The following is a 111,997-nucleotide window of genomic DNA, read 5'->3' as shown; positions in this document are numbered from 1 at the left end:
CTGGCCGAAGCTGGTCAGGCCGCCGACGCCGGTCAGCAGCACCAGGCCCAGCGCCACCAGCGCATACAGGCCGATGTAGTTCAGCAAGGTCACGTAAAACGGCGGCAGCACCAGGGGGCCGAGCGCCAGCAGGGCCAGGAAGGCGAGGAGGATGTGGCGCGGCGTCATTCGTCTTCTTCCTCGACGTGATGGCTGTTGAGTGAACGCCAGAGCAGCACGGGGATGATCAGCGTGAACACGATGATTTCTTTGTAGGCGCTGGCCCAGAACGACGAGAAGGCTTCGATCAGGCCGACCAGCACGGCGCCCGCCGCGGCCAGCGGATAGCTCACCAGCCCGCCGATGATGGCGCCGACGAACCCCTTCAGGCTGACCATGAAGCCCGAATCGAAATACATGGTGGTGATGGGCGCGATCAGGATTCCCGACACGGTGCCGATCAGTGCGGCCAGAAAGAACGTGGCCTTGCCCGCGAATACCGGCGAGATGCCCATCAGGCGTGCGCCGATGCGGTTGAACGCTGCGGCGCGCAGCGCCTTGCCGTACATCGAGCGTTCAAAGAACTGGTACAGCACGACGATCAGCACCACCGACACCGCCACCACCCACAGCGCCTGGCTGTTCACGTTGACCGGGCCGAGCGTCATGCTGGCGTCGCTGAACGGCGCGGTGCGCGCGCCTTCCGCGCCGAACGCCAGCAGGCCCAGGCCGACCAGCGCCAGGTGGACCGCGATCGAGACGATCAGCAGCACCAGGGTCGAGGCCGACGCGATCGGCTGATAGAACAGGCGATAAAGCTGCGGACCCATCGGCACCAGCAACAGCAGCGTCAGCAGCGCCTGCACCGCCATTGGCAGTTGTGCGAGCGGGAGGCGATACAGCAGCAGCGCCAGCGCCAGCGGATAGATCACCTTGGCGGCCATGCGCCAGTGGGTGCGGCCGCGCGCGGGGCGCTTGCGCCGCGCCATCAGATCGGCGATGACCTCGGCCAGCGCGAACGCAAGCAGCAGCCACACCAGCAGGATGGGCTTGCCGGCCTGCATGGCGGCCATGGTGAGCGCGCCAAAGGCGACGAACTCGCCCTGCGGGATGAACAGGACGCGGGTGACGGTGAAGACGAGCAGGATGGACAACGCCAAGAGCGCGTAGATGGCGCCATTGGTGATGCCGTCCTGCCCGAGTATCAGAGCAATCTGAGCATTCATGCGAAATTCCGAAAAGCTGATTTCCCCCCCGAAGCGCTGCGCGCTTTCCCCCAGGGGCATGCCTGCGGACCGGCGGAGCCGGATCCGCGGCATCCCGATGGGACGCGCGGAGCCTGCTTCCTGGCGACGCCCCGCAGCGCATGTGACCGTGGGGGGGAAATCTTTTTACTTGACCAGGGTCCAGTTGCCGTCCTTGACCGTGATGAGCTCGCGGCCGCGTTCGTCAAAGCCGCTGTGGTCGGCGGCGCTCATGTTGTAGACGCCTTGCGTGCCCACCAGCTCCTTGGTCTGTTCCAGCGCGTCGCGCAGGGCGCTGCGGAACTCCTTGGTGCCCGGCTTGCCGGCCTTCTCGGCGATCGGCACGGCCTTTTCCAGCAGCAGGCCGGCGTCATAGACGTTGGCTCCGAAGGTGGCGGGCTTGGAGCCGTTGAGCTTTTCGTAGGCGGCGATGTACTCGGTGGCCACCTTCTTGGACGGGTTGCTGTCCGGCATTTCCGGCAGCACCAGCATCAGGCTGGCGGCCAGCACCGTGCCTTCCACCTTCTTGCCGCCCAGCTTCAGGAAGTCGGGCAGCGCGGCGCCGTGGGTCTGGTAGAACTTGCCCTTGTAGCCCTGATCGAACAGCGTCGTCTGCGGCAGCACGCTGGCAGCGCCGGGGGCGGCGACCAGCACGGCGTCGGGCTTGGCGGCCAGGATCTTCAGCGCCTGGCCGGTGACCGAGCTGTCAAAGCGCAGGTAGCGTTCGTTGGCGGCGATCTTGATGCCCTTTTCCGCGGCCAGGCCCGAGAACACCTTGTACCAATTCTCGCCATACGGATCGTTCAGACCGATGAAGCCGACGGTCTTGATGCCGGTCTTGGCCATGTGGTCCACCAGCGCGCGCGCGATGATGTCGTCGTTCTGCGTGGTCTTGAACACCCACTTCTTCTGGTCGTTCATCGGCAGCACCACCGCGGCGGTGCCCACCGGCGCCAGCATCGGCACGCCGGCCTCGGCCGCGAACTGGATCACGCCCATGGCGTTGGGCGAGCCCGACGGCCCGATCAGCGCATCCACGTTCTGCTCCGAGATCAGCTTCTTGAAGGCCGTGACCGAGTTCGTGGAATCGCTGGCGTCGTCCAGCGAGATGTATTCCACGGTCAGGTCGCCGATCTTCTTGGGCAGCAGCGGCACCGTGTTCTTCTGCGGAATCCCGACCAGCGCGGTGGGGCCGGTGGACGAGGTGACCACGCCGACCTTGACTTGGGCCAGGGCGGGCAGGGCGAACAGGGTGGCGATGGCGGCGGCAGCGGCCAGGGGGAGTTTCTTCGACAGCATGGCAAAACCTCCGGGGTAGGGAGCAGAGTGGGAGTGCGGCTGGAAAGCGGAGAAAACGGGAACTGCGGGAATACTTGTTGCTTAAACTTTCTTACGTTCAAGGATCAGCACTGTAGACCCGGGTCCCGGTGCTTACCTATCCGTCAAAACCCGAAGCGCGGGGCGGTCAGATGGTGATGGAGCTGACGCTGGCGCCGCCGCAGACGAACAGCGTCTGGCCGGTGACGAAGCTGTTGGCGGGATCCGCGAAGAACATGACGGCGCGCGCCACGTCGTCCGAACGGCCCAGGCGCTTGACCGGAATGCCCTCGGCAAGCTGGCGTTCGCGTTCGCTGCCGGCCTCGATCACCTCGTAGAACATGCCGGTCTGGATCGGGCCGGGCGCCACCACGTTGACGGTGATGCCGTATGGCGCCAGTTCCAGCGACCAGGTGCGGGCCATGCCCACCATGCCGGCCTTGGTGGCCGAATAGGCGGTGCGCGTGGGCAGGCCGAGCGCGCCGCGCGACGACATCATCACGATGCGGCCGAACTTGCGTTCCTGCATGCCCGGCAGGGCGGCCTGCACCAGGCTGATGGCGGCGCCCAGATGGATCTGCGTCAGACCATGCAATTCTTCCTGCGTGACCTGCGGCAGCAGATTCGGCCAGATCACGCCGGCGTTGTGGATAACGTGGCTGATCGGAAATTGGGCGGCGGCTTCGGCGCCCGCCTGCGCGGTCGCGGTGGCGTCCAGCAGGTCGACCTGCACGTTGTGCAGGCGCGGATGCGAGAAGTCAGCGGCGCGGCGCGCCATCGAGATCACCTCGTAGCCCGCATCCAGCATGCTGCGGCAGATTTCCGCCCCGATGCCGGCGCTGCCGCCGGTCACGATGGCCACATGGGTTTGCGTCATGGTTCCCCCTTGATTTATTGGTATGGTCCGGCCGCGATCAGGCCGTGGGCGCCAGCGCCAGCACGCGCAGCGGACTGCCCGAGCCGCTGCGAATCTTGAGCGGCGCCGAGAAGATCACCGCGCCGGTGGCCGGCAGCTGGTCCAGGTTGGTCAGGCACTGCAGGCCGTAGCGGTTGTTGCCGTGCATGTAGTAGTGGCAGGGGTAGGGCGGATCCAGGTGCTGGGCTTGTCCCGCATCCGTGCCCACCGACTCGGTGCCGAACCCGTGCACGTCGCGCTCCTTGATGAGCCAGGGCACGACCTCGGCATCCGGCCCGGGAGAATGCGCGCCGTCAGCCTGCATGTTCAGGTAGTCGGCGGGCTTGGCGCGCTTGGACCAGTCGGTGCGCATCAGCACCCACGACCTTGCGGGGATGCGGCCGTGCTGTTCTTCCCATTTCTTGACGAAGTCGATGGTCAGCAAAAAGTCCGGATTGCCGGCCGCTTCGGCGGAACAGTCGATCACGCAGGCGCTGGCGATGAAGGCTTCGATGGGAATCGTGTCCACCGTGTTGTCCGGCTGGTCCTTGCCCGTGACCCAGTGCGCGGGGGCGTCGAAGTGCGTGCCGGTGTGTTCCGAGCACGAGAAGTTGTTCCAGTACCAGGCCGGCCCGCGCTCGTCATAGCGCGAAATCTCCTCGATCCGGAACGGCCACGCCTGGCCGAATTCGGGCGGCAACACGATGGTGGGAAACTCCGGCGTCAGCGTCTCGGTCAGGTCCACCAGGCGGATGCGGCCGGAGACCAGCTCGGTCATGAATTGGGCAAGAATGGGTTGACTCACGGTGCTCTCCTGTAGGTGCTTGTTGGGGGACGACGCGCGGGGCAGGCGGTCAGCCGCCCGCGCCCAGCTCCCGTTCCAGTCCCTTCGGGTTCTCGGCCAGCCGCGCGCGGAATTCCTGCGCAACGTCGCCCACGTACACATCTTCGATACCGTCCTTCAGCGCGCGCACAATCGCGGCGGCGATCGCAGCCGGCGCCACGCGCGGCGGCGGCGTGCGCTGTTCCCATTCGTGATCGACCGGGCCGGGAAACACGTTCACCACCCGCACGCCCGCGCCACGCATTTCGGCACGCAGGCATTGCGCCAGCGATAGCGCGGCGGCCTTGGACGCGGACCACATGCCGCGCGATGGCAAGTTCATGTGCGCGTAGATCGACAGTACGTTGACCCACGCGGCGGCGTTGTTCACGCCGTCGGCGGCGCGGCCGCACAGCGCGGGGCCGAAGCTCTGCGCCAGCCGCATCAGGCCCAGCACGTTGACATCCATCGCGTCGCGCGCGGTGTTCACGTCCTTGCGGCTAAGCAGTCCGCCTTCGCGCTCCAGGTCCGCCGTGTTCACCAGGATCTCGACCTTGCCGCCGATGGAAGCCGCCACGCGTTCGACGGAATCGGTGTCGGTCACGTCCAGCGTCACCGCCTGCACGCGCGGATCGGCCGCCAGCGCGTCAAACGCGGCGTCGCGCTTCCAGGCCTGCGGATCGCCCAGAAAGATCATCGGGCTGCCCGCGTCCAGCAGCGCGCGCGCCACGGCCTGACCGACGGCCGACTTGCCGTCGGTGACCAGCACGCGGCGGAATTTCGGATCGCACGAGGTCTCGCGCAGTGTCTTGTCGTCTTCCATGTTCGGCGTATTCCTTTCGGGCAGGGCGATCATCACGGCTTGGCCGCTGCGGTCCAGTTTCAACGCGAGGCGCACGCGGCCGCCGTCGGCGCAGTCCTGGTGGACGTGCGCCACGACGGACGGACCGGCGTCCATCCGCACCGTGCCCACGCGCCAGGGCAGGCGTTCGCGGAAATACAGGTCGTTGCTGTGATGCAGCGTGGTGCTGACCAGCAGCACGCCGTTCGGATCGGCGGGCCGCCACGGCAGGTGTTCCGACAGGCAATGGCCGCAGACCTCGCGCGGCGGGTACTGCACGGTGCCGCACTCGGCGCAGGTCTGCAGATCGAAACGCCCTTCGGCGGCGGCAGCGGTCAGCCCCAGCGCGCTGCGGCTGCGCGAGCCCGGCGGCAGCGTGGGCTGCCGGGTGCGTGCGACAGGATTCTTGCGAGGCGGCTTGGCCAGCGGCTCGGTCATGCGTCGCTCCTTGCCAGGATGGCCGCGGCCGTGCACAGCCCGCGGTCGTAATTGATCATGCCGAAGCCGCTCACCATGCCCAGCTTCGCATCGCTGACCTGCGTGCCGCCGGCCGTGCCGGTCAACTGGCGCAGCGCCTCGACCATGCCCAGATAGCCGCCGGCCGCGCCGGCCTGGCCGACCGACAACTGGCCGCCATTGGTGTTGAACGGAAAGCTGCCGTCCACGGTAAAGCTGTTGTCCCGCACGAATTGCGGCGCGGCGCCTTTTTCGCAGAAGCCCAGATCTTCCATCTGCATCAGGTTGATGACGGGATAGTCGTCGTAGGCCTGCAGGAAGTCCATGTCGGCCGGCGCGGCATTGGCTTGCCCGTACAGCTCGTCCACGTCCATGGTCCAGCCTCCCCGCGTCTGGATCGGATCGTCGATCCAGGCGTTGTGGCGCTCGATGGTCGACAGGATGCGCGCGTAAGGCAGCTTCAGCGCGCGGGCGCGGTCCTCGCTCATGACCAGGAATGCGTCGGCCCCGGCGCACGGCATGACGCAATCGAACAGGTGGATCGGCTCGGTAATGACGCGCGCGTCCAGATACTGCGCCAGCGTCAGCGGCTTTTTCATCAGCGCGTGCGGATAGCGCAGGGCGTTGTCGCGCTGGGCCACGCAGAGCTTGCCGAAGTCTTCGCGCGTGGCGCCCGTCTCGCGCATGTAGTTGGCGGTCAGCAGGGCAAAGCTGGCGTTCGGGCCGCCCGCGCCGTATGGGTAGACGGCGTCCTGCGCAAAGCGCGAGAACTGGCTGACCGTGTTGCGGAACGAGTCCACGTGGTTCGTGTCGCCGGCCAGGCAGGCCACGACGTTGGCATCGCCCGCCTGCACGGCGCGCGCCGCACGGCGCAGCGCGGCCACGCCGCTCGCGCCGCCCATCGGAATGTGATCGAGCCAGCGCGGCGTCATGCCCAGATGCTGGACCAGACCGACCGCGGTGTCGGGCGCAAGCGTGAAGCTGGACACGCACAGGCCATCGACGTCGGCCTTGGCCAACCCGGACTGCCGGATCAGCGCGCCCAGCGCGCGGCCCAGCCACCAGTGCGCGGCGTGTGTGGAATAGCGTTCGTACGGAATCGTGACGGGCAGGGCCGCCACCACGCCGTCGTAGCCCAGGCGGCTCATCGGTGGGCCCCTTCGGCCGGACGCTTCTTCAGATGGCAGGTGTCCACGCAGCGCGCCGTGCCCGGCAGGCCGGGCGCCAGCGCCTTCATCTCGCCGCGCTGGATCTTGTTGGTGGTGGTGAGCGGCAGGCTGTCCACGAACGCGACATAGCCGGGCGCCTTGTAGTAGGCCAGCTGCGACAGCGACCATTGCACGATGCTGCGCGCGGCCTCGGCCATCGCATCCGCGTCGGCGGGTGCGGCCTCGGGCACCACGCACGCCAGCACTTCGTCGCCGCGCACCGGATCCGGCACGGCGGCCACCGCCACGGCCTTGACCAGCGGATGCTGCATCAGCACGCTCTCCACTTCCACGGCCGAGATGTTCTCACCGCTGCGGCGGATCACGTTCTTCTTGCGGTCCACGAAGCGCAGCGCGCCGTCGGCCTCGCGGCGCACGATGTCGCCGGTGTGGAACCAGCCGCCTTCCCAGGCTTCGTTGGTGGCGGCCTCGTCCTTCAGGTAGCCGGCAAAAAAGCCATAGCGCGGATCTTCCCCGGCATGGCGCACCAGCAGTTCGCCCGGCTCGCCAATGGCGGCCGGTTCGCCCGCGTCGGTCACGATGCGCACCTCGACGTCGGATTCCTCGCTGCCGAAGCTGCTGGTGCCGACGTGGCGCGGTTCCTGATTGGCGATGATGACGGCGCCCGCGCCGGTCTCGGTCATGGCCCAGGCTTCCAGCAGCGGAAAGCCGAAGCGCGCCTCGAAGGGCGCATGCAGCTTGCGGTCCACGCCCGCGCCGAAGCCGAAGCGGATGGCCGGCTGCAGATCCTGCGGGGTGGGCTCGGCCTTCATCAGAATGGCGGGCATGACGCCCAGATAGTGCAGCACGGTGGCGCGCGATTCGCGCACGCTGTCCCACCACGAGCGCGGGTGGAAGCGGTCCAGCGGAATCAGGCAGCCGCCCGTCAGCACCATCGCCATCGCCGAATACGCCATGGCGTTCATGTGCACCAGCGGCAGCGGCGTCAGCATGCGTTCCTGTCCCGGCCGCAACGCGGCAAGCCCGCCAATGCGTGCGTACCAGCCGCCCGCGTGCAGGAAGTAGCGGTTGGGCAGGATGCAGCCTTTCGGCCGGCCGGTCGTGCCGGACGTGTAGAGCAGCGCACACTCGGTCAGTTCCGACAGCGCCGTGCCTTGCAGCGGCGCCGGGAAGGGCGCGGCGGGCGGCGCATCGTCCGGGCCCATCACGCGCAACTCGCGGCCCGCGCGTTGCGCGGCGGCCAGCAGGTCCGCGTGGCGGCCGGGCAGGGCGACCGCCAACGCGATCTCGGAGTGGCCAGCCAGGTATTCCAGTTCGGCGGCGCGCAGGTCCGGGTTGATCGGCACAACCGATACCCCCAGCGCGTTCAGCGCGAACCAGTGCAGGAAGAAGGCGGGCCGGTTCTCCAGCAGCAGCCCCGCGCGGTGGCCATGGCCGTAGCCGGCGGCGGCATACGCGGCGCGCAGCGTCTCGATGGCGTCGGCCGCTGCGGCGTAGGTCAGTTCCCCCGCAGCGATGCCATAGGCCTCGGCGGTTTCGGGCAGGATGCACAGGAACGGCTGGCCGCCGTGGCGGGACGCGGTGTCGGCAAATGCCTGGTGGACGGTGGCGGTCACGGTCCGCTCCTACATGAACAGTTGGATGTTGCCGAACGCAGCGTCGCAGTTGACGAGGTCCACGCGTTTCAAGCGAATGCGCAGCGCGCCGTCCTGCTCCACCAGGTGATGCGTCGCCCAGCCCGCATACAGCGTCTGCGCGTCCTGCCGCGTCTCGACGTAGTGGAAGGCGGTGCGCACGACGTGACGTCCCTCGGCGGGCGCGGACTCGGGATGGCCATGCTCGACCGTGGGCGCCTGCAGCAGATGATGGCAGCGGCTCTTGGGCTGCTGCGAAAACGTGCGCTGGCCCGCCAGCCGCTCCACACGCACGCGCAGCAGTAGCTTGTCTTCATACATCAGCGACGCATGCAGCTTCGCATCGGTCTGGCCGTGCGCAAGCGGCATCCAGTAGTAGCCGTCCTCGGTGTACAGGTCCAGCCAGTCCTCGAAGCGCAGCTCGTCCAGCAGGCGCGCCTCGGCGTAGACAAAATCGATCAACTCGCGGTCGCTTGCGCTCATACCGACTCCGGTCCGGTCATGTAGCGGCCCCATGCGCGGTATTGGTTGCGCATCTGCCATTCGTTGGTGCCATTGGTGACGACGTTCTTCTGGTCCGCTTCGCCGGGCGCGTAGAGCCGTCCCACGTTCACCCAGTCCCGCGCACGCGAATGCAGGCCGTCCTGCGCGCGTTCGTACATTTCGAGGTCGTCGTGGCCGACCACGGACGTCGGCGCGTTGATGAGCCGGTTGTACATGAGGGTGCGTTCCAGCAGCAGGTCCGGCGCGCCCACCAGGCGGAACGTCCAGGACTCCACCAGCGTGCGGTCCGCGGCAATCGGCTTGAAGATCCGCAGCGTCTGGATCGGGCCCTTGACCATGATGTTGGGGAAGTAGACGGTGTTGTGGCGGACGTCGCCCAGGATCTGCTTGGCGCGGTCCTCGCCGTAAGCCTCGACCATCGACTCCCAGTAGCCGGGAATGCCGGAGTACGACGCGTGGATCGAGTCCGACACGCCTGTATGTCCGTGGCCGTTTTCCCAGACGCGGATCCCCATGTTCTCGAAGAACTCGTACGGCGAGATGAACGGCGCGAACAGTTCCACCGCCATCGGCTTGGGCGTACCCTCGGGCGCCTGTTCCCAGACCTTGACGGCCGTGCCCGCCGACGATTCGTGCGCGACCATCGGATGGCAGGTGTCGGTCTGGTTGTCGACCAGCATCTTCCAATTGCAGCGGTGCATGTAGCGCAGCACGCCGCCCGCGACTTCCAGGCGGCCTTCGGGCGACCGATCCACCATGTTGTCCAGCGTGGAAAGCGAGTCGCCGAAGAATTCCTCGAACGACTGGCCTTCCGGATTCAACCGGCAGAACACGAAGCCGCGATGATTGCGCACGTCTTTGACGGCGGCCATCCCCTGACTGGCTTCGCAGTTTTCCAGGCCGGTGTTTTCGTAGCCCTTTTTCAGCGGGATCGACAGCAGGCTGCCGTCGGTCTTGAAGGTCCAGGCGTGATACGGGCAGCGAAAGAACTTGCCCGTGTTGCCGCAGGCCTCGCCCGCGACCATGGTGCCCTTGTGCGGGCAGCGGTTGTGCAGCACGCGCACCGTCTTGTCGCTGTGGCGCACCATCACCACGGGCTGGTTGCCGACGGTGGTGGTGATGTAGTCGCCGGCGTTGGGCACCTGGCTGTCGTGGCCGACGAAGACCCAGGTGTTGGCGTACAGGCGCTCCATTTCCAGGTCGAAGAGTTCCTGGTCAATGAAAAGGTCCTTGTGCACCTCGGTGTCGCGGAGCAGCGCGCGGATGGCGTCGGGATTGTCGCGGTATTTGGCCATGATGGCTTCCTCGTCGGGCTTACAGGTCCAGCACCAGGCGCGCGGACTTGGCGCGCGAGATGCAGATCTGGATGATCTTGCCGCTGGCCTTCTCGGTATCGGACAGGTAGTAGTCGCGGTGATCGGGCTCGCCTTCCAGCACGGTGGCCTGGCAGACGCCGCATTCGCCGCGCTTGCAGTCGTACATCGGGTCGCAGCCTTCGTCTTCCATGACCTCGACGATGGTCTTGTCGGCGGGTATCGTCAGCACGCGGCCGGACTGGCGCAGTTCGACCTCGAAGGCCTGGTCGCCGGCCTGCGCGGCGGCCGTGGTGAAGAGTTCGAAATGGATGTGGGCATCGGGCCAGTGGCGTGCGTGCGCGCCCTGGATGACGGCGTCGATCAGGCCCTTCGGGCCACAGACATACAGGTGCTGGCGCGGGTTGGACGCGGCAAGCAGCGCCTGCAGATCGAACCGGCAGGACGGATCGTCGTCGGCGTGCAGCGTCAGGTCGCCGCCCGCCAGCGCCTGCAGTTCAGCCAGGAAGGCAAGCTGGTCCTTGCTGCGGCCGCAGTAGTGCAGATGGAAGGCGCGGCCGGCGGACTTGAGCGCGGCGGCCATGGACGCGATGGGCGTGATGCCGATGCCGCCTGCGATCAGCACGACCGGCTCATCGCCCGCGGGGGATTCATGCAGCGGAAAGTCGTTCTTGGGGCCTTCCACGGTCAGGACGTCGCCCTCGGCCAGCGCGTGCATGTGGCGCGATCCGCCCTGACTGGGGTCTTCCAGCCGCACGCCCAGGCGATATTCCGCCGGCTCGGCAAAGCAGCCGGCTTCGGGCGCCAACTGCACCAGCGAATAGCAGCGCGGATCGCGCAGGCCCGGCACCGTCACCTTCAGGTGCGCACCGGGGCCAAACGCGGGCAACATGCCGCCGTCTTCGCGCGCCAGCCGGAACGAGCGGATCAGCGGTGATTCCTGCCGGACTTCCCGGACGATCAGTTTGAGTGTCTGCACGATGTCTGTCTCTTTCTGGTGTCGGCCTCAGGCGGCCAGTTTTTCCGCGATCTGGCGTTCCATGGGCTCGCACTTCACGTTGGCGAGCGCGGTGTCGCGCAGCGCGCGCAGCGCGTCGGCGGCATCGGGGCGGCCAACCAGCTGGTCGGCGGCCGCGATGAGCTGCCGGTATTTGCCGCCGCCGCGCACATGGGTGTCGCTGTAGCCCTTGACCAGGCGGCGGCAGTTGACGGTTTCGACGGCCAATGCGTAGTCGCGCGGGGCCAGCCGCGCCACCAGCGCCAGCCACGATTCCAGCGATTCGGTTTCGATCCGATGGCGCAGCGTGCTGCGGCGGAAGCGCCGCATGCCGGCCAGTGTGTACAGCATCAGGAATCCGCCCAGCGTGCCGCTGCGCAGGCGGCGGCCCTTGCCGAGCCGGCGTTCGACGAAGCCGCCGAAGGCCTTGGAGTTTTCCAGCCAGCGGCCCAGCCGCACCGGCAACGTGCCGCAGATTTCTTCCAGCCGGGGATGCATGAATTCGGTCGTGTCGACGAGCTGGCCGGCGCGCGCGCCGACTTCCGTGCGCACGCGGTCAAAGCGCGTGCCGCGGGTCTTCAGGTCCGCCACGCGGATCACGTCGTCGTAGGCCATGGCGGTGGCCACGTAACGCGCCGCGGCGCAGGTCAGCGCCCATTGGTGCGCGTCGCCGCCGTGCTGCGCATCCAGGTCGCGGATGGCCTTCATGCGGCGCAAGTAGTCTTCGGCGTAGGGCAGATCCTGGAATTCGATCTGGCGGCGCACGCCGGCGGTCAGCATGGGCTGGGCACAGGCGGGGAAATCGCGCCGGATGGCGTCCAGCAACGCCTGCGCGCGCGGGCTGGCGGCGCGCTCGGGTACGTCCGGAACGGGGCGCGTCAGGTCGATGGCGGCAGGCTGCCCGGGCGCCGAGTTGGCCGACTCGAAACCCAGCGCAAAGGCGCGCAGGCTGGCGTCCACGCCCAGGCCCGCGCGGCGCACGGTGGCCTCGAAGTCGTCACGGGTGAAGGGCAGGGCGCCGCTGCCGGCCACCGCGCCAAACAGGCTGGCGCTGATGACGCTGCCGGCGCGGTCGGCCAGGTCCTGCAGATCAAAGCACAGGAAACGCCGGGCCGCCGCGCGGCCCGCTTCCAGCACCTTGTTGGGATCGGCGATGCCGTTGCCGGGCGCGGACTTTTCGCTGACCGCAAAACTGCGGTGCGACGACGCGATCAACACCGTGCGGTCGGGCGTCACGAGGCCACGCTGGATGGCCCGGCCGCCTTCCATCAGTTCGGCCGCCACCACCAGGTCCACGTCGCCCGGCGTGGGCATCAGCGCCAGCGCGGGTTGGCGGCCGGCGCGCTGCACATCGGCCTCGGGCAGCAGCTCCAGGTAGTAGATCGTGGCGCCGGTGCGCTGCGCCACGCCGGGCACCGAGGTGGTCTGCGCCCACCAGCCGGCGTGCTCGGCCATGTCGACGATCCAGTCGGCCAGCACGCCGCCGCCCTGGCCGCCCATGGCCAGGATCGCGATCTTGATGGGGTTGCCTTGCTGCATCACCGCCGCGTTCATGTTGCTGGGTTCCTCAAAGCGCGCTTTGCGCCAGACGCGCCGCGCGGCGCCGTTGCAGGAAGCCGATCACCGCGCCGCGCATGCGCGCCAGGAAACGGTCGGCGCCGGTCGGGTTGTGGATGATGTCGGCACGGTAGAACGACGGACACAGCACGGCCGCGTGCGCGACCTCGCCACAGTTCCCGCAGCCCACGCAGCTGCTTTCCACGTGCGCAACCGGGTCTTCCTTGAGCGGATCGCCGCTGTCCTTGACCGTCAATGACGGACACCCGGACAGCCGGATACAGGCGTGGTCGCCGGTACAGACGTCGGGATCCACGCCAAAGCGTTCCTTCACGACCCGCTTGCCTTCCTTGATCGCCTTGTTGAACAGGGGTTTGACGCGCCGCTGCTTGTTCAACATGCATTCGGACTGCGCGATGATGACCTTCGGACCCTTGATGTCGGTGGTCAGCGCCTCTTCGATGGTGGCGCGCACCTTGGCCACGTCGTAGGTGCGGTCCAGCGTGCGCACCCACTTCACGCCCACGCCGCGCACGGCCTGGTCGATCGGGTTGTTGGTCGAGCGATCGGGGTTGTCGGCGCGCGAGGACAGGATGTCCTGTCCGCCGGTAGCCGACGCGTAGAAGTTGTCCACGATGACGATGACGCCGTCGTACTTGTTGAACACCGCGTTGCCGATGCCCGACGCCAGCCCGTTATGCCAGAAGCCGCCGTCGCCCATGATCGAGATGGGCCGCTTGGCGGCCGGCACGTTGAAGGCGGCCGCGCTGGAAGCGCCCAGGCCGTAGCCCATCGTCGTCGCGCCCAGGTTGAAGGGCGGCAGGATGGAAAAGAGATGGCAGCCGATGTCGCACGAAATGTGGTGCTGGCCCAGCGTTTCCTGCGCCAGCGTCAGCGCGGAAAAGATGGGCCGCTCCGGACAGCCCGTACAGAAGCCCGCGGGCCGCGGCGGCACAACGGCCGCCAGGCCTTCGACGTGCTTGTGGAAGGTGATGGGTTGCTCGGCGGGGCGCGGCGGCTTGGGCCGCGAGACCTCGGTGATGGTGAGCTGGGGCTCGGGCTGCACTTCTGCCTGCGCATCCACCGCTACCGCCGGATGCGTCTGCAGCGATTCTGGCCGGTTGCGCTTGAGGAATTCGCGCAGACCGTCGCGCATGACCTGGGTCGTGTATTCGCCCGCCATCGGCAGGACGTCCTTGCCGGACAACTGCGTGCTCACACCGGCGCGGCGCAGCACCGCGTGCAGGTTCTGCTCGATGTAGTCCGGCTGGCCTTCTTCCAGCAGCAGCACGGCGCGCTTGCCGCGGCAGAAGTCGATGACCTCGTCCTCGATGACGGGGTAGGTCACGTTCATCACGTACAGCGGGATGCGGCTGTTGCCGAAGTTGTCGGCCAGGCCCAGCAACTGCAGCGCGCGGATCACGCCGTTGTACAGGCCGCCCTGCAGGATCAGGCCGATGTCGTCCTGGTCGCCGTCAAAGTGCTCGTTGAGCTGGTTTTCCTTGATGTAGCGGATGGCGGCCGGCCAGCGCTCCTTGATCTTTTCCTGCTCGTGCAGGAACGAGGCCGGGGGCAGCACGATGCGGCTGGTGTCGCGCGCCGGGCTTTCCAGCGCCTCGGCCAGGCTGAACGCCGGGCGCTTGTTTTCCTTGGCGATGAAGCGGCCATGCACATGACAGCCGCGGATGCGCAGTTGCAGCATCACGGGCGTCTTGCTGGCTTCCGACAGCGCAAAGCCGTCTTCCACCGCCTTGACCATGCTTTCCAGGTTAGGGCGCGGGTCCAGCAGCCAGATCTGCGACTTCATGGCGAACGCGTGCGAGCGTTCCTGCATGATCGACGAGCCTTCGCCGTAGTCTTCGCCCACGATGACGAGCGCACCGCCGGTGACGCCGCCCGAGGCCAGGTTGGCCAGCGCGTCGGAGGCGACGTTGGTGCCCACCGTGGATTTCCATGTCACGGCGCCACGGATCGGGTACATGACGGAGGCGGCCAGCGTGGCTGCGGCGGTGGCTTCCGAGGCGCTTGCCTCGAAGTGCACGCCCAGTTCCTGCAGGATGTCGTTGGCGTCGGCCAGCACGTCCATCAGATGCGAGATCGGCGAGCCCTGATAGCCGGCCACGTAACCCACGCCGGATTGCAGCAGTGCCTTCGTGACGGCAAGAATCCCTTCGCCGCGAAATTCCTCGCCCGCGCCGATGCGCAGTTGCTGGACTTCTTTCTTGAAAGACCTTTCCGCCATCTTGGATCCCTTTCGCGGACCCCGTCGGGATCCTTAATTCGTGCTGCCGTGCAGCATCGTCTTGCCACGAAAACATCGCCTGAAAAATACTTTAGGAGTCAACGTTTTAGCTGTCAATAAAAAAGATGAAATTTCATGGAAATTAAAAAATATCACGCAAAAACAAGGGTGTATATACTGGTTGTTCTCTAGGTTTTTGACGGATTGAGGGCGCTGCAATGGTGCAAAAACGGGTTGCGATTTGGGGTATACCCTGTGCTGCGCAACAGCATTGCGGTACATCATGGCGCACGGCTGCGCCGTCGTGGTGCAATGCGCTTTTCGGCATCGGGGCAGGCCTTCGAAATGGGTGCGTGGGAGCAAACCAACATGCAGGCAGATAAGCCACGCGGCACGCGCGCCGCCGCAACGGGCCCGCGGTTCGTCGACGGCTACCTGGCCTATCTGCTTGCGCAGGCCAGTCAGCGCATCTCGGCGGAATTCCATCAACAGGTCAAAGCCGCCGGCCTGTCCGTGACCGAATGGCGCGTGCTCGCCAGCTTGCAAGGCAGCGCCGGCGAAACCATCGGCAGCCTGGCCGTGCTGGCCATCACCAAGCAGCCCACGCTCAGCAAGGTCGTGCAGCGCATGGAGGCCGACGGTCTGGTGGCCCGCACGGGCGTGCGAGCCGACCGACGCCAGACGCGGGTTTGCATCACAGCCAAGGGCTCCAACCTCATCGGCGGCCTGTGTGATCAGGCTTTGCAGCACCAGAAGGCCGTGCTGGCGCCCTTCGGCGAAGAAAAGGCCGCGCTGCTGATCGACATGCTGGACGTGCTGATGACCGAACACGTTCCCCTGGAACTGCCCATCGACCCGGACGAATAACTCCGTCCGTTGCAAGTGCGCACTCGAACGTCGTTTGGTCCGATTGTTTTGTTACATGCTTATGCGTCCCCGGTTGTCGTTCCCCAGTGAAAACAATCGCCGGTACGCGCAAACCCTGAATTGACGCGGGTCTCGTGGGTAGGCACACTCGCGCCGGTATTCAGACTACTGTCAGGAGTTGACACTTATGCGCCGCACTTTGATTGCTATCGCGATCGCCGCCGCCGTGGCAGTGCCCTCGATCGGGCAAGCCAAGACCTTCCGCTGGGCCGCCCAGGGCGACATCCTCACGTTCGATCCGCACTCGCAGAACGAAGGCATGACGATCGCCGCCAACAGCTACATCTACGAGCCGCTGGTCGACTACGACAAGTCCTTCAAGGTGTCGCCGCGCCTGGCCACCGAATGGGAGCAGGTGTCGCCCACGCTGTATCGCTTCAAGCTGCGCCCCAACGTCAAGTTCCATGACGGCGCCGCGTTCACGGCTGACGACGTGGTGTTCTCGATCCATCGCGCCATGGCGCCCACGTCGAACTACAAGGCCTACACCACCGGCATCAAGGAAGCGCGCAAGATCGACGACCTGACCGTCGAGATCGAAACTTCGGCGCCCAACCCCGTGCTGCTGCGCCAGCTGACCAACGTGTTCATCATGAACAAGGCCTGGTCCGAAAAGAACAACATCGCCAAGCCGCAGGACTTCGTCAACAAGGAAGAAACCTACGGCGCGCGCAACACCAACGGCACCGGTCCCTACAAGCTCAAGAGCCGCGAAGTCGACGTGCGCACGGTCTTCGAGGAAAACAAGGACTGGTGGAACAAGGCCGGCAAGGTCGGCAACGTGACCGAAGTCGTCTTCACGCCGATCAAGCAGAACGCCACGCGCACCGCCGCGCTGTTGTCCGGCGAGATCGACTTCGTGCTGGATCCGGCCGCGCAAGACCTGGACCGCCTGCGCCAGTCGCAGAAGGTCGTCGAGGGCAACGAATACCGCACCATCTACCTGGGCCTGGACCAGAAGCGTCCGGAGCTGCAGTACTCCAACATCAAGGGCAAGAACCCGTTCCAGGACGTGCGCGTGCGCGAGGCGCTGTACCGCGCCATCGACGTCGACGCCATCAAGCGCGCCGTGATGCGCGGCCTGTCGGCGCCCACCGGCACGATGATCGCGCCGCAGGTGCATGGCTGGGCCGAGTCCGTGCACAAGCGCGTGCCTTACGACCCCGAAAAGGCCCGCGCCCTGCTCAAGGAAGCCGGCTACGACGGCACGCTGAACTTCACGCTGGACTGCCCGAACAACCGCTACATCAACGACGAAGCCATCTGTCAGGCCGTCGTCGGCATGTGGGCCAAGGTCGGCGTCAAGGCCACCATGAACGCCATGCCGCGCTCCACGTACTTCCCGAAGGTGCAGTCGTTCGACACCAGCGCCTATCTGTTCGGCTGGGGCGTGCCCACGTTCGACGCCATGTACACGCTGCAGAACCTGATCCGCACCAAGGGTGAGGGCGCCGACGGCATGTACAACCTGGGCAACTACAGCAACAAGGAACTCGACGTCATCATCGATCGGATCAAGACCGAGACCGATGAGAAGAAGCGCGACGCCGACATCATCACCGTGCTGGAAGGGCACGCCAAGGACTTCGGGCATATCCCGCTGCACGACCAGGTCATCCCCTGGGCCATGCGCAAGAACGTCACGGTCATCCACCGTGCCGACAACCGCCTCGTTGCCGATTGGGTCAAAGTTGACTGATCCAGGCTAACCAGACGGCGGGACCTACCCGGTTCCGCCGTCTTGCTTTTTTCCGCCTATGTTCGCTTTCATACTGCGTCGCCTGTTGCAGGCCGTAGCGGTGATGCTCACCGTCGCGCTACTGGCCTTTGTGCTTTTCCAATACGTCGGCGACCCCGTCACCATCATGCTGGGGCAGGACGCCACCGATGCCGAACGCATCGAACTGCGTGAACGCCTGGGCCTGAACGAGCCCGCCATCGTTCAATTCGGCCATTTCGTGGCCAACGCCGTGCAGGGCAATTTCGGCATCTCCCTGCGCCAGAGCGAACCCGTTTCCACCCTGCTGAAGTCCCGTTTGCCCGCCACCCTTGAGCTGTCCATGGTGGCCGCGTTGCTGGCGCTCGTCGTGGGCGTGCCGCTGGGCGTGTACACGGCGCTCAAGCGCAACAGCCTGGTTTCCCAGATGCTGCTGGCCGGCTCGCTGCTGGGCGTGTCGCTGCCGACCTTCCTGATCGGCATCCTGCTGATCCTGGTGTTCTCGGTGCAACTGGGCTGGCTGCCCAGCTACGGGCGCGGCGATACCGTCAGCCTGGGCTGGTGGACGTCGGGCCTTTTCACCGCCACGGGCTGGAAGCACCTCATCCTGCCGTCCATCACGCTGTCGCTCTTCCAGATGACGCTGGTGCTGCGGCTGGTGCGCTCCGAAATGCTGGAGGTCCTGCGCTCGGACTACATCAAGTTCGCGCGCGCCCGGGGCCTGAAGCGCCGCGCCATCCATTTTGGCCACGCGCTCAAGAACACGATGGTGCCCGTCATCACCATCACCGGCCTGCAGCTGGGCGGCATCATCGCCTTTGCCATCGTGACCGAGACCGTGTTCCAGTGGCCGGGCATGGGCCTGCTCTTCATCCAGGCGGTCCAATTCGCCGACGTGCCGGTGATGGCCGCGTACCTGTGCCTGATCGCGCTGGTGTTCGTGGTCATCAACCTGATCGTCGATCTTCTGTATTTCGTCGTGGACCCGCGGCTGCGTTCCGGGCTGACTCGCGGGGGGGCTCACTGATGCGCGCCGTACTCAAACGCTGGTGGGACAGCGACATTGCCTGGGCCTGGCGCCGGGCGCCCGTGGCCATCGTCGCCACGCTGCTGCTTGCAGCCCTGTTGATCGGTTCCTTCGGGGCCGGCTGGGTCGCGCCGCACAACCCGTTCGACCTGACCAAGGTCGAACTGCTGGACGCGCTGCTGCCGCCGGCCTGGGAACCCAACGGGCAGGCCACGTACCTGCTGGGCACCGACAGTCAGGGCCGCGATCTGTATTCGGCCATCCTGTACGGCACGCGCGTGTCGCTGCTGATCGGCCTGGCCTCGGTGCTGCTGTCGATGGTGATCGGCATCGTGCTGGGCTTGATCTCCGGTTATGCCGGCGGCCGCATCGACGCGTTCATCATGCGCGTCGCCGACGTGCAGCTCTCGTTTCCCGCCATCCTGATCGCGCTCCTGATCGACGGCGTGGCGCGGGCGGCAGTGCCGCGCGAGCTGCACGAGATCATCGCTTTTCCGGTGCTGATCGGCGCCATCGCGCTGGCCGGCTGGCCGCAGTACGCGCGCACGGTGCGCGGCTCGACGCTGGTGGAAAAGAACCGTGAATACGTGCAGGCCGCCCGCGTGATCGGCGTGGCCTCGCCCGTCATCATGTTCCGCCACGTGCTGCCCAACGTGCTGGGTCCGGTGCTGGTGCTGGCCACGGTTCATCTTGCCACCGCCATCATCACCGAGGCGACGCTGTCGTTCCTGGGGGTGGGGGTGCCGCCGACCGCGCCGTCGCTGGGCACGCTGATCCGGATCGGCAACGATTTCCTGTTTTCCGGAGAGTGGTGGATCACCATTTTCCCGGGCGCGGCGCTGGTGCTGCTTGTGCTGTCGGTCAACCTGCTGGGTGACTGGCTGCGCGACGCACTGAACCCGCGGCTGAACTGAGGTAAACCATGAGCGCATTACTCGAAGTCCGCAACCTGCGCGTGGAATTTCCCACGCGCCGCGGCACGCTACGCGCCCTGGACGACGTGTCCTTTTCCATCCAGGCTGGCGAAGTCCTGGGCGTGGTGGGCGAATCCGGCGCCGGCAAGTCGCTGACCGGCGCCTCCATCATCGGCCTGCTCGAGCCTCCGGGCCGCATCGCGGCCGGCGAGATCCTGCTGGCCGGCCGTCGCATCGACAACCTGCCCGACGAACAGATGCGCCGCGTGCGCGGCCGCGAGATCGGCGCGGTGTTCCAGGACCCGCTGACGTCGCTGAACCCGCTGTACACGGTGGGCCGGCAACTGGCTGAAACCATCGTCACCCACCTGGACATGACCTGGTCGCAGGCGCGCAACCGCGCGGTGGAGCTGCTGGCGTCCACCGGCATTCCCGCCGCGCGCGAGCGCATCGACCACTACCCGCACCAGTTCTCCGGCGGCATGCGCCAGCGCGTCGTGATTGCGCTGGCCCTGGCCGCCGAGCCGAAACTGGTGGTGGCCGACGAGCCCACGACCGCGCTGGACGTATCGATCCAGGCGCAGATCATCGAACTGCTCAAGCGCCTGTGCCGCGAAAACGGCACGGCGGTCATGTTGATCACGCACGACATGGGCGTCATCGCCGAGACCGCCGACCGCGTGGCGGTGATGTACGCCGGCCGCGTGGCCGAAATCGGGCCGGTGGCCGACGTGATCCACAAACCGCGCCATCCCTATACGTCGGGACTGATGGGGTCCATTCCCACGCTGGAAGGCCACACCGAGCGGCTGGTGCAGATCGACGGCAGCATGCCGCGCCTGAACGCCATTCCGCCGGGCTGTGCGTTCAATCCCCGCTGCGGCCAGCGCCTGCCGCGCTGCGCGCACGACCGCCCGGAGCTGATGCCCGCGGGCACGTCGCGCGCGGCCTGTTGGCTGCATGACAAAGGCAATACGTTGGAGGTGGCCGCATGAGCACGCCCTTGGTTCAAGTAAAGGACGCGGCGCGCTGGTTCGACGTATCGCCGCCCTGGCTGGAGCGCACGCTGGCGCGCAAGCCCAAAGTGATGCTGCGCGCGGTGGACGGCGTGTCGTTCGACATTGCGCGCGGTGAAACGCTGGCGCTGGTGGGTGAATCCGGCTGTGGAAAATCCACGGTCGCGCGCATGCTGGTCGGGCTGTATGGCCTGACGCGCGGCGACATCCACTTCGACGGCCAGCCGCTGTCGCGCATGTCCGAGCCCGGCGGGCGCGCCTTGCGCAAACGCCTGCAGATGATCTTCCAGGATCCCTATGCCAGCCTGAATCCGCGCTGGCGCGTGGGCCGCATCATCGCCGAGCCGATGCTGACGCACACGCAGATGTCGCCCGCGGACCGCGTGGCGCGCGTGGGCGAACTGCTGCGGCAAGTGGGCCTGGATCCCGCGGACCAGAGCCGCTATCCGCACCAGTTCTCGGGCGGGCAGCGTCAGCGCATCTCGATCGCGCGCGCGCTGGCGGTCAATCCGGAGTTCCTGGTGTGCGACGAGCCCACCTCGGCGCTGGATGTGTCCGTGCAGGCGCAGGTGCTGAACCTGATGAAGGACCTGCAGCGCAAGCTGGGGCTGACGTATCTGTTCATCTCGCACAACCTGGCCGTCGTGCACCATGTGGCGGATCGCGTGGGCGTGATGTACCTGGGCCGCATGGTGGAAGTGGCGCCGCGCGACGAACTCTTCGCGCGGCCGCGGCATCCTTACACGCGGATGCTGCTCGAGGCGATTCCGGACATCAACGGCGCGGGCAAGCCGCGCACGGCGGTGGCGGGCGAGGTGCCCAATCCCCTGAATCCCCCGTCCGGCTGCACCTTCCATCCGCGCTGCCCGCACGCCAACGACCGCTGCAAGGCGGAGGCGCCGGTGGCGATGCTGGCGGGGGTGTCGATCGTGGCCTGCCACGCGGTAGAGGAAGGCCGGATCACCGTGTGATCGGGCAAACGCCATGGGCCGGGCGCCCGCCCGGACCGCGGCGCGCTGCTTAATGGCGGTGGTTGTGGACGTCGTCGTACGGCGTGTCGTCGTCTTCGTCGTCCGCGTCGTCTTCCTCTTGCTCTCCCTCGTCGGGGTCGGGCTGCGGTTCCTCGGTCAGGGCAAAGGGCAGCACGTCTTCCAGGTTGTCGGACCAGGCGGATTCTTCACCGTCGTGGTCCAGCTTGATGAAGCGCTCGCCGTCGTTCAGCGAGATCTGGATTGCCCACAGGTACAGACAGTCGTAGGTGTCGTCGTCGGACTGCGGCAGGCCGCCGCGGTTGCCGAGCAGGCGCGCGCCCGGCCCGCCCATCTGCACGTGCGTCTGTTCCTCGTCCGTCTCGGCCTTCTCGTCCATTGGGACGCCGTAGGTCACCCATTCGGTGCCTTCATCGCCCAGCACCACTTCCGCCAGCACGGGTTTGCCCAGATAGGCGCTGAGTGCATCCGCGGTCTTGGCCAGCATGTCCAGTTCGGGTGCGCTGAAATGGGTCAAGGAAGCGGGAGGAGTGGCAGAGGCGGACATGAAGGTTCCTGGGCGCGATGAAGCCGCGACGGCACGGCAGATACGTCAGGCGCTATTGTCGCGCGAACCGCGCTGCGGTGCATCGGGCGCTTGGATTACGAAGAAACGCGGGCGGTCTTCGGATGGCGCGCCGGGGCGCCAACATATCAGTGACGTATACAGCGGGTCGGACGGCGCCTACACTAGCCTGCTTTTCGTCTTTCTGCCTTCCCGTTTCATCCATGCGCCCCGACGCCCCGCAGCTTCCCCTCCGATTTTTCCTGTTTCCGCTTCTGGCCGCCTTGATCTGGTCGGTCAACATGATCGTCACCAAGATGGCCGCGGGCGTCATCGCGCCGGCGGCCATCGGCTTTTATCGCTGGGCGCTGGCGGGCATCGTCCTGACCCCGTTTGCGCTGCCCGGTGTCTGGGCGCAACGCCGCCAGGTGCTGGCGCACCTGCCGAAATTCGCCGTGCTGGGCGGACTGGGCATGGCGCTGTATCAGGGGCTGGCGTATGTGGCGGCCGCGTCCACCACCGCCACCAACATGGGCTTCATCACCGCGATGATCCCGCTCATGACCATCGCCGTCATGGCGGTCATCATGCGCGAGCGCCCCACGGCCATGGCGGTGTTGGGCAGCCTGGTGTCGCTGGCCGGACTGGCGCTGCTGATCGGCGAGGGCGACCCGGCCCGGCTGCTGTCCGTAGGCGCCAACCACGGCGACGTGCTGATGGGGCTGGGCGCGCTGGCCTATGCGCTCTACGGCGTGCTGCTGCGCCGGTGGGCGCTGCCCGTGGGGCCGTGGCAGTCGCTGTACGTGCAGGTCGCGTTCGGCATCCTGTTCCAGCTTCCCGCCTTTCTGATGGCGGCGCCGTCGCCGCTCAATGCCGCCAACGTGCCGCTGGTGCTGTATGCGGCGGTGTTTCCGTCGCTGTTTGCGCCGTATCTGTGGATGCAGGGCGTGCGCCACCTGGGCCCCAACCGCGCCAGCATCTTCCTGAACGTCATGCCGGTCTTCACCGTGGCCATCGCGGCGCTGTTCCTTGATGAAAAGCCGCATCTGTTTCATATCGCGGGCGGTGCGCTGGCGCTGGCCGGCGTGATGCTGGCGCAAATGCGTACGCCGGGTCTGCCGGGCCGGGCCGAGAAGGCCAACTGAAGGCGGGCAAAGGCCCGGACCAAGGCGAGATGGGGCCGGATCACTGCTGCCGCACGCCGGTCAGGGATCCGGCCTACAATCAACGGTTTCTCAGCTATATCTCACCTACGAGCCCATGGCCCAATACGTCTACACCATGAACCGCGTCGGCAAGATCGTGCCGCCCAAGCGGCAGATCCTGCGCGATATCTCCCTTTCGTTTTTTCCTGGCGCCAAGATCGGCGTGCTGGGCCTGAACGGCTCGGGCAAGTCGACGCTGCTGAAGATCATGGCGGGCGTCGACCGCGAGATCGAAGGCGAAGCCGTGCCCATGCCGGGCCTGAACATCGGCTACCTGCCGCAGGAACCGCAGCTCAACCCCGAGCACACGGTCCGCCAGGCGGTTGAAGAAGGCCTGGGCGCCGTCGTCACCGCCAAGAAGCGCCTGGACGAGGTCTACGCCGCGTACGCCGAACCCGACGCCGACTTCGACGCGCTGGCCGCTGAGCAGGCCGAACTCGAAGCCATCATCGCCGCCGCCGCTTCCAGCGGCGCGGACGACATCGAACACCAGATGGAAATCGCCGCCGACGCGCTGCGCCTGCCGCCCTGGGATGCCACCGTCGGCAACCTGTCCGGTGGTGAAAAGCGCCGCGTGGCCCTGTGCCGCCTGCTGCTGTCCAAGCCCGACATGCTGCTGCTGGACGAACCCACCAACCACCTGGACGCCGAAAGCGTGGAGTGGCTGGAGCAGTTCCTGCACAAGTTCCCCGGCACCGTCGTCGGCGTGACCCACGATCGCTACTTCCTGGACAACGCGGCCGAATGGATCCTGGAACTGGACCGCGGCTACGGCATTCCCTGGAAGGGCAACTACAGCTCGTGGCTGGAACAGAAGGAAGACCGCCTCAAGCAGGAAGAGTCCTCCGAATCGGCGCGCCAGAAGACCATCAAGAAAGAACTGGAGTGGGTGCGCCAGAACCCGAAGGGCCGCCAGGCCAAGGCCAAGGCGCGTCTGGCGCGTTTCGAGGAACTGTCCTCGTACGAATATCAGAAGCGCAACGAAACCCAGGAGATCTTCATTCCGGTGGGCGAGCGCCTGGGCAACGAGGTCATCGAATTCAACAACGTCAGCAAAGCCTACGGCGACCGTCTGCTGATCGACAACCTCAGCTTCAAGGTGCCGCCGGGCGCCATCGTCGGCATCATCGGCGCGAACGGCGCCGGTAAGTCCACGCTGTTCCGTATGATCGCCGGCCGCGAGCAGCCGGATTCGGGCGAAGTCAAGATCGGCCAGACCGTGAAGCTCGCCTTCGTCGACCAGTCGCGCGACGCGCTGGAAGACAAGAAGACGGTGTTCGACGCCGTCTCTGATGGCGCCGACATCCTGACCGTCGGCAAGTTCGAGATGTCGTCGCGCGCCTACCTGGGCCGCTTCAACTTCAAGGGCGGCGACCAGAACAAGGTCGTGGGCCAGCTCTCGGGCGGCGAACGCGGCCGCCTGCACATGGCCAAGACGCTGATCGCCGGCGGCAACGTCCTGCTGCTTGACGAACCGTCCAACGACCTCGACGTCGAAACGCTCCGTGCGCTTGAAGATGCGCTGCTCGAGTTCCCCGGCAGCGTCATGGTCATCAGCCACGATCGCTGGTTCCTTGACCGTATCGCCACGCACATCATGGCCTTCGAAGGCGATTCGCAGGTCGTGTTCTTCGACGGCAACTATCAGGAATACGAAGCCGACAAGAAGCGCCGCCTGGGCGAAGAGGGCGCCAAGCCCAAGCGCCTGCGGTACAAGGCTTTGAAGTAAAAACGACAGGCTCCACCGCCAAGAATCCCGGCCACGCGCCGGGATTTTTTTTCTGGTGTCAGACACCCGAATCGGTCCTACATTTGCAGGGGTGTCAGACACCGCCCCACAGCGTTATGCTGACCCCTTGCCCCCAGGAGTCCTCACCATGCTGCTGTCCGCCTCCGATTCCACCCTGTTGATTGTCGACATGCAGGGCCGCCTGATGCCTGTCATCCACGAAGGCGACGCCGTGCTGAACGCCGCGCACAAGCTGGCGCAGGCGGCGCGGTTGCTCGATGTGCCGGTCGTCGCCACCGAGCACCACAGCAAGATGCTGGGCGTCACCGTGGACCCGCTGCGCGAGCTGGTGCAGGCCACGTTCCAGAAGATGCACTTTTCGTCAGCGCGTGAACCGGGTTTCGACGGCTGGCTGCCCGCCTCGCGCAAGACGGTGCTGGTGGCCGGCTGCGAGGCGCATATCTGCGTGCTGCAAACCGTGATCGGTCTGGTGGACCTTGGCTACAAGACGGTGCTTGTCGCGGATGCGGCCGGATCGCGCAAGCCGTCGGACCATCATGCCGCGCTGCGCCGCGCGCGCGCTCACGGCGCGGAGATCGTCACGACAGAGATGGCGATTTTCGAGTGGATGGAGACGTGCGAGCACCCGCGCTTCCGCGACGTGTTACGTCTGGTCAAATAGCCGCCGGCCCTTGCAACATCGTTCCCAGGGGAGTGCAAAAGTTCGCTCTCCCTTTGACACAATTCCTGGGTAAACCTAACACCGTGTCCCCGGATAATTTGCGATCCTGAAAGCTCTAAACCCCTAAAGGTCCGCTCGCTCGCATTTTGATTCTCCGGTGCGGCCCCGGGTAAAAGAATAGGAGCTACATCATGAAAATCGCATCGCTTTCCAAGATCTGTGCCGCTGTGGCGCTGGCTGCCACCATGGCGGGTTGTTCATCGTGGGATGGCATGAGCCATCGCCAGAAGAGCACCGTGGGGGGCGCCGCACTCGGCGGCGTCGCGGGTGCGGTGATCACTAACGGCGGCGTGCTCGGCACGGTCGGCGGCGCGGCGATCGGCGGTGTGATCGGCGACCAGGTCGGCAAGCGTTAAGCCTTCCTCGTCCCAAAAAGCAACGCCCGGCAATGCCGGGCGTTTTTTATGCGCAACGCGCGCCGGCAAGGCCGGCGCACAGCAGAGACGTCACGTCTCGTTTTGCGGCATTTCGATCTTCACTTCCAACACTTCCAATGTGTCCTGGCGTTCCAGGTGCACCTTGATGTCTTCAGGATTGATCTTCACGTACTTGGAGATGACCGCGATCAGTTCCTGCTGAAGCTGCGGCAGGTAATCGGGCGAATCCCCGCGGCCACGCTCGTGGGCAAGGATGATCTGCAACCGTTCTTTGGCGACGGACGCGGAGGTCTTCTTTTGACCGAGCAGAAACGACAGGAAGGACATCGCTTACTTGCCTCCGAACAGGCGTTTCAGGAAACCCGGCTTTTCGTAGTCGGTAAAGCGCAGGGCCTTGTCTTCGCCAAGGTAACGGCTGACGACGTCCTTGTAGGCTTCCGAGACGTCGGTGTCTTTCAGGTGGATGGCCGGCAGACCCTGGTTCGACGCCTGCAGCACGGCTTCCGATTCGGGAATCACGCCGATGAGCTTGATGCGCAGGATGTCTTCGATGTCGGTCAGCGACAGCATCTCGCCGTCGGACACGCGCTTGGGGTTGTAGCGGGTCAGCAGCAGGTATTCCTTGACCGGCTCGTCGCCCTCGACCGCGCGCTTGGACTTGGCGGCCAGGATGCCCAGGATGCGGTCCGAGTCACGCACGGACGAGACTTCCGGGTTGGTCACCACCAGCGCGTCATCCGCAAAATACGCGGCCATCAGCGCGCCGGTTTCGATGCCGGCGGGCGAATCGCAGACGATGTAGTCGAAACCCATTTCCTTCAGGTCATTGATGACCTTTTCCACGCCTTCCTGCGTCAGCGCATCCTTGTCGCGCGTTTGCGAGGCGGGCAGGATGAAAAGGTTTTCAAGCTGCTTGTCCTTGATGAGCGCTTGCTTGAGGGTCGCTTCGCCCTGGATCACATTGACGAAGTCATACACCACGCGACGCTCGCAACCCATGATGAGGTCGAGGTTGCGCAGGCCGACGTCGAAGTCGATGACAGCGGTCTTGTGGCCCCGCATCGCGAGGCCCGCGGAAAAACTGGCGCTCGTCGTGGTTTTGCCCACGCCGCCTTTGCCGGAAGTCACCACAACAATGCGTGTCATGACGATCAAACCCTTATGTTCGAATAAATCGCGTTATCGTAAAGCAAAAAGCCCGTGTAAGGCTTCTTACAGGATGTGTTGAGATTTGAGCGGGCCGCGGCCGCGCCGCCGTCTCGCAGGATGCCGCGCCCGGAGCGCGGCATCAGGCCTTCAGCGCTTCGATGCGCAGCGTGTCACCATCCAGGCGGACCAGCGCAGGCTGATTCTGCAGCGTGCCATCGAGCTTGTCTTCGACCACGCGGTAGACGCCCGCCACGGCCAGCAATTCCGCATCCAGATGCGTCGTGAAGATGCGTGCCGACGTGTCGCCGCGCGCGCCGGCCATGGCCTTGCCGCGCAACGGACCGTAAACGTGCACGTTGCCGTCGGCGATGACTTCGGCGCCCTGGCTGACCATGCCGATCACCACCAGATCCGTATGCCGTGCGTAAACGCGCTGGCCCGAGCGCAGCGGCCGCGTGACCACCAGCGCCGACGACGAGTGCGGGGCGGCGGCCGTCGGGCTTGGCGCGGACGTGGTGCTGCTGGCCGCGCGGGCGGGCAGGGGATCGGCGTCGGCCGCGGGCTTATCGGTCTGCGTATCGGCCTGCGCTTCGGCCTTTGCATCGGCAACGTCAGCGGCCGCCGTCTTGTCCTGCGCCGGGGTGTCGGCGGCAGACGTCTGCGCGGCAAGCGCCGACGTGTCGGTGGGTGCGGGCGCGATCTCGACGGCGGCGGCCGGCACGGACGGCACGGGCGTCGCGACGTCGTTCGGCGGCGCGGTGTCCACCACAGGGGCGGGTCGCGCGGCAGGCGTGGACAGTTCGACCGGGGTCAGGCCGGCATCGCGCGCGGCTTGCAGATTGGCGCCTTCGGCTACCACGCCGATCGGAGGCAGGTTGTGGCCGCGCAGCGACGCGACCAGCGCCGGCCAGTCGATCGTTTCCTCGACCCGGCTGGCGTCGATGACGACGGGCTCGTTTTCAAAGAAGCTGCCGGCATCCGCCATACGCTTGGCCAGCGCTGCGTTCAGGCGTTCGGGATCGGCGCTATGCAATACCACCCGGATGGCATACAGGGTGGCGCTCTTGAAGTCCAGGGCTAGGGATTCAGTGTTCATCTTGATTGTGGCTGGCGGTCCGGGCGGCGGAAAACGGTGCGCGCAACCGGCTGCGGGATGTCGGGGATGATAACCCGCCGGGGGCGGCCTGCGCGGGGCGCAGGGCGAAAGAAAAAGGCGCCACAAGGCGCCTTTTCCCGGTATTGCGCACGCGGGCGCGTCAGCCTTGCACCCACGAATCGCGCAGGGTCACGATGCGGTTCAGCACCGGCGCGTCGGGCGTCGAGTCCTTCAGGTCCGCCGTGAAGTAGCCCAGGCGCTCGAACTGCCAGGTCGCGCCCGGCGTGGCCACCGTGCCCGGTTCCAGCCAGGCCGTGACGGTCTGCTTGGAGTTGGGGTTCAGGCAGGCCAGGAAGTCCTTGTCGCCGCCGTCCGGACGCGGATCCGCGAACAGGCGGTCGTACAGGTGGATCTGCGCGGGCACCGCGTGCGCCGCGCTGACCCAGGTGATGTTGCCCTTGACCTTGACGCTGTCCGCGCCCGGGGTGCCGCTCTTGGTGTCCGGCAGGTATTCGGCCTGCACTTCGACGACCTCGCCGGCCTCGTTCTTGGTGAAGCCGGTGCAGCGCACGACATAGCCGTACTTCAGACGCACCGTGTTGCCCGGGAACAGGCGGAAATACTTCTTGGGCGCTTCCTCGCGGAAGTCGTCGCGTTCGATCCACAGCTCGCGCGACAGCGGGAACTCGCGCACGCCGGCTTCGGGGTCGTGCGGATTGCGCGGCGCGGTGCAGGTCTCGGTCTGGCCTTCCGGGTAGTTGGTGATGACCAGCTTGATCGGGTCCAGCACTGCCACCGAGCGCGGGGCGATCGGATCCAGGTCGTCGCGCACGGCCTGCTCGAGCAGGCTGTAGTCGATGCGCGAATCGGACTTGGAGACGGCGGTGCGGTCGCAGAACAGGCGGATCGACGCGGGCGTGTAGCCGCGGCGGCGCAGGCCGAAAATGGTGGGCATGCGCGGGTCGTCCCAGCCGTCCACATGGCCTTCCTTCACCAGCTGCAGCAGCTTGCGCTTGCTGGTGACGACGTAGCTCAGGTTCAGGCGGGCAAATTCGTACTGATGCGGCAGCGGCTGGGCCAGCTTGCCCAGTTCGGCCAGGCGCGTCAGGATCCAGTCGTAGAACGGGCGCTGGTCTTCAAATTCAAGCGTGCAGACGCTGTGCGTGATGCCTTCCAGCGCGTCTTCCACCGGGTGCGCCCAGCTGTACATCGGGTAGATGCACCACTGGTCGCCGGTGCGATGGTGCGTGGCGTGGCGGACGCGATACATGACCGGGTCGCGCAGGTTGATGTTGGGCGACGCCATGTTGATCTTGGCGCGCAGCACCAGGCTGCCGTCCGGATGCTTGCCGTCGCGCATTTCGCGCAGCAGCGCGATGGACTCGGCGGCCGGGCGGTTGCGCCAGGGCGAATCCGTTCCGGGTTCGGTCAGCGTGCCGCGGTTGGCGCGGATTTCTTCCGCGCTCTGTTCGTCGACGTAGGCGTGGCCGGCTTCGACCAGGGCTTCGGCAAACTCATACATATAACCGAAGTAGTCGCTGGCGAAGTACAGGTTCTCGCGGCCGTCGGCCTTCCAGTCAAAGCCCAGCCAGTGGACGGCCTCGATGATGGCGTCGACGTATTCCTGGTCTTCTTTCTCGGGGTTGGTGTCGTCGAAACGCAGGTGACAGACGCCGCCGAAGTCGCGCGCCAGGCCGAAGTTCACGCAGATGCTCTTGGCGTGACCGATGTGCAGGTAGCCGTTGGGCTCGGGCGGAAAACGCGTGCGGATGCGCGCCGGGTCCGCGTCTCCCTGCTGCTGCATGGCCGCCGGGCCAGGCTTGCCCGCCCAGCGCTTGCCCTGGAAGCGGTTGGCTTCGAGGTCGTCTTGGACGATGTTGAGCAGGAAGTTTGATGCGGCGGGGGTCGGCGTCGGGGCGGTGGTCATTCTTGAAAGAATAGGAAAAAGCAGCGACAAAGCGTCAATTTTGCCACGTTCCGCAGCGCGGCCATTTTTGCCACGCCTTCAACCGGTTTCGATCGGCCCCCATAGTCATGTAACTGGCTCTACACTACGGGCCATTATGGATATCTCGACCCTATCCCTGGCCCGGGCGCAGTTTGTGGCCAGCCTTAGCTTCCTGGCGCTTTTCCTAGCCGTCTCTCTGGCGCTGGCCTGGGTGCTGCTGTTCTTCAAGATCCGGGCCCGGTGGTCCAGCCACGGTGGCTGGACGGCGGCCTACCGCTTCTGGGTCCGCATCTTTGCGCTGTCCTTCGTGTTGACGCTGGCTGCCAGCGTGCCCGTCCTGATCCAGATCGGCAGCCTGTGGGCGGGCCTGATGGACAAGATCGGCAACGTGGCCGGTCCGCTGCTGGGCTACGGCATCCTGTCCGTCTTCATCCTCAAGTCCTGTTTCCTGGGCGTCATGCTGTTCGGCCAGCGCCGCGTGTCCGATGGCGCACACACCCTGGCCGTCCTGATGGTGGCGGCCGGGCAGCTCGTCGCCGTGTTCTGGGTGCTTGCCCTGCAATCGTGGATGCAGACGCCGGACGGCGCGCTGCTGGTCGACGGCCGCTACCAGGTCTATGACTGGCACAAGGTCGTGCTCAATCCCTCGGTTGGCTGGCGAATGGCCGTGGTGATGGTCGGCGCGGCGCTGGCCGCCTCGTTCCTCATGATGGGCGTGACCGCGCTGCAGGCGTTGCGGCGGCCGCTGGGCGAGGGCGAGCGCAGCGCGTTCAAGACGGCGCTGGTGGTGGCCGTGGTGGCCGCGTTCCTGCAGGTGCCCGTGGCGACCGGCTCGGGTCAGATGATGGCCAAGCTGCAACCGGCCAAAGCCGCGGCCGCGGCGGGCTTCTGGGAAAGCGGCCCCGTGCCGCAACTGGTGCTGTTCGGCTGGCCCGCCGCGCGCGGGCACGTCAACGAAGGCGACCTCACGATCAATAACGCCGGCGGCATGTGGCTGCATCGCAATGCGGACGGCACCTACCAGGGCCTGGACAAGTATTCGGGCATGCTGCCGCCGGTGGCGCTGACCTTCTGGTCGCTGCGCGTGGCCGTCGGCCTGGGGCTGCTGATGCTGGCCGTGGCGTGCGTGACCTTCCTGTGGACGTTCCGGCGCGGCCTGGACCCGTCGGTCCTGCCGCCGTGGTGGCAGCGGGTCCTGTGCGGCATGATGTTCTCCGGCGGCATTGCCGTGGTGGCCGGCTGGTGGGTCTCCATCATCGGGCTGCAGCCTTTTGTCGTGAACGGCACCGTCACGCAATCCGAGGTCCTGGGCTCGGTGCCCTCCCGCACCGTGCTGTACGGGCTGGCCGGCTACGGACTGCTGTACGCGCTGCTGCTGGCCGCGTTCGCCGGCATGCTGTTCCATGCGGCGCGCTACGGCGTCGTGCCTGTGCGCAAGCTGAGCGGAGGTGCGCCATGATCGCCATGCTGGCTGCGTCGCAAGGCCTGAGCCCCGACGATCCTTCGTTCTGGATGCCGCTCGCCTTCATGGCGCTGCTGTTTGTCGTGATTGCCGCTGGCATGGTCCTGGACGGCTTCGACCTCGGCGTGGGCATCCTGCTGCAGATCGCGCCGGAACACGAGCGCGGCCGCATGATGAGCCTGCTCAGCCCGTGGCGCGACGCGAACGAGTTCTGGCTGCTGCTGGGCATGGGGCTGTTTGCGGCGGCGTTCCCGTTCGCTTGGGGCGCCGTGCTGGGCAAACTTTATGGGCCGCTGACGTTCATGGTGCTGGGCGTGGTGCTGCGCAGCGTCGCCTTCGAATTCCGCATCCGCGCCCGCAACGAAATGAAGCCGCGCTGGATCTTCGCATTCTGGATCGGCTCGGTCATCACCGCGTTCGGCCAGGGCACGCTGCTTGGCCGCATCGCCACGGGCTACCAGTCCGACGCGGGTTATGGCTGGTTTGCGATGTTCGTGGGCCTGTGCGCGGTGGCCGCGTACGTGTTGCTGGGCGCGTCGTGGCTGGTCATGCGCGTCGAGGGCGACCTGCAGCGCCGCGCGGCCAACTGGGCGCGCCACGCCATCCGCTGGACGGCCGTGGGCATGGTGTCGATCGCGGTCACGCTGGGCCTGGCCAACGCCGGCATCTTCTACAAGTGGAGCAACATTGCCCACCTGAGCCTTGCGGCGTCGGTGTGGGTGCTGATGCTGGCCGGCTTCGTGGCCGCGGAAATGCTGCTGGCGCGGCTGCCGGGCCGCGCCGACCGCTTCAGCTGGCTGCCTTTTGTGCTGACGGTGGCGCTGTTCCTGCTGATGCTGAGCGGGCTGGCGTACAGCCTGTTCCCGTACCTGATCCTGGACGACATGACGCTGTGGGACGGCGCGGGCGCGCTGGGTTCGATGCGGCTCGTGATGGCGGGCGCCGTCGTGGGGATTCCGGTGGTGCTGGTGTTCAACATCCTGGCGTACCGGTCGGTCTTCGGCAAGGAGCGCCGCCCCGTGCCGCTGCTGCCGCCGCCCTCGTACTAAGCGATTCAAGGCGGGGCGGATTGCCGGGCCGGCATTCCGCCCGGGCTTCTGGCGCTGTCCGTGCGCTACAGCACCGGCCGCGCCACCCGCTGCAGGATTTCTTCGCCGTAGGCTTCCAGCTTGCGGGCCCCCACGCCGTTGATGTGGCTCAGTTCGTCCATGGACTCGGGCTGCGCCAGCGCGATCTCGCGCAGCGTGGCGTCGTGGAAGATCACGTAGGCAGGCACGCCGTGGCTCTTGGCGACTTCGCCGCGCCAGGCGCGCAGTGCCTCGAACACCGGCTGCAGTTCGGCCGGCAGGTCGATCGCCGCCGCCTTGGGCCGTCCGCTGCCCGTCTTGCCGGAACGCGGCTTCTTTTCGGATTCGCGCCGCAGCATGAGCTGGTGCTCGCCCTTGAGCACCGCGCGGCTGCCTTCGGTCAGGGCCAGCGTGCCGAAGCCTTCGTTGTCCACGGTCAGCAGGCCCTGCGCCAACAGCTGGCGCAGCACACCACGCCACGCGGTGTCGGAGAGGTCGGCGCCCACGCCGAACACGCTGAGCGACTCGTGGCCATGCTGCTTGGTGCGGTCGGTGACCTTGCCGCGCAGGATGTCGATAATGTGGCCGGCGCCGTAGCGCTGGCCGCGTTCTTTCCAGAGCCGGTACACGGCTGACAGCACCTTCTGCGCCGCCACCGTGCCGTCCCACGCCTGCGGCGGGTCCAGACAGACGTCGCAATTGCCGCAGGCGGTGATCTGCTGCCCAAAGTAAGCCAGCAGCCGCACGCGCCGGCATTCCACCGTTTCGCACAGGCCCAGCATGGCGTCGAGCTGCTGGCCCAGGCGCCGGCGATAGGATTCGTCGCCGGGCGATTCGTCGATCATGCGGCGTTGCTGCACCACGTCTTGCAGGCCATAGGCCAGCCACGCCGTTGCGGGCAGGCCGTCGCGGCCGGCGCGGCCGGTTTCCTGGTAGTAGCCTTCGACGGACTTGGGCAGGTCTATGTGGGCCACGAAGCGCACGTCGGGCTTGTCGATGCCCATGCCGAACGCAATGGTGGCAACCATGACCACGCCGTCCTCGCGCAGGAAGCGCGATTGGTTGGCTGCCCGGATCTGGGGGCTGAGGCCCGCGTGGTACGGCATCGCGTCGATGCCCTGATTGCACAGGAATTCGGCCGTTTCTTCGACCCGGGCGCGCGACAGGCAGTACACCACGCCGGATTCGCCTTCGTGCTCGGTGCGGATCATGTCCAGCAACTGCTTGCGCACCTCGTTTTTTTCGACGATGCGGTAGCGGATGTTGGGACGGTCGAAGCTCGAGACGAAATGGCGCGCTTCATCCAGCGACAGGCGCTGCGCGATCTCGGTGCGGGTGACGGCGGTGGCGGTGGCCGTGAGCGCGATGCGCGGCACGTCGGGCCAGCGCTCGTGGAGCATGGACAGGCCCAGGTATTCGGGCCGGAAGTCATGACCCCACTGCGATACGCAGTGCGCTTCGTCGATGGCGAACAGCGCGATGCGGCCGCGGTCGAGCAGTTGCAGGCAGCGGTCGGTCAGCAGGCGTTCGGGGGCAACGTAGAGCAGGTCAAGCTCGCCATCCAGAAAGGCCTGCTCCACCTCGCGGGCCACCCGCCATTCCTGCGTGGAATTCAGGAACGCCGCGCGCACGCCCAGTTCGGTCAGCGCGTCGACCTGGTCCTGCATCAGCGCGATCAGGGGCGACACGACGATGCCGGTGCCTTCACGCACCAGCGAGGGGATCTGGTAGCAGAGCGACTTGCCGCCGCCCGTAGGCATGAGAACGAGCGCGTCGCCGCCGCCGATCACCTGTTCGACAATGGCTTGCTGGTCGCCGCGGAAGGATTCGTAACCGAAAACGCGCTGCAACACGCCGAGGGCGCGCGCGTCAGACATGGGGGTAGGCCGGAAGCATCATGGCAGCGATTTTAAGCCCCAAATCCCGGCCGCCCGTTCCGGAGGGAGATTTTGGCCACGCAATCCGGCACTTACCAGCTGAGCCAAGTGCCGCGCATGAAGGTGTCGACGGGCATGCTCAGGTTGGCGCGCCAGCCGTAGTCGCCCGTCACGATGTCGCGGTCGGCGCCGACGGCCAGCTTGACCTTCGGAGCCACGAACATGCTGTGGGACAGGCCCACGCGCTGCTCGGCCAGCACGGAGCCTTCGCGCAGCCCGGAATACGTGCCGCTCAGCGTGCCCCAGCCGGACAACGGGACGCCCGCCGACACGGTATTGCGCGTCTGGGCCGTGGAGGCGACGCCGTCGGAATAGGTGGACAGGTCGCCGTAGCCCGCGCCGATCTGCTCGTTGGTGTAGCCCAGCGTCACGGTGTCGGCTACATCGATGCTGTAGCCGAAGCGGTAGCGATAGCCGCTGGCCGCATCAAACGTGCTTTGCGTGGCGCCGGCCCGGAAGGTGCCGAACTCGCCGGCGTTGTACGTGGTGCCCACGCCGCGGGTGGTCAGGGATGGGGCGCTCTGCATCTGGCCTTCGACCGTCACCACGGGCGTCAGCCCGTAGCGCACGCTGCCGCTGCCGACGGACGCGCCGTAGTCCACGGCCCCGGACTTGGCGGCCGGGTCCATCAGGTTCAGTTTGCCCACCGATGACGAGTAGCCGAAGCTGCCCTCGGGCAACGTGGCGCCGCTGCCGCCCCATTTGGCGATCTGCAGTCCGCCCACCGGCGCGCCGCTACCCCACGCGGGCGCATTCGGATTGACGTTGCCCACGGTGAGGGAAGGGCCGACGGTGTTGTTGTAGACCCAGTTGCGGCTGCCGCCATAGCGCAGGCCATCCAGTCCGCCGACGGACGAAAACCAGGGGCGCGAGGGGCGCGAAACCCCGGAAATCACCACCACGGGTATTTTCGGGAGATCGCCGTCTTCCAGTGCAAACGAGTAGTCCGGAGGGATGTCGATGGCGGAAGCCGGCGTTGCCAGGGGATCGCAGGACAGCGGGACCGTCGGCGCGTTGCCCGTCAGGCCCATGCCGGTGCCGGGGATGAAGCCTTCGGCAGGGTCGTCAGCGCCATCGCGCACCGTGGTGTCCATGCCGGGTTCCGTCGCGTGCAGGTCGCACGGCGTCGGGTCCAGCGGCACGGCCCGATCTTCCAGGGACGGGGCGGGGCGCACCGGCAGCGATTGAACCGGCGAGAGCACGCCGATGCCGCGCGCCACGCGCGTGACGTCGCCCGCCGGGGGCGGCGTCCAAGTAAAAGGGGACACGTCGGGCTCGTCACCAAAAGCGGGCGCCAGCGGCCAGGCCAGGCCCGCCGTCAGCGCCGCGTGCAACAGCCCTCTGCGCCAGGGGTTAGCTGTGGCGGCCATGGGGACAGTGTAGGGAGCACCCTGCCGGGCATCTGTAATCGATCTTTAGGAAAGTCCACGAAGGGCGGCAGGCGAAGCGACATTCTAGGGCCAGTTCGGGGGCGAGGGGACCCCCGTTGCAAAAAGCCCGACACATCATCCGTACATCGTGCAACGGGTATATTTCAGATGATTTCCCGCCCCTTGCGGGCGACGGCGACGCGCCGCACTATGACGCCCATGGACAATTCCCACACCAAGCTGCTGGTCGTCGACGACGATCCGGCGCTGCGCCAATTGCTGGCCGACTACCTGAACCGGCATGGCTACGACACTTTGCTTGCCCCGGACGCGACCGACCTTTCCTCGCGCATTACCCGTTACGCGCCCGATCTGCTGGTGCTCGACCGCATGCTGCCCGGCGGCGACGGCGCCGATGCCTGCCGCCGCCTGCGCGAGCAGGGCGAGGACATTCCCGTCATCCTGCTGACCGCGCGCGACGAAGCCGTGGACCGCATCATCGGCCTGGAGGCCGGCGCCGACGACTACGTCGGCAAGCCCTTCGATCCCCGCGAACTGCTGGCCCGCATCGAGGCCGTGCTGCGCCGCAAGCGCGGCCCGTCCGCGCTCACCAAGGACGCGCCGGTCTCGTTCGGCCCATTTGTGTTCGATCCGTCCACGCGTCAGCTGTCCCGCGACGGCACCGTCGTCAAGCTGACGGGCGGCGAGATCAACCTGCTTGAAGCCCTGGTGCGTAACGCCGGCAAGCCGCTGTCGCGCGAACGCCTGCTGGCGCTGGCCCGCGACGACGACGCCGGCGAGCGCAACGACCGCGCGATCGACATCGCGATCCTGCGCCTGCGCCGCGTCATCGAAGACGATCCCAAGCAGCCGCGCTGGATCCAGACCGTCTGGGGCATCGGCTACCGGTTCTCGCCCTGATGCGCTTTTCCCCCGGCATTCTGGTGCCCCGCTCGCTGCGGGCGCGGCTGATCCTGCTGATCCTGGGATCCGTCCTGCTGACGCAGGCCGCCACGTTGGTGACCGTGTCGTACTTCCGGCACAAGTTCATGGAAGACGTGGCCATCGGCTATATCGTCACCACCATCCGCACGCTACGGGCCGCCGTGTCCCAGGTGCCGGCCGAAGACCGCGCCGATTTCGTGCGGGCCGCGTCGCAGAACCAGTGGCGGTTGTGGTCGCGTGTGCTGCCCGCCGAAGCCAAGCTGCAGCGCTTCAACGGCCGCCGTCCGCCACCGCCACGCGCCGCGCCGCGCCCGCCGCCTCCTCCGCCGTCCTCCCAGGATTCCCAATTTCACGGACCGCCGCCGCCCCCGCCGCCCGAAGTCCGCGACGACGAGCGCGACACGCACGCCGCCCAGGCCGACGGGCGCGGCGACGCGCAGCGCACCGGCGACGGCGCCCGCGACCGCGAGGAGTCCAACCGCCGCTACAAGCCCGAGCCCGACGACATCCGCCGCGATCTGCGCGTGCTGGTCCAACAGCTCAACGAACGCCTGAACGACGGCACGCGCGTGGCGTTGTCGCGCGGCCCTACGCCTGAAATCTTCATTTCGCTGGCGCCCAACCCGGCCACCGAAGACGCGCCGCGGCTGCGCGAGTGGCTGGTCATTCCGCTGGAACGGCTGGACCCGCCCGTCGCTACGCCTTTCATCGCCGCCTGGCTTGGCGGTCTGGGCCTCCTGCTGCTCCTGGCCGTGGGCTTTTCGTGGCACATCACGCGGCCGATCACGCGCCTTGCCGATGCCGCGGACCAGTTGGCCGCCGGCCAGCCGCAACGCGTGGAGCCCTCGGGGCCGCATGAAACCCGCGTGCTGGGCGAACGCTTCAACGCCATGCTGGACGCGCTGTCCGAGTCCGACTCGGTGCGGCGCACGCTGCTTTCCGGCCTGCCGCATGACTTGAAGGGGCCGCTGTCGCGCATGTGGCTGCGCGTTGAAATGGCCGACGATTCCACGCTGAAGGAAGGCCTGCGCACCGACCTGCGCGACATGCAGCACATGGTGGATCAGTTCATCGGCTTCGTGCGCGGCACCGATCCGGCGGCCTACCGCTATGCGCCCATCGTGCTGGCCGAATGGCTGACCGAGCGCGTGGGCGCCTGGCAGGGCGCCGGCACCGCCATCGGCCTGGACACCGCCCAGGATGCCAGCGGGGCGGTGGTGCAGGCCGACGCCGTGGCGTTGGGCCGTCTGCTGGACAACCTGATCGGCAACGCGCTGAACCACGGCGCGCCGCCGGTGGACATCGCGCTGCGCCGCGAAGAAGGGCACGCGGTGCTGGACGTGGCCGACCATGGACCGGGCATCGTGCCCGAACGCCGCCTGGAGGCCTTGCGGCCGTTCAGCCGTCTGGACGACGCGCGCACTCGCACGGGCAGCGTGGGCCTGGGCCTGGCACTGGCCGAGGCCATCGCGCGGGCGCACGGCGGATCGCTCGAACTGCGCGAGGCCGAATCCGGCGGCCTGTGCGTGCGCGTACGTCTGCCGCTATCGCAGGCTGCCTGACCGCAGGCCGCCTGCCCGGCGTGTCCTCGGGGCAGCCCCGGGGCGGGCCGCGCTACGGTACGATTCATCCTGCTTCGTCCTTTGCCCGTACCCCGCACCATGGCCATCCAGTCCGATTCGCTTTCCTCCCGTCCCGACGCCCCTCGCATCGTGGCGCCGCAGCCGGTGTCGCCCAACGAGGAGTCGATCGAACGCGCGTTGCGGCCCAAGGCGTTACAGGAGTACGTCGGGCAGCAGCGCGCCCGCGAACAGCTCGAGATCTTCATCGCCGCGGCCAAAAAGCGCGGCGAGGCCCTGGATCACGTCCTGCTCTTCGGCCCGCCGGGCCTGGGCAAGACCACTCTCGCGCACATCATCGCCCACGAAATGGGCGTGCAGTTGCGCCAGACCTCGGGCCCGGTCCTCGAACGCCCGGGCGATCTGGCCGCGCTGCTGACCAACCTGGAAAAGAACGACGTCCTCTTCATCGACGAAATCCATCGCCTGTCGCCCGTCGTCGAGGAAATCCTCTACCCGGCGCTGGAAGACTTCCAGATCGACATCCTGATCGGCGAAGGCCCGGCCGCGCGCAGCGTGAAGCTGGATCTGCAGCCCTTCACGCTGGTAGGCGCCACGACGCGCGCCGGCATGCTGACCAATCCGCTGCGCGACCGCTTCGGCATCGTCTCGCGGCTCGAGTTCTACAACGCTGCCGATCTGGGCCACATCGTGACGCGCAGCGCGGGCTTGTTGAACGCCGTCATCACGCCGGACGGCGCAGCCGAGGTGGCGCGGCGCGCGCGCGGCACCCCGCGTATCGCCAACCGTCTGCTGCGCCGGGTGCGCGACTACGCCGAGGTCAAGGCGGGCGGCACGATCGACGCCGACGTCGCGGGCCGCGCGCTTGCCATGCTGGAAGTCGATCCGCAAGGGCTGGACCTGATGGACAGGAAGCTGCTCGAAGCCATCGTCCACAAGTTCGATGGCGGCCCGGTCGGTGTGGACAGCCTGGCCGCTGCCATCGGCGAAGAGCGCGACACGATCGAGGACGTCATCGAGCCGTATCTCATCCAGCACGGCTACCTGCAGCGCACGCCGCGCGGGCGCACCGCCACGCTGACCACCTGGCGCCACCTTGGCCTGGCGCCGCCTGCGGGCACCGCCACCGGCGGCAGCGGCGACCTCTTCGGCAAATGATCCGCGCCACGCGCCGTCATGCCAACGGGCGGCGCGCAAACCGCGCGACGGGTTTATGATCCGAGGGTTTCGTTTCCCCCTCGCGATCTAAGGACCTTATTCCATGCAGCCCGAATTGCCCTCCTATGATGACGTCGTGCGCGCCAGCGAGCGCCTGGCCGGCAACGCACACCGCACGCCCGTCCTGACCTCGGCCACCGCCGATGCCATCGCCGGCGCGTCGCTGTTCTTCAAGTGCGAGAACTTCCAGCGCATGGGCGCGTTCAAGTTCCGGGGCGGCTACAACGCCATCGCGCGCCTCACGCCCGAGCAGCGTGCCGCCGGCGTGGTGACGTTCTCGTCGGGCAATCACGCGCAGGCCATCGCGCTGGCCTCGAAGCTGCAAGGCGTTCAGGCCACGATCATCATGCCGCTGGACGCGCCCGCGGCCAAGCGCGCGGCCACGGAAGGCTACGGCGGCAAGATCGTCACGTACGACCGCTATACCGAAGACCGCGAGACCATCGCCCGCCGCATCCAGGCCGAAACCGGCGCCACGCTGATCCCGCCGTACGACCACGAGGACGTGATCGCGGGGCAGGGCACCGCCGCCAAGGAGCTGTTCGAGGAAGTCGGCGAACTGGACTACCTGTTCGTGTGCCTGGGCGGCGGCGGCCTGCTGTCGGGCTCGGCCCTGTCCGCCTTCGCGCTCAGCCCGCGCTGCCTGGTGTACGGCGTGGAGCCCGAAGCCGGCAACGACGGGCAGCAGTCCTTGCGCAAGGGTGAAATTGTCCGAATCCCCGCGCCCAAGACGCTGGCCGATGGCGCCGCCACCACGCACCTGGGCAACATCACGTTCCCCCTCATCCAGAAGTACGTGCGCGACATCGTCACGGTGACGGATGAACAGCTCGTCACGACGATGAAGTTCTTTGCCGAGCGCATGAAGATGGTCGTGGAACCCACGGGCTGCCTGGCCGCGGCGGCCGTCATGCAGAACGTGGTGCCGGTGCGCGGGGCCCGGGTCGGCGTCATCATCAGCGGCGGCAACGTCGACCTTCCGGCCTACGCCCGGCTGCTGGCGGGCTGACGCGCATCAAGCGGCGCGCGCGGCGTGCGCCCTGCGCGCGCTTGCGCCTGCCGACCTGGCAAGGCAGAATCGAACCTCGATCCTGACGAACCGGAGGCTACGCCATGCGTATCCTTGTCATTGGCGGCACGGGCTTCATCGGCCGCCACTTGGTAACACGGCTTTGCGCGGACCCGCATCAGATCGTCGTGCCCACGCGGCTCATTGCACGCGGACGCGACCTGCAATTACTTCCCACCGTCACGCTGCTTCAGGCGGACATCCATGATGACGCCGCGCTCGACGGCATGGTCCGGGGCTGCGATGCCGTCGTGAATCTGGTGGGCATCCTGCATGGCAATCTGGGCCGGCCATATGGGTCGGACTTCGCGCGGGCCCACGTGCATCTGCCGCAGCGCATTGCGCAGGCCTGCGTGCGCCACGGCGTGCGTCGCCTGCTGCACGTCAGCGCGCTGGGCGCCGATTCCAGCGGCGACAGCATGTACCAGCGTTCCAAGGGCGACGGCGAGGCCGCCATCAAGGCGGCCTACCAAGACCGCGGCGATATCGGCTGGACCATCTTCCGCCCGTCGGTGCTTTTCGGCCCCGACGACAACTTCACCAATATGTTCGCGTCGCTGGCGCGCTGGCTGCCGGTATTGCCGCTGGCTGGCGCCAACGCGCGCATGCAGCCCATCTATGTGGGCGACGTGGTGACCGCCATGACCACGGCGCTGGCCGACTCGCATACCTGCGGCAAGACCTACGAACTGGGTGGACCGCAGGTCTACACGCTGGGCGAGATCGCGCGGCTGTGCGCCGCCTGGAGCGGCCATCCGCGTCCCGTCATCAGCATCCCGATGGGGGTGGGTCGCATGCAGGCCCGGCTGTTCGAATGCATGCCGGGCACGCCGCTGATGTCGCGCGACAATCTGGATTCCCTGCGCCGCGACAACGTCTGCGGCGGGCCGATCGCCCCCGAGCTGCATGTGGTGCCCACGGGGCTGGAAGCCGTGGCGCCGCGCTACCTGCAGCACGGCAAGACGGCCTAGCGCGATTACTCAGCGCACCAGCGCCTTCAGCGCCTGCTTGATGCCGTCGGACACGCCCACGCCCTCGGGCAGCGTCTTCAGCGCCGACAGCGATTCCTTCTCGGAGTAGCCCAGCGCCAGCAGGGCATTCAGGATGTCGGACTGGTTGTCGTGCGTGACGTGCGCCGCGGCGCCGATGTCCGCGCCCAGCTTGCCGCGCATCTCCAGCAGCAGGCGTTCCGCGGTCTTCTTGCCGATACCCGGCACGCGGGTCAGGCGGCCCGACTCCTGCAGCGTGATGGCCTGCGCCAGATCCGCGACCGACAAACCCGACAGCACCGACAGCGCGGTTCGCGCCCCGATCCCGCTGACCTTGATGAGCTCGCGGAACGCGCTGCGTTCGCCGGCCGACGCAAAGCCATACAGGATGTGCGCATCTTCGCGAACCGTCAGATGCGTGTAGAGCGTGACGCGCGCGCCCGTGTCGGGCAGCGAATACAGCGTGCTCATGGGCACGTCGATGTCATACCCGATCCCGCCTACGTCCACGCAGATCGTGGGGGGCAGTTTTTCGATCAGGGTTCCGGTGATTCTTCCGATCATGGTGAGAGGCCTGGCAATGGTGGAGCCGCGCAATGCGCGGCAGATGCGGGGATTCTATACGTGCGGGCGCGCGAGCGGGCTGGGCCGCATAGGCGTGACGTGACGCAGGGGAAAAGGGAAAGCGGCGATCAGCCGATCAGCCGCCCGTTGCGGATGCGGGTCTTGCCGCCCATGCGCAGCGCGCTGCCCAGGCGTTCCAGCTTGTCCTGCAGCGGACCCACATGCGCGTGGCAGATCGCGCAGGCCAGCGCGTCGGCCGAGTCGGGGGCGGGCACGCCGTCCAGCGCCAAGAGATGCTGCACCATCATCTGCACCTGCTCTTTCGCCGCGCGGCCGGTGCCGACCACGGCTTTCTTGATCTGCAGGGCGGTGTATTCGTGCACGTCGAGCGAACTGTCGGCCAGCGCGCACAGCGCTGCGCCGCGCGCCTGCCCGAGCAGCAGGGTGGAAGCGGGATTGGTGTTCAGGAAGACGATTTCCAGCGCGGCCACGTCGGGTTGCGTGTCGCGGGCCACCTGGCGCAGATTGTCCAGGATGACCTTCAGGCGTTCGGACAGCGTCAGCGCCGGCGGGACCACGATGGTCCCGCTGGCCACGTAACGTAGCCGCGAGCCTTCGGCATCGATCACGCCGAAGCCGGTGCGGCGCAGGCCGGGATCGATGCCGAGGACGCGCATCAGTGGCGGAAGTGGCGGGTGCCGGTCAGCACCATGGCGATGCCGTGCTCGTCGGCGGCGGCGATGACTTCGTCATCGCGCACGCTGCCGCCGGGCTGGATCACGCAGGTCGCGCCAGCCGCCACCACGACGTCCAGGCCGTCGCGGAACGGGAAGAACGCGTCGGACGCCACGGCCGAGCCCTTCAAGGTCAGGCCGGCGTTTTCCGCCTTGATGGAGGCGATGCGGGCCGAGTCGATGCGGCTCATCTGGCCGGCGCCCACGCCCAGCGTCATGCCGCCGCCCACGAACACGATGGCGTTGGACTTGACGTACTTGGCGACCTTCCAGGCGAACGACAGGTCGTTCATTTCCTGTTCGGTGGGCTGGCGCTTGGTGACGACCTTCAGGGCGTCGCGCGGCACGTTGTAGGCGTCCGGCGTCTGCACCAGCCAGCCGCCGCCCACGCGCTTGATGTCGAAGGCGTTCTGGCCCGTGCCCATCGGCACTTCCAGCACGCGCACGTTCTTCTTGGCGGCCAGGATGGCCAGCGCGGCGCCGTCGTAGGCCGGGGCCAGCAGCACTTCCAGGAATTGCGCGCTGACGGCTTCGGCGGTCGCGGCGTCAACCGGGCGGTTGAAGGCGATGATGCCGCCAAAGGCCGACGTCGGGTCGGTTTTGAAGGCTTGCTGGTACGCGCCCAGCGTGTCGGTGGCAACGGCCACGCCGCACGGATTGGCGTGCTTGACGATGACGCAGGCGGGCGCCTCGAAGCTGCGCGCGCATTCCCACGCCGCGTCGGCGTCGGCGATGTTGTTGTAGGACAGTTCCTTGCCCTGCAGCTGGCGGTAGTTGCCCAGCAGGCCCGCCGGACGCTGCGCGTCGACGTAGAAAGCGGCGCTTTGATGCGGGTTTTCGCCGTAACGCAGGGCTTGTTCCTGCTTGACCTGCAGCGTCAGCGTGCCGGGCCATTCGTTGCGGGCGGGCACGGCTTCCTGCACGGGTTCGGCTTCGGTCAGGCTGGTCAGGTAGGCGGCGATGGCGCCGTCATACGAGGCCGTGTGGGCGTAGACCTTGGCGGCCAGCGCCAGGCGCAGGCCGTAGGAGGTCGAGCCGCCCTTGTCCATTTCGGCCAGGACGCGCGAGTAGTCGACCGGGTCGATCACGACCGTCACGCCGCCGGCTTCGGTGCCGTGGTTCTTGGCGGCAGCGCGCAGCATGGCGGGGCCGCCGATGTCGATGTTCTCGACGGCGTCGGCAAACGTGCAGTCGGGCTTGGCGACCGTCTCACGGAACGGGTACAGGTTGACCACCAGCATGTCGATGCGATCGATGCCAGCCGCCTTGATCGTGTCCATGTGCTCGGCGCTGTCGCGGCGGGCCAGCAGGCCGCCGTGGATCTTCGGGTGCAGCGTCTTCACGCGGCCGTCCAGGATCTCGGGCGAGCCGGTGTGGGCGGCCACTTCGGTGACGGTCAGGCCGGAATCGGCAAGCAGCTTGGCGGTGCCGCCGGTCGACAGCAGGCGCACGCCGCGCGCGGCCAGGGCGCGGGCAAATTCAACGATGCCGGTCTTGTCGGACACCGAAAGCAGGGCGGTTTCGATTTTCATGATGGGACGGAGTGGGGCGGGGACGCCTTTCTCGTTCTGGTCGGATGGGAAATCTGGAGGGGGCGGCGGCGCCAAGCATGCGCCGCCCGCGCGAGGGAAAGCTAAACCTGGATATTGTGCGCCAGCAACTTCTTGCGCAGGGTGTTGCGGGTGATCCCCAGCATCTCGGACGCCCGGGACTGGTTGCCGCCCGACCGCTCCAACGCTACTTCAAGCACCGGGCGCTCCACGCAGCGCATGACCATGTCCCACATATCGTGGGGCTCGGACTCGCCCAAGTCTTCGAAATAGCGCTCCAGGCTGGCGCGCACGCATTCTTCCAGGACATCTTTCTTGCTCATTTGAGTACAGATATTTTTATGTTGGTGTTTAGGCGGTCATGCCGCCAATAGGGCTTCTGCGGCCGGCGCCGGGGTAGGGGCGCCGTCGCGTGAGAGCGTGTCGAACCAGTCCGCCACCGCCCGCCATTGGTCGCGGGTGTTGTCGATCAGGTTCATGCCGGCGCAGAACGAATCCGCGCCCGGCAGGCCGTCCACATACCAGCCTATGTGCTTGCGCGCGGTGCGTACGCCGGTGTGCTCGCCATAGAAACGGTAGTGGTCGTCGAGATGTTCGAGCAGCAGCTCGCGCATTTCCCTATAAGAGGGAGGGGCCAGTGTTTCGCCCGTGCGCAGGTAGTGGTCGATTTCGCGGAAGATCCACGGACGGCCCTGAGCCGCCCGGCCAATCATGACCGCGTCGGCGCCAGTGTAATCCAGGACATGCCGGGCTTTGGCGGGCGAGTCGATATCTCCGTTCGCAATCACGGGGATGCCGATTTCGGCCTTGACGGCGCGGATGGTGTCATATTCCGCCTCGCCCGTATAGAGGTCGGCCCGCGTGCGGCCGTGCAGCGTGAGGGCGGCAATGCCGGCGTTTTCGGCCAGCTTCGCGACGCGCAATGCATTGCGGCTGTTGCGATCCCACCCGGTGCGGGTCTTCAGGGTGACGGGCACGCCAAGTGGCGCGCAGGCGGCGACCACCGCGTCCAGGATGCGGACGATCAGGTCTTCATGGCGCAACAGCGCCGATCCCGACGCCACATTGCACACCTTCTTGACCGGACATCCCATGTTGATGTCGATGATCCGGGCGCCCTTGTTGGCGTTGAAGACGGCCGCCTCGGCCATCATGGCGGGGTCCGCCCCGGCGATCTGCACCGAAATGGGGGCGATCTCGCCGTCGTGGTTCAGGCGGCGCGAGGTCTTGACGCTGTCCCAGAGTTTCGGGTTGCTGGCGGCCATCTCGGACACCGCGTAACCCGCCCCCAGCTTCTTGCAAAGCTGGCGGAAAGGACGGTCCGTCACGCCCGCCATGGGCGCGACAAGAACGTTGTTGGGGAGGGTCCACTGGCCTATGCGCATGCTCACATTTTAACCGGCTCGATCGAACCCCCATTTTTGGGGCGCGAGGGCCTGGTAACAAACAGGGAATAAAAGAGGGCGATCCCGGCCCTATGCGGGGCCGGATCGAAGGGAGGTCAGGCGCGGAATCCCTGCAGCAGGTGCTGCGCGAGCGGGGCGCGCAGCGGGGAGGCAAGGTCCATCCCCAATAGCGCGGCGCCGCAGGCGTGTTCGACGGGCGCGAGGCCGGTGGCGAAGATCCGCGGCATGAAATCGGTGAGCCCGGCGGTGATGAAACGATCCAGATGGCGCGCGCTGGCGAATTCGGCGAGCGCGGAGCCGGGGTTTGAGCCGGCGTTGGCAGCGCGACTCGCCAGCCAGCCTGCCAGGGTCTGCGCCAGCCGCGCCGCGTCGCGCAGGCCCAGGTTCAGACCCTGCCCCGCCACGGGGTGCAAGGTCTGGGCCGCGTTGCCGATGGCCGCCACGCGGCCGTGCACCTGTGCGCGGCGGGCGGACAGCGCCAGCGGGAAAACGTGGCGGGGCGCATGGCTGGACAGGCGGCCCAGGCGATCGCCGAAGGCCTGCGTCAGTGCGTGGGAAAACGCGGCGTTGTCCAGCGCCGCCAATTCGGCCGCGCGGTCCGGCGCGCTGCACCAGACGACCGAATACGCGTCCGGCGTCTGCGGGTGCGGCAGCAGCGCCAGCGGGCCCTCGGACGTGAACCGTTCCCATGCCCAGCCGCGCCGGGGCAGGGTGGCCTGCGCGGTGGTCAGCACGGCGTGCTGGTCGTAGTCGCGCCGCACGTCCGTGGCGCCGGCGCCGTCGGATTGCACCGCAACGCCGCAAAGGATTTGTGTTTCGCCCTGCTGGATGCGCACGCCGTCGGCATCCTGCAGGCCGATCTGCGCCGGCGGACCGGCCAGCACGGTGACGCCGGACGCCGCGACGCATTCGTCCAGCTTGGCGTACAGCCCGGAATAGGCCACCACGCTGCCCAGTTGGGGCACGTTGAAATCGGTGTGCTGGATCAGCGTGCGGCCCAACCGGCCGCGCTGCGACACATGGATGTTGCGGATGTCGGCCGAACGCTCGGGCCAGGCATGCAGCGACTCCAGTAGCACCCGGCTGCCGTGGTTCATGGCGAGCACGCGCGGATCTGCGGCCGGGATGGCCGCGGCCGGTGTGACGGGGACCGGCGCGCTGCCCGCGAGCAGGGCGATGCGCGCCGGGTCCGGCGCCACGCGCGCCAGCATCAGGGCCAATACGCGGCCCACGGGGCCGGCGCCAAGAATCGCAATGTCGTAGGCGGAGGAAGTCATGCCCGGATTTTACTCGTCCACTACAATCGCGGCAGCCGCCGCAGCCCGGCGCCACGGCTCCCTTACCGGTTGATTGACATGACGCAGGCTCAGGCTTCCTCTTCGCTTTCCGCCGTTTCCGCCCGCCGCCCCCGCAGCAAGGTTGTGGTGGGGCTGCTGGCCTGCCTGCTTGGCGCCTTCGGGGCGCACTGGTGGTATCTGGGCCGGCGCCACGCGTGGCTGGTCACCGCGTTCGCCGCCGTGTGCCTGTTCTGCGCATTCCGCTTCTACCCGGTCTGGTACGACAACCCCGCGTTCTTCCTGCTCTTCATCCCGATGATCGACGGCTTCATCGAAAGCGCGGTCTACTCGCTGATGCCGGACGAGAAATTCGATCGGCTCTGCAATCCGGGCTTGGGCAAGGTGTCGTCGACAGGGTGGGGCCCGGTGCTGGTGGCGATTCTGGCCTGCCTGGTCGGCGCCATCGTCACCATGTTCGCCATCGCCATGGTCGTGGTCTACGTGTGGGTGGCCATGGGCTGGCTCGACGGCTACGTGCTGTAAGTCTTTTGCTCCGCCGCGCTATTCGCGCATCAGCGCCTCGATCTCGGTGGCCTGCACCGGGACCCCTCGGGTAATCAGTTCGCAGCCCTCGTCCGTGACCAGCGCGTCGTCCTCGGTGCGAATGCCGATATTCCAGTAGGCCTCGGGCACGTCGTCCGCCGGGCGCACATAGATGCCCGGCTCGATGGTCAGCATCATTCCGGTTTCCAGCGTGCGCCACGGCCGCTCCGCGCCGGTTGCCGTGCCCGGCTGGCGGTAGTCGCCCACGTCGTGGACGTCCAGCCCCAGCCAGTGGCCGGTCCGGTGCATGTAGAAGCGGCTGTAGTCGCCTGATTCCAGCACGCCGTCCAGCGACCCCTTCAACAGTTTCAGATCGAGCATGCCTTGCGCCAGGACGCGCAAGGCGGCCTCGTGCGCGTCGTTGAAGGTGCGGCCCGGCGCGGTGGCCTGGGCCGCAGCATCCTGCGCCGCCACCGTCAGGTCGTACAGCGCGCGTTGCGGGCCGCTGTAGCGGCCGTTCGCTGGAAACGTGCGTGTGATGTCGCTGGCGTAGCTGTCGACCTCGCAGCCCGCATCGACCAGCACCAGATCGCCGTCGCGCAGCACCGCCTCGCCGGCCGGATAGTGCAGCACACAGGCGTTGGCCCCGGTGGCGACGATGCTGTTGTACGCCACCGACTGCGCGCCATGCCGGCGGAATTCATAGAGCAGCTCGGCTTCGATTTCGTATTCGCGCATGCCCGGCCGCGCAACGCGCATGGCCCGCGCATGCGCGCCCGCCGATATCTTGGCCGCGCGCCGCATCGCCGCGATCTCCGAGGCGTCCTTGATCAGCCGCATGTCGGCCAACAGCGGACGCACGTCCTGCTGCCGCGTCGGTGGCGTGTGCCCGCCGCGGCTCTTTTCCTGTGCCGCGGCCAGCCAGCGGCGCAGGCGGCCATCCGTGCGCTTGTCGCCGGCCAGCGGCGCGTACAGCGTGGGGTGGTCCAGCATCAGCGCGGGCACCAGCTCGTCCAGCGCGTCGATGGGGTGGGCGTCGTCAAAGCCGAAGTAGGCCGCGGCAGCCTCGGGGCCGAAGCGCTTGCCTTCCCAGAGTTCATGCTCGACATGGCGCGGCCGGCAGAACAGCACGGCCCGGTCCGTGGCGCCGGCAACCAGGACCAGCCACGCGTCCGGTTCGGTAAAGCCGGTCAGGTAAAAAAAGTCGCTGTCGTGCCGGTAGGGGTACTCCGCGTCACGGTTGCGAATGGCTTCCTGCGCCGTCGCCAGGATCGCGATGCCGCCACCGTCTGCGCGCATGCGCTCCATCAGGCGCTGGCGCCGCGCGGCGAAAGGGGCGATGTCGTCGGGAGGCAGGCTCATGGCGGGCGGGTCGGGGCGGGCACCCCGGCAAGGGCGAAAGATGGGGCCTACTTTACCCGCCATCCCGCGAATGCAACACCCCGGCCGCGAATCCGCGAGGACGGCGCGGTGATGACTGGACGGCGCGCGAACCGCTGCTACAATCGCCGCTCTGTCATTGGGGAGTAGCCATCCTTTTCCCCTAAAGGAGTCAGCGTCAACAGACTTGGTGGTTCAGTGCTGCGGAGCAGCCGCTAGAACCCCATGGCGCTGACGGCACCCACGTCCGGCTTGCCGCCGCGTGGATCAGCCAGGCGAGACCTTTGGCCGCGTAGCGTTCACCCTTGGCCGGGCGAGCCGCTGCGTCGCGCCAATGGTATCTGCTCGTCCGGCCGCGTTCCCATGTTGCTCACCCTGTTTCTGTTCTTCCTGTCCGCGGCAGTGATCTACGTCGCGTGCGAGTTCTTCGTCAACGGCGTCGAATGGGTCGGTCATCGCTTCCAGTTGGGCGCGACCGCCACCGGCACCGTGCTGGCGGCCTTCGGCACCGCGCTGCCGGAAAGCGCCGTCACCTTCATGGCCGTTGTCTTCGGCGATACCCCAGAACAAAAGGACATCGGCGTCGGCGCCGCAATGGGCGGTCCCCTCGTGCTGGCCACGCTGGCCTACGCCGTGGTCGGCCTGGCCCTGTGGCGCGCGCGCCGCGGCCAACCTGCGCAGGCAGACTGTATCAACGCGGACCAGCGCCGGCTGGCCCGCGACCAGGCCTGGTTCATGGGCATCTTCATCTTCAAGGTGGGCCTGGGGCTGCTGGCCTTCGCCTGGAAGCCGTGGCTGGGCTTCGTGTTTCTGGCCACCTACGCGCTCTACATCAAGCGCGAGCTGAGCAACGACGAGGAATGCCTGGACTGCGAGGACCTCGAGCCGCTCAAGCTGCGTCCGCGCGACGAGAACCCGACCATGTTCTGGGCCGCCACGCAGACCATCATGGCGCTGGTGGTGATCGCCGGCGCGTCGCACGTCTTCGTGAATCAGATCGAACTGCTCGGCATTGCGATGGGCGCGTCGCCGCACGTGGCCGCGCTGCTGCTGGCGCCGGTGGCTACCGAATTGCCGGAAATCATGAACGCGCTGATCTGGGTGCGCCAGGGCAAGGAGCGTCTGGCGCTCGCCAACATCTCGGGCGCCATGATGATCCAGGCCACCATCCCCAGCGCGCTCGGCATCTTCATGACGCCGTGGGTGCTGGATGCGCCCCTGCTGGCCGCAGGTCTCTTCACCATGGTGTCCATCGGCCTGTTGTGGATGCGCTTCCGCCGCGCCGCCATGAGCGTGCCGGCGCTGTCGGCGGTGGGCGGACTGTATGCGCTGTTCGCCGGCTATCTGGGCTGGCACTTCTACGCGTGAGTGCAGCTGCCGGGCAGGCCACTCGTGCCTGTTCGGCTCTGCTTCATTTGTGTGTCAAAAGTGCGTCAGACCCTTGTCCATCAGTACAAACCCGCGTAAACTCGCCGTGTTTTCCATCCCAGGAGTTGTCTTCGTGAATACCGATTCCGGCGAAAGTTGTCGATCTTGCATCGACGTCGCTGTCTGACAGGATCCACGCAGAACTCCGTCTGCCGCATCCTGTCATTCAGGTTGCGGTGTATCCCAAGCGCCAGGCATCAGCCCGGCCCATAGTGCAGGCCTACGGTCTGCCGGGACCCCCCCCGACATAAACCGCCAGAACCGCCGCTAGTCGCAGCGCCAGCGTTCGTGCACGTTCGTCGTGCCCGCCGCAAGGGCGTTGTCCGGCTGCGCTCGTGTTCGCGATCACGCTCCGCCTTCTTGTCATGGAGGTCGTTATGCGTTTCTTCGACTTGTTCCTGCGCCGCGCTGGCGTGGACCGTGCCACCGCCCTGGGCCGCCGTCGCGGCACGTCCCGGCTGACGGTGATCTGTCCTCGCGGTGAGCTCGGCGCCCTGCGCAAGCAGATCTGCCTGGACTTCAGCGCCGCCGGCCTGGATGTCGCGCAAGTGCAGATCGATCAAGGCCAGGAGCCGGATCTCGCATCGGCTTGCATCACCGTCAATTGCCCCCCGGAGCTGCGGGCGGAACTGATGACGCAAGCGCGCCGTCTGAGCGCCAACCCTGCTGTCCGTCACGTGCATTTCGGCGCGCAGGCCGCATTGGCCTGATCGCGCCTTTTCTTTCAACCCAGGAGAAATCATGCCTAGCGCCTTAGACCCAGAGCCTCGATTGCGCCCTGTGCGCGGCTTCGGCATGCCTATCTGACCCGTCATCTCCCTGCGAGCCGACTGGCCGGATAGACATCCCGGTCCGTACGGAACCCGCAGCCTGGAATCCCCGGCCCAGCACGCGCCCTGCGCGCCCCGGCGCCCGGTCCTGATTCCACCGCCCGCTCCCTTTCCGTTTTCCGCACCCGGCGCGCCATAGACGCGATCCGGACACCGGCAACATTGCTCCGGCGCCTGCGCACGCCCGTCAGTGGCGGTCTCACGGCATTTCCTCGGAAACGCCGCGGCCCGCTGCTGCCCGCGCGCGGCCGCCGCCGGCAGGGTAGTCCGTGTCTCCCGCAACAACTTTAATAAATGCGGAGCACTCCCATGTTTGCTTTCCTGAAGTCCTTTTTTTCTTCCGCTGCGCGTCTGCGCCGCACCGGCCGGCACTTTCGCCGCGCCCCCATTCTCGAGCAAGGCGGGGATCAGGCCGCGGCTTCGTCCGAAGCCGCCCGCCGCGCCAGCCAGCGTATGGTCGAGACGTCCCGGCTCGGTTTCGATTCGCTGTTCGAACGGTTCGGCAGCGGCTGGGGCGGCCTGTCCGACGCCCAGGCCCTGGCCGCGCGCGAACGCCACGGCGCCAACGAGGTCGACCACGAAAAGCCGCTGTCCTGGCCAGCGCACCTGTGGCTGTCGTACCGCAATCCGTTCAATCTGCTGCTGAGCGCGCTGGCCGTGCTGTCGTGGCTGACTGACGTGCGCATGGCCGCGCCCGAGGAACAGTCCTGGACAGCGGTTGCGATCATCGGCTCGATGGTGGTGATCTCGACGGTGCTGCGCTTCGTGCAGGAGCAGCGCTCGAACCGCGCCGCCGAGGCCCTGAAGGCGATGGTGCGCAACACCGCGACGGTGCTGCGCAGCGATGCCGGAGCGCCGGCCGCCGGAGCGCCGGCCGCCGGAGCGCCGGCCGCCGGAGCGCCAGCCTCGGGAGCGCCAGCCGCGGGCAATGGCCGGCGTTTCTTCGGCGCCGCCCTGCATGCCTCCGGCTCGCAACAGCGCGAAGTGCCGCTGGCCGACCTGGTGCCCGGCGACGTGGTGCTGCTGTCCGCGGGCGACATGGTCCCCGCCGATTGCCGCATCCTCAACGCAAAGGACCTTTTCGTTGCGCAGGCCGCGCTGACGGGCGAATCGCTGCCCGTCGAAAAGCACATGTCCCCGCGTGAGCAATCGGCCAATGCCCTCGAGCTCGAAAACATCGCCTTCATGGGCACCAACGTGGTCAGCGGAGCGGGCAGCGCGCTGGTGGTGGCCACCGCCTCGGACACGTACTTCGGCCAGTTGGCAGGCCGCGTCACGCAGACCTCGCGCGCGCCCACGCAGTTCCAGCAGGGCATCAACCGCGTGAGCTGGATCCTGATCCGCTTCATGCTCGTCATGGCGCCGGTGGTGATGATGATCAACGGCTTCACCAAGGGTGACTGGCTCGAAGCGCTGCTGTTCGCGCTGGCCATCGCGGTGGGACTGACGCCCGAAATGCTCCCCATGATCGTCACCGCGACGCTCGCCAAGGGCGCCGTGCGCATGTCGCGCCGCAAGGTCGTGGTCAAGCGCCTGGATGCGATTCAGAACCTGGGCGCCATGAACGTGCTGTGCACCGACAAGACCGGCACGCTGACGCAGGATCGCATCGTGCTCGAGCGCCATACCGACGTGTATGGGGCGGCCAGCGACGACGTGCTGGCGTACGCGTATCTGAACAGCTACTACCAGACGGGCCTGAAGAACCTGCTGGACGTGGCGGTGCTGGAGCATGCCGAGGTGGCGCGCAGCCTGGATCTGGCGGGCCGTTACCGCAAGATCGACGAGATCCCGTTCGACTTCTCGCGCCGCCGCATGTCCGTCGTGGTGAATGAGACCGAGAACGGGCGCGACCACCACGAACTGATCTGCAAGGGGGCGCTCGAGGAAATGCTCTCGGCCTGCACGCGGCTGCGCGTGGGCAACGAGGTGCATCCGCTGACCGAGGCCCGCCGCGCCGATATCCGCCGCGTGACCGCCGGTCTGAACCGCGACGGCCTGCGCGTCATCGCGGTGGGCGTCAAAGAGTTGCCACCCACGCAGCAGGCCTATGGCATCGCAGACGAATCCGATCTGGTGCTGGTGGGGTACATCGCCTTCCTGGATCCGCCCAAGGAGTCGACGGGGCCCGCGCTGGCTGCGCTGAAGGACTCGGGCATCGAGGTCAAGGTGCTGACCGGCGACGTTGAACTGGTCACGCGCAAGGTCTGCCGCGAAGTGGGACTGGACGTGCGCAAGGTGTACCTGGGCGCCGAAATCGAGGCGATGGACGACGAGGAGCTTGCCGCCGCCGTGCGCGAGGCCAACGTGTTCGCCCGCCTGTCGCCCATCCACAAGGATCGCATCGTGCGCAGCCTGCGCGCGCAGGGCAACACGGTGGGGTTCATGGGGGATGGCATCAATGACGCGCCGGCGCTGCGGGCAGCCGACGTGGGCATTTCGGTGGATTCGGCGGTGGATATCTCGAAAGAGGCTGCCGACATCATCCTGCTGGAAAAGAGCCTGATGGTGCTGGAGGACGGCGTGATCGAAGGCCGCAAGACCTTCTGCAACATGCTCAAGTACCTGAAGATGACGGCCAGCTCGAACTTCGGCAACGTGTTTTCAGTGCTGGTTGCAAGCGCCTTCCTGCCGTTTCTGCCGATGCTGCCGATCCACCTGCTGCTGCAGAACCTGATGTACGACATTTCGCAGACGGCGATCCCGTTCGACAACGTCGACGAGGAACTGCTGAAGCAGCCGCAGCGCTGGGACCCGGACGGCCTGGGCCGCTTCATGGTGTTCTTCGGCCCGATCAGCTCGATCTTCGATATCGCCACCTATGCCGTCATGTGGTACGTGTTCCAGGCCAATGCGCCCGAGCACCAGACGCTCTTTCAGTCCGGCTGGTTTGTCGAAGGCCTGTTGTCGCAGACGCTAATCGTGCATATGATCCGCACGCGCCGGATTCCCTTCCTGCAAAGCCGCGCCTCCTGGCCGCTGATGGGTATGACGCTGATGGTGATCGCGCTGGGCCTTGTGCTGCCGTTCTCGCCGTTGGCGGAATACTTCCAGCTGCAGGCGCTGCCCTGGAGCTATTTCCCCTGGCTCGTCGGCATCCTGCTCGGGTATTGCGTGCTGACGCAGGCGCTGAAGGGTTTCTGGGTGCGCCGCTACGGCTGGCAGTAGGCTGATGCAACCGGCGGCGGGCTCAACCCGCCGCCAACGCAAGGAAAGATCATGAGAATTGCATTGTGCGCCGCCTTGTCGGCGGCCGGCCTGATTCCGCCCTGTACCGCGCTGGCCGCGGATGCCGGGGCCGGACTGCAGCTATATGGCGTGGTGGACGCGGGCGTTGCCGTGACCCGGGTGTCGGGGCATGGCAGTCACAGCGGCCTGCTGAACGGCGGGCTGACCGACTCGCTCTGGGGGCTGCAGGGGACGGAAGACCTTGGCGGCGGTTGGGCCGCCAACTTCCAACTGGAAAGCGGCTTTGACCCGTCCAGCGGCACCGCGGCCGACGGCAGCCGCCTCTTCGACTATGGCGCCTGGGTCGGCCTGGCCCATGCGGACTATGGCGACTTGCGGTTCGGCCGCCAGTACACCGTCGGCCAGACCTACGGCAACGCGCTGGAGATCGCCTCCTGGAAAGACATGGGCATGGGCGCCACCTTCAAGGCGTCCGACAACTACCAGTTCAGCAACATGGTGAACTGGTATTCGCCGCAGTGGCGCGGGTTCCAGGCCGGGGTCGGATACGCCTTCGACGCGGATGGGCAGGACAACTTCCGCACCAACCAGAACACTCGGGCAATCAGTGTGGGCCTGAAGTATGAGGACGGCCCGCTGCTGGCCGTGGCGACTTGGGAACAACTGCGCCTGGCCGACCCTCCCGCGGCGGCCGAGGGGCGTCCGCAGGCGATGCAGCTGGGCGCCTCGTACGACTTTGAGGTGGCCAAGGTGTCGGTGGCCTGGTCGCGCCAGCGCAACGGTTACGTGGGACTGGACGGCGGCGACCCGGATGGCTTGGGCGTCGGGCTGGGTCCGGCGGCCTTCGTGCAGGGCGGCACGGTCGATGCCTGGCTGGTCGGGGTCAGCGTGCCCGCCGGGCCGGGCGCGGTGCTGGTGCAATGGTCCCTGGCCAAACCCGACTGGCGTTGGGCCAATGGCATGACGGCGCGCAATGCGCAGGTCGCGACGCTGGGCTATACCTACGACCTGTCCCCACGCACGACTCTCTACGCCTTCGCCGGCTACGCGTCGAACTACACGCTGGACAACCAGTTCGACCCCGGTAATTCCCACACCACGCGCATCGGCACCGGCGTGTCGCACCGTTTCTGACGCGTTCCTCCCCCGGCGGCGCCCGGCAGCGGACAACGGCGGGGTCTACTACAATCGCCTGAGATCGGCGCCCGGCGCGCCGGTTCTTGTCTTCGCGTCGTTTCTCGGATGGCCCGCATGGATAGTCTCGAATGGCTCGTACCCTGGGAGTTCTCTCCCACGCTGGTGGCTTCCTTCCTGGTGGCCATCGTGCTGTTCATACGCGGCCAGCGGGTCCACCACGTCACGCGTGCGCGCAGCATTCTGTTCTGGACAGGGATGGTCCTGCTGTACCTGTCGCTGCACACCCGCCTCGACTATTACGCCGAGCGCATGTTCTTCATCCATCGCATCCAGCATCTGGTCCTGCATCATCTGGGACCGCTGCTCGTCATGGCGGCCTTCCCCGGACAGGTGATGCGGGCGGGCCTGCCGATGCGGTGGCGCGTGCGGCTGCGCGACTTCCTGCGCACGGGCACGGGCCGCGCCACGGTGGCCGTGCTGACCAACAAGATTTTCGTGCCGGCCCTCTTCGTGTTCCTCGTGCTGGTCTGGCTGATCCCGTCGGTGCAGTTTTATTCGATGCTGGATTGGCGCCTGTACCGGCTCATGAACTGGTCGGTGGTGATCAGCGGCTTCATGTACTGGAACCTGATTCTGGACCGTCGTCCAGCGCCCCCGGCGGCCATGTCGCCCGGCGGTCGGGTGATCTCGCCCGTGGCGACCATGCTGCCGCAGATGGTCGCGGGCGCGGTCATCGCCTTCACGGAAAGCGACATCTACCCGCTCTTCGAGCTGTGCGGCCGTGCCATCGCCATGTCGGCGCAGACCGATCAGACGATCGGCGGGCTGACGATGTGGATCCCCGCCGCGCTGGTGGAAGTGATCGGCCTGATGGTGGCATTGGGAACGCTGATGCGTCTTTCCGCCAAGGGGCGGCTGCGCAAGGCGGATCGCGATGCGCGCGCGCGCGCCAAGTCCGGCGCGGCGCTATCGTCGTAAGCCCGGCCGGGAATGCCGCGCTGATTGGCGCATTCCCGTCAGGCCGTGCGGGTCATTCCGGCAGCAGGCCGTGATACTTCTTGCCCAGCGCCACGGTGGCCTGGAACATGCCCGCCTTGTTGCCGCAGTCGTAGCGCACGCCGTCGAAGCGATGCGCATAGACCTCGCGCTCGCGCATCAGCGAGGCGATGCCGTCGGTCAACTGGATCTCGTTGCCCGCGCCCATCTTGGTCGAGCGCAGATGGTCGAAGATCGCGGCTTCCAGCACATAGCGGCCCACAACAGCCAGCGTCGACGGTGCGGCCTCCGGGTCCGGCTTTTCGACGATGTGCGTGACGCGCTCGGTGCGGCTGTCCGCCGGCGTCTCGCCGGTATGGGTGGCCACGATGCCGTACTTGCGCGTGTCGGCGCGCGGCACGTCCTGCACGCCCAGCACGCTGGCGTTGCGCGCCACGGCCACATCCACCAGTTGCTTCATGGCAGGCGTATTGGCGTCGATCAGGTCGTCGGCCAGCAGAACGGCAAAGGGTTCGTCACCCACGGCGGGCGCGGCCGACAGCACGGCGTGGCCCAGGCCCAAGGGGGCCGACTGGCGGATATAGAGGCAATTGACGTGCGCGGGTAGAATGCCCCGCACCATTGCCAGGAGTTCATGCTTGCCCTTGCTTTCCAGGTCGGCTTCCAGCTCGGGTGCAGAATCGAAATGGTCCTCGATGGCGCGCTTGTTGCGGCCGGTCACGAATATGAGATCAGTGATGCCGGCGGCGACGGCCTCTTCCACCGCGTATTGAATCAGGGGCTTGTCGACCACGGGCAGCATTTCCTTGGGCATCGCCTTGGTGGCGGGCAGGAAGCGTGTACCCATGCCGGCGACAGGGAAAACGGCTTTACGGACGGGACGCATTGATACCTCGTTGAGGATTCGATGAAACATTTTAAGCTCATCGCTATCATAGGCTTATGAACCGCAGGAACATGCCATCCATTTGCTCGATTGCGAAACGGGGCGCGATCGCTAGCCTTTGCGCGGCGCTCGCCATTCCCGTTGCTCCCATCGCCGCGTGGGCGCAGCCGGTCGGGTTGCCTTCCATGGGCGCCGCCTCGTCGTCCGACCTGTCGCCCATGCTGGAGCGCACGCTGGGCGAAGCCATCATGTCGCAGGGGCGCCGCGACCCCACTTACATCGACGACTCCGAACTCAGCCAATACCTCACGACGATGGGGCGCAAGCTGGCGCAGTTTGCGCCGGGCGGCGTGCCCGAGGTCGAGATGTTCGGCGTGCGCGATCCCGAAATCAACGCATTCGCGATGCCGGGCGGCTTCATTGGAATCAACACGGGTCTGATCGTGTCGTCGGCCAGCGAGTCCGAACTTGCGGCCGTGGTCGCCCACGAAATCGGCCACGTCGTGCAGCGCCACATTGCGCGCGGCATGACCCAGCAGAATCAGAACGGCATGCTCATGCTGGCCAGCCTGGCGGGCGCGTTGCTTGCGGCGCTGGCGGGCGGCGGCGGCAATCTTTCCATGGGCGTGGCCGCCTTCGGCCAGGCGGCGGCCATCAACCGGCAGTTGGGCTTTTCCCGCGACGCCGAACGCGAGGCCGATCGCGCCGGCCTGCAGATGCTCACCAAGGCCGGCTACGATGCCGCCGGCATGTCGCAGATGTTTGCGCGGCTGATGAACGCTTCGCGCCTGAACGAAGGCGCGGGCGGCGGCTCGTGGGCCAGTACCCACCCGCTGTCGATCGAGCGCATGTCCGACGTGCAGAACCGCACCCGCGCGCTGCCGGCAACGCGCCATCTGGACAGCGACGACTTCTGGTACATCCGCGCCAAGATGCGCGTGGTGCAGGGCCGCGATACCGTGGGCTTGCGCACCGCCGGACAGCAATTGCAGGACGAGGCCCAGGCGCTCTCGGGCGTGCGGCAGTCTGCCGCTTATTACGGACTGTCCCTGCAGAACTATCAGCGCAACAATCTTGCGGAAGCGGAACGCTATTGGAATCTGGCGTCTGCCGATGGGCGCAGTTCGCCCCAGTTGGCGAAGCTGGGCGTGGACATCGCGCTGGCGCGCAAGGATTTCCCGCAGGCGCTGTCACTGGCCCAGGCGGGCACCAAGCGCTATCCGGACCACCGGGCGCTGGGCATCGCGTACGCGCAGGCGCTGCAGGGCAATGGCCGGCACGCCGAGGCGCAGGACTACCTGCGCGCCAAGATCAAGCAATGGGGTAGCGACGAGCCCAGCCTTTACCAGATGCTGGCGCAAAGCGAAGAGCGCAATGGCAAGCCCGTACAGGCGCGCCGCGACCTCGCGCGTTATTACGTCATGACGGGCGCGTACGCCGCCGCCGAGTCGCAACTGCAACAGGCGCGCGGCCTGTCCAAGGACTTCTACGAGCAGTCTCAGATCGACGTGCAGATCAAGGAAGTGAAGGACAAGCTGGCTGAAGAGCGCCAGCTGCTCGAGCGCTTCAAGTCGGGCTGACGGGCGCTTAGAGTCCTGTTTCGAAGAACCGCCCCAGCCGCTGCGGCAGCCAGTTCAGATGCCCCGGAAAGCTGCCTGTCGGAAAGCCCGCGTGCCCGCCGTCGGAAGGCTGGTGCAGCAGGATGCCCGGCGCACACTCGTCAGGTTTCGGCAGCGAAGCGGCAGGAATGAAGGGGTCGTTGCGCGCGTTCAGCACCAGCGTCGGCACGGCGATCTTGGGCAACCACGGCTTGCTGGAGGCGCGCGTCCAGTAGTCCAGCGCATTGCGAAAACCGTGCATCGGCGCGGTATAGGTGTCGTCGAACTCGCGCAGGTCGTGCGCGTGCGCGATTCGCATGACGTCGATGGAACCCGGGAACCGGTGCGCTTTTTCCAGGACCTTGTGCTTGAGCGTCTTCAGAAAATGCGCCGTATACACGCGCCGGTTGAAGATGCCGGTGGATAGCGTCTTGCCGCAGGCGACCAGATCCAGCGGCGCCGACACGCCGGCGCAGGCGGTCAGCCACGTGGTGTCTTCCTGGTGTTCCCCCAGATACTTCAGCAGCGCGTTGCCGCCCAGCGATACGCCGACGGCATGCCAGCGCGCGTGGGGAATGCGCTGGCGCACGGTGTTCAGCAGAAATCCGACCTCGGCCGAGTCACCCGAGTAATACGCGCGGGCCAGCCGGTTGGGCACGCCCGAGCAACCCCGGAAATGCGCGATGACCACGATCCACCCGCGCGCCCGGAAATAATGCGCGACGGACTGCGCATAGCGGCTGTTGCTGCCGCCTTCCAGGCCGTGGAACAGGATCAGGGCAGGGGTGTCGGGCGTTTGCGGCAGCGACTTCCAGTCTGCGTCCGTCATCCAGCGCGCCGCGGCGGTCTTGCCGTTGCCGACCGGACGTTGGCCGCTCACCGGCGCGCCATCGGCGGCCTTGTGCGGAAACAGACCAGGGCCTGTCCAGTCGAAGTCGACGAAGTCCGTATCGGGCGTGTCGACGCGATCGCGCACGAACGCGATGCGGTGATACTGCGCGAACAGGGCGGCGTAGACCGTCTGGCTGTCGCCCCCGGGGAGCCAGGGGGGTACAGGGCAGGGCGTTGTATCAAGACGAGCAGCGGCCAACTGGGAATCCACCGCGTTCAATGAAGCATGTCGGGCACGTCGTGCAGGTCGAGCACCCCGGCTTCGGAGGGCGCCTGCGAGGCATGGTGCATGACCATGCGCCAGCCCGTGGGGCCCTTGTGGTAGATGTTGGTGGCGTAGCAGTTGGCGAACTGCGTGCCCTCACGCGTGCGCACCGCGACCTGTTCCACCAGGACATGCACCGCGCACATCATGCTGAGCATGACAAGCGGGCGCAGTGGACGCACATGCAACGGACCGTTGGCCAGCACCTGTTGCCAGGACTCGTGCACCGCGGAATGGCCGACGACGCGCAGCCCTCCCGGATGGATGCATACGACTTCCTCGTCGTCGGCCCAGACCTGCATCAGGCGGACGGCGTCCGCCTGCTCAAGGGCTTCGTAGAACGCGTGTTCTGCTTCTTCGGGCGTGGCGAACATGGCTGCTGAAACGGTTAAGCGTGTTATGGGGCGGTGCCGCTCAATGGTGGCCGTGCAACACCGTGCCGGCCTTCAGGCGGTACTCGGCGCCACAGTAGGCGCAGCTTGCGGAACCGGTGCGGGCCACGTCCAGGAAGACGCGGGGGTGCATGCTCCAGAGCGGAGCCTTGGGGCCGGGACAGAACACGGGAAGGTCTTCGGCGCCGACCTCGATGACTTCGTTAGCGCGGGAGCCGGCGGCCGGGGCAGCAGCGGTCATGGATATTCCTGAAAAAAAACCGATAGACGGCAGGTTGAAACAATGATGCGGTCTTGCTGGGCAAAAGCGCGCCAATCAGAATTGAGAATCAGACTTTACTTAGCCAGTGATGGTACTTCGGGTTGCGGCCATTCACCACGTCAAAAAACGCGTTCTGCAATAGTTCGGTGACTGGACCACGCCGGCCCGAGCCGATCTGGCGGTTGTCGACTTCGCGGATGGGCGTGACTTCAGCGGCCGTGCCGGTGAAGAACGCCTCGTCCGCGATGTAGACGTCGTCGCGGGTGAGCCGCTTGGTGACCACACGCAGGCCGAGGTCGGCCGCCAGGGCGTGAATGGTCGAGCGGGTGATGCCGGTCAGGGCGGAAGCGATCTCGGGTTCGCAGAGCACCCCGTCCTTGACCAGAAAAAGATTTTCGCCGGAGCCTTCGGCCACGAAGCCGTCGGTGTCCAGCAGCAGGGCCTCGTCGTAGCCGTCCTGCAGGGCTTCGGTATTGGCCAGGATGGAATTGGCGTAGGTGGTGGCGACCTTGGCGCGCGGCATCGTGACATTCACGTGCTGGCGCGCAAACGACGAGACCTTCACGCGGATGCCGCCGGACAGCGCCTCTTCGCCCAGATACGCGCCCCAGGGCCATGCCGCGATGGCCACGTGCACCCGGGCGCCCTTGGGCGACACACCCATTTTTTCGGGGCCGTAGAACACGAGGGGGCGCAGGTAGCCGGATTCAAGCTGGTTTTCGCGCACGACCGTCCGCTGTGCCTCGTTGATCGTGTCGCGATCGAACGGCATGGGGATCTGATAGATGTGCGCCGAATTGAAGAGCCGGTTGGTGTGGTCTTCGAGGCGGAAGATAGCCGTGCCGAGGGTGGAGTTGTAAGCGCGCACGCCTTCGAAGACGGACAGCCCGTAGTGCAGCGAATGCGTCAGGACATGCGTCGTCGCGTCTCGCCATGGGACGAGCTTGCCGTCATACCAGATGAAACCGTCGCGGTCAGCCATCGACATGGTCTTCTCCACACAGTGCGCACCAAACCTGCCGCCGTGCGCCAGGCCATGGGGGCCAAGAATCTCGAGGGCGCTATTGTATCAAGCAGCGAGGTTACAATACGGGCCTATTCGCGCAGTTCATTCCCATCGAGTATCCATGTCGTCCTGCCTGAATCGCCAGGGGCCAGCCGTTGTCCTCTGAAACCGCGCTTCCTGAATCCGAAGACCCAGCCCTGGTCCGCCAGGAACGCGTGACCGCCTTCCGTGCCGGCGTCCATGCCATCGTGCCCGCCCTGATCGCCACCGCGACCTGGGGATTGGTCACCGGTGTGGCGATGGTCAAGTCCGGCCTGACGGAATCCATGGCGCTCGCCATGACGCTGCTGCTGTACGCCGGCTCGGCCCAGCTCACCTCATTGCCGCTCATCGCCGCGGGCGCGCCGCTGTGGCTGATCTTCGCGGCCGGCTGCGTCGTGAATCTGCGTTTCATCATCTTCGGCGCCGCCCTGCAGCCCTATTTCCGCCACCTGTCGTGGCCCAAGCGCCTGGGACTCGGCTATTTCACAACGGACATGGGCTTCGTGCTGTTCATGCCCCGTTTTGGCGACTCGGTCGAACGCGGGACCCGCGAGCAACTCTGGTTCTTCCTGGGTTCCATCGTGCCGGGCTGGCTGGTCTGGCAGTCGTCGTCGATCATCGGCATCTATCTGGGCGCGCAGGTTCCCACCGATTGGTCCCTGGATTTTGCCGCCGTGCTGGCGCTGCTGGCCATCACGGTGCCGCTGGCCAGTTCCAAACCGATGCTGGTGTCGATGCTGGCCGCCGGCGTCGTCGCCTGGGTGGGGCAGGCAATGCCCCTGCGCCTCGGGCTGGCCGCGGCGGTGATCTCCGGCGTCATCGCCGGCATGTGGGCCGAACGCTTCTTCAAGGCGCGTCCATGACAAATTGGTCCTGGGAACTCTACGTCTATTCCGCCATCCTGCTGCTTGCCCTGTGCAGCGTATTGACGCGCGCCGGGTTCATGCTGTTTGGCGATTACATTCCGCTGTCCGACAATGTGCGCCGCGCCTTGCGCTACGCACCCGCCGCGGCGCTCACTGCCATCGTGGTCCCCGATCTGCTGCCCTGGAAGGCCGGGCTGGGCCCTGTGTTCGACTACAAACTGGTCGCCGGGCTGGTCGCCATCCTCGTGTTCCTGCGCACCCGCAGCGCGGTGCTCGTGATCGTGGTCGGCATGCTGGTGCTCTGGGGTTTGCGCTGGTTGGCCAGCTGACGGCCATAAATCCAGGATCACATCGTCCGTCTGATGGACACTCGAGGCACTTTTTTTGTCTCGGTGGGCCGTTGGATCGTGCTGCCGACCGGCCCTCAAACAGACCGTTTGACCGTGTGGTAAGGCGGCTGCGCTAAAATTCATCAATCCACAGCAATCCGGGCCTGGTACTGCCCTCATAAGTATCGAATCCAGCATGGATGCCCCGATGCCTTATGTAGCAGTGCATGCAGCACTCTCGTTTTGTTCTTTTTCACTGGTCCCGGTATTTGCCTAACCCCTGATGACTGAATCCACTCAAACCGCAGCACCCACCGCTGACGCGCCCGCGCCCGCGCCGACGTTCGACGATTTCGGATTGCACCCCCTGTTGTTGCAGTCCATCGCCGAAACCGGCTACACCACCCCCACGCCCATCCAGGCGCAGGCCATTCCCGTCGTGGTGTCGGGTCGTGACGTCATGGGCGCCGCGCAGACCGGCACCGGCAAGACGGCGGCCTTCACGGTGCCGATCCTGCACCGTCTCATGCCGCTGGCCAACACCAGTGCTTCGCCCGCCCGGCATCCGGTGCGCGCGCTGATCCTGGCGCCCACGCGTGAACTGGCGGACCAGGTCTTCGAGAGCGTCAAGCGCTACAGCAAGAAGACGCCGCTGCGCTCGGCCGTCGTGTTCGGTGGCGTGGATATCGGTCCGCAGAAAGAAGCGCTGCGCCGCGGCTGCGAGGTGCTGGTCGCCACGCCGGGCCGCCTGCTCGACCACGTTGAACAAAAGAACGTGAACCTCAGCCAGGTCGGCATCCTGGTGCTGGACGAAGCAGACCGCATGCTCGACATGGGTTTTCTGCCCGATCTCGAACGCATCATCCGGCTGCTGCCCGCGCAGCGCCAGGGCCTCTTGTTCTCGGCCACGTTCAGCAACGAAATCCGCAAGCTGGGCCGTTCGTACCTGAACCAGCCTGTGGAAATCGAAGTGGCGGCGCGCAACGCCACCGCGACGACCATCACCCAGATCGCCTACAAGATGACCAGCGACGCCAAGCGCGCCGCCGTCGTGCATCTGGTGAAGTCCCGCGGCCTGAATCAGGTCATCGTTTTCTCGAACACCAAGATCGGCACGGCGCGCCTGGCGCGCGACCTCGAACGCGACGGCGTCAAGGCTGAATCGATTCACGGCGACAAAACCCAGGCCGACCGCATGAAAGCGCTGGAAGCCTTCAAGGCGGGCGAGCTCGAAGTGCTGGTCGCAACCGACGTGGCCGCGCGCGGCCTGGATGTGGCGGGCGTGCCTTGCGTCATCAACTACGACTTGCCGTACAACGCCGAAGACTACGTGCACCGCATCGGCCGCACGGGCCGCGCGGGTGCGTCGGGCGAAGCCATTGCCCTGTTCACCGCCGATGAAGAGCGTTTCCTGCTCGACATCGAAAAGCTCATCAAGCGCGAAGTGCCTCGTGGCACGCTCGACGTGCCGGCCGATCTGATCGCCCGCAGCCATCGCCGCAGCGACGGTGGTTCGCATTCGCGCGAAGGGCGCGAGAGCAGCCGCGAAAGCCGCGGCGACCGTGGCGATCGCGGCCGTTCTTCGGACCGCCGCTCCAGCCATCATGGCGGCGGCTCGCGCCAACCGGTGGACGACTTCTTCCTGAAGCCTTACGAGCCTTCGACGACTGCCGCGCCGGCCGAAGAACAGGATTCGCGCAGCAATGCCGCACCGTCGTCGGCGCCCAAGCGCCAGCTTGCCGTCCTGCTCGGCGGCAGCCGCAAGCCCTGATCGCACGCGATACCGGTCGCCGGTCCTCGGACCGCAAAAAAACCCGCAAGGCCTTCAGGCGTTGCGGGTTTTTTGTTGGACGCGCCGCGATGTCAGGCGGCCAGCAATCGCGGCAGATCGGGCAGGGCGGTAGTCACGGCCGCGCTGTCTTCGTCAAGGCTTTCCAGCAGGCGCTCCAGGTGGCCGATATGCGGCAGCATGGGGCCGTAGAACACGACACGATCGCCGATCTGCACCAGCAGCGTGGGGAAGTTTTCGACGTCCACGTCGCCCAGCAATTCAGCGTGATCCTCGATGTCGACCCATGCAAAGACGTGTTGCGGCAAGGCGCCGGCCAGGGCCTGCAATTTGGGCTTGTATTCTTCGCAGGTGTCGCACCAGGCGGCGCAGAAACAGGCGATGAGCCAGGTGTTGGGCGTGGCGCTCAGCCGCGCGCGCAGCGGGGCGAGATCGGTACCAGGAGTAAGCAGAGACATGTGAGCGGATCGGGGCGGGTTTGACTATCATACCCGGGTTGTTCACCCCTCAATTTGATTGCCATGACCGTCCTGCGTACTGATCCGCCCACCCCCGGAAACGGCCGCCTGTCCGGCGCCGGCGCGGGGGCCGTAAGCGTGGGACAGGCTTTCAAGCGCGCGCTCGTGTCGCAGTGCCACCCGACCATGCTGTTCGCGGTGCTGCTGCCTTTCCTGATCGCCCTTGTTGGCGCCATCCTGCTGCTCTGGTTTTTCTGGACGCCCCTGACCGACTGGTTGCGCACCGAGGTGTCGCAATGGGACATCGTCAATCGCGTCGACCAATGGTTAGTCGCGGTCGGCCTGTTCTCGCTCAAGATCTGGCTGATTCCGGTCATCGCCGCGGCCATCCTGTTGCCGGTGTCCGGCATCCTGGGCCTGGCCATCGCCGCCGTCTTCGTCATGCCGCTGGTGCTGCGTCACGTCGGTCAGCGCGAATACGCCACGGTGGGCCGCCGCGGCAAGTTCTCTACCGCGGTCAGCGTGTGGAACGCCGTGTGGGTGTCCGCGGCGTTCGCCGCGGGGTGGGTGCTGACGCTGCCGCTCTGGCTCGTGCCGCCCATGGCCATCGTGCTGTCCATCTTCTGGTGGGCCTTCGCGTTCTCGCGGATGATGCGCGTCGACGCGATCGTCGAGCACGCCAGCCCGGATGAACGCAAACTGATCCTGGAACGGAACAACGGCGGCTTCTGGACCATCGGTCTGATTTGCTCGCTACTGAACCTGCTGCCGCCCGCGTGGATTATCCTGCCGGTGTTTTCCGCGCTGGTCTACGCGCACTACGGCCTGGAAGCCCTCAAGCGCCTGCGGCAGGACCGCGTCATCGACGTCTGATCGGCGTCTTTTCTTATCTATGGAATCGGACATGGCTGCAGAACCCACCGCCCGCCGTATCGGCCTCATCATCGTTGGCGATGAAATCCTGTCGGGGCGGCGCCAGGACAAGCATTTTTCCCAGATCGTCGAAATGCTGGGCGCGCGCGGCATGCACCTGAGCTGGGCCGAATTCCTGCCTGACGAGCGCGACCGTCTGGTCGACGCCTACAAGCGCAGCTTCGCCAGTGGCGACGTCGTGTTGTCGTGTGGCGGCATCGGCGGCACGCCCGACGACCACACCCGCCAGGCCGCGGCCGCTGCGCTTGGCCTGCCGCTGGCACTGCATCCCGAAGCCGAGGAGGCCATCGCATTGCGCACGCGCGAAATGGCGGAAAAGGGGCAGGGCACCGCCGACATGAGTGCGCCGGAAAACCAGCAGCGGCTGCAGATGGGCATGTTTCCCGAAGGCTGCGAGATCGTCCCCAATCCGTACAACCGGATCCCGGGATTCTTCATCAAGGATCACACCTTCGTGCCGGGCTTTCCCGTCATGGCGTGGCCAATGCTGGAATGGACGTTGGATACCCGCTATCGTGCGCTGCAGCATATTCGTGCCCACGTCGAGCATTCCTTCCTGGTTTTCAGCATGCCCGAATCGCGCATCACGCCGTCGATGGTTACTGTGGAAAATCGTTGGCCCGACGTCCGCGCGTTCAGTCTGCCCAGCGTCGGCGAGGCGGGCGGCACGCCCCACATCGAGCTGGGCGTGAAGGGCGAACCCGAGGCCGCCGCAGCGGCGCTGGAATTCCTGCGCGCCGAAGTCCTGCGCCTGGGCGGCAAGCTGGCGCCCCCGGCGGCGGCCTGATTTGCGCGACGGCGGGGCACCGCCGGTCGCGCCCGTTGCGCAAATACCATTTGCCAAACCGGCCGGTAAATTTCACAATACGGGATAAGAACTGTTTGCTGCATTGCCGCAACGCGTGTCTTGCGTGGCGGCGCCAGCCCAAAATTCCATGGCCCGTCTTCCCACCCCTCGCAATCCGCTGGACGCCGAAACCGAAGGCGCTTCCGCCCATCCGATCGCCATTCAGGTCATCGAACGCGCGATGCGTCTGCTCGACGCCCTGGCCGCGCAACCGGATCCGGTCACGCTCAAAGAGCTGTCGGCCACGACCGGTCTGCACGCCTCCACCGCCCACCGCATCCTGAACGACCTGGTCGTCGGCCGCTATGTCGAGCGGGTCGACAACGGGCTGTATCAGCTGGGCATGCGCCTGCTGGAGCTGGGATCGCTGGTCAAGGGCCGTCTGAACGTGCGCGAGGCGGCCATTCCCGCCATGCGGTCGCTGCACAAGCTGACGGGGCAGACCATCAATCTTTCCGTCCAGCAGGGCGACGAAATCGTCTACATCGACCGCGCCTGGAGCGAACGCTCCGGCATGCAGGTGGTGCGGGCCATCGGCGGCCGCGCGCCGCTGCACCTGACGTCCACCGGCAAACTGTTTCTGTCCACGGGCGACACGCGCCAAGTGCGCGCCTACGCGCTGCGCACGGGGCTGGCCGGCCATACGCGCAACAGCCTGACCGATCTGGACAAACTGGAACGCGAACTGGCCCTGGTGCGCCGCCACGGCTACGCCCGCGATAACGAAGAGCTGGAGTTGGGCGTACGCTGCATCGCCGCCGGCATCTTTGACGACACCGGCAAGCTGGTGGCGGGGCTGTCGATCTCGGCGCCGGCCGAACGGCTGCAGGACGACTGGATCAAGGCGCTGGTCGAAACTGCCGCCAGCATTTCCGAAGCGCTGGGCTACGAACCCTCCGTGTCCTCGGGTTTCAACGGATTGGGTCTGGCGGCCGAAGCCATGCGGCCGTAGCTGCGGCGCACGCCAAAACAGAAAGCCCCCATGAGGGGGCTTTTTTATGGGCCGTTGCCGCAAGAGGCGCCGCCGAAGCGGGCGGCCTCTGGAAGCGGGCTTATTGCTTTTCGATGCCGGCCTTCTTGAACAGCTCGGCCCATTGCGGGACTTGCTGCTTGACCTTCGCGGTCAGCGCATCGGGGTTGGCTTCCGACGTCAGCACGGTGGCGCCGAGTTGCTTCATGCGCTCCTGGAACTTGGGATCGGCCAGACCGGCCTGCAAGCTCTTGACCAACTTGTCCACGACAGGCTTGGGCGTGCCCTTCGGCACCCACATGCCATGCCAGATGCCCACTTCAAAGCCCTTGTAGCCGGACTCGTCCATGGTCGGCAGCTTGGGCAGCGTGGGAACGCGCTTCAGGCTGGTCACGGCGTAGGCCTTCACCTTGCCGCCTTCGATCTGCTGCGTGGTGTTGGTGGTCTGGTCGCACATCAGATCGACCTGCTTGCCCAGCAGGTCGTTCATGGCGGGCGCGGTGCCCTTGTACGGGATGGTCAGCAGTTGCACGCCCAGGGCTTCGACCAGCATCGTGCCGCACAGGTGGCTGGCGGCGCCGATGCCCGCGTTGGCGAGCGAGACCTTGTCCTTGTTCTTTTTGACGTAGTCGGCCAGTTCGGCGATGGTGTTGGGCGGGAAGTCCGAGCGGGCGACGATGGTCATGGGCACGTCGACCACCAAGCCGACCGGCTCAAAGCTCGTGAAGGGGTCATACCCCGGATTCTTGTAGAGCGACGGGGCGGTCGAGAAGCCGGCGTGCATCAACAGGATGGAATAGCCGTCCGGCTGGGCACGGGCGACCTGAGTGGTGCCGATGGTGCCGCCGGCGCCGCCCTTGTTTTCAACGACGACCGTCTGGCCCAGGCTGGGCCGCATGGCTTCCGCAAGGGAGCGGGCGACGTTGTCCGTCGGGCCGCCTGCCGCGAACGGCACCACCATGTTGATGGGGCGTTCCGGATATTCCGCGTGCGCGGCGCCGGCCGCGAACAGGGCACCGGCCGCGAGCAGGGCCGAAAGCGTGCGGGGAATGAAAGTCATGAGGTCTCCGATTGCAGGGTTTTGCTTGCTGCGATTAGTTATCTTTCGCTGACATATCATTGGTATTTGTCTGTCATCAGCGTGAAAACAGTGTAGAAAAGAATTGATACCGCGTCATGTCCGGTATTTCCCGAGTTCCAGGAATTCGTTGAGCAGAATCAAGCCCCGGCAGGCGGGCGCACCGTTAAAGTGCAAACACTTGTTGCGCCGCACAAAAACTGCTTGACAAGTTTTTTACCGAGTCTAGAATGGCAATTGTGCAGTGCATCAAACGGGCCGGCGGTAGCTTGTAGTACCAGTTTCCGCGCACGTTTCTTATTTCGTCGCAGACAACCATCCTTACTGCCGGACAGCCTCCGGCTACCCTGAGAGGAGCATCCTATGAGCGCAATTCCGCAACAAGTTCTGGACCGTCAAAAGGCCAGCATCAACACCATCGTGGCCGCCCAGACCGCCGTCTTCGCCGGCTTCGAAAAGCTGGTCGAACTGAACCTGAAGGTCGTGAAGGCCACCCTGGACGAAGTCGCCCAGAAGTCGCAGCAAGCCGCTGAAGTCAAGGATCCGCAGGAAGCCGCCGCGTTCGCGACGGGCCTGCTGCAACCGGGCGCCGAAAAGGCCCTCGCCTACACCAAGCACGTGTATGACATCGTTGCCGGCGTGCAAGGCAGCCTGGTCAAGCTGACCGAAGAACAGATCGCCGAAAGCCAGCAACAGCTGAGCGAAGCCGTCGACCAGTTCTCCAAGAACGCCCCGACCGGTTCCGAAAGCGCCGTCGCCCTGATCAAGTCCTCGCTGGCCACCGCGACCAGCGCCTACGATTCGATGACCAAGGCTGCCAAGCAGGCCGCTGAAGTCGCCGAGTCGAACCTGAACGCCGCCGCCAACGCGACCTTCAAGGCCGCCACGGACGCCGCCGACGCCGCGACCAAGGTTGCCGGCCGCAGCCGCCGCAGCGCCTAAGTATTTGGCGCACGGTGCTGCGCAAAGCGCAGTAATGTAGTACTGTTGAGTGACAGAGCAGAGCTGGAATTAGGGCCACCCACAGGGTGGCCCCTTTTTTTGCCTGCGTTTTTTGTCTTTATCAGCTGTCAGCGGGACGCGACGGCGCGCACGCATTCGCCGACCAACCCGGGGCCACGGTAGATGAGGCCCGTGTAAAGCTGCACCGCGTCGGCGCCGGCTTCCATCTTTTCGCGGGCTTCCCGTCCGGACAGCACGCCGCCCACGCCGATGATGGCCAGGCTATTGCCCAGCCGTTCCTTCAGGCGGCGGATCACCGCCAGCGACAGTTGATGCACGGGCGCGCCGGACAGGCCGCCAGCCTCCTCCGAGTGGGCCTGGCCCTTCACCGCGTCGCGCGACAGCGTGGTGTTGGTGGCGATGACGCCATCGATGCCGTGGCGCGGAAGGATTTCGGCGATGGCGTCGATTTCTTCCTGTGACAGGTCCGGCGCGATCTTCACTGCCATCGGGACCCGGCGCTGGTGCTGGTCTTCCAGGGCGCGGCGCTTGTCGGCCAACTGCGCGAGCAGCGCAGAAAGCTCGTCGCCGCTTTGCAGCGCACGCAGGTTCTTGGTGTTGGGCGACGAGATGTTCACGGTGACGTAGTCGGCATGCGGGTACACGCCGTCCAGGCCGATCAGGTAGTCGTCGGCGGCCCTTTCGATGGGCGTGTCCGCGTTCTTGCCGATGTTCAGCCCCAGGATCCCGCCTTGCTTGCGCCACGTGCTGCGCTGCACGTTGGCAAGAAAGGCGTCGAGCCCCTGATTGTTGAAGCCCAGCCGGTTGATCAGCGCATTGGCGCGCGGCAGGCGGAACATGCGCGGCTTGGGGTTGCCGGGTTGCGCGCGCGGCGTGACCGTGCCCACCTCGATGAAGCCGAAACCCAGGTTGCCCAGCGCGTCGATGTAGGCGCCGTTCTTGTCCAGGCCGGCGGCCAGCCCGATCGGGTTGGCCAGCTGCATCCCCATCAGCGTGCAGGGCGCCTTGGGCTGCGCGTGCATGAGCTTGCGCGTGGCGCCGCATTCATAGGCGCGCTGCAGGCCCGAGAGGGTGACTTCGTGGGCGGTTTCCGCATCCATGGCGAAGAGCGCCGGGCGGGCCAGGGGATAGGCGTGGAAGAGGATAGACATGGGCCGGGATTGTAGAGCGATTTGCTCCGTCCCCGTCGATTGCAAACGACGCCGCAACAGATTCAGGCGGGCGGGCGCTCGGGACTGTCGCGCCATTCCCCGTCGACCAGGAACTGCGCCGGACGGAAGGCCGATTTGTAGGACATCTTGCGGCTGTCCGCGATCCAGTAGCCCAGATAGAGCCACGGCAGGTTCAGCGCGCGGCACTGTTCTACCTGCCAGAGAATGCTGTACGTGCCCAGGCCATCGGCGATGTCCGGGTCATAGAACGTGTAGACCGAGGACAGGCCGTCGTCCAGCACGTCGATGATGGAGACCATCACCAGCACACCCTCGGCGTTGCGGAACTCGACCAGCCGGGTGTTGACGCGGCTGGTCAAGAGGAACTGCGCGTACTGCGTACGGCTGTCCTCGTCCATGCCGCCGCCCGGATGCCGGCCCTGCTGATACCGGGTATAGAGCCGGTAGTGTTCCGGCGACCATGCCAGCTCCGCGACGAACGACTGCAGATGCTGATGATCGCGCCACGCACGGCGCTGGCTGCGGTTGGGGGCGAATCCGGCCGTATCCACGCGCACGGGAATGCAGGCCTGGCAGTTGTCGCAATGGGGACGGTAGGTGAAGAGACCGCTGCGGCGAAAGCCTTGTTCCACCAATTGGGAATACGTGCCCGCGTTGATCAAATGCCCGGGCGCGGCAACCTGCGACCGGGCCTGGCGACCCGGCAGATAGCTGCAAGGGTAGGGGGCGGTTGCGTAAAACTGCAGCGTGGAGAAGGGAAGTTCTTTCAGCTGGCTCATTGGAGCTGGCTCATGGGAGCTGGCGTATCGGATATCCCGCGTATAGGCGGCAAACCCGGGACGGGAGTGGCTCCATATTAACGCTTAACTCGGGCTGCAATCCGTCCCCTCGGGTGTATCCGGATGCAGCTGCCCACGCGTGTCCAGCCGGCCGCGTGACCACGGAATGCCTGGCTGTTGAGTGGCTTGCCGAACATGCCGCAGAAAGTGTTCCCGAGGCACGGGAGCCGCGCCCATGCTGGCCAGATGGCGCGTCTGCTGCTGGCAGTCGATCCATTCGACGCCCTGCGCGTCCAGGTAGCGAACCAGATGCGCGAGCGCGATCTTCGAGGCGTTCGGGACGCGGGTGAACATGGATTCGCCGAAGAACATGCGTCCCAGGCTGATGCCGTACAGTCCGCCCGCCAATTCCCCGTCGATCCAGGTTTCGATGCTGTGTACGACGCCGGCGTCATGCCACTGCCGGTAGGCGTCCTGCATGGCAGCGGTGATCCACGTGCCCGGCTGGCCGTCGCGCGGCGCGGCGCAGGCCGCCATGACCTGGGGAAACACGGTGTCGACCCGCACCTGCACGCTGGGCGTGGCTTCGTATTCCCGGGCGGCGATCTGGCGGAGCAGCTTGCGCAGCGAGTGCGACGGCGCAAAGTCCTTCACGGGCAGCACCATGCGCGGATTCGGACTCCACCAAAGCACGGGCTCGCCTTCCGAGTACCACGGAAAGATGCCGTTGGAATACGCCTGGGTCAGACGTTCCGGCGACAGGTCCGCGCCCGCGGCCAGCAGGCCGTCCGGATCCGTCAGCGCGAATTCCGCAGGAGGAAACGGGGTGTCGGCGGCGAGCCAGGGCAGTTTCAACGGTGGGATTCTAGGGTGTAGTGATGCGGGCCGAAGGTGCCGCGTTTGCGGTCCTCGAAGAACAGGCGCAGGGTGCTGGCGACGGTGCGGAAGGCCAGGTCGTCCCAGGGAATTTCGGATTCGTCGTACCAGCGCGCTTCCAGGCTTTCCGGGCCCGGGTCCAGTTCCGGACCCACCGCCTGGGCGAGATAGAACACGTGCACCTGCTCGATCTGCGGGACGTCGATGATGGTGTAGATGTCGCCCAACTGGATTTTGGCGCCCGACTCTTCCAGCGTTTCCCGCGCCGCGCCTTGCGCCGTGCTCTCGCCGAGCTCCATGAAGCCGGCGGGCAGGGTCCACGTGTTGTAGCGGGGTTCGATCGCGCGGCGGCAGAGCAGGATGCGGTTTTCCCAGACGGGCACGGTCCCGACCACCAGCCGCGGATTCTGGTAATGGATCGCCCCGCAGTGATCACAGATGTCACGCTCGCGGTTATCGCCTTCCGGCACGCGGCGGTTTACCGGAGAGCCGCACTGGCTGCAAAAGTGGGAACGGCGCGGGGCGGGGAAGTATTCGAGGGGCGATTTGGCGGTCATGGGTACGATTCTACCGGCTGCGGCGGGTCGTGGCGCGCCGGGCCGGCGGCGTGGGCACGGGGCTGCCGAACCGCGCTTCCAGGTGTTCGACGAACGACCGGACCTTGGGCGACAGAAAGCGGCGGTGCGGGTAGACGGCGACCATGGAAATCGGCGTGTGGGCATAGCCGGTCAAGAGGGCGGTCAGACGTCCGGCGCGTATGTCATCCCCGACCAGGAATTCCGGCTGCAGGATGATGCCGTGGCCGGCCAGTGCAGCGGTGCGCAGCACGTCGCCGTTATTGGCCCGCAACGCCGCGTTCACGCGCACCAGATGCGTCACGCCGTCCTTCTCGAAATGCCATTCATTGCCCGTGCTGGCGTAGGCGTAGTGCAGGCAGCGATGCTGCTTCAGGTCTTCAGGCACGGCCGGCGCGCCGTGGCGCTCCAGGTACGACGGCGCTGCGCAGACCAGCAGTTGCTGCGGCGCCAGGGGTCTGGCCACCAGCGACGAATCCACCAGCGGGCCGATGCGCACCGCGACGTCGTAGCCGTCCTCGACCAGATCCACCACGCGGTCGTTCAGGTCCAGGTCGATCACCACGTCCGGATAGCGCTGCAGGTATTCGGCGATGGCTGGCCCCAGATGCAGGATGCCAAAGGACACGGGCGCGCTGACCCGCAATCGTCCGCTGGGCCGCTGGCCTTCCGCCTGCAGCGACAGCTCCAGGTCGGCAACCTCCGCCAGAATGGGCCGGACGCGGTCATAGAAGGCGCGTCCGGCGTCCGTCATGCTGAGCTTGCGCGTCGTGCGGTTCAGCAGGCGTACGCCGTACTTCTGCTCCAGATAGGCGATCTGCCGCGTCACCACAGATCGCGCCTGGCCCATCTTGTCGGCTGCCGCCGCGAATGAGCCCAGTTCGACGACCTTGGCATAGGTCTGCATGGCGGTATGGGTGTCCAAGATTGTTTCCTATCGAGGAACAATAATTTGCAATTCTGCATGTTTATCTTTGTTTTTGGAATCGCAAGAATACGGCCCAAGAAGGATCTGCCTGCTCCGGGCGATTCGCTTTTCTGCACAAGGATGATTGCAATGATTGATTCCCGTACCGCGCCGTATGCTGCGTTGCTCTTGCGCGTGGCGCTGGGCGTGATGTTCCTGGCTCATGGCCTGACCAAGCTGCTGGTGTTCACGCTGCCCGGCACCGCCCAGTTCTTTGCCAAGATCGGTTTTGCCAGCTGGTTGGCCTATCCCGTCACGTTTTTCGAAGTGGCCGGCGGCATCCTGCTGATCCTGGGCGTGGTGCCGCGCTGGGTCGCTGCGATTGCCGTGGTGCAGCTCTTCGCGGCGTCGACGGTCCATTTTGGCAATGGCTGGGGCTTCGGCAACCCGGGCGGCGGTTGGGAATATCCGATTTTCCTGACCGTGGCGGCTGCCGTCCTGGCGCTGTTGGGCGACGGCAAGTTCGCGCTGGTCAAAAGCGGCCGCCGCTGAGCCATAGCGGCGTCAAGCCACTGAGCGCTACGCGCATCAATCTGTTTACCGGGCCGGACGTGGCCCGCGCGAAGGCGGGGCCATAGAATGGCTTCGCCTTTTTTATCTGGAGTCGATATGTCCCGGCCTATGTTCATGCGCACGTTTGCCGCACTGCTGTTTTCCGTCCTGGCCTGCGCCGCGCAAGCCACGCCCGAACAGGAAGCCGCCAACAAGGCTGCCGTCCTGGCGTTCTATGAAAAAGGCTTGAACCAGAAAGACGCGGACGCCGCGCTCAAGTACGTGGGCGATCGTTATGTGCAGCACAATCCCAACGCGGCCGACGGCCCCGAGGGCTTCCGGCAATTCATCGCATTCCTGCGCGACAAGTATCCCGCCTCGCACAGCGAAATCAAGCGCGTGTTCACGGATGGCGATTACGTCATCCTGCATGTCCACGCCGTGCGCGAGCCGGGTACGCGCGGCAACGCCATCATCGACATCTTTCGCCTGGAAGGCGGCAAGATCGTCGAACATTGGGATGCCGTGCAACCGATTCCCGAGAAGGCCGCCAACAGCAACGGGATGTTCTGAGTTTGCGCTGGCCCGTCAGGCCGCGGGGGCGTGCGGGGCGGGGTCAAATCCCAGGCGCGCGGCGATGTCTGCCTGCGCGATTGCGTGCAGCGGCGCTGCCGCGTACACGTCAGGCCAGACGGCTGTCATCGAATGGCTAGCCGCCAGTTCGGCCAGCGCGTCCAGCAGCGGACCACCAGCTTGCGTCCGCATCATATCCAGCAGCGGCTGCAAATCACGGTCCAGCACGATGCCGGCGCCCATCGGCGTCGATGCGTAGAGCTGGCCTTCATCATCCAGCCACCACGCGCTGACTGCGTCGACGGACGCATCCGTGTGCGTGACGAGGCCGCGATTGTCATCGGCAAGCCGCAACACAAAGGGCGCCGCGTCCAGGCGCACGAACACCCGCTGCGGGCCGTTCTGGAAAAACCAGCGGCCGTCATCGTCGCGTTCGTAATTGCGGCTGATGAATTCCAGGATCTGCGTATTGGTAATCGGCTCGCCCGGCCCGCCGTCATTGGCCTGGCCTTGGGGATGAAGGCGCCAGCGGCCGCGCGCATCCAGCGACAGCCATCCGTAGACAGCCGGCACATTCGGCCAGCGGGCGAGGGCGTCCTTTACCGATTGATCCATGGTCTCAAGGGCGGATGACGATCGTGGGCGAGATGACGATGCCAGGTTGCACCGGCATCACGGGCACCGCCACGGGTTGCGGTGCGTAGCCATAAGCATAGTCGTCACGGCATTTGCGCTTTTCGCTGTAGTCGCCGTTGCGCTTCCACTTGCGCTCGACCTTGCAGGCGCCATCCCAATACTTTTCCTTGTACTCGCCGCCCTTGTGGCGGTGGTGATGGTGCTTGTCATGCGCCTCGGCAGCCAGCGGCGCTAGTGCGATCAGCGCGGCGGCGGACAGGCTCAGGAAAGCGGGGCGGGCAGTAAAGCGGCGCGATTGCGATACCGGGATGTTGTGCATGGACTCATCGTTCAAATGAAAACGGGGTCACCATAACAATCATCCGCCTGACCGGGCGTAGGGATGGGTAACGAGATGCTGGGGAGGGGGGGAAAGATGCTGGAGGCGCAAGCCGGAATCGAACCGACGTACACGGATTTGCAATCCGCTGCATAACCACTCTGCCATTGCGCCAGCACTTGCAAGAAAAAAGGAAGCGCGGTGTTGGCCGATGCTTCCTCTTTGTATTTGGAGCGGGAGACGAGACAGGCACTAGGGCGCTAAATCCTTGTTTCCCAATCACATTCTTCGCCGCCGTGAGCAGCGAAGGCCTGAATTATAGCCTTGTTCTTCGCCCTCGGCAACAAAACTCATCCAACAACTTCCATCAGCGTCCAAGGACTGCCATTTCATCCCCTGACAACCGACGCAGAATACACGGCTACCAGAGGCCCGCCCCTGCAACGCCGCTCGACACTCAGGTCTCCTTGCGTCAGGAATGGCATCAGCATCGAACGTTGAGACCGCGCTTGGTTTGATGCCGTGCGCACCACAGCCCAAGGCTGTTCGTGATGAAGGCCAAGCGGCGAGCAAGGAAAGATGGGGCGCATGTTCACATCACCTGGTCAGCTGGCGACCGTGTGGGAGCGGCGCGCAACAGCCTCAAACTGGCCACAGCCCAGGATCGCTGGATGCTATGTCGATATATCAGGATGCCAGAACAAGCATCACACGCGCGGTTTTCTCTGCGTCCCTCTGGACGTTGAGCAACGACTGCGCCCCAGCGCGACTTGTGAAACCGTAGGGATATCAGACCATAGCGAATCGGTCTTGATACGCCTGACGCACCCCATGACGCTGGCACCGTGAGCGCCATTGTCGAGCGTGCTTCTTCCTTGTTACTCGACGGGCCGGCAACTGGTCGATTCTTGCACATTGAGCAAGAGAGGGCCACCTGTGGCGGATGCCATGATCTCGTCCGCCCACGTTCCGGGGCATTCGTCCCTGGCATCCGCCACAGGCATAACGACACAACAGCCCTTGGCAGGGCGAGAAAGGAGCCGGTGATGTAGCGCTTCCGAAAGGAGACGAAAACATGCACAAGGAGCCACCATTATCAAAGGTGTTCTATCGTCCCATCGAAGCTGCCATACGGTGGGCTGGGTTGTTGCGGTACAAGGCGTCGATCCTCGCCTCGATCGCATCACCGCGGTGCCTGCCGCAGACATTGGACTGCCCGCGATGGAACGAGTGTCGGCTGTACTCGGAACGCATCTACGACGGCATCCTCAACTCGGAACTGCCCTTTGGCAAGAACGGGATCACGCTCAATGACCCAGAGTTGGTGAGTTCACCCGATCTGACCATCCGCCACGTCGATCTGAAACGCTGGATGCGCACTCACTATCCTGAGCATCGACCCGGATTCCTGTTCAGCCGCAGCGAGCGCATGGCGCATCCCTCCATCACCCTGGAAACAGGACAGGCAATCCTGCTGGAACGGCAGGCTCTGCAGGCCGCGCTGGACCATAGCCGGCGTGAGATGCGCAAACTTCAAGCGCAACACGAAGCCTTGCTCAAGCAGTCCGCGGTGCTGTTGGCATCCAAGCAGTGCGCGATCAGTGATCGAGCGGAGACCACGTACCTGAACATCATCGGTGGCATGCTGACGCTGATGCTGGGTCAATCCCCATCGGGTGTGCCGTACTCCAGCTTCAAGACGCAGGAGGCAATCGTCACCGCATTGCTCGCCCACTATGGCGGCACCATGGGCATCACGGAGCGAACCTTGAACGGCAAGTTCGCCAACGCCAGGAAGAATGTGCGTAGCGCAGCCGCGTGAATTCTTCCATCTTGTATGTGCAGTCTCGGAGATTGCATTTGCAATGTCTTTTTGCAGCCATGTCTATTGAATAGAGGTCACGCCAACAAACGCCACTGAGCGTTCAGGAGTGACCGCCATGTCGCAAGTACCTGTACTGCCACCGCACGAGCGCCGCATCCTGCGGCTCGATGAAGTTGAAGCGAAGTCCGGCTTCAAACGCGCCCACATCTACAACCTGATGAAGAAGCGCCAGTTTCCACAGGCGTTGCGCCTTGGCGTGCGCGCGGTGGGCTGGGATTCGGTCGAGATCGATCAGTGGATCGCCGAACGCCTTAACAACCGCACCTGACTCGCTCCCCCTCGGACTTCCCATCGCCAAACGGAGAGCGCCATGCAGGTCGTATCCATCATTTCAACGAAAGGTGGCGTCGGCAAGACGACCACGGCCGCCAACCTCGGCGGGCTCGCCGCGGACGCGGGGCTGCGCGTGCTGCTGCTCGATCTCGACGTGCAGCCCACCTTGTCCTCCTACTACGATCTGGCTCACCGCGCGCCCGGCGGCATCTATGAGCTGCTGGCGTTCAACGAGCGCGGTCTCGACCAGCTCGTGTCCCGCACCATCATCGCGGGCCTGGACCTGGTGCTCTCGAACGACCACCGGGGTGAACTGAACACCTTGCTGCTGCACGCGCCAGACGGGCGCCTGCGGTTGCGCCACCTGCTGCCGGCGCTGGCGCCGCTCTATGACCTGGTGCTAATCGACACCCAAGGCGCGCGCTCGGTGCTGTTGGAGATGGCGGTGCTCGCCTCCGGCCTGGCGCTGTCACCCGTGACCCCGGAAATCCTTGCGGCCCGCGAACTGCGGCGCGGCACCATGCAGTTGCTGGAGGACATCGCGCCGTATCGGCACCTTGGCATCGAACCGCCACCGCTGCACCTACTCATCAATCGTGTCCACCCCGTGTCCGCCAACGCACGCATGATCCAGCAGGCGCTGCACGACCTATTTCAGGATCACACGGGCATCCGCGTGCTGGGCACCGACGTGCCGGCCATCGAAGCCTATCCGCGCGCTGCAACCCGCGGCATGCCGGTGCATCGCGTCGAGTATCGACAGCCACCAGGCAGAGTTGCGCCCGCTGCGCTCGACACCATGCGCACGCTCGCCGGCGAACTGTTCCCGCAGTGGCAAGACAGATTCGCCCGCGTGTCCGGCCGTCCTCCACGTTCTATTGAAACCGGGAGGTCCCGTGGCGAGCGCACATGAACTGTCCCGTGGCCACAAGCGACTGCGCGCCCTGATCGAGTTTGCGGTGAGCGAAGGCTGGCACGTCAAACGTACTCGGGGTGGACACCTCAAATTCACCAAGACCGGCTGCGCCGCCATCTACACCAGCTCGACAGCGAGCGATTACCGGGCAGACCTCAATGCCCGTGCGCAGATCCGCCGAGCCGAGCGCGAGGCCCGCATGGCCCGGCCCGCCAACGCCGAGGGATGCGGCCATGGCTGAGATGACCTCCCAGGACATGGCCGGCAAGCTGCTTGCCGCCGGGTTCGAGCGCAGTGGGCCATCGGCCACGGCTTTGAGTGACCCCATCGCCGACACGCCGATGGTCGTGACGCTGGACCAGTTGCGGCCCTACGACCACGATCCCCGCAAAAAGCGCAACTCGGCCTACGATGAAATCAAGGCCTCCATCCGCGAGCGCGGCCTGGATGCGGCGCCAGCCATCACACGCCGTCCTGGCGAGGCGCACTACATCATCCGCAACGGCGGCAACACCAGGCTGGCGATCCTGCGCGAACTCTGGACAGAAACGAAGGACGAGCGCTTCTTCCGCATATCGTGCCTGTTCCGGCCGTGGCCTGCGCGCGGGGAGATCGTCGCGCTGACCGGGCACCTCGCCGAGAACGAACTGCGTGGCGGCTTGACGTTCATCGAGCGCGCCCTCGGCGTCGAGAAGGCGCGCGAGTTCTATGAAGCGGAAAGCAGCACGACCTTGAGCCAGTCCGAGCTGGCCCGTCGCTTGGGCGCCGACGGCTTCCCCGTGCAGCAGTCACACATCAGCCGCATGGCCGATGCGGTGCGCTACCTGCTGCCTGCGATCCCGACCGTGCTGTATGGTGGCCTCGGTCGCCACCAGGTCGAGCGGCTGTCGGTCATGCGCAAGGCCAGTGAGCGCACGTGGGAGCACTATGCCAAGGGCCGCTCCCTGCCGCTCGACTTCGACAGTTTCTTCCAAGAAGTGCTGTCGCAGTTCGATACCCAGGCCGACGAGTTCTCGCCGCAGCGTGTGCAGGACGAGTTGATCGGTCAGATGTCCGAGCTGCTGGGCATCGACTACGACGTGCTTGCCCTGGACCTGACCGAATCCGAGAGCCGCCACCGCGCCCTGGTCAGCGACCCAACCCCGCCATCGGCGCCGCCGGCATTGCCTGAGCCTGGGGCCATCGCACGGCCGCCGATTGAACCGGCACCGTCCCCCGCCACAGCAGCACATTCTGCAGGCCACTCTGCCGCCGCGCCGACAAGGCCCCAGGACGATGCGGCCCCGCGTGAGGCATCCGCAGCCACCCCTGCGGCAGCGGCTGGCGATCTACTTGACGAGCACATCGTCTCTCCGGCACCCACGACGCAGCGGCTCCAGTCCATCCAGCGCATGGTCGCCGACCAGTTGGGCGATGCGCTTCCGCCCGACTTCTCGGCCAACGTGCTGCAGTCGATTCCCGTGCAGGCCGGTGGCCTCTATCCCATCTCGGACATCTGGCATATCGACCCAGGTCTCGACGCACCCGGCCGCCTGCGCGTCCACATCGCGCAGTTCGCGCGCGAGATCGCGGGCGAGGTCGACCTGGACGCGTGTGTCGAGGATCGTTCAGATGGCATCGGGTTCGCGTGTCGTGCCCCGACCCAGGTTTCGTCGCCGCTCGCACGTGCCGTGCTCGCGCTGCTGGTTTCCCTGGCCGGTCAGCAGTCGGCCGACGTGGGCTTGGACGGCGGGCACTTCGTCACCGACCTGCCAGCGCTGTTGCACGGCCAAGGCCAACGTCATGCCGACGGGGCCCGGCGATTGAGCGACACCGCGCTGGTCAAGCTGTTTCGTCTGCTGCGGCTGGCCCGGCGCCTGCTGGATCTGGAAGCCGGCGCTCTCGGTCCTGGGACCTGAGCGAGGGAGGCCCGCATGTCCGCACCTAACCCACTCAACCAGGCCGTCATCGCGCAGGCGCTCTACGATCTGCGCAACGGGCAACTGCGCCGCTGCAAGGCGATGGGATTCGGTGAGGAAGAATTGGATGCGCTCAAGCATCCGGCGCTGATCAGCGTACTGGCCAATGCCAGCGTCTCGTGGTGCTCTGTCTCGGTGAACCGGGAAGTGCTCCGGCGATTGCTCAAACAGGCGCAGGACGTGGAGAAGGAGATCGCCACCGTCGATCGCATGTTGCGCCTGGGGGCCAGTACGGAAATGGCGAGCCGTTTTTATGGGCTGACGCACCAGGAAGTCGCGCTACGGCGTGAAGTTCTCGGCCTGCCCAAACGCAAGGGGCGCCATCCGGTTCTGGACGAGGAGCAGGACACCGAGCTGTGGCGACGCTGGAAGGCCGTGACCAGCAGCAGGAATGTCGAGCTGGAGGATGAGACCTCGGTTCTTGATGCGGCAATGGACCTCGCCGAAGGCATGGAACTGCCGCTGTCGGTGGTCTGGGCTGCGATCAAGAACTGGATCGATCAGGGATTGGGTTGAGTCATGGCCGTGGACGACGCTGCACCACGAGCACCACGCCAAGGCCCGGTCGCCCTCGCTGATCTGTTCGACAGCGCGCTGAAAGACCTTGCACCGAAACCTCGCCCGCCCGCGTCCGCGCCAGCTCCCGCATCCGCAACATCTCCTGTCTCCGCAACCGGCGACGGTTTTCTGTTCAGCGGCAATCGGCACGAGAGCGTGCCGCGACGGCTGTTCCTGGACCGACGCCTGACGCCGCTGGAACGCAATGCCTGGCAAGTCTTTCGGATGATGCTCAACGAGGATGGGGTCACGGCGTTTCCGACGTATGAGCAACTTCGCCCGTGGCTCGCGTCAATGCCCTGCGCCGGGAAGGCCTCTCACGAGACCGTGGCACGGGCGCTGACGCTGTTGCGCCTGACTCGCTGGTTGAGTCTCGTGCGCCGCAGGCGTGACCCCAAGACCGGGCGCATCCTCGGCAACCTCTACGTCCTGCACGATGAGCCCCTGACGCCTTTCGAGGCGATGCAGCTCGACCCGGACTACTTGGAGCTCGTCAGCCAAGCCCTGGGCCATTCGGCCAAGGCCGTCCAGGTCGTGGGCTTGCACACCCTCAAGGAAATCGCCGAAGACCCGTTGTTGTCTGGCCGCACGTTGCCCTCGCGGCTGCAGGTCCTTGCCGAACGCCTCGCGAGCCAGGGCATTGGGTCGCAGGAGAGTTATCCACAGAAGGATAGGGTTCACGATTCCGAAGAAGGGGCGCCGAGCCTTCTTCGGAATTCTGATGACCCCTCTTCGGATTCCGAAGCAGGGCCGAAACCCGCGTCAGACGGCGCTCTTCGGAATCCGAAGCAGGACCGTACTGTACGTAGTAGTCGTATGAATGAAGTACGTACTACCGCGCGTGAGCGTGGGCAGGCGCGTGCGATGCCAGGAGTTCGCCTGCCTGATCGCTTTCTCGGCTTGAAGGAAGAGCAGCAGGCCGCCGCCATCGTGGCATTGCAGCAGGTCGATGCTCCGCTACGCCAGGCCGTGCTGGACGAATGGGCGGATCGCTGTCGCGGCAGCACCATCCGCAACCCGGCAGGCTACCTGTTCGGCATCATCCAGCGCGCCATCCGTGGCGAGTTCAACGCCTGGGCCAAGCAAGCCGGGTCAGCACCGCCACCTGCCCCTGCACGAGATGCACCGCCTGAACCACCGCGCAATGTGGTTCCACCCGAGGTGGCCCGGCAGCACATTGACCGGCTGCGCGACCTTCTGCGCAGTAGCTGAGCGCGACGAGCGACAAGGGCGTGAAGCAGACGTCGATGGCCGTCAGTAGAGCTATCCCCAGGGGATAGATGTACTACAAGCTGTAACGCCGACAGGCACGGCATGGCACTTCGGTCCAGGGGGGCCGTAATGGCGTCGGTTGCATGAGCGCACGCACCATTTGCGCGAGCAGCGCTCCATGGCTTTCGATGGAGCTATCCCCTGGGGATAGCTCGTGTCACAGGCCACCGCTGCCACGACAACCGGGTCCCGGTTCATTTCGGTTTGTTGACTGACTGCCTTCCGTTGCGTGCCGATCCTGACCGCTCCTTTTCCCAAGCGAGCGGACGCCATGGCAACCAACGAACCTCTGCAACTCAATCTCGGCTCTTTGCGCAGCGCGATGTCGCTGACGCTTCACACCCACCACGCCTCGCGCATCTGGCATGGCCGCGCCGCCGCCGAGGGGCGACCCGGCATCGTCGGCCTGAACGGCTACATCGCCGTGATGAACAAGATGAAGCGCGGCTCGGAGCAGGACGACCCGTACAGCGACTGGTGGATGTTGCGCATCGAGGAAAAGCTCGACCAGACCAGGACCACGTTGCAATCGCTGCGCGACCAGGTGGACCAGGCCCTGGCCGGCGTGCCCGCCGCGTTGACCCTGGGCGAGAACCTCAACGTGCAGCCCGTCAAGCTTCCGCTGTTCGTCAATGCGCAGTTGGGCTTTGCCGCCGTCTATCTCCTGGCCGACTACGACGACATCGCGCGCAAGCTGATCCTCGCCCACCACACCGCGCTGATCGATCGCTCGACGTTGGAGCGCTGGCTCAACGAAGGTGCCCACGCGCTGCGCAGCCTGTTCAGCCTGGCCCAGCAATACCGCTACTCGGGCTGCACCCGCGACGACTTCGCGGCCAAGAACGCCGCAGCTCGGGCAGCATTGGAGAAGTTCGGCGAACTGCCGCAGGACGTGCTCGAAGGCATGCGCCGCTCGAAGTTTGCGCCGCCCGTCGTGCGCCGTGGTCTGCAACAGCGTGGTGATAGCGCTGCCGCAGCCGCATCTCCCACCGACGAAGGCGCTGCCGCCGATTCGGCCGAGGCCAAGTCCACAGCCGCCGGCGAGGACGAACCGGCATGAGCGACCCGAACCGCGAACCGCGCTACTTCCGTCGTCTGGAACAGCCAGCCTTCATGCGGCTGGAACACGCGGCCTCTCTAAAAGGCCTTTTAAAGCCTTTTAAAGGTAAAGGGGACTTCGAGGCCTGGGCCAGCCAGTGCTTCGCCATGCGCGACGAGTTGATTGCCCTGGCGCAGCGACAGGTGCTGCCACAGGCGTGCGGGCATCCCTTCCACCTGCTTCCCGTCGAGCTGGCCCAGCAGACCACTGGCGCAGGCACGACCTTTCTTCGCTGGCGCAAGCACGATCGATCGGCCATGGGCGTGGCGTTGTGGCAGGAGCTGATGGCGAGCCCCAGCACGCCGGTCAACCTGCTGCACGACCTGCACGAGATCGAACTGCAGCGCGTCATGCTGAACATGCAGATCAGCCTGCTGCACACCCTGGGCAGGCAAGCACAGGAATGCGCCAGCAAGGCCGCGCAGGCGGACAACACCTACCTGCGCCGGCTCGCGTCCGTTCCTGCCGCAGTGCGCGATCGGTGATTGCGCCTGCCATCCGAGCACGCGCCCGAGCCCAACGAGGCACGGGTATTTCAACCACCACGGAGATTCCAACATGAGCACACAATTCATCGGCGAGGGCAACATCGGATCGCCTCCCGAGTACCGCGAATTCCCCAATGGCAACGACGATCCTCGCCGGTTGCTCCGGCTGAACGTGTACTTCGACAACCCCGTCCCCACCAAGGGCGGCGAGTTCGAGGACCGCGGCGGCTTCTGGGCGCCGGTGGAACTCTGGCACCACGACGCCGACCGCTGGCAGCAGCTCTACCAGAAGGGCATGCGGGTGCTGGTCGTCGGCCGCATGGAGCGCGACCCCTGGACGGACAACGAAGATCAGCCGCGTGAGACTTGGCAGGTCAACGCGCGCAGTGTCGGCATCCTGCCGTACCGCATCGAGTCTGTGGCCCTCAGCCCGAAGCCACAGGAGGCAGAGCCGAAGCCCCAGGCCACCCAGGAATCGACGGCGCCGAAAGAGACCAAGCGCAGGAAGTGATCGGGCATGGAGGGCGGCTGCCGCAGTGCTTCGCCGCCCTCCATGCGCTGCGAATTATCCCCAGGGGATAGCTCCACCAACGTCCACCGAGTTCCACGCGCGCTCCCGGAAATCGCGGCTCTCGGCCCGCACACTTCCGGCCACGCACCTTCCCCGCACTCGCCATTTCATCGGCGTGAAAGCGGTCGCTGCCGCATGCGGCTTGTTTGCTGCTGCCAGGGGCTGCGCTCGGCATCCTCGATCCCAGCAACTCCATGAACAACAGGAATCGGGATGGACGGATATGCGGCTGTTCTTGTGCGAGAAACCCTCCCAGGGCAAAGACATTGGCCGGATTCTCGGCGCCACGCAGCGCGGTGAAGGCTGCCTCAACGGTTCCGGCGTCACGGTCACCTGGTGCATCGGCCATCTCGTGGAGGCGGCGCCGCCCGAGGCCTACGACGAGCAGCTCAAACGATGGTCCGTTGAGCAGTTGCCCATCATTCCCCAGCACTGGCGGGTCGAGGTCAAACCGAAGACCGCCACGCAATTCAAGGTCGTCAAGGCGCTCTTGGCGAAGGCGACTCACCTGGTTATCGCCACCGATGCCGACCGCGAGGGCGAATTGATCGCCCGCGAGATCGTGGAGCTTTGCGGCTACCGCGGCCCCATCGAACGCCTGTGGCTGTCGGCGCTCAACGATGCGTCCATTCGGGCGGCACTGGGCAAGCTGCGGCCTTCGGCCGAGACGCTTTCGATGTACCACTCGGCGCTGGCGCGCTCCCGTGCGGATTGGCTCGTGGGCATGAACCTGAGCCGGCTGTTCACGGTGCTGGGGCGACAGGCGGGTTACGACGGCGTGCTGTCGGTCGGCCGCGTACAGACCCCGACGCTCAAGCTCGTTGTGGACCGCGACCGCGAGATCGCGCGCTTCGTGTCCGTACCATACTGGGCCATCGCCGTGTCCCTGTTCGCAGGCGGTTCGACTTTCGCCGCGCAATGGGTTCCACCCGATGCGTGCACCGACGACGCAGGCCGCTGCCTGCGGCAGCCGGTCGCACAGCAGACCATGCAGCAGATCCGCGCTGCGGGCAGTGCCCACGTCGTGTCGGTGGAGACTGAGCGTGTCCGCGAAGGCCCGCCGCTGCCGTTCGACCTGGGCACCTTGCAGGAAGTGTGTTCCAAGCAGCTTGGGCTGGACGTGCAGGAAACCTTGGAGATTGCCCAAGCCCTGTACGAGACGCACAAGGCCACGACGTACCCCCGCTCGGACTCCGGCTACCTGCCCGAGAGCATGTTTGCCGAAGTGCCCACCGTTCTCGACAGCCTGCTCAAGACCGATCCCTCGCTGCGCTCGATCATGGGCCAGCTCGACCGCTCGCAGCGCTCGCGCGCCTGGAACGATGGCAAGGTCACGGCGCACCACGGCATCATCCCGACGCTCGAACCGGCGAAGCTCTCCGCCATGAGCGAGAAGGAACTGGCCGTGTACAGGCTCATCCGGTCGCATTACCTGGCGCAGTTCCTCCCTCACCACGAGTTCGACCGCACTGTGGCCAAGTTTTCGTGCGGGGGGCAGAACCTGGCGGCCACGGGCAAGCAGGTTGTCATCCCGGGTTGGCGCCAGGTGCTCGCCGAGCCGCAGGCCGAAGACGGTGATGGCGAGGGCGATACTGCGGTCCGCGCCCAGGTGCTGCCCGCGCTGCCGAAACTGTATGAGGGCCTGGCATGCCAGGTGGCCGACGTCGATCTCAAGGCACTCAAGACGCTGCCGCCCAAACCGTACACGCAAGGCGAGTTGGTCAAGTCCATGAAAGGCGTCGCCAAGCTGGTGTCCGATCCCCGCCTGAAGCAGAAGCTCAAGGATACGGTTGGCATCGGCACCGAAGCGACGCGGGCCAACATCATCGGCGGCCTGATCGCTCGCGGCTACCTCGTGAAGAAGGGGCGCGCCATCCGCGCCTCGGATGCGGCTTTCACTTTGATCGATGCCGTGCCTGCGGCGATTGCCGACCCTGGCACCACCGCCGTCTGGGAACAGGCGCTCGACATGATCGAGGCCGGACAGCTCACCCTGGACGTGTTCATCGGCAAGCAGGCCGCGTGGATTTCGCAGTTGATTGCGCAGTACGGCAGCGCCTCCCTGTCCATCAAGGTTCCCCAAGGGCCGGCATGCCCGCAGTGCGGCGCACCCACGCGCCAGCGCAGCGGCAAGAGCGGCCCGTTCTGGTCGTGCAGCCGCTACCCGGACTGCAAAGGCACGCTGCCAGTCGAATCCGGCAGCTCCAAGCGCGGCGCCTCGCGCCCGCGCCGTAGCGGCCGCAAAGGCTCCTGACCGCCCCCGTTCCCCGTGAGCCGTGCCCGCCTTCGGCGGCGTGGCCCCTGTCCCGCACTCCGCCGCATGCCCTGCGGGACGCCCAGCGCGCAACGCCTTCTTGATCCGTGTGCGCGTCCCGCCCAGCCGTCCCCGGCCGCGGGACCTGAAGGTAGCTTCTCTGCGAGCCGCACCACGCGCGTTCTGTTGATCTGCGTTTCTTCCGCCCTCTGCGAAGGGTCTCCCGGTGGCTTGCCAGGCTGCACGAGCCACCGGGAGACCCTTCGTGGTCAGCGGTAATCGGTGCCGGTGCCCGCCGGTGCAAAAACGGGCTCCCTTTGTGCGCGGATGTGCGCCAGACGATGCCGGCCCCAGCCACGACATGGGCCGGGTGTGATTGCTTGATGAGCAGACGGTTCTAGCGACGACCGGGCCTGCCAATCAGCCCACGGGTGGTTCCTCTTTTCTCCCGAGCCGAAGGCCGTTGGGCCTTCGGCGCCATTCTCCTGCCCATCAACGTCCCGGCCCGGCCATTGGCCTGGGCCACACGAACAGGAGAGACGACATGCACCCTCAACCTTGCGCACCGCTGCTGTACGGCAGACGGAGGTCGAGAACGGCATGCCCGCCTATCGCGCGGCCATCGCCAATGGTACGCTCGGCTGCAGCCGAGGCCGTAGCCCAAAGGCTGGACTACCTCTTTTGCAGAGGTAAACCTCGGGATGAACTGGGCGAAAACATGCCTTATGTGCCCGCCTTACGGCGAGCTGTTTCCGATGCTTCGCGCAGGATTTCCCGCCCCCCATTCGCTGCGATTGCGGCCACGATGACGCCCAGCACCAGATCCGGGATGTTCGACCCGAACCCCATCACCAGCACCCCGGACAGCACAATCGCACCATTGACGATGGAGTCGTTGCTGGTAAAGATCGCTGACGCCTTGAAGTTCACATCTTCCCCGCGATGGCGGCGCAGTAGTCTGAGGCACACTAGGTTCAAAGCCGCGTTCAGCGCGGCCATGGCCATCATGGCTGGGCCGACAGGCTCTTCCCCTCCAGCGAAGCGGCGTAGGACTTCCAACAGCAGCAGCGCGGCCAGGCCGATTAGCAAGAAACCCGACAAGCGGGCCGCGCCCACCTTGACCGTTGCCGCACGACCGACGGCATACAGGCTAACCGCATAGACCGACGCATCGGCGAGGTTGTCCAACCCGGCGCCCATCAGCGCCGTAGAGCCAGCCCAGATGCCAAGGGCAATGCCGGCGGCGGACTGCGTCAGGTTGATCAGCAACACAGTCAGAAGAATCTTTCGGTCCTTCGCATCGCTCGCATCTAGGCGGCCCAACTCGTCGTTTTCGTGATTTCTGTGGTTTTCAGCCATGCATTGTTCCTTCCAAATCGATGGATGCTGAAGCCTGTAGCGGCTGGAGAGTCAAGGCGCAGATGCAATGAACTTGCCACAGGGTCTTCCCGGACGCCCTTGACTCTACCGTAGCTAGAAGGTTTTCCAATCCAGTCAGAGCTTTAGGACAGAACAGATGAGCACCAATGCGCCCCCTTCATTGCGACTGTCATCCGGTATGGCTGCTATCCACTGATCCGTGGCGCCACTGCGGTTGTGCTCTTCGGCGAGCTCGCGACCGGCCGGCCGTCTTTTCCGACGGAGCTACTCACAGTGATCGTCGCGCTCGCTTGTGCCGCCTTGCTAGAGGGCGGGCGGCCTTTCCACTCCCCGTTGAGCCAGTAGCGGCGTTCCAAGCTGTGGTTGGCCGTCGGCGCATGGCTCGGCTTCTTGGTCGTGCATCTGGCCTTCCAGCACTCCAATCTGGGATACCGGGTCGGGCCGTTGGGATTGTTGATCGGGGTGGCTGAAGCCCATCGCTGGCATCACAAGCGTGAGCACGAAGACGCCCAAGTCAACTACGGCGATTTCTGGATGCCCGGGGGCCACTTGTTCAGCGCTTTCCGGTCGCAAAAGCACACGCTGGGCGCCAAAGAGTGACACTCAAGAAAGATGGACTTTCCAATGGACTACGGCCCGCAGCTTGTCTATCCCTTCCGGAGCCGGCCAGCAGCGGCAAACGCTTGCGCTGCTGGCTATACGATCTTGCCCACGTCGCATTCTTGCGCGAGTCGGGCCTTGCGGCTTCTTGCGAAGCGATCGCGAGTTGCGTGGCGTGCCCATGAGTCGGGCCGCGTCGTGGCGCACTGCTACCTTGGCCTGCACCTGCACCTGCGCAGCCACGCCGCGATGCTCGGTCTGGCCTGGAGAACCCGTAAGGTGGCGGAGATTGCGGCGCGCAGGTCGTCCGGCTCGCGCTGGCTCCTGTGGGCCACGCCCTCGGTCGCACGCCGTCTCAAAACGTCAGAACCGCGCGCTTTCGCATGATGGAGCGCGGCACGTGGCTCTCAGAACTGGACCCGATCACTTCCAGCACCGATGACACGCTCGAGCTTCAGGCGGGCTCGGCCAAGCTGTTGAGAATGCCGCACTCGCGCGAGGTTCGGGCGCTATCGCAGGAGCGTCGCAGATCCATTAACTCGCGCTCCAAGGCGCGCAATTCCTTCATCTTGGTCCGCACTTGCGCGATATGAGCGTCGACCAGCGCGTTCACCTCGCCGCAGCCCAACTCTGGCCGATCCCGTAAGTTCAGCAGTTGACGGATCTCATCCAGCGTCATGTCCTTCGCCCGGCAGCGGCGGATGAACAGCAAGCGCTGCAAATGGACTTCGTCATAGAGCCTGAAGTTGCCCTCGCTACGTGCAGGCTCGGGCAGCAAGCCTTCTGACTCGTAAAAGCGCACGGTCTGCACCAAGCAATCTGCCTTCTTGCCCAGTTCACCGATCCGCATCATGGTTGCTTCCTATAAAAAACTTGACTCTATATCTACTAGAGGTTTTGTAATGATGGCATCCGGGGAAAACCTTGTCAATGAAGAGCGATCTATGAACAAAGAACCTTCCAGCCCATGCGCCTGCTCCGGCGGCAATGGCCAACAGACGGCGTGCGCCAGTGAGCAGGCCAGCACTGAAACCACCGTTTTCCACGTGAGCAACATGGATTGCCGCAATGAGGAAGCACTGGTGCGGCGAACGCTGGAGGGCATGCCCGGTGTCGAGCGGCTCCTGTTCGATCTTCCGCAGCGTTTGTTGACCATTTCGCACCGCGAAGTCTCGGCCGATGCCTTGGAGCAAGCGCTGAATTCGGTGGGCATGAAGGCTCAGGCTGTCCGAGACGCCGCCGTGTCGACCACCTACCGCATCGAGAACATGGACTGCCCGAGCGAGGAGAAACTCATCCGCTCGCACCTCGGGGCAGTCGAGGGAATTCAGGACCTCGACTTCGACCTCGCTGAGCGCACCCTGTCGGTGAAACACCTCGCTCAGGCACGCGCGCAGATGGAGCAGGTCCTGGCCTCGATCGGCATGCGCGCCAAGGAGCAGACCTTCGGCCACACGGGGCCGATCGAAGCCGCGGCTGTGATCCCATCCTCGGCCCTGCAGCAGCAACCAACCGCTGCCGTTTCCGCGCCGCCGATCGGCGAGCGGGTGACGTACCGGATCGAGAACATGGATTGCCCGACGGAAGAAGCGCTGATCCGCGACCGGCTGGGCAAGCTGCCGGGTGTGACCGCGCTCGACTTCAATCTGATGCAGCGTGTGCTGGGAGTCCAGCACACGCTGGCGACCTCAGCGCCGATCGAGAAGGCGCTTGCTTCCATTGGAATGCAGGCTGCGCGGCAGGACATGCAGACAGCCACCACGGTACTTCGCATCGCGAAGATGGACTGTCCGACCGAGGAAAGTCTGATCCGCGGCAAGCTGCAAGGCATGCCGGGCGTGCAGGGAATGGATTTCAACCTGATGCAGCGCACGCTCACGGTTCGGCACACACCCGACGCGATCAAGCCGGCAGTCGAAGCCATCGAATCGCTGGGCATGGAAGCCGAGGTCCAGAGGACTGATGAGCCGCGCGATGCCCCGGTGGCCGCGCACAAGACCAATTGGTGGCCGATGGCGGTTTCGGGCGTTGCGGCGGTGGCCGCCGAAGGCGTGTACTGGGTCAACGACGGCAATCATTGGGCCGTGATCGTGCTGGCACTGGTTTCGATCTTCACCGGCGGCCTCAGCACCTACAAGAAGGGCTGGATCGCGCTGAAGAACCTCAACCTGAACATGAACGCCCTGATGGCCATCGCGGTCACCGGCGGCATGGCGATCGGCCACTGGCCGGAGGCCGCCATGGTCATGTTCCTGTTCGCGTTGGCGGAAGTGATCGAGGCGAAGTCGCTGGACCGCGCCCGCAACGCCATTCGGGGGCTGATGGACTTGGCGCCCGAGACCGCGACCGTGCGGCAGGCCGATGGCTCATGGACAGAGCTGCCGGCCAAGGAGGTCGCAAAGGGCGCGGTGGTCCGCGTGCGTCCTGGCGAGCGCATCGCACTGGACGGCCTGATCACCTCGGGTCGATCGGCCATCAACCAGGCGCCCATCACCGGCGAGAGCCTGCCCGTCGAGAAGGCCGAAGGTGACCAGGTCTTCGCCGGAACCATCAATGAGACCGGCTCTTTCGAATACAAGGTGACCGCAGGCGCCAGCGACTCGACGCTCGCGCGCATCATCCATGCCGTGGAGTCCGCGCAGGGCAGCCGTGCGCCCACGCAGCGCTTCGTCGACCAGTTCGCCCGCGTCTACACGCCGGCGGTGTTCGCGGTGTCCGTGCTGGTTGCCGTCGTGCCGCCGCTCGCCTTCGGCGGCGCATGGTTTGACTGGGTCTACAAGGCCCTGGTACTGCTGGTGATCGCCTGCCCCTGCGCTCTGGTCATCTCCACGCCGGTCACCATCGTCAGCGGCTTGGCCGCTGCCGCCCGACGCGGCATCCTGATCAAGGGTGGCGTCTACCTGGAGGGCGGGCGCAAGCTCAAGGCGTTGGCCCTGGACAAGACCGGCACACTCACACATGGCAAGCCCGAGCAGACCGACTTCGTGCCGCTGATCGGCGAGGCGCAGGAAGTTGCCGCCTGGGCCGCAAGCCTCGCGGCACGCTCGGACCATCCTGTGTCTCAGGCCATCGCCCGCAAGGCGAACCGTGACGGCATCGCGCTGCACGAGGTCGACGACTTCGCGGCGCTGCCTGGCCGCGGCGTGCGCGGCCGCGTCGCCGGGCGCATGTTGCACATGGGCAACCACAGGCTCGCCCAGGAGCTGGGCCTGAGCGAAGCGACGCTCCAGGCTCGGCTGGAGACCCTGGAGCGCCAAGGCAAGACAGCGATCCTGCTGATGGACGATGCGACCGTGCTCGGCATTTTTGCAGTGGCCGACACCGTGAAGGAAACCAGCCGTGAGGCGGTGGCCGACCTGCAGGCGCTGGGTGTGCGCACGCTGATGCTGACGGGGGACAACCAGCACACGGCCGCGGCCATCGCTGCCCAGGTCGGAATCTCTGAAGCCCGTGGTGACCAACTGCCCGAAGACAAGCTCAAGACCATCGAAAGCCTGGTCGGCGGCGAGGGCCAGGTGGGCATGGTGGGCGACGGCATCAACGATTCGCCCGCGCTCGCCCGTGCCGACATCGGCTTCGCCATGGGCGCGGCCGGCACCGACACCGCGATCGAAACAGCCGACGTCGCCCTGATGGACGACGACCTGCGCAAGATCCCCGCCTTCATCCGGCTGTCGCGTAGCACTGCGGCGATCCTCACGCAGAACATCGTTCTGGCCCTTGGCATCAAGGCGGTGTTCCTTGCGTTGACGTTCACAGGGCATGCCACCATGTGGATGGCTGTGTTCGCTGACATGGGGGCAAGTCTTTTGGTTGTCGTCAATGGGCTGCGCCTCCTGAAGTTCAAGGCGGCATGAACAATGGATGAACCATCTCTTCGCAAGACGCAGTGGTACTCACTCGCGATCGTTATATTCGCCGGCGATCAGGCAGCTAAGAGCTACATTGACGCGACAACTCCCTTGGGTTGGTCGCACGAGGTGGCGTCATTCTTCAACCTAGTTCACGCTCTCAATCCCGGCGCGGCGTTCAGCTTCCTTGCTGGCGCGGGCGGCTGGCAGCGGTGGTTTTTTCTGGCGATCGCGTTCGCAATATCGGCATGGCTCGCATGGCTGCTCTCCCGGCCGCTGCGCAAAACGGAAGGCCTTTCGTACAGCCTCATTCTGGGCGGCGCATTGGGCAACGCGTTCGACCGCGCCACGCGCGGGCACGTTATCGACTACATCGACTTTCACCTGCACGGCTGGCACTGGCCCGCCTTCAACATCGCTGACATGACCATCGTGGGCGGGGCGATCGCGCTGGTGGCCCAGTCGTTCATGAGCGTGGAGAACCCGGCCGCCACAAAGGAGTCCCAGTGACATTGGGACGATCCGGAAATTCGCAATGCACACGGTGCAGGACACCAATCTGAAGAGAACGGCCCCCAGCATGAGCGGCCGCGGCTTGGCCCTCATGCTAGCGCCCACCGCCGCTTTTGCTGCAACGCCCTGTTGCGATGGCGGCGATTGCTGCAACGACGTCGCAATGCCTTGCTGTGAATAAACAGCACGCAAGCCAGTTGACCTGGCAATTATGAAAGTCCATCACGGCGATGCTGGCCTTTTTCGTTCCAATGAGCCGTCACGGAGAGGTGATGATGAAGCTATGCCGGGATCCTGCAAGCTTTAGGACGGTCTTCTTTACCGCATAGCGATATGCTGATGTCACCCGTTCGCCTCGCCTGGCAAGTACAAGTAGTTCGTCGCGGTTTTCTGGCCGTGTCCGCCCGCTTCGCTGGCCCTTTTGCCCCAAACAAGCGCAATCATGCCTGCGTTACCACCAAAGTTCGCCCCCGCCAGTTGCTGTTCCTAAAGGGCATCAAGCTCAACGCCATCGCCGACCGGCCAGCGTATTTCGCATCGCTGCGTGCCCGTCGGGGCCAGCCCATCGTCATCCTCGCAGAGCTGGGACCGGACGAGGCATTCGCCCTGTGGAAGCAGCATGTACTGGGCGACAGGCCTCGCTGACCCAGTTTCGCCTCATCCTCCTGACAGCCCCGCACTTATTGCGGGGCTTTCTTTTTTCCGCGTTCGCCAATCGGGGCTGTTGCAAATGCCGATTTCCGGCTGACGCGGCTCGCCTCGCGCATGAAGCTGCCCGCATGTGTCGCTGATTCGTCAGCACCATGCCAGCAGCCAGAGTTTCCAGGCTGCCGCGGATTCTTTCCGCGCTACCCGCCAGTCCGCCATCGCATCGAGTCTGCGGACGCGCGTCACCCGTGACGCCGATGCTTTTTTCTCAACCGCGTGCGGGAGCTGCCATCCCGTGAGGGACGAGGCCCCGCTTTTTCCAAGGAGCCCGTCCATGTCCCAGCAAGCCTCTTTCGGCCAGTTGGCCTTGATCCATTGCGGCAAGTTCCTGCCGCTCGAAATCCTGCATAGCGCCGCCGGCCACTACATCGGCACGCGCGATACAGAAGGTCCCGTTTCGCGGGAATCCTGCCAGTACTTCCGCAGCTATGCCGCGGCTCAACGTGCCCTCGAAAGAGGCGGCTGGTCCCAGCTCGCCACACCCTGATCCAACTGGAGGAACCACGTCATGAACCAGCTTTTGCCCCAGGAAGTCGTCGATCAGATCATGCGGGAAGAGCAGCATTTCGCCGCCGCGCCCCAAGCCTTCTTCGAGGTCTGGAAGCGCGGCGTCGAGATCGCAGGCCCGCAATGGTTTGGCGACGGCACGCGCGAAGGCCTGAACCAGGCAAAGAGCAAGTGGGATCTGCGTCCCGACATGCTGCGTGCCAACGACGCACTCGGCGTCCTGAGCAGCGGGGAACGCATGTTCCTGTCCGCCATGTTCAGCTTCTACAACGCGCGCGAGGGCGGTGCCATGCTCAAGCGCTGCCACTTCCAAGGACTGTCGGACTTCGATGGTCTCGATCTGCAACGTCGCCAGGTGATCGCCGACCTGCTGCTGAACTACAGCGGTTGGTGAGCCGGTCCCTGGCACACCTTCATCACTGCGTTCACGGGACCCCATGAGGGACATGCGCCTCGTTCGAGGCCATGTCCCTCGCGTTTTCTCCCCGCCCAGCGCCATCCGGCATCAGGCGGTTTCCCCTGCGGATGCCATCGTCCGCAAGGGCTGGCTCCGTTCATTCATCGAAAGGAGCCTTCATGGCCAACAACTACTACGAAGCCACCGGCGTTCTCGTGCTCGACCGTGTGACGCCCGTCATCCAGGCGCTGTTCGGCGCCTTCGCGCTGGACGAGAGCCACCCCGGCAACGGGCAGGCCTACATCGCCCAGATCGCCGAGACCACCAATCCGCAATGGCCGGACGTGCTCGATGGCCTGGAAGACCTGGCCACGCAACTCGGTATTCCGATGCCGGACGACGAAGGGCTGTCGATCCCGCCGCTGCTCGAACTGCTCGCCGTGCACTTCCGTGCCGATGAGGACGAAGAGCTGGGGAACTTGATCGACCGTCATTCGTTCGAGGACACCGCCGATCTCGACGCATTGTTTCTGATCGCCACCCGGTTCGATGACGGGCACCACCTGACCGCCATCCAGTTCGAGGGCTGCTGGTACTGCAGCAAGCCGCGGCTGTTCGAGTTCGGCGGCAACGGCTGCTACCTGAGCCGCGAGGTCCGCTTCATCAGCTCCTCCTCCCAGGCCCTCCAGCTCGGCGACCAATTGCGCAAGACCATTGTGGCCGCCGACATCGAAGAGGCTTCGGCCCTGATCGCGCTGGAGACCATCAATCTGCTGGCGGGCGTCAGCGACGAGCCATTCCGCATGAATTTGCGCCGGCGCGTCGCCGAGCGATTGGCCCAAACGCCAACGATCAGCGTCACCTGACGCTGTTTCCTTTCTTTCCACCCACCGGGGTCAATTCCCGGTGGCGGGGATTTGCTCCATCATTATTCTGTTGGAGAAATCCCATGTCCCAGAATCCCAATCCCTTTCTACGCGGCTACTGGAATCTGAAAATCGTCCGCACGCTGTCCATCAGCTACGAGGACGGAAGCCCGCATGTTTGGCGAAACATCCACCCGAGCCAGCAGCACCTCTGCGACGCGGCGCTGGTTTCTTCTCCTTGCATCATCACCAGCGACTTCGCGGTGGTCAGGACTGGCACCGAACCTGTCGGCGCCGCACTGATCGCCGAATGCGACGCGGCTGAAGGGGGCAGCGGCGAAGGCATGGTGGGTGCCGTGGTGTACGCGATCCACGGCGACGACTTCGACGGCCGCCCCGTCCACATTGGCGACACCTATTCGGCCGAGGCCGCACGGGAAGTCGTGCAGCGGTTGAGCTTCGAGACCGGCTACTACAGCCGGTGCTGGGAAATCAGCAGCGCGCACATCAGCCGCGAAACCGGCCAGTACCTGGCCAACCTGGCTGACCTCGCGACGCCGGAGGCCTTTTTGTTCATCGCGTTCCGGATTCCCTACAGCCCGGCGATCGGCGTCAAGCTGATCTCCACGCCCTGGACGGACCAGCACCTGCAGGACGTCGAGGGGATCGCCGCCGAGCAGCTTCGGCAGGAGCACCGCAGCAAGGGCATGCCGGACGAGCTGGCACAGATCCTTGAACTGGCCGGCCAGGCCGACGTGCGCATCCTCATCCTCGATGCCGACGCACCCGTGTTGCCGGGCCTATCGCTGGCCGGCGAATAGCTGCCACACACATCCCCGGCCTTCCTTGTCCTCACCGCATGCCGGCCCGGTCTCCCGCCAGAGAGCCGGGCCGGCGCACTTTCACAGGAGCGATCCCATGTTCCCCGACCTCATCACACCCGCATCCGACTTCGAGCACCAACTCGGAGCCTGCGTCAACGCCATGAGCCAGGAAGATGCCATCGGCCAGATCCTGGTATTCGAGCGCATGAGCGGCACGCTGCACATGCGCCATATCGCCAGCGCCGACCTGGTGGACACCGACGTGGACGACTACGAAATGGTCGTCTTCGACGGTGGCAACACAAGCGGCGACACGTGGAAACACGTGTTCTTTCCGCGTCAGCGCGAGCACTACTTCGTGTACCAAGCCTGATTCCTCCAGCCCCTTTCGAGGGGCTTTTTCTTGCCCGCAGCACAGGAAAACGGTTGTGGTGCGGTGCCGTTTCCTGCGGGCAGGCAGACCGCCCCAGGGCCATGCTTGCCCCATGTTCGTCGGCGTTGCCGGCACATGCCCAGGCAGTCGAGACCTTCGAGGCTGCAAGCGCGGGAAACCGTGCTGGTCGTTTCTTCCTACGGACCTACCGCGTCCATCCACGCCACCCACAAGGGACCTCTCCCTTGCGGGCGGGGAATCCCTTGTTTTTCCTCAAGGAGTTTCCCCATGGATCGTTCCCTCATCAAATCCATGATGCCTTCGCTGGTCGCAGGCCATGTGCCCCGCAACGTGCGGTCGTTCAAGTACCGCGTGTTCGATGATCAGCCGCTGTCCTCAACGCTGGGCTTCGCCATCGACCCCCAACCCTTCGACGGCAAGGTGGTCGCCGCGACCGACGATGCCATCGTCGTCAAGCTCAAGCCTTCCGAGTTCGCGGTGCTCGATCCCAGCCTGGTGACCACGGTTCCTGCCGAAGGCGCCAAGGTGCATGTCCAACCCTATGCCCGTCGTCGCTTCGACGGACTGCGCGCGGACACGCCGGAGGTCATCACCGAGGAGACTTCGGACGGCACGCCGTACACCATCACGAGGCACATCCTCGGCTCGGCGCCGGCCAAGCTGCCCATTCCCACGCCGCAGTGCATGGAGTTGGGCCAGCTCATCGAGCAGTTGGAGGAGATGCCGGCCCCCGATCGCTTCCGGCGCATCACCCACATGCTGGTGGATGCCGGTGCCCGCGACTTCACCTGGGTCGATCCCACGCCCTCCAAGATCATCGAGACCCCGCCGGCGATCAGCTTCACGGTCTCGACCGCGAAGTTCGAGGGCCGGGTGACGATCCTCTACGACCGCGGCGGAGACACCTACGTGGTGGAACTGCACCGTCAGAACGGTGAATCGGTCGAACTGGTCGATCGGCACGACGAGGTGTATTTCGACATGCTCGGCGAAGTGCTGGAGAGGCTCATCGACGACGGGCGCTGGCGCCAGATCGACGTGAGCATCCTCGACGCGAAAGCGGCCCGCAAGCGCCAGGCCGTCCCGGCATGACGCCCCGCAGCGAAACCGGGCGGTCCTGCGGCTGACCCGAGGCATCCGCCACGGCGTTCCAGCCGTTCCGGCCGCGTGCACTACAGGCCCTTCATCCCATCGGATGGAGGCCTTTCTCATTCTTCCACACAGGAGATTTCATCCATGTCACTGCGATTCAAAGGCGCTGACCTGCGCCCCGTGCTGACCGAAGCCATCGCCAATCAGGGGTCGTCTCAGAAAACGGAAAAAAATCGTACGCTAAGAGCCGAAGTGGGCCCTTTAGCAGCAATGCAAAGCTGCGATCAACGGGCAGGAAACATTGCCATGGTGCGCGTTGCACTCTCTCACTAGCGTCGACAGGGCCTCTTCCATCCGCGTGAGGTCCGCCATGCGTGCGCGCACATCGGCCAGCCGGTGAGCAGCCAGTTCGGCCGCCTCGCTGCAATGGGTGCCGTCCTCCAGTTTCAGGAGCTGGCCGACTTCATCCAGGCTGAATCCCAGGCGCTGGGCTGACTTCACGAACTTCACCCGCGCCACGTCCGCCTGCCCGTAGCGGCGGATGCGACCGTAGGGCCGCTCCGGCTGGGGTAGCAAGCCCTTGAGCTGATAGAAGCGGATCGTCTCCACGTTGACCCGGGCTGCCTTGGCGAAGGCCCCGATGGTCAGATTCTCTTGAGCGTTCTCCATGGCGCTTGACTCCGTAGTTGACTACGGAAGTAACGTTACAGCATCAAGCGAAGTCCCGGAAGGAGAACCTTATGTCGGAACCCAAGAACGGCTGCGGCGCACTGGCGACCGGCGGCGTCGCGGCCGTCCTCGCCTCGGCCTGCTGCCTCGGCCCCCTTGTCCTGGTCGCGCTCGGCTTCTCTGGCGCGTGGATCGGCAACCTGACCGTGCTGGAGCCGTATCGGCCGATCTTCATCGGCGCAGCGCTCATCGCGCTGTTCTTCGCCTGGCGCAGCATCTTCCGACCAGCCCATGCCTGCAAGCCCGGCGACGTTTGCGCCGTGCCCCAAGTGCGGACTGCCTACAAGGTGATCTTCTGGATCGTGGCCGCCCTGGTCCTGGTTGCCCTCGCGTTTCCCTACGTCCTGCCGCTGTTCTACTGAAAGGAGATCACCATGAAGAAACTCACCACCCTCACCACCCTCATCGCCCTGGCCGCCGCTCTAAGCGCGCCCGCCTGGGCTGCCACCAAGACCGTCACCCTGTCGGTGCCCGGCATGACCTGCGCCGCGTGCCCGATCACGGTCAAGACGGCTCTGTCCAAGGTCGCCGGCGTCGAGAAGGCCGAAGTCAGCTTCGAGAAGCGGGAGGCCGTCGTCACCTTCGACGAGGCCAAGACCAATGCCGACGCCTTGACCAAGGCCACCGCAAACGCGGGTTACCCGTCCAGCGTCAAGCAGTGAGGGCGTAATCATGGCCGAGGCGATCACCCTCCACATCGAAGGCATGACCTGCACGTCGTGCGCCGAGCACGTCCAGCAGGCTTTGACGAACGTGCCCGGCGTGCGCGCGGCCTCGGTGTCCTATCCGCAGCGGCAGGCCGAAATCGAGGCGGATGCAGGCGTGAGCGTGGCCCCGCTGGTTGCCGCAGTGGCCACGCTCGGCTATCGCGCACGGCTTACCGACACGCCGAACAAGCCTGCCGGCCTGCTAGACAAGGCGCTGGGCTGGCTCGGTGGCGAAACGAAGCATGTTGGCGGTGAACAAGCGCTGCACGTGGCTGTGATAGGCAGCGGCGGCGCGGCGATGGCGGCTGCCTTGAAGGCCGTGGAGCAAGGCGCCCGCGTCACGCTGATCGAGCGCGGCACCATCGGCGGCACCTGCGTCAATGTCGGCTGCGTGCCGTCCAAGATCATGATCCGCGCCGCGCACATCGTCCACCTGCGCCGCGAAAGCCCGTTCGATGCTGGCCTGCCGGCCGCAGCGCCCGCTGTACTGCGCGAGCGGCTGCTGGCCCAGCAACAAGGCCGCGTCGAGGAGCTGCGCCATGCCAAGTACGAAGGCATCCTGGCAAGCACTCCGGCCATCACCGTGCTGCGCGGCGAGGCCCGGTTCAGGGACACGCGCACGCTGACCGTGGCGACCGCTGACGGCGGCACGCACGAGGTGAACTTCGACCGCTGCCTGATTGCCACCGGCGCGAGCCCGGCGCTTCCGCCAATCCCGGGCCTTGCGGACACACCCCACTGGACCTCCACCGAGGCGCTGGAAAGCAGCTCGCTCCCCGAGCGGCTGGCCGTGATTGGTTCCTCCGTGGTGGCGGTCGAGTTGGCGCAAGCCTTCGCCCGGCTGGGCAGCCAGGTCACGATCCTGGCGCGCAGCACGCTGTTCTTCCGAGAAGACCCGGCCATCGGGGAAGCCGTAACAGACGCCTTCCGCGCCGAGGGCATCGAGGTGCTGGACCACACCCAGGCGAGCCACGTTGCCTATGCGGGCGGGGAATTCGTGCTCACCACCGGGCAGGGGGAAGTGCGCGCCGACAAGCTGCTGGTCGCCACCGGTCGCGCGCCGAACACGCGCAGCCTGAACCTTGAAGCGGCAGGCGTCGAAGTCAATGCGCAGGGAGCCATCGTCATCGACCGCGCCATGCGCACGAGCGCACCGCACATCTTTGCTGCCGGCGACTGCACCGACCAGCCGCAGTTCGTCTATGTGGCGGCGGCGGCCGGCACGCGCGCCGCGATCAACATGACCGGCGGCGACGCGGCGCTGGACCTGACGGCGATGCCGGCGGTGGTGTTCACCGATCCGCAGGTGGCGACCGTGGGCTACAGCGAGGCGGAAGCGCACCACGACGGCATCGAGACCGACAGCCGGCTGCTGACGCTCGACAACGTGCCGAGGGCGCTCGCCAACTTCGACACGCGCGGCTTCATCAAGCTGGTGGCGGAAGCTGGCTCAGGGCGGCTGATCGGCGTACAGGCGGTCGCGCCGGAAGCGGGCGAACTGATCCAGACGGCCGCGCTGGCGATCCGCCACCGGATGACCGTGCAGGAGCTGGCCGACCAGTTGTTCCCCTACCTGACCATGGTCGAGGGACTGAAGCTCGCGGCGCAGACCTTCAACAAGGACGTGAAGCAACTGTCCTGTTGCGCCGGATGAGGAAAAGGGAGGTGTTCGATGAACGCCTACAGCCGCGCCAACCGCCGCATCTACGCGGCCTTGTCCGATCCACTGTCGGCCACCCACCGGCACCGCCTCGACGATCTGCTCAAGCGCCACGACAACGGCAAGACGACCTGGCTGGCCTGGCTGCGCCAGTCGCCCGTCAAGCCGAACTCGCGCCACATACTCGAACACATCGAGCGCCTCAAAGCCTGGCAGGCGCTCGACCTGCCTTCCGGCATCGAGCGGTCGGTGCACCAGAACCGCCTGCTCAAGATCGCCCGCGAAGGCGGCCAGATGACGCCCGCCGATCTGGCCAAGTTCGAGGCACAGCGCCGCTACGCGACCCTGGTGCGCTCGCCATCGAGGGCATGGCCACCGTCACCGACGAAATCATCGACCTGCACGACCGCATCCTGGGCAAGCTGTTCAACGCTGCCAAGCACAAGCATCAGCAGCAGTTCCAGGCGTCCGGCAAGGCGATCAACGCCAAGGTGCGGCTGGCCACCTCGATCAAGCAGGGCACGGTGACGGCCTCGCTGATGCTCAGGAAACTCGGCAGCTACCCGCGCCAGAACGGCCTGGCCGTGGCGCTGCGCGAGCTGGGCCGCATCGAGCGAACGCTGTTCATCCTGGACTGGCTGCAAAGCGTCGAGCTGCGCCGCCGCGTGCATGCCGGACTGAACAAGGGCGAAGCCCGCAACGCGCTAGCCCGCGCCGTGTTCTTCAACCGGCTGGGCGAAATCCGCGACCGCAGTTTCGAGCAGCAGCGCTACCGGGCCAGCGGCCTCAACCTGGTGACGGCGGCCATAGTGTTGTGGAACACGGTCTATCTGGAACGGGCCTCAAACGCCTTACGCGGTCACGGCCAGACTGTCGATGACGCCCTGTTGCAGTACCTGTCGCCGCTGGGCTGGGAGCACATCAACCTGACCGGCGATTACCTCTGGCGCAGCAGCGCCAAGATCGGCGCGGGCAAGTTCAGGCCGCTACGACCGCTGCAACCGGCTTAGCGTACGATTTTTTCCGTTTTCTGAGACGTCCCCAATCAGTGCCGCATTGTCCTGGTCAAGGATCAGGGCGTGTACTTCCTCGCCGAGCGTGGGGAGCGTCGCCCGGATGGGCGCCAGGCACTGCTCGCCTACGCCGTCGGATGCAACCCGGACACCGACCCGTTCGATGACTGGTGGCACCTCGCCGGCCGCGAGCTGGGCGGCGATGACTTCGCGGAGTATTTCGACCCGAAGGACGGCCTGTTCACGCGCCTCCAGCACTCGGCGGACGATCTCGTGCTTTCCGCCACCGCCACGCACCTGTCCTTAGCAGTGGTGCCTCCCGCCTGACGCGGCAACCGCCTCGCAGCCCCCGCATCGGGGGCCTTCTTTTGTTCGCACCGCCGCCATCGCCGCGCGTGCGCGTTTGTCTCCAGCCGCCGAGGCACGCCCCGCCGGCCACAACGCCGGCATGCCACCGGAGACAACCGCATGAACACGCCATCGACCTCGCCGAGGCTGCACCTCCTACCGGTGTCGCTGCGCACGGCCAATGCATTCGTTCTGTCGCACCATCGCCACCACCGCCCGGTCCAGGGCGCGAAGTTCGCCCTGGCCGTCACGCTGAGCGACAGCGACCTGATCCACGGCGTGGCCATTGTCGGCCGCCCGGTCGCGCGGCACCTGGACGCTGGAAGTCACGCGGCTGTGCACCGACGGCACACCCAGCGCCTGCAGCAAGCTCTACGGCGCGGCCTGGCAGGCGGCAAGGGCGCTGGGCTACATACGCCTGCTCACCTACACCATGCCCGACGAAGGTGGCGCCAGCCTGCGCGCCGCCGGCTGGCGGCTGATCGGCGCGCGCGGTGGCGGCGCCTGGAGCCGTCCCGGCCGTCCGCGCGCCGATACCCCCGAGCACCTGCGCGGCGCCAAGTGCCTGTGACAGGCGCCGGGTGGCGCGGACAAAGGGAAGCGCCCGGGTGCCGATTGATTGCTGCCGCGCGCGCGAGGCCCCGCCATGCTGGCCCCATGCCTGCTGACGTCGTCAGCGACATGCCAGGCAACCATCGGTCTTCGAGGTTGCGGCGCAGTTCCCACTGCGTGACCGAGCCAGCTCGCACCGCATCCTTCCGCGAGCGGCCACCAGCCTCTGGTGGCGGATGCTTTCGCCTTATCAACCCACCGCGGGGTCACGCACCTTCCCCGCATGCGTGGGCCGGTGTGTCTCCGCTTCATCCCAATGGAGATTCACCATGAACACCACGTCCAACGAGAAATCGTATTTCGACCTCCACACCTCGGGCATCGGCTACATCCAGCGTGTCCGTGAAGTGCCCGTCCGGGGCGGCCGCCGTGCGCAGCCTTTCCTGGCATGCACCATCGCCGCGCTGGTCGGCCCCGCCCGGGACCCCAGCTACCGCTACTTCGACGTCAAGGTCTCGGGTGCCGAGGCCAAGAAGCTCGTTCAGCGCTACATCGGCGTTGACGATCCCAAGCAGCGCCCGCTGGTGCGCTTTCGCCTCGGTGACCTGTGGGGCGATGTGTACATCCGCGACAAGGGTGAGCAGAAGGGTCAGGCCGCCGCGTCCCTCAAGGCGCGACTGCTCAAGGCCGAACTGATCGACCGGGCCGAACTGGCTTCGATCGAGCAGCACGAGTTGATCACCCGCGGCATCGGCTATCTCAATCGTGTGAAGGACGTCACCCCAAAAGCTGGCGACTCGTTCCTCTCTTGCACCGTCGCGGCACTGGCCGGGCCTGTCGATGAACCGGAGTATCGGTACTTCGACACCATCGTCGCCACCCCGGAAGCCGAGCACCTGGTTCGCCGGTGCGTTCAGGCCGTCGAGGGTGACCGCAAGGTGCTGATCGCCTTCCGTCTGAACGACATGAAGATCGATCCGTACATCCGCACCAAGGGTGAGCACGCCGGGGAACCGGCCGCCAGCCTGGAATCGACGCTGGTCCACATCGGTCTCATCAAGATCGACGGCACCCAGGTCTATCCGACGAGCCAGGCGCAAGCCGAGGCGCCGCCGGCCGAAGACGCATCCGCGTCCGAAGCCGACGATGCCATCGACACGGCCACCGAGCCCGCCGAGCGCGAGCCCGAGGCGCAAGTCCAGGAGCAGGAGCCGGCATTGGCTGCTTCGTTCTGATCCGGCACGGCCTCTCACGGGGCCTTGTCGCTTTTCCTCCCCACGTACGCCGCGTCCCCAGGACGCGTGCTTGCGCATTTCATCCCCCGAGTTCCGCGTGGTCTCACGGCCACGCGGTTGTCGAATTTCTCAAAGGAGATCAGCCATGTCTCTGGTATCCCGCTTTGCTCCGCAATCCCCGATCCTGCGCTCTGATCGCCCACTCTCGGACGACCGCATTCGTGCCGTCGTTCCGTCGATCTTCGCCGACGCTCCACATGGGAGCCGGTCCGATCGGTATGCCTACATACCGACCTCGACCGTGCTGACCAAGCTGCGCCAGGAGGGCTTCGAGCCCTTCATGGTGTGTCAGACGCGCGTGCGCAACGAAGACCGGCGCGAGTACACGAAGCACCTCATCCGACTTCGCCATGCAAGCCAGATCAACGGCGACGAGGCGAACGAGATCATCCTGCTCAACAGCCATGACGGCACGAGCAGCTATCAGATGCTCGCCGGCATGTTCCGGTTCGTCTGCCACAACGGCCTGGTTTGCGGTGACACCACCGCAGACATCCGCGTTCCCCACAAGGGCGACGTGGCCAGCCAGGTGATCGAAGGTGCCTACGGAGTCCTCGAAGGTTTCGAGCGCGTGCAGAACGCGCGCGATGCGATGCGCACCATCACCCTCGATGAGGGCGAAGCGGAGGTCTTTGCGAACTCTGCGCTCGCACTCAAGTACGACGATCCGGCCAAGTCCACGCCTGTCACCGAGAGCCAACTGCTGGCCCCTCGGCGATGGGACGACCGCAAGAACGACCTGTGGGCCGTCTTCAACCGCGTCCAGGAGAACCTAGTCAAAGGGGGCCTGAACGGACGCACGGCCAACGGCCGCAATCAGCGCACCCGTCCGGTGCAAGGCATCGACCAGAACCTGCGCCTGAACCGGGCGTTGTGGCTGCTGGCCGAAGGCATGCGCCAGCTCAAGGCGTGATGCCACGCGGACCTCGCCCACCTCGGGCGAGGCCATTTCCTCTCATCCACCGGGTGCCGTCGGCGGCCCGTCATTCATCATCAGGAGAACCATCATGGCAACCCCATCGGCTTCCGAGAAATCTGTTGCGCCCATCGTCGTCCCCGGCCAGCTCACGCTGCGTACCATCCGCGGCAAGAACGGCCCGTTCACGGTTGGCCGCCTCGCGACGCACCTCGGTACTTTCGAGGTCAAAGACCCGGAGCTGGAGCAGTACCCCGAAGGCAAGTACGACGGGGAATTCATCATCAGGTACATCTTCCCGAAGTCCTATCCGGTCGGCGGCGGCATGCGGTTCGAGATCCGTGCCAGCCTCGACGGCATGACGCTCAACGGCATCGACAAACTCAGCCGCGACGAAGCCCGCAGCTTCGCCACCCAGGACGTCGATCCGCTCGATGAAGAGCAAGGGGCGCAGCCTGCGGCAACGCCGGCCAAGCCCACCAAAGCGTCCAGGCCCGCCAAGCCCGCACCCGTGCAGGCGTCCGCGGACCCGCTGGTCGATACCACGCCCTTCGGCGTGGATGCGCCACCGCCTGCTACGGCCGCTGCCCCCGGCAGCACCGAAGACGGTGACGCCGCGCTCTTCGGCCTGCTGTGGCCGCTGGGCGAGTCCGTGAAACTGGATTCGACCATCGACCGCCGCACCCTGCGCGCGCAGATCGCCCGCCTGGGCGAGCTGGGCTACGCGCTGGACTTCAAGACGCAGGAGTGGAGCCGCCAGGCCGAACCAAAACCTGCGTGATCGCAGACGCCGCATGCGCGGTGTTCTTCATCCACCCGCCGGGGTTCCTTTCCCATGCGGGGGAGGCCCTGGCCATTTTCTGGAGGTCTCCATCATGTCCACCATCGCTTGCGATACCCCGCGTTCAACGCTGGATGAACCCGCGTGGCGGGACCTTTGCAAAGCGGCCGCCGCACACGCCCAGCGCGGTTGCGGCTTGTCCTACGACCACTACGTGACGCTCTTCAGTTCGGCGATCGACGCACAGGCCAATCGTTTGCCGGATGAGCAACGTGCTCAGGCTCTCGAAATCGCGGCCCAGGAATGGGACTACGCAACACCTGCCGAACGGCAGGAAACCCAGGACTGGAATGCGGAGCATGGCTATTGCTCGCACGGGATCGAGTTCGGCTACTGCCCGGCCGGTTGTGATCGAGACGATGACGACTGGGATTGAGGGCGACGCATAGGTTCCTTCGCCGCAGATGCGGCATTCCATCACCCGCTGGGGGTTCTTCCCCACGGGGAGGCCTTCAGCTCAACTTTTCGAGGAGGCCTCTCATGGGCTGGTATTTCTCAAACCAATCGCGGTCCGAACTGATCGCGGAACTGATCGCACCGCAAGAGACCGAGCGCGCCAGCGTCAAGGTCATCGCTCACACCCTGCGCGGCAACGTGCTGTGGTCCGTCGCCGAAGTGACCGCCAAGGTCGAAGGCGTGCATCGTGATCTCGCACCGGGCCAGTCCCTGCGCTACATCCGCTGCGATCTGCTTGAACGAAGCGGCGGCCAGTGGGGCTACAAGTCCTTGGACGAGTCCATGCACCCGTACTACTACACGTGCCCGCTGTCCTATCTGGACCTCGCACCGGAGCAGTCCGCCGACTGGCGTGCAGGCGTTCGCGCCTACCACGCCCGGCGGCGCACACCCACGGCATCCGCGGCATCCGCCGCGGCGTCGATGGCCTGAGCCAGGAGGAACCGACATGGACCCGATCCTGGCAACGCTTCCGCCCTCGTTGCTGGCACTCGTTGAAGGGAGTTTGTCCAACGACGAAGTGTCCTCCGACGAGGAAATGCTGGCGTACTTCATCGACAACGGCCTCACCGAGGACCAGGCACGGCAGGCACTGACCTACCGCGACCAGTACCTCAACAACATCTACCTGGAAGGCTTCACGCCGATCACTTCGGCGGACGAGCCGCTTCACTTCAACCCGCACACCCGGCAGTTCGAGCCGGACTGAGCGGTTTTCTTCCACCCCCTGGGGCAGTACTTGCCCCAGCGGGCGGTGCTGTTCCCGTTCATCCGAGGACACCACCATGCCCGCAAACACTTCTTCCACGCTGTACCGCATCGACGAATGCCCGGACGTGATGGCCGACGCCTGCGTCGGCGATGACCAGGGCAACCTGATCTTCCTGTCCATCTGGGCGCGGGACACCGCCGTCCAGCAGTTCCTCGCTCGCCTGACCCTCGGGCGCGACGAGCAGGGACTGGACCAGTTCCACGTCATCACCGACCAGGGCGGCAGCGTCCCGGTATTCATCGGCAACGTCGATCGCCTGGAAAAGCGCATCACGCGCGCGTACCGGCGGACGCTGTTCGGCTCGCTGTCCAACGTGTGGCTGTTCGACCGGCGCTGCGTCAAGCCCGACAAGGCCAACGCCAGCGCATTGGCACTGCTGCCACGCGACAGCGCCCACAGGCTTGACCGCCTGTGGATGCTGGTGCGGGACACCTGCCCGTTGCCGCTGCTCGATCACTGGCGCGAGACCGTGCTGGAACTGCTGCAAACCCGCGAGATGCTGGCCCGCCTTCCGTTCGCCCTCGGGCCGCTGGAAGGCCATCGGCTCGCCATCGACGTGCCGGCGCTGACCCTGGCGCTCGGCTCCCTGATCCGCAGCGACGCGCTCACCGCCTATCCGTATCCGGCCAAGATTTGGACGCCGGAAGCGGTAGCGGCTTGACCCACCCTCGGAGGCACGCCTTGGCGTACTTCCGTGTTTCATCCCCGCCAACCAGGAGACTTCCATGGCCCTCATGTTCCCGCGGCTCGCCCGCAATTTCGTCAAGAACGGATATTTCCCGACCGACGAACCCACGCTCGAAAGAGCGCTCAACGCACTGATGCCCAGCGACGGGCCGATGTGCATCCTCGATCCCTGCGCCGGCGAAGGCGTGGCGATCGCCGAAGCCGCCCATGCCCTCGGGCGCGAGCAGGCAAAGGCGTTCGCCGTCGAGTTCGACGCGGAGCGGGCGCGCCATGCCCGCGGCCTGGTCGATCACTGCCTGCACGCGGACCTGATGGACACGATGGTCTCCAAGCAGTCCTTCGGGCTGCTCTGGCTCAACCCGCCGTATGGGGACCTGTCCAAGGACGTCAACGGCAACATCGGCTATCAGGGCCAGGGCCGTGCCCGCCTTGAAAAGCTGTTCTACCAGCGCACGCTCTCGCTGCTGCAATACGGCGGCGTGCTGGTTTTCATCGTCCCCGGCTACGTGCTCGACGCGGAGTTGGTCGGCTGGCTGACGCGCCACTACACGGACCTGCGCATCTACCGAGCGGTGGAGACGCAGTTCAAGCAGGTGGTGATCTTCGGACGCCGGGTGCGCCAGCGCGAGCAGGTGCCCGATGGCGTCAAGGCCGTGCGCAATCTGCTGTTGCAGGTAGGGCAAGGCGAAGTCGAAGCCGAGGAACTGCCGAGCGAGTGGCCGTTCCTGCCGTACATCGTCCCCGCCAGCCCGGCCGAGCCAGAGCATTTCTTCCGCGTGACGATGGAGCCCGAGCAGTTCGCCGATGAGGTTGGCAGGCTGCAAGGCTTGTGGCCATCGCAGGACACGCACCTGGGGGCTGCGCAGCAATCGCTGCGTCCACCGGCGCGGGCCTTGTCCCGCTGGCATCTCGCCCTGGCTCTGGCCGCGGGTGCGATCTCGGGGGTTGTGCGCTCCAAGACCGGGCGCGTGCTCGTCGTCAAAGGTGACACCCACAAGGACAAGACGCTCCAGCGGGAGTTCACCGAACGCGAAGACGGCTCCATCGCCGAGACCCGCATCCTCACCGACAAGTTCGTTCCCGTCATCCGCGCGTGGGACATGACACCTGGCTCCGCGACACGGGGCGAGGTGTTGACCATTCGCTGATCCACCGGACGCGCTGCCGTCCTGCTGTACCAACTCGAAGGAGAAACACCATGATCCCCAATCCGTTCAAGCGGCCTGCGCCGCACAAGCAACCGTTGTTCGCACCGAGTACGTTGAAGTTGAGCGAGAAGGTGCATTGGCTGGCCCGGCGAGGCCTGATCGACCCCTTGGCCTATGTCCAGCGCCATGTGCGCGGGGACTGGGGCGAGATCGATGAGGCCACACGCCAAGCCAACGACGTGGCGATCCAACAGGACAACCTAATGATCTCGCAGTTCAGGATCACGCCGGACCTGGCGCTGATCGTCAAGACCAGCGAGGACCACCAGACCACGGTGGTCCAGCTTCCCGAAGAGCGGGACCTGATCTGAGGCCCCACATCGTCATCCTCATCCACCTGACGGAGCCACTTCACTCCGGCAGGGGTGTCGTGGCTCAATGACTCATCAAGGAGGAGCCCATGGCATCGCATCGCATCGAAACCTACTGCCAGCGGCTGGCGTTCCCCATCGGGGCGCTCATCTTCAGCAGAGGTGTAGACCGCCTGGTCCGCGCGGGTCGCCTGGACCCGATCCCGTACTTCAGGCGCCACACCCGTGGCGACTGGGGCGACGTCAACATCCAGCAATGGCAGACGAACAGCAGCGCGCTTCAATCGGGCGCGTCGCTGGAATCGCACTACGTGATCCATCCGGGGCTCGCCATTCGCATCGTCACCGATTCGCAGCGCTGCGCAACCGTCATCGTGCTTCCGTCCGAAGACTGAGCACGGTTCACCTGCGGGCCGCCCAGGCCAGCACCTTCAACCACCCTCAGCCACGCGTCGATTCTCTTCCCACCACGGGGCATGCCATTGCCCCGCTGGGGGTGGTGCATGCCCCATTTTTCTTTGGAGCATCACCATGTCCCTCGATCTCGAAACCACTGCCGCTGAATCCGCGCCCGTACAGGGCGAACTGCTCGACGCGGAATCTTCCCCTCTGACCCTGAGCCTTCAGGATTTTGTCGGCGAGTTCGGCGACGAACTACTCGACGCCCTCAACAGCGCTAATCCGCCGGTCTATACCGGCCAACCGCAGGCGCACCGGCAACTGGTGGTCGCCAGCCTCAAGCGCAAGCTGTTCCCAGCCCAGGCCGAAGTCGTCCACGCCGCCGCCGAGCTGCTGATCGACCGTGGCGAACGTGCTGCGATCGTCAATGGCGAGATGGGCTGCGGCAAGACGACCGTCGGCATTGCCACGGCCGCCGTGCTCAACGCCGAAGGCTATCGCCGCACTCTGGTGCTGTCGCCGCCCCACCTGGTTTACAAGTGGCGGCGCGAGATCCAGGAGACGGTGGCCGGTGCCAAGGTGTGGGTACTCAACGGGCCGGATACGCTCGTCAAGCTCATCAAGCTGCGCGAGCAGTTGGGCGTGCAGCCCACGGGCCAGGAGTTCTTCGTCCTGGGGCGCGTCAGGATGCGGATGGGCTTTCACTGGAAG

General features: G+C 65.8%; 114 protein-coding genes, 1 tRNA gene, 3 pseudogenes and 1 riboswitch (2 of these 119 only partly in view). Of the genes and pseudogenes, 73 read left to right on the top strand and 45 right to left on the bottom strand.

The genetic code is table 11. The annotated features are described in order from the left end of the window. From B3098_RS09465 to B3098_RS09405, 13 genes are all read right to left on the bottom strand, one after another. Positions 1–168, bottom strand: the 5' end (the start) of a protein-coding gene (locus B3098_RS09465) for a branched-chain amino acid ABC transporter ATP-binding protein/permease (protein ID WP_286894656.1). Its footprint begins 1,629 nt before the window's first position; the window shows 168 of its 1,797 coding nt (coding positions 1–168); the start codon lies at positions 166–168; its stop codon lies beyond the left edge, outside the window. Next, complete coding sequence (locus B3098_RS09460) at positions 165–1,205, bottom strand: branched-chain amino acid ABC transporter permease (protein ID WP_175184095.1); 1,041 nt, start codon at positions 1,203–1,205, stop codon at positions 165–167. Before B3098_RS09460 ends, B3098_RS09465 begins: the two co-directional genes overlap by 4 nt. Before the next feature lie 165 nt (positions 1,206–1,370). Beyond that, complete coding sequence (locus tag B3098_RS09455; protein WP_175123224.1) at positions 1,371–2,522, bottom strand: ABC transporter substrate-binding protein; 1,152 nt, start codon at positions 2,520–2,522, stop codon at positions 1,371–1,373. Positions 2,523–2,688: 166 nt separating this feature from the next. Beyond that, positions 2,689–3,417: an SDR family NAD(P)-dependent oxidoreductase gene (locus B3098_RS09450; RefSeq protein WP_286894654.1), complete on the bottom strand. Its 729-nt coding sequence runs from the start codon at positions 3,415–3,417 to the stop codon at positions 2,689–2,691. Between the two features lie 37 nt (positions 3,418–3,454). Beyond that, the gene (locus B3098_RS09445; protein WP_286894652.1) at positions 3,455–4,240 is read right to left on the bottom strand and encodes a cyclase family protein; all 786 of its coding nucleotides are present in this window, start codon (positions 4,238–4,240) and stop codon (positions 3,455–3,457) included. Between the two features lie 49 nt (positions 4,241–4,289). Further along, positions 4,290–5,537: an SDR family NAD(P)-dependent oxidoreductase gene (locus B3098_RS09440; RefSeq protein WP_175123222.1), complete on the bottom strand. Its 1,248-nt coding sequence runs from the start codon at positions 5,535–5,537 to the stop codon at positions 4,290–4,292. Further along, entirely contained in the window at positions 5,534–6,703 is a 1,170-nt protein-coding gene (locus tag B3098_RS09435; RefSeq protein ID WP_286894650.1) for a thiolase family protein, read from the bottom strand. The genes B3098_RS09440 and B3098_RS09435 overlap by 4 nt, the downstream gene beginning before the upstream one ends. Then, on the bottom strand, positions 6,700–8,340 hold the full coding sequence (locus B3098_RS09430) for an AMP-binding protein (RefSeq protein ID WP_286894649.1): 1,641 nt from the start codon (positions 8,338–8,340) through the stop codon (positions 6,700–6,702). The genes B3098_RS09435 and B3098_RS09430 overlap by 4 nt, the downstream gene beginning before the upstream one ends. A 9-nt stretch (positions 8,341–8,349) precedes the next feature. Further along, positions 8,350–8,841 carry an aromatic-ring-hydroxylating dioxygenase subunit beta gene (locus B3098_RS09425; protein WP_279975999.1) on the bottom strand — a complete coding sequence of 164 codons (492 nt, stop codon included), beginning with the start codon at positions 8,839–8,841 and terminating at the stop codon, positions 8,350–8,352. Beyond that, positions 8,838–10,157 carry an aromatic ring-hydroxylating dioxygenase subunit alpha gene (locus B3098_RS09420; RefSeq protein WP_286894647.1) on the bottom strand — a complete coding sequence of 440 codons (1,320 nt, stop codon included), beginning with the start codon at positions 10,155–10,157 and terminating at the stop codon, positions 8,838–8,840. Before B3098_RS09420 ends, B3098_RS09425 begins: the two co-directional genes overlap by 4 nt. 19 nt (positions 10,158–10,176) lie before the next feature. Continuing rightward, a complete protein-coding gene (locus B3098_RS09415; RefSeq protein WP_286894646.1) occupies positions 10,177–11,154 on the bottom strand; it encodes a PDR/VanB family oxidoreductase in 978 nt (325 codons plus the stop codon). Positions 11,155–11,181: 27 nt separating this feature from the next. Next, positions 11,182–12,726: an indolepyruvate oxidoreductase subunit beta family protein gene (locus tag B3098_RS09410; protein WP_286894645.1), complete on the bottom strand. Its 1,545-nt coding sequence runs from the start codon at positions 12,724–12,726 to the stop codon at positions 11,182–11,184. A gap of 13 nt (positions 12,727–12,739) precedes the next feature. After that, positions 12,740–14,971 (bottom strand): indolepyruvate ferredoxin oxidoreductase subunit alpha, encoded by a 2,232-nt coding sequence (locus B3098_RS09405; RefSeq protein ID WP_286894643.1) that lies wholly within the window; start codon positions 14,969–14,971, stop codon positions 12,740–12,742. Positions 14,972–15,340: 369 nt separating this feature from the next. Between B3098_RS09405 and B3098_RS09400 the strand changes: the two genes are divergently transcribed. The 6 genes from B3098_RS09400 (at position 15,341) to B3098_RS09375 (ending at position 21,543) form a co-directional block, all read left to right on the top strand. Next, the gene (locus tag B3098_RS09400) at positions 15,341–15,838 is read left to right on the top strand and encodes a MarR family winged helix-turn-helix transcriptional regulator (RefSeq protein WP_056569521.1); all 498 of its coding nucleotides are present in this window, start codon (positions 15,341–15,343) and stop codon (positions 15,836–15,838) included. Positions 15,839–16,025: 187 nt separating this feature from the next. Beyond that, positions 16,026–17,597, top strand: coding sequence for an ABC transporter substrate-binding protein (locus B3098_RS09395; RefSeq protein WP_175138817.1), 1,572 nt, complete (start codon positions 16,026–16,028; stop codon positions 17,595–17,597). Positions 17,598–17,655: 58 nt separating this feature from the next. Continuing rightward, on the top strand, positions 17,656–18,642 hold the full coding sequence (locus B3098_RS09390) for an ABC transporter permease (protein WP_105237526.1): 987 nt from the start codon (positions 17,656–17,658) through the stop codon (positions 18,640–18,642). Next, a complete protein-coding gene (locus B3098_RS09385; RefSeq protein WP_175123213.1) occupies positions 18,642–19,556 on the top strand; it encodes an ABC transporter permease in 915 nt (304 codons plus the stop codon). Before B3098_RS09390 ends, B3098_RS09385 begins: the two co-directional genes overlap by 1 nt. Before the next feature lie 8 nt (positions 19,557–19,564). After that, complete coding sequence (locus B3098_RS09380; protein ID WP_056568892.1) at positions 19,565–20,551, top strand: ABC transporter ATP-binding protein; 987 nt, start codon at positions 19,565–19,567, stop codon at positions 20,549–20,551. Further along, entirely contained in the window at positions 20,548–21,543 is a 996-nt protein-coding gene (locus tag B3098_RS09375; RefSeq protein ID WP_286894639.1) for an ABC transporter ATP-binding protein, read from the top strand. The genes B3098_RS09380 and B3098_RS09375 overlap by 4 nt, the downstream gene beginning before the upstream one ends. 49 nt (positions 21,544–21,592) lie before the next feature. Here the strand turns inward: B3098_RS09375 and B3098_RS09370 are convergent, their stop codons facing one another. Then, positions 21,593–22,108 carry a hypothetical protein gene (locus tag B3098_RS09370; RefSeq protein WP_286894637.1) on the bottom strand — a complete coding sequence of 172 codons (516 nt, stop codon included), beginning with the start codon at positions 22,106–22,108 and terminating at the stop codon, positions 21,593–21,595. Positions 22,109–22,329: 221 nt separating this feature from the next. Between B3098_RS09370 and B3098_RS09365 the strand changes: the two genes are divergently transcribed. From B3098_RS09365 to B3098_RS09350, 4 genes are all read left to right on the top strand, one after another. Then, a complete protein-coding gene (locus tag B3098_RS09365; protein WP_279976004.1) occupies positions 22,330–23,250 on the top strand; it encodes a DMT family transporter in 921 nt (306 codons plus the stop codon). Positions 23,251–23,365: 115 nt separating this feature from the next. Further along, a complete protein-coding gene (gene ettA / locus B3098_RS09360) occupies positions 23,366–25,039 on the top strand; it encodes an energy-dependent translational throttle protein EttA (protein WP_175123208.1) in 1,674 nt (557 codons plus the stop codon). 148 nt (positions 25,040–25,187) lie between these two features. Further along, positions 25,188–25,721: an isochorismatase family protein gene (locus B3098_RS09355; protein ID WP_105237533.1), complete on the top strand. Its 534-nt coding sequence runs from the start codon at positions 25,188–25,190 to the stop codon at positions 25,719–25,721. Between the two features lie 191 nt (positions 25,722–25,912). Then, positions 25,913–26,137: a glycine zipper 2TM domain-containing protein gene (locus B3098_RS09350; RefSeq protein WP_056321146.1), complete on the top strand. Its 225-nt coding sequence runs from the start codon at positions 25,913–25,915 to the stop codon at positions 26,135–26,137. 90 nt (positions 26,138–26,227) lie between these two features. On the opposite strand, the gene minE is transcribed toward B3098_RS09350, so the two are convergent. The 4 genes from minE to B3098_RS09330 all read right to left on the bottom strand — a co-directional run bounded on the left by minE (position 26,228) and on the right by B3098_RS09330 (position 30,330). Beyond that, a complete protein-coding gene (minE, locus tag B3098_RS09345) occupies positions 26,228–26,485 on the bottom strand; it encodes a cell division topological specificity factor MinE (protein ID WP_006217654.1) in 258 nt (85 codons plus the stop codon). Positions 26,486–26,488: 3 nt separating this feature from the next. Next, the gene (gene minD / locus B3098_RS09340) at positions 26,489–27,304 is read right to left on the bottom strand and encodes a septum site-determining protein MinD (protein ID WP_008158705.1); all 816 of its coding nucleotides are present in this window, start codon (positions 27,302–27,304) and stop codon (positions 26,489–26,491) included. Between the two features lie 142 nt (positions 27,305–27,446). Further along, a complete protein-coding gene (gene minC / locus B3098_RS09335; RefSeq protein WP_286894633.1) occupies positions 27,447–28,403 on the bottom strand; it encodes a septum site-determining protein MinC in 957 nt (318 codons plus the stop codon). A gap of 160 nt (positions 28,404–28,563) precedes the next feature. Further along, positions 28,564–30,330, bottom strand: coding sequence for a glutamine--tRNA ligase/YqeY domain fusion protein (locus tag B3098_RS09330; protein ID WP_286894632.1), 1,767 nt, complete (start codon positions 30,328–30,330; stop codon positions 28,564–28,566). A 136-nt stretch (positions 30,331–30,466) separates the two neighbouring features. Here B3098_RS09330 and B3098_RS09325 point away from each other — a divergent pair, with 136 nt between their 5' ends. Both B3098_RS09325 and B3098_RS09320 read left to right on the top strand, forming a co-directional pair. Continuing rightward, positions 30,467–31,810, top strand: coding sequence for a cytochrome ubiquinol oxidase subunit I (locus B3098_RS09325; protein ID WP_286894630.1), 1,344 nt, complete (start codon positions 30,467–30,469; stop codon positions 31,808–31,810). Beyond that, positions 31,807–32,862: a cytochrome d ubiquinol oxidase subunit II gene (locus tag B3098_RS09320; protein WP_175123204.1), complete on the top strand. Its 1,056-nt coding sequence runs from the start codon at positions 31,807–31,809 to the stop codon at positions 32,860–32,862. The genes B3098_RS09325 and B3098_RS09320 overlap by 4 nt, the downstream gene beginning before the upstream one ends. Before the next feature lie 65 nt (positions 32,863–32,927). Here the strand turns inward: B3098_RS09320 and recQ are convergent, their stop codons facing one another. Both recQ and B3098_RS09310 read right to left on the bottom strand, forming a co-directional pair. Beyond that, on the bottom strand, positions 32,928–34,757 hold the full coding sequence (recQ, locus tag B3098_RS09315) for a DNA helicase RecQ (RefSeq protein WP_286894627.1): 1,830 nt from the start codon (positions 34,755–34,757) through the stop codon (positions 32,928–32,930). 92 nt (positions 34,758–34,849) lie between these two features. Next, on the bottom strand, positions 34,850–36,187 hold the full coding sequence (locus tag B3098_RS09310) for a fimbrial protein (protein WP_279974853.1): 1,338 nt from the start codon (positions 36,185–36,187) through the stop codon (positions 34,850–34,852). Between the two features lie 219 nt (positions 36,188–36,406). Here B3098_RS09310 and B3098_RS09305 point away from each other — a divergent pair, with 219 nt between their 5' ends. The 5 genes from B3098_RS09305 to B3098_RS09285 all read left to right on the top strand — a co-directional run bounded on the left by B3098_RS09305 (position 36,407) and on the right by B3098_RS09285 (position 41,970). Further along, entirely contained in the window at positions 36,407–37,108 is a 702-nt protein-coding gene (locus B3098_RS09305) for a response regulator (RefSeq protein WP_008158717.1), read from the top strand. Continuing rightward, a complete protein-coding gene (locus B3098_RS09300) occupies positions 37,108–38,694 on the top strand; it encodes a sensor histidine kinase (RefSeq protein ID WP_286894623.1) in 1,587 nt (528 codons plus the stop codon). Before B3098_RS09305 ends, B3098_RS09300 begins: the two co-directional genes overlap by 1 nt. Before the next feature lie 99 nt (positions 38,695–38,793). Beyond that, entirely contained in the window at positions 38,794–39,870 is a 1,077-nt protein-coding gene (gene ruvB / locus B3098_RS09295) for a Holliday junction branch migration DNA helicase RuvB (protein ID WP_175123201.1), read from the top strand. A 103-nt stretch (positions 39,871–39,973) separates the two neighbouring features. Continuing rightward, positions 39,974–40,939 carry a threo-3-hydroxy-L-aspartate ammonia-lyase gene (locus B3098_RS09290; protein ID WP_175123200.1) on the top strand — a complete coding sequence of 322 codons (966 nt, stop codon included), beginning with the start codon at positions 39,974–39,976 and terminating at the stop codon, positions 40,937–40,939. 104 nt (positions 40,940–41,043) lie between these two features. Next, positions 41,044–41,970 carry a complex I NDUFA9 subunit family protein gene (locus B3098_RS09285; RefSeq protein ID WP_286894620.1) on the top strand — a complete coding sequence of 309 codons (927 nt, stop codon included), beginning with the start codon at positions 41,044–41,046 and terminating at the stop codon, positions 41,968–41,970. A gap of 9 nt (positions 41,971–41,979) precedes the next feature. Here the strand turns inward: B3098_RS09285 and ruvA are convergent, their stop codons facing one another. From ruvA to B3098_RS09255, 6 genes are all read right to left on the bottom strand, one after another. After that, positions 41,980–42,552, bottom strand: coding sequence for a Holliday junction branch migration protein RuvA (ruvA, locus tag B3098_RS09280; protein ID WP_175137187.1), 573 nt, complete (start codon positions 42,550–42,552; stop codon positions 41,980–41,982). 128 nt (positions 42,553–42,680) lie between these two features. After that, positions 42,681–43,229: a crossover junction endodeoxyribonuclease RuvC gene (ruvC, locus tag B3098_RS09275; RefSeq protein ID WP_142050713.1), complete on the bottom strand. Its 549-nt coding sequence runs from the start codon at positions 43,227–43,229 to the stop codon at positions 42,681–42,683. Then, complete coding sequence (gene purH / locus B3098_RS09270; RefSeq protein ID WP_175137188.1) at positions 43,229–44,818, bottom strand: bifunctional phosphoribosylaminoimidazolecarboxamide formyltransferase/IMP cyclohydrolase; 1,590 nt, start codon at positions 44,816–44,818, stop codon at positions 43,229–43,231. Before purH ends, ruvC begins: the two co-directional genes overlap by 1 nt. A gap of 101 nt (positions 44,819–44,919) precedes the next feature. Next, positions 44,920–45,159: a helix-turn-helix domain-containing protein gene (locus B3098_RS09265; RefSeq protein WP_006217670.1), complete on the bottom strand. Its 240-nt coding sequence runs from the start codon at positions 45,157–45,159 to the stop codon at positions 44,920–44,922. A gap of 36 nt (positions 45,160–45,195) precedes the next feature. Continuing rightward, a complete protein-coding gene (gene dusB / locus B3098_RS09260) occupies positions 45,196–46,221 on the bottom strand; it encodes a tRNA dihydrouridine synthase DusB (protein WP_175184421.1) in 1,026 nt (341 codons plus the stop codon). Between the two features lie 116 nt (positions 46,222–46,337). Beyond that, positions 46,338–47,519, bottom strand: coding sequence for a UbiH/UbiF/VisC/COQ6 family ubiquinone biosynthesis hydroxylase (locus B3098_RS09255; RefSeq protein WP_286894604.1), 1,182 nt, complete (start codon positions 47,517–47,519; stop codon positions 46,338–46,340). A 78-nt stretch (positions 47,520–47,597) separates the two neighbouring features. Here B3098_RS09255 and B3098_RS09250 point away from each other — a divergent pair, with 78 nt between their 5' ends. Then, complete coding sequence (locus tag B3098_RS09250) at positions 47,598–48,062, top strand: NINE protein (RefSeq protein WP_175123195.1); 465 nt, start codon at positions 47,598–47,600, stop codon at positions 48,060–48,062. 18 nt (positions 48,063–48,080) lie between these two features. Here B3098_RS09250 and B3098_RS09245 read toward each other — a convergent pair whose 3' ends face one another. Then, entirely contained in the window at positions 48,081–49,424 is a 1,344-nt protein-coding gene (locus B3098_RS09245) for an aminopeptidase P N-terminal domain-containing protein (RefSeq protein WP_286894602.1), read from the bottom strand. A 146-nt stretch (positions 49,425–49,570) separates the two neighbouring features. Further along, positions 49,571–49,762, top strand: a riboswitch (yybP-ykoY riboswitch). A gap of 43 nt (positions 49,763–49,805) precedes the next feature. On the opposite strand from B3098_RS09245, the gene B3098_RS09240 reads away from it, so the two are divergent. The 5 genes from B3098_RS09240 (at position 49,806) to B3098_RS09220 (ending at position 57,004) form a co-directional block, all read left to right on the top strand. Beyond that, a complete protein-coding gene (locus B3098_RS09240; protein WP_175123193.1) occupies positions 49,806–50,810 on the top strand; it encodes a sodium:calcium antiporter in 1,005 nt (334 codons plus the stop codon). Positions 50,811–51,247: 437 nt separating this feature from the next. Further along, complete coding sequence (locus tag B3098_RS09235; protein ID WP_175123192.1) at positions 51,248–51,580, top strand: hypothetical protein; 333 nt, start codon at positions 51,248–51,250, stop codon at positions 51,578–51,580. Between the two features lie 429 nt (positions 51,581–52,009). Next, on the top strand, positions 52,010–54,868 hold the full coding sequence (gene mgtA / locus B3098_RS09230) for a magnesium-translocating P-type ATPase (RefSeq protein WP_286894597.1): 2,859 nt from the start codon (positions 52,010–52,012) through the stop codon (positions 54,866–54,868). A gap of 51 nt (positions 54,869–54,919) precedes the next feature. Beyond that, complete coding sequence (locus B3098_RS09225) at positions 54,920–56,023, top strand: porin (RefSeq protein WP_286894595.1); 1,104 nt, start codon at positions 54,920–54,922, stop codon at positions 56,021–56,023. Positions 56,024–56,131: 108 nt separating this feature from the next. Continuing rightward, on the top strand, positions 56,132–57,004 hold the full coding sequence (locus tag B3098_RS09220; RefSeq protein WP_286894594.1) for a cytochrome c oxidase assembly protein: 873 nt from the start codon (positions 56,132–56,134) through the stop codon (positions 57,002–57,004). Positions 57,005–57,056: 52 nt separating this feature from the next. Here B3098_RS09220 and galU read toward each other — a convergent pair whose 3' ends face one another. After that, the gene (gene galU / locus B3098_RS09215; RefSeq protein ID WP_279974846.1) at positions 57,057–57,908 is read right to left on the bottom strand and encodes a UTP--glucose-1-phosphate uridylyltransferase GalU; all 852 of its coding nucleotides are present in this window, start codon (positions 57,906–57,908) and stop codon (positions 57,057–57,059) included. A 56-nt stretch (positions 57,909–57,964) separates the two neighbouring features. Between galU and B3098_RS09210 the strand changes: the two genes are divergently transcribed. Then, positions 57,965–59,488: a M48 family metalloprotease gene (locus B3098_RS09210; RefSeq protein WP_279974845.1), complete on the top strand. Its 1,524-nt coding sequence runs from the start codon at positions 57,965–57,967 to the stop codon at positions 59,486–59,488. Between the two features lie 7 nt (positions 59,489–59,495). On the opposite strand, the gene B3098_RS09205 is transcribed toward B3098_RS09210, so the two are convergent. From B3098_RS09205 to B3098_RS09190, 4 genes are all read right to left on the bottom strand, one after another. Beyond that, complete coding sequence (locus B3098_RS09205; RefSeq protein ID WP_056568815.1) at positions 59,496–60,596, bottom strand: YheT family hydrolase; 1,101 nt, start codon at positions 60,594–60,596, stop codon at positions 59,496–59,498. A gap of 17 nt (positions 60,597–60,613) precedes the next feature. Then, positions 60,614–61,036, bottom strand: a complete 423-nt coding sequence (locus tag B3098_RS09200; RefSeq protein ID WP_175123185.1) for a YybH family protein — start codon at positions 61,034–61,036, stop codon at positions 60,614–60,616. A gap of 40 nt (positions 61,037–61,076) precedes the next feature. Continuing rightward, entirely contained in the window at positions 61,077–61,295 is a 219-nt protein-coding gene (locus B3098_RS09195; RefSeq protein ID WP_175123184.1) for a zinc-finger domain-containing protein, read from the bottom strand. Between the two features lie 88 nt (positions 61,296–61,383). Then, the gene (locus B3098_RS09190) at positions 61,384–62,304 is read right to left on the bottom strand and encodes a branched-chain amino acid transaminase (RefSeq protein WP_175123183.1); all 921 of its coding nucleotides are present in this window, start codon (positions 62,302–62,304) and stop codon (positions 61,384–61,386) included. Positions 62,305–62,477: 173 nt separating this feature from the next. On the opposite strand from B3098_RS09190, the gene B3098_RS09185 reads away from it, so the two are divergent. The 3 genes from B3098_RS09185 to B3098_RS09175 all read left to right on the top strand — a co-directional run bounded on the left by B3098_RS09185 (position 62,478) and on the right by B3098_RS09175 (position 65,330). Further along, a complete protein-coding gene (locus B3098_RS09185) occupies positions 62,478–63,227 on the top strand; it encodes an AzlC family ABC transporter permease (protein ID WP_175137193.1) in 750 nt (249 codons plus the stop codon). Next, positions 63,224–63,559 carry an AzlD domain-containing protein gene (locus tag B3098_RS09180; protein ID WP_175123181.1) on the top strand — a complete coding sequence of 112 codons (336 nt, stop codon included), beginning with the start codon at positions 63,224–63,226 and terminating at the stop codon, positions 63,557–63,559. Before B3098_RS09185 ends, B3098_RS09180 begins: the two co-directional genes overlap by 4 nt. A 283-nt stretch (positions 63,560–63,842) precedes the next feature. Then, positions 63,843–65,330: a DEAD/DEAH box helicase gene (locus tag B3098_RS09175; RefSeq protein ID WP_175123180.1), complete on the top strand. Its 1,488-nt coding sequence runs from the start codon at positions 63,843–63,845 to the stop codon at positions 65,328–65,330. A gap of 92 nt (positions 65,331–65,422) precedes the next feature. Here B3098_RS09175 and B3098_RS09170 read toward each other — a convergent pair whose 3' ends face one another. Further along, positions 65,423–65,806, bottom strand: a complete 384-nt coding sequence (locus B3098_RS09170; RefSeq protein WP_286894588.1) for a thioredoxin family protein — start codon at positions 65,804–65,806, stop codon at positions 65,423–65,425. A gap of 63 nt (positions 65,807–65,869) precedes the next feature. Between B3098_RS09170 and B3098_RS09165 the strand changes: the two genes are divergently transcribed. The 3 genes from B3098_RS09165 to B3098_RS09155 all read left to right on the top strand — a co-directional run bounded on the left by B3098_RS09165 (position 65,870) and on the right by B3098_RS09155 (position 68,538). Then, positions 65,870–66,679 carry an EI24 domain-containing protein gene (locus B3098_RS09165; RefSeq protein ID WP_239216270.1) on the top strand — a complete coding sequence of 270 codons (810 nt, stop codon included), beginning with the start codon at positions 65,870–65,872 and terminating at the stop codon, positions 66,677–66,679. A gap of 31 nt (positions 66,680–66,710) precedes the next feature. Beyond that, complete coding sequence (locus B3098_RS09160) at positions 66,711–67,526, top strand: competence/damage-inducible protein A (RefSeq protein WP_286894586.1); 816 nt, start codon at positions 66,711–66,713, stop codon at positions 67,524–67,526. A 148-nt stretch (positions 67,527–67,674) separates the two neighbouring features. Then, a complete protein-coding gene (locus tag B3098_RS09155) occupies positions 67,675–68,538 on the top strand; it encodes an IclR family transcriptional regulator (RefSeq protein ID WP_175123176.1) in 864 nt (287 codons plus the stop codon). Between the two features lie 100 nt (positions 68,539–68,638). Here B3098_RS09155 and B3098_RS09150 read toward each other — a convergent pair whose 3' ends face one another. Beyond that, on the bottom strand, positions 68,639–69,616 hold the full coding sequence (locus B3098_RS09150) for a tripartite tricarboxylate transporter substrate binding protein BugD (RefSeq protein WP_056568785.1): 978 nt from the start codon (positions 69,614–69,616) through the stop codon (positions 68,639–68,641). Positions 69,617–69,997: 381 nt separating this feature from the next. Between B3098_RS09150 and phaP the strand changes: the two genes are divergently transcribed. Beyond that, positions 69,998–70,576 carry a TIGR01841 family phasin gene (phaP, locus tag B3098_RS09145; protein WP_105237564.1) on the top strand — a complete coding sequence of 193 codons (579 nt, stop codon included), beginning with the start codon at positions 69,998–70,000 and terminating at the stop codon, positions 70,574–70,576. A 128-nt stretch (positions 70,577–70,704) separates the two neighbouring features. On the opposite strand, the gene B3098_RS09140 is transcribed toward phaP, so the two are convergent. From B3098_RS09140 to B3098_RS09120, 5 genes are all read right to left on the bottom strand, one after another. After that, on the bottom strand, positions 70,705–71,748 hold the full coding sequence (locus B3098_RS09140) for a quinone-dependent dihydroorotate dehydrogenase (RefSeq protein ID WP_286894584.1): 1,044 nt from the start codon (positions 71,746–71,748) through the stop codon (positions 70,705–70,707). 62 nt (positions 71,749–71,810) lie between these two features. Further along, positions 71,811–72,548, bottom strand: coding sequence for an arginyltransferase (locus B3098_RS09135; RefSeq protein WP_175137197.1), 738 nt, complete (start codon positions 72,546–72,548; stop codon positions 71,811–71,813). A gap of 84 nt (positions 72,549–72,632) precedes the next feature. Then, the gene (gene aat / locus B3098_RS09130; RefSeq protein ID WP_175137198.1) at positions 72,633–73,403 is read right to left on the bottom strand and encodes a leucyl/phenylalanyl-tRNA--protein transferase; all 771 of its coding nucleotides are present in this window, start codon (positions 73,401–73,403) and stop codon (positions 72,633–72,635) included. After that, on the bottom strand, positions 73,400–73,981 hold the full coding sequence (locus tag B3098_RS09125; RefSeq protein WP_175123172.1) for an NUDIX hydrolase: 582 nt from the start codon (positions 73,979–73,981) through the stop codon (positions 73,400–73,402). The genes aat and B3098_RS09125 overlap by 4 nt, the downstream gene beginning before the upstream one ends. A gap of 10 nt (positions 73,982–73,991) precedes the next feature. Further along, positions 73,992–74,924 (bottom strand): LysR family transcriptional regulator, encoded by a 933-nt coding sequence (locus B3098_RS09120; protein WP_286894583.1) that lies wholly within the window; start codon positions 74,922–74,924, stop codon positions 73,992–73,994. A gap of 132 nt (positions 74,925–75,056) precedes the next feature. Between B3098_RS09120 and B3098_RS09115 the strand changes: the two genes are divergently transcribed. After that, positions 75,057–75,458, top strand: a complete 402-nt coding sequence (locus B3098_RS09115) for a DoxX family protein (RefSeq protein ID WP_105237569.1) — start codon at positions 75,057–75,059, stop codon at positions 75,456–75,458. Positions 75,459–75,575: 117 nt separating this feature from the next. After that, positions 75,576–76,031: a nuclear transport factor 2 family protein gene (locus B3098_RS09110; RefSeq protein WP_239216276.1), complete on the top strand. Its 456-nt coding sequence runs from the start codon at positions 75,576–75,578 to the stop codon at positions 76,029–76,031. 15 nt (positions 76,032–76,046) lie between these two features. On the opposite strand, the gene B3098_RS09105 is transcribed toward B3098_RS09110, so the two are convergent. The 3 genes from B3098_RS09105 to B3098_RS09095 all read right to left on the bottom strand — a co-directional run bounded on the left by B3098_RS09105 (position 76,047) and on the right by B3098_RS09095 (position 77,160). Further along, the gene (locus B3098_RS09105; RefSeq protein ID WP_286894582.1) at positions 76,047–76,646 is read right to left on the bottom strand and encodes a DUF2946 family protein; all 600 of its coding nucleotides are present in this window, start codon (positions 76,644–76,646) and stop codon (positions 76,047–76,049) included. Between the two features lie 4 nt (positions 76,647–76,650). Beyond that, a complete protein-coding gene (locus B3098_RS09100) occupies positions 76,651–76,986 on the bottom strand; it encodes a hypothetical protein (RefSeq protein WP_313369240.1) in 336 nt (111 codons plus the stop codon). Between the two features lie 100 nt (positions 76,987–77,086). After that, positions 77,087–77,160: transfer RNA gene (locus B3098_RS09095), tRNA-Cys, on the bottom strand. A gap of 901 nt (positions 77,161–78,061) precedes the next feature. On the opposite strand from B3098_RS09095, the gene B3098_RS09090 reads away from it, so the two are divergent. The 11 genes from B3098_RS09090 (at position 78,062) to B3098_RS09040 (ending at position 88,260) form a co-directional block, all read left to right on the top strand. Beyond that, entirely contained in the window at positions 78,062–78,808 is a 747-nt protein-coding gene (locus B3098_RS09090; RefSeq protein ID WP_012112309.1) for a hypothetical protein, read from the top strand. Positions 78,809–78,926: 118 nt separating this feature from the next. Further along, complete coding sequence (locus tag B3098_RS09085; protein ID WP_012112310.1) at positions 78,927–79,139, top strand: AlpA family transcriptional regulator; 213 nt, start codon at positions 78,927–78,929, stop codon at positions 79,137–79,139. 42 nt (positions 79,140–79,181) lie between these two features. Next, positions 79,182–80,057, top strand: a complete 876-nt coding sequence (locus B3098_RS09080; protein ID WP_012112311.1) for a ParA family protein — start codon at positions 79,182–79,184, stop codon at positions 80,055–80,057. Beyond that, positions 80,041–80,301, top strand: coding sequence for a hypothetical protein (locus B3098_RS09075; protein WP_012112312.1), 261 nt, complete (start codon positions 80,041–80,043; stop codon positions 80,299–80,301). Before B3098_RS09080 ends, B3098_RS09075 begins: the two co-directional genes overlap by 17 nt. Next, on the top strand, positions 80,294–81,958 hold the full coding sequence (locus B3098_RS09070) for a ParB family protein (protein WP_012112313.1): 1,665 nt from the start codon (positions 80,294–80,296) through the stop codon (positions 81,956–81,958). Before B3098_RS09075 ends, B3098_RS09070 begins: the two co-directional genes overlap by 8 nt. Before the next feature lie 15 nt (positions 81,959–81,973). Next, positions 81,974–82,534: a DUF2857 domain-containing protein gene (locus B3098_RS09065; protein WP_012112314.1), complete on the top strand. Its 561-nt coding sequence runs from the start codon at positions 81,974–81,976 to the stop codon at positions 82,532–82,534. A gap of 3 nt (positions 82,535–82,537) precedes the next feature. Continuing rightward, a complete protein-coding gene (locus B3098_RS09060; RefSeq protein WP_286894578.1) occupies positions 82,538–83,788 on the top strand; it encodes an STY4528 family pathogenicity island replication protein in 1,251 nt (416 codons plus the stop codon). Positions 83,789–84,119: 331 nt separating this feature from the next. Then, the gene (locus B3098_RS09055) at positions 84,120–84,908 is read left to right on the top strand and encodes a PFL_4669 family integrating conjugative element protein (protein WP_286894577.1); all 789 of its coding nucleotides are present in this window, start codon (positions 84,120–84,122) and stop codon (positions 84,906–84,908) included. Then, a complete protein-coding gene (locus B3098_RS09050) occupies positions 84,905–85,432 on the top strand; it encodes a DUF3158 family protein (RefSeq protein ID WP_003098978.1) in 528 nt (175 codons plus the stop codon). The genes B3098_RS09055 and B3098_RS09050 overlap by 4 nt, the downstream gene beginning before the upstream one ends. A gap of 73 nt (positions 85,433–85,505) precedes the next feature. Continuing rightward, positions 85,506–85,946 (top strand): single-stranded DNA-binding protein, encoded by a 441-nt coding sequence (locus tag B3098_RS09045; RefSeq protein WP_003098976.1) that lies wholly within the window; start codon positions 85,506–85,508, stop codon positions 85,944–85,946. A gap of 283 nt (positions 85,947–86,229) precedes the next feature. Next, positions 86,230–88,260, top strand: a complete 2,031-nt coding sequence (locus B3098_RS09040) for a DNA topoisomerase III (protein ID WP_003116834.1) — start codon at positions 86,230–86,232, stop codon at positions 88,258–88,260. Between the two features lie 723 nt (positions 88,261–88,983). Here the strand turns inward: B3098_RS09040 and B3098_RS09035 are convergent. Then, positions 88,984–89,619 (bottom strand): cation transporter, encoded by a 636-nt coding sequence (locus tag B3098_RS09035; RefSeq protein ID WP_003098972.1) that lies wholly within the window; start codon positions 89,617–89,619, stop codon positions 88,984–88,986. Between the two features lie 384 nt (positions 89,620–90,003). Between B3098_RS09035 and B3098_RS09030 the strand changes: the two genes are divergently transcribed. Beyond that, entirely contained in the window at positions 90,004–90,240 is a 237-nt protein-coding gene (locus tag B3098_RS09030; RefSeq protein WP_003098970.1) for a hypothetical protein, read from the top strand. A 12-nt stretch (positions 90,241–90,252) separates the two neighbouring features. Continuing rightward, on the top strand, positions 90,253–90,627 hold the full coding sequence (locus tag B3098_RS09025) for a DUF3703 domain-containing protein (protein WP_055312603.1): 375 nt from the start codon (positions 90,253–90,255) through the stop codon (positions 90,625–90,627). A 67-nt stretch (positions 90,628–90,694) separates the two neighbouring features. Here B3098_RS09025 and cadR read toward each other — a convergent pair whose 3' ends face one another. Further along, a complete protein-coding gene (cadR, locus tag B3098_RS09020) occupies positions 90,695–91,093 on the bottom strand; it encodes a Cd(II)/Pb(II)-responsive transcriptional regulator (RefSeq protein WP_003098965.1) in 399 nt (132 codons plus the stop codon). Between the two features lie 91 nt (positions 91,094–91,184). Here cadR and B3098_RS09015 point away from each other — a divergent pair, with 91 nt between their 5' ends. The 9 genes from B3098_RS09015 to B3098_RS08975 all read left to right on the top strand — a co-directional run bounded on the left by B3098_RS09015 (position 91,185) and on the right by B3098_RS08975 (position 99,392). Continuing rightward, positions 91,185–94,097 carry a heavy metal translocating P-type ATPase gene (locus tag B3098_RS09015; protein WP_003098961.1) on the top strand — a complete coding sequence of 971 codons (2,913 nt, stop codon included), beginning with the start codon at positions 91,185–91,187 and terminating at the stop codon, positions 94,095–94,097. Between the two features lie 3 nt (positions 94,098–94,100). Continuing rightward, a complete protein-coding gene (gene lspA / locus B3098_RS09010; RefSeq protein WP_034137618.1) occupies positions 94,101–94,601 on the top strand; it encodes a signal peptidase II in 501 nt (166 codons plus the stop codon). Positions 94,602–94,937: 336 nt separating this feature from the next. Then, on the top strand, positions 94,938–95,249 hold the full coding sequence (locus B3098_RS29120) for a hypothetical protein (protein WP_003108988.1): 312 nt from the start codon (positions 94,938–94,940) through the stop codon (positions 95,247–95,249). Positions 95,250–95,586: 337 nt separating this feature from the next. Then, positions 95,587–95,799, top strand: a complete 213-nt coding sequence (locus tag B3098_RS09000) for a hypothetical protein (protein WP_003116833.1) — start codon at positions 95,587–95,589, stop codon at positions 95,797–95,799. Between the two features lie 21 nt (positions 95,800–95,820). Continuing rightward, positions 95,821–96,213 carry a hypothetical protein gene (locus B3098_RS08995; protein WP_003116832.1) on the top strand — a complete coding sequence of 131 codons (393 nt, stop codon included), beginning with the start codon at positions 95,821–95,823 and terminating at the stop codon, positions 96,211–96,213. Positions 96,214–96,395: 182 nt separating this feature from the next. Further along, positions 96,396–97,082: a hypothetical protein gene (locus B3098_RS08990; RefSeq protein WP_003116830.1), complete on the top strand. Its 687-nt coding sequence runs from the start codon at positions 96,396–96,398 to the stop codon at positions 97,080–97,082. An 83-nt stretch (positions 97,083–97,165) separates the two neighbouring features. Further along, a complete protein-coding gene (locus B3098_RS08985; RefSeq protein ID WP_003116829.1) occupies positions 97,166–97,903 on the top strand; it encodes a hypothetical protein in 738 nt (245 codons plus the stop codon). Between the two features lie 97 nt (positions 97,904–98,000). Next, positions 98,001–98,279: a hypothetical protein gene (locus B3098_RS08980; protein ID WP_003116828.1), complete on the top strand. Its 279-nt coding sequence runs from the start codon at positions 98,001–98,003 to the stop codon at positions 98,277–98,279. Between the two features lie 288 nt (positions 98,280–98,567). Then, positions 98,568–99,392: a hypothetical protein gene (locus tag B3098_RS08975; protein ID WP_003098941.1), complete on the top strand. Its 825-nt coding sequence runs from the start codon at positions 98,568–98,570 to the stop codon at positions 99,390–99,392. Positions 99,393–99,653: 261 nt separating this feature from the next. Here the strand turns inward: B3098_RS08975 and merR are convergent, their stop codons facing one another. Continuing rightward, positions 99,654–100,061 (bottom strand): Hg(II)-responsive transcriptional regulator, encoded by a 408-nt coding sequence (gene merR / locus B3098_RS08970; RefSeq protein WP_003098939.1) that lies wholly within the window; start codon positions 100,059–100,061, stop codon positions 99,654–99,656. A gap of 71 nt (positions 100,062–100,132) precedes the next feature. On the opposite strand from merR, the gene merT reads away from it, so the two are divergent. The 18 genes and pseudogenes from merT to B3098_RS08885 form a co-directional block, all read left to right on the top strand. Beyond that, a complete protein-coding gene (gene merT, locus B3098_RS08965) occupies positions 100,133–100,483 on the top strand; it encodes a mercuric ion transporter MerT (protein ID WP_003116827.1) in 351 nt (116 codons plus the stop codon). Between the two features lie 12 nt (positions 100,484–100,495). Next, positions 100,496–100,783, top strand: a complete 288-nt coding sequence (merP, locus tag B3098_RS08960) for a mercury resistance system periplasmic binding protein MerP (protein ID WP_003116826.1) — start codon at positions 100,496–100,498, stop codon at positions 100,781–100,783. A gap of 10 nt (positions 100,784–100,793) precedes the next feature. After that, positions 100,794–102,482: a mercury(II) reductase gene (merA, locus tag B3098_RS08955; protein ID WP_003098932.1), complete on the top strand. Its 1,689-nt coding sequence runs from the start codon at positions 100,794–100,796 to the stop codon at positions 102,480–102,482. Between the two features lie 18 nt (positions 102,483–102,500). Continuing rightward, the gene (locus tag B3098_RS29115) at positions 102,501–103,016 is read left to right on the top strand and encodes a Tn3 family transposase (protein WP_003098931.1); all 516 of its coding nucleotides are present in this window, start codon (positions 102,501–102,503) and stop codon (positions 103,014–103,016) included. After that, positions 102,980–103,498: pseudogene (locus B3098_RS29110) on the top strand (Tn3 family transposase); the annotation flags it as partial. The gene B3098_RS29115 and the pseudogene B3098_RS29110, both read left to right, overlap by 37 nt. Before the next feature lie 27 nt (positions 103,499–103,525). Next, a pseudogene (locus tag B3098_RS08945) lies at positions 103,526–103,828 on the top strand (DUF3085 domain-containing protein); the annotation flags it as partial. Positions 103,829–103,969: 141 nt separating this feature from the next. Next, positions 103,970–104,333, top strand: a pseudogene (locus B3098_RS08940) (XF1762 family protein); the annotation flags it as partial. A gap of 397 nt (positions 104,334–104,730) precedes the next feature. Further along, positions 104,731–105,636, top strand: coding sequence for a DUF3577 domain-containing protein (locus B3098_RS08935; protein WP_003116825.1), 906 nt, complete (start codon positions 104,731–104,733; stop codon positions 105,634–105,636). A gap of 145 nt (positions 105,637–105,781) precedes the next feature. After that, positions 105,782–106,609 (top strand): DUF932 domain-containing protein, encoded by an 828-nt coding sequence (locus B3098_RS08930; protein WP_013391792.1) that lies wholly within the window; start codon positions 105,782–105,784, stop codon positions 106,607–106,609. 94 nt (positions 106,610–106,703) lie between these two features. Next, the gene (locus B3098_RS08925; RefSeq protein ID WP_003116823.1) at positions 106,704–107,393 is read left to right on the top strand and encodes a DUF3275 family protein; all 690 of its coding nucleotides are present in this window, start codon (positions 106,704–106,706) and stop codon (positions 107,391–107,393) included. A gap of 94 nt (positions 107,394–107,487) precedes the next feature. After that, positions 107,488–107,829: a hypothetical protein gene (locus B3098_RS08920; protein ID WP_003116822.1), complete on the top strand. Its 342-nt coding sequence runs from the start codon at positions 107,488–107,490 to the stop codon at positions 107,827–107,829. A 104-nt stretch (positions 107,830–107,933) separates the two neighbouring features. Beyond that, positions 107,934–108,341: a hypothetical protein gene (locus B3098_RS08915; RefSeq protein WP_003116821.1), complete on the top strand. Its 408-nt coding sequence runs from the start codon at positions 107,934–107,936 to the stop codon at positions 108,339–108,341. A gap of 16 nt (positions 108,342–108,357) precedes the next feature. After that, the gene (locus B3098_RS08910) at positions 108,358–108,618 is read left to right on the top strand and encodes a hypothetical protein (RefSeq protein ID WP_003090124.1); all 261 of its coding nucleotides are present in this window, start codon (positions 108,358–108,360) and stop codon (positions 108,616–108,618) included. A 76-nt stretch (positions 108,619–108,694) separates the two neighbouring features. Beyond that, positions 108,695–109,342 (top strand): hypothetical protein, encoded by a 648-nt coding sequence (locus B3098_RS08905; RefSeq protein WP_003116820.1) that lies wholly within the window; start codon positions 108,695–108,697, stop codon positions 109,340–109,342. A 40-nt stretch (positions 109,343–109,382) separates the two neighbouring features. Further along, positions 109,383–110,516 carry a DUF6094 domain-containing protein gene (locus B3098_RS08900; protein ID WP_223224654.1) on the top strand — a complete coding sequence of 378 codons (1,134 nt, stop codon included), beginning with the start codon at positions 109,383–109,385 and terminating at the stop codon, positions 110,514–110,516. A 50-nt stretch (positions 110,517–110,566) separates the two neighbouring features. Then, entirely contained in the window at positions 110,567–110,887 is a 321-nt protein-coding gene (locus B3098_RS08895; RefSeq protein ID WP_003116818.1) for a hypothetical protein, read from the top strand. An 89-nt stretch (positions 110,888–110,976) separates the two neighbouring features. Then, positions 110,977–111,282: a hypothetical protein gene (locus tag B3098_RS08890; protein WP_003116817.1), complete on the top strand. Its 306-nt coding sequence runs from the start codon at positions 110,977–110,979 to the stop codon at positions 111,280–111,282. Between the two features lie 136 nt (positions 111,283–111,418). Further along, a protein-coding gene (locus B3098_RS08885; RefSeq protein ID WP_013391793.1) for a helicase-related protein crosses the window boundary here: on the top strand, positions 111,419–111,997 show its 5' portion. 1,701 nt of this gene lie beyond the right edge of the window; only the first 579 of its 2,280 coding nucleotides appear in the window; the start codon lies at positions 111,419–111,421; the stop codon falls past the right edge of the window.

It is taken from the genome of Achromobacter sp. UBA2119, assembly GCF_002331005.1.
Lineage (GTDB): Bacteria > Pseudomonadota > Gammaproteobacteria > Burkholderiales > Burkholderiaceae_B > Achromobacter > Achromobacter animicus.
This window is presented reverse-complemented; position numbering and strand designations above follow the sequence as displayed.

Coding starts and splice junctions, on each gene's coding strand:
- B3098_RS09080 (WP_012112311.1), top strand. CDS start 79,182: ATGCAGGTCGTATCCATCATTTCAACGAAAGGTGGCGTCGGCAAGACG.
- B3098_RS09310 (WP_279974853.1), bottom strand. CDS start 36,187: ATGGCCGCCACAGCTAACCCCTGGCGCAGAGGGCTGTTGCACGCGGCG.
- B3098_RS09240 (WP_175123193.1), top strand. CDS start 49,806: ATGTTGCTCACCCTGTTTCTGTTCTTCCTGTCCGCGGCAGTGATCTAC.
- minD (WP_008158705.1), bottom strand. CDS start 27,304: ATGACACGCATTGTTGTGGTGACTTCCGGCAAAGGCGGCGTGGGCAAA.
- B3098_RS09140 (WP_286894584.1), bottom strand. CDS start 71,748: ATGTCTATCCTCTTCCACGCCTATCCCCTGGCCCGCCCGGCGCTCTTC.
- B3098_RS09330 (WP_286894632.1), bottom strand. CDS start 30,330: ATGACCACCGCCCCGACGCCGACCCCCGCCGCATCAAACTTCCTGCTC.
- B3098_RS09265 (WP_006217670.1), bottom strand. CDS start 45,159: ATGAGCAAGAAAGATGTCCTGGAAGAATGCGTGCGCGCCAGCCTGGAG.
- B3098_RS08925 (WP_003116823.1), top strand. CDS start 106,704: ATGGCAACCCCATCGGCTTCCGAGAAATCTGTTGCGCCCATCGTCGTC.
- B3098_RS09395 (WP_175138817.1), top strand. CDS start 16,026: ATGCGCCGCACTTTGATTGCTATCGCGATCGCCGCCGCCGTGGCAGTG.
- B3098_RS09350 (WP_056321146.1), top strand. CDS start 25,913: ATGAAAATCGCATCGCTTTCCAAGATCTGTGCCGCTGTGGCGCTGGCT.
- B3098_RS09090 (WP_012112309.1), top strand. CDS start 78,062: ATGCACAAGGAGCCACCATTATCAAAGGTGTTCTATCGTCCCATCGAA.
- B3098_RS08910 (WP_003090124.1), top strand. CDS start 108,358: ATGGACCCGATCCTGGCAACGCTTCCGCCCTCGTTGCTGGCACTCGTT.
- B3098_RS09245 (WP_286894602.1), bottom strand. CDS start 49,424: ATGAGCCTGCCTCCCGACGACATCGCCCCTTTCGCCGCGCGGCGCCAG.
- B3098_RS09305 (WP_008158717.1), top strand. CDS start 36,407: ATGGACAATTCCCACACCAAGCTGCTGGTCGTCGACGACGATCCGGCG.
- B3098_RS09285 (WP_286894620.1), top strand. CDS start 41,044: ATGCGTATCCTTGTCATTGGCGGCACGGGCTTCATCGGCCGCCACTTG.
- B3098_RS09175 (WP_175123180.1), top strand. CDS start 63,843: ATGACTGAATCCACTCAAACCGCAGCACCCACCGCTGACGCGCCCGCG.
- phaP (WP_105237564.1), top strand. CDS start 69,998: ATGAGCGCAATTCCGCAACAAGTTCTGGACCGTCAAAAGGCCAGCATC.
- B3098_RS09325 (WP_286894630.1), top strand. CDS start 30,467: ATGGATATCTCGACCCTATCCCTGGCCCGGGCGCAGTTTGTGGCCAGC.
- B3098_RS09060 (WP_286894578.1), top strand. CDS start 82,538: ATGGCCGTGGACGACGCTGCACCACGAGCACCACGCCAAGGCCCGGTC.
- merT (WP_003116827.1), top strand. CDS start 100,133: ATGTCGGAACCCAAGAACGGCTGCGGCGCACTGGCGACCGGCGGCGTC.
- B3098_RS09255 (WP_286894604.1), bottom strand. CDS start 47,519: ATGACTTCCTCCGCCTACGACATTGCGATTCTTGGCGCCGGCCCCGTG.
- dusB (WP_175184421.1), bottom strand. CDS start 46,221: ATGCGCATAGGCCAGTGGACCCTCCCCAACAACGTTCTTGTCGCGCCC.
- B3098_RS09460 (WP_175184095.1), bottom strand. CDS start 1,205: ATGAATGCTCAGATTGCTCTGATACTCGGGCAGGACGGCATCACCAAT.
- B3098_RS09225 (WP_286894595.1), top strand. CDS start 54,920: ATGAGAATTGCATTGTGCGCCGCCTTGTCGGCGGCCGGCCTGATTCCG.
- B3098_RS09300 (WP_286894623.1), top strand. CDS start 37,108: ATGCGCTTTTCCCCCGGCATTCTGGTGCCCCGCTCGCTGCGGGCGCGG.
- ruvC (WP_142050713.1), bottom strand. CDS start 43,229: ATGCGCGTCCTCGGCATCGATCCCGGCCTGCGCCGCACCGGCTTCGGC.
- B3098_RS08980 (WP_003116828.1), top strand. CDS start 98,001: ATGTTCCCCGACCTCATCACACCCGCATCCGACTTCGAGCACCAACTC.
- B3098_RS08990 (WP_003116830.1), top strand. CDS start 96,396: ATGGCCAACAACTACTACGAAGCCACCGGCGTTCTCGTGCTCGACCGT.
- B3098_RS09365 (WP_279976004.1), top strand. CDS start 22,330: ATGCGCCCCGACGCCCCGCAGCTTCCCCTCCGATTTTTCCTGTTTCCG.
- B3098_RS09165 (WP_239216270.1), top strand. CDS start 65,870: ATGACCGTCCTGCGTACTGATCCGCCCACCCCCGGAAACGGCCGCCTG.
- B3098_RS09000 (WP_003116833.1), top strand. CDS start 95,587: ATGTCCCAGCAAGCCTCTTTCGGCCAGTTGGCCTTGATCCATTGCGGC.
- B3098_RS09320 (WP_175123204.1), top strand. CDS start 31,807: ATGATCGCCATGCTGGCTGCGTCGCAAGGCCTGAGCCCCGACGATCCT.
- recQ (WP_286894627.1), bottom strand. CDS start 34,757: ATGTCTGACGCGCGCGCCCTCGGCGTGTTGCAGCGCGTTTTCGGTTAC.
- minC (WP_286894633.1), bottom strand. CDS start 28,403: ATGAACACTGAATCCCTAGCCCTGGACTTCAAGAGCGCCACCCTGTAT.
- B3098_RS09220 (WP_286894594.1), top strand. CDS start 56,132: ATGGCCCGCATGGATAGTCTCGAATGGCTCGTACCCTGGGAGTTCTCT.
- galU (WP_279974846.1), bottom strand. CDS start 57,908: ATGCGTCCCGTCCGTAAAGCCGTTTTCCCTGTCGCCGGCATGGGTACA.
- B3098_RS09385 (WP_175123213.1), top strand. CDS start 18,642: ATGCGCGCCGTACTCAAACGCTGGTGGGACAGCGACATTGCCTGGGCC.
- B3098_RS09150 (WP_056568785.1), bottom strand. CDS start 69,616: ATGACTTTCATTCCCCGCACGCTTTCGGCCCTGCTCGCGGCCGGTGCC.
- B3098_RS09450 (WP_286894654.1), bottom strand. CDS start 3,417: ATGACGCAAACCCATGTGGCCATCGTGACCGGCGGCAGCGCCGGCATC.
- B3098_RS09375 (WP_286894639.1), top strand. CDS start 20,548: ATGAGCACGCCCTTGGTTCAAGTAAAGGACGCGGCGCGCTGGTTCGAC.
- merA (WP_003098932.1), top strand. CDS start 100,794: ATGGCCGAGGCGATCACCCTCCACATCGAAGGCATGACCTGCACGTCG.
- B3098_RS09290 (WP_175123200.1), top strand. CDS start 39,974: ATGCAGCCCGAATTGCCCTCCTATGATGACGTCGTGCGCGCCAGCGAG.
- B3098_RS09155 (WP_175123176.1), top strand. CDS start 67,675: ATGGCCCGTCTTCCCACCCCTCGCAATCCGCTGGACGCCGAAACCGAA.
- B3098_RS08935 (WP_003116825.1), top strand. CDS start 104,731: ATGAACACCACGTCCAACGAGAAATCGTATTTCGACCTCCACACCTCG.
- B3098_RS09190 (WP_175123183.1), bottom strand. CDS start 62,304: ATGTCGATGGCTGACCGCGACGGTTTCATCTGGTATGACGGCAAGCTC.
- B3098_RS08920 (WP_003116822.1), top strand. CDS start 107,488: ATGTCCACCATCGCTTGCGATACCCCGCGTTCAACGCTGGATGAACCC.
- B3098_RS09025 (WP_055312603.1), top strand. CDS start 90,253: ATGGACTTTCCAATGGACTACGGCCCGCAGCTTGTCTATCCCTTCCGG.
- B3098_RS29120 (WP_003108988.1), top strand. CDS start 94,938: ATGCTGATGTCACCCGTTCGCCTCGCCTGGCAAGTACAAGTAGTTCGT.
- B3098_RS29115 (WP_003098931.1), top strand. CDS start 102,501: ATGAACGCCTACAGCCGCGCCAACCGCCGCATCTACGCGGCCTTGTCC.
- B3098_RS09055 (WP_286894577.1), top strand. CDS start 84,120: ATGGCAACCAACGAACCTCTGCAACTCAATCTCGGCTCTTTGCGCAGC.
- B3098_RS09115 (WP_105237569.1), top strand. CDS start 75,057: ATGATTGATTCCCGTACCGCGCCGTATGCTGCGTTGCTCTTGCGCGTG.
- B3098_RS09390 (WP_105237526.1), top strand. CDS start 17,656: ATGTTCGCTTTCATACTGCGTCGCCTGTTGCAGGCCGTAGCGGTGATG.
- B3098_RS09425 (WP_279975999.1), bottom strand. CDS start 8,841: ATGAGCGCAAGCGACCGCGAGTTGATCGATTTTGTCTACGCCGAGGCG.
- ruvA (WP_175137187.1), bottom strand. CDS start 42,552: ATGATCGGAAGAATCACCGGAACCCTGATCGAAAAACTGCCCCCCACG.
- B3098_RS09200 (WP_175123185.1), bottom strand. CDS start 61,036: ATGTTCGCCACGCCCGAAGAAGCAGAACACGCGTTCTACGAAGCCCTT.
- merP (WP_003116826.1), top strand. CDS start 100,496: ATGAAGAAACTCACCACCCTCACCACCCTCATCGCCCTGGCCGCCGCT.
- B3098_RS09050 (WP_003098978.1), top strand. CDS start 84,905: ATGAGCGACCCGAACCGCGAACCGCGCTACTTCCGTCGTCTGGAACAG.
- ettA (WP_175123208.1), top strand. CDS start 23,366: ATGGCCCAATACGTCTACACCATGAACCGCGTCGGCAAGATCGTGCCG.
- B3098_RS09180 (WP_175123181.1), top strand. CDS start 63,224: ATGACAAATTGGTCCTGGGAACTCTACGTCTATTCCGCCATCCTGCTG.
- B3098_RS09210 (WP_279974845.1), top strand. CDS start 57,965: ATGAACCGCAGGAACATGCCATCCATTTGCTCGATTGCGAAACGGGGC.
- B3098_RS09170 (WP_286894588.1), bottom strand. CDS start 65,806: ATGTCTCTGCTTACTCCTGGTACCGATCTCGCCCCGCTGCGCGCGCGG.
- B3098_RS08905 (WP_003116820.1), top strand. CDS start 108,695: ATGCCCGCAAACACTTCTTCCACGCTGTACCGCATCGACGAATGCCCG.
- B3098_RS09370 (WP_286894637.1), bottom strand. CDS start 22,108: ATGTCCGCCTCTGCCACTCCTCCCGCTTCCTTGACCCATTTCAGCGCA.
- B3098_RS09125 (WP_175123172.1), bottom strand. CDS start 73,981: ATGACCGCCAAATCGCCCCTCGAATACTTCCCCGCCCCGCGCCGTTCC.
- B3098_RS08890 (WP_003116817.1), top strand. CDS start 110,977: ATGGCATCGCATCGCATCGAAACCTACTGCCAGCGGCTGGCGTTCCCC.
- B3098_RS09085 (WP_012112310.1), top strand. CDS start 78,927: ATGTCGCAAGTACCTGTACTGCCACCGCACGAGCGCCGCATCCTGCGG.
- B3098_RS09100 (WP_313369240.1), bottom strand. CDS start 76,986: ATGCACAACATCCCGGTATCGCAATCGCGCCGCTTTACTGCCCGCCCC.
- B3098_RS09380 (WP_056568892.1), top strand. CDS start 19,565: ATGAGCGCATTACTCGAAGTCCGCAACCTGCGCGTGGAATTTCCCACG.
- B3098_RS09420 (WP_286894647.1), bottom strand. CDS start 10,157: ATGGCCAAATACCGCGACAATCCCGACGCCATCCGCGCGCTGCTCCGC.
- B3098_RS09405 (WP_286894643.1), bottom strand. CDS start 14,971: ATGGCGGAAAGGTCTTTCAAGAAAGAAGTCCAGCAACTGCGCATCGGC.
- B3098_RS09135 (WP_175137197.1), bottom strand. CDS start 72,548: ATGAGCCAGCTGAAAGAACTTCCCTTCTCCACGCTGCAGTTTTACGCA.
- B3098_RS08985 (WP_003116829.1), top strand. CDS start 97,166: ATGTCCCAGAATCCCAATCCCTTTCTACGCGGCTACTGGAATCTGAAA.
- B3098_RS09435 (WP_286894650.1), bottom strand. CDS start 6,703: ATGAGCCGCCTGGGCTACGACGGCGTGGTGGCGGCCCTGCCCGTCACG.
- B3098_RS09160 (WP_286894586.1), top strand. CDS start 66,711: ATGGCTGCAGAACCCACCGCCCGCCGTATCGGCCTCATCATCGTTGGC.
- B3098_RS08915 (WP_003116821.1), top strand. CDS start 107,934: ATGGGCTGGTATTTCTCAAACCAATCGCGGTCCGAACTGATCGCGGAA.
- lspA (WP_034137618.1), top strand. CDS start 94,101: ATGGATGAACCATCTCTTCGCAAGACGCAGTGGTACTCACTCGCGATC.
- minE (WP_006217654.1), bottom strand. CDS start 26,485: ATGTCCTTCCTGTCGTTTCTGCTCGGTCAAAAGAAGACCTCCGCGTCC.
- ruvB (WP_175123201.1), top strand. CDS start 38,794: ATGGCCATCCAGTCCGATTCGCTTTCCTCCCGTCCCGACGCCCCTCGC.
- B3098_RS09235 (WP_175123192.1), top strand. CDS start 51,248: ATGCGTTTCTTCGACTTGTTCCTGCGCCGCGCTGGCGTGGACCGTGCC.
- B3098_RS09045 (WP_003098976.1), top strand. CDS start 85,506: ATGAGCACACAATTCATCGGCGAGGGCAACATCGGATCGCCTCCCGAG.
- B3098_RS09455 (WP_175123224.1), bottom strand. CDS start 2,522: ATGCTGTCGAAGAAACTCCCCCTGGCCGCTGCCGCCGCCATCGCCACC.
- B3098_RS09195 (WP_175123184.1), bottom strand. CDS start 61,295: ATGACCGCTGCTGCCCCGGCCGCCGGCTCCCGCGCTAACGAAGTCATC.
- B3098_RS08895 (WP_003116818.1), top strand. CDS start 110,567: ATGATCCCCAATCCGTTCAAGCGGCCTGCGCCGCACAAGCAACCGTTG.
- merR (WP_003098939.1), bottom strand. CDS start 100,061: ATGGAGAACGCTCAAGAGAATCTGACCATCGGGGCCTTCGCCAAGGCA.
- B3098_RS09065 (WP_012112314.1), top strand. CDS start 81,974: ATGTCCGCACCTAACCCACTCAACCAGGCCGTCATCGCGCAGGCGCTC.
- B3098_RS08995 (WP_003116832.1), top strand. CDS start 95,821: ATGAACCAGCTTTTGCCCCAGGAAGTCGTCGATCAGATCATGCGGGAA.
- B3098_RS09015 (WP_003098961.1), top strand. CDS start 91,185: ATGAACAAAGAACCTTCCAGCCCATGCGCCTGCTCCGGCGGCAATGGC.
- B3098_RS08975 (WP_003098941.1), top strand. CDS start 98,568: ATGGATCGTTCCCTCATCAAATCCATGATGCCTTCGCTGGTCGCAGGC.
- B3098_RS09105 (WP_286894582.1), bottom strand. CDS start 76,646: ATGGATCAATCGGTAAAGGACGCCCTCGCCCGCTGGCCGAATGTGCCG.
- B3098_RS08930 (WP_013391792.1), top strand. CDS start 105,782: ATGTCTCTGGTATCCCGCTTTGCTCCGCAATCCCCGATCCTGCGCTCT.
- mgtA (WP_286894597.1), top strand. CDS start 52,010: ATGTTTGCTTTCCTGAAGTCCTTTTTTTCTTCCGCTGCGCGTCTGCGC.
- purH (WP_175137188.1), bottom strand. CDS start 44,818: ATGAAAATCGAAACCGCCCTGCTTTCGGTGTCCGACAAGACCGGCATC.
- B3098_RS09400 (WP_056569521.1), top strand. CDS start 15,341: ATGCAGGCAGATAAGCCACGCGGCACGCGCGCCGCCGCAACGGGCCCG.
- B3098_RS09070 (WP_012112313.1), top strand. CDS start 80,294: ATGGCTGAGATGACCTCCCAGGACATGGCCGGCAAGCTGCTTGCCGCC.
- B3098_RS09250 (WP_175123195.1), top strand. CDS start 47,598: ATGACGCAGGCTCAGGCTTCCTCTTCGCTTTCCGCCGTTTCCGCCCGC.
- B3098_RS09040 (WP_003116834.1), top strand. CDS start 86,230: ATGCGGCTGTTCTTGTGCGAGAAACCCTCCCAGGGCAAAGACATTGGC.
- B3098_RS09440 (WP_175123222.1), bottom strand. CDS start 5,537: ATGACCGAGCCGCTGGCCAAGCCGCCTCGCAAGAATCCTGTCGCACGC.
- B3098_RS09035 (WP_003098972.1), bottom strand. CDS start 89,619: ATGGCTGAAAACCACAGAAATCACGAAAACGACGAGTTGGGCCGCCTA.
- B3098_RS09410 (WP_286894645.1), bottom strand. CDS start 12,726: ATGAACGCGGCGGTGATGCAGCAAGGCAACCCCATCAAGATCGCGATC.
- cadR (WP_003098965.1), bottom strand. CDS start 91,093: ATGATGCGGATCGGTGAACTGGGCAAGAAGGCAGATTGCTTGGTGCAG.
- B3098_RS09355 (WP_105237533.1), top strand. CDS start 25,188: ATGCTGCTGTCCGCCTCCGATTCCACCCTGTTGATTGTCGACATGCAG.
- B3098_RS09110 (WP_239216276.1), top strand. CDS start 75,576: ATGTCCCGGCCTATGTTCATGCGCACGTTTGCCGCACTGCTGTTTTCC.